Source organism: Micromonospora sp. DT44, from assembly GCF_049841635.1.
GTDB lineage: Bacteria > Actinomycetota > Actinomycetes > Mycobacteriales > Micromonosporaceae > Micromonospora.
In genome coordinates, this window is sequence record NZ_JBNCKS010000003.1 from 1 (window position 1) to 94,792 (window position 94,792).

At 72.4% G+C, this 94,792-nt stretch carries 97 protein-coding genes and 2 tRNA genes; 42 read left to right on the forward strand and 57 right to left on the reverse strand.

Annotated elements, in window-relative coordinates; all coding sequences use genetic code 11:
- Positions 1-666: 666 nt before the first annotated feature.
- From ACLQ25_RS02485 to ACLQ25_RS02495, 3 genes are all read right to left on the reverse strand, one after another.
- On the reverse strand, positions 667-1,620 hold the full coding sequence (locus ACLQ25_RS02485; protein ID WP_425728646.1) for a carbohydrate kinase family protein: 954 nt from the start codon (positions 1,618-1,620) through the stop codon (positions 667-669).
- A complete protein-coding gene (locus ACLQ25_RS02490; protein ID WP_425728648.1) occupies positions 1,617-2,882 on the reverse strand; it encodes an AGE family epimerase/isomerase in 1,266 nt (421 codons plus the stop codon). The genes ACLQ25_RS02485 and ACLQ25_RS02490 overlap by 4 nt, the downstream gene beginning before the upstream one ends.
- 197 nt (positions 2,883-3,079) lie before the next feature.
- Positions 3,080-3,658, reverse strand: a complete 579-nt coding sequence (locus ACLQ25_RS02495; protein WP_425728649.1) for a TetR/AcrR family transcriptional regulator — start codon at positions 3,656-3,658, stop codon at positions 3,080-3,082.
- 57 nt (positions 3,659-3,715) lie between these two features.
- On the opposite strand from ACLQ25_RS02495, the gene ACLQ25_RS02500 reads away from it, so the two are divergent.
- Positions 3,716-4,612, forward strand: coding sequence for an alpha/beta fold hydrolase (locus tag ACLQ25_RS02500; RefSeq protein ID WP_425728650.1), 897 nt, complete (start codon positions 3,716-3,718; stop codon positions 4,610-4,612).
- A gap of 34 nt (positions 4,613-4,646) precedes the next feature.
- Here the strand turns inward: ACLQ25_RS02500 and ACLQ25_RS02505 are convergent, their stop codons facing one another.
- On the reverse strand, positions 4,647-5,072 hold the full coding sequence (locus tag ACLQ25_RS02505; protein ID WP_396804355.1) for a nucleoside deaminase: 426 nt from the start codon (positions 5,070-5,072) through the stop codon (positions 4,647-4,649).
- A 13-nt stretch (positions 5,073-5,085) separates the two neighbouring features.
- A complete protein-coding gene (locus tag ACLQ25_RS02510) occupies positions 5,086-5,967 on the reverse strand; it encodes a fructosamine kinase family protein (RefSeq protein ID WP_425728652.1) in 882 nt (293 codons plus the stop codon).
- Positions 5,968-6,035: 68 nt separating this feature from the next.
- Between ACLQ25_RS02510 and ACLQ25_RS02515 the strand changes: the two genes are divergently transcribed.
- Positions 6,036-6,902, forward strand: coding sequence for an aminoglycoside phosphotransferase family protein (locus ACLQ25_RS02515; protein ID WP_425728654.1), 867 nt, complete (start codon positions 6,036-6,038; stop codon positions 6,900-6,902).
- 169 nt (positions 6,903-7,071) lie between these two features.
- Here ACLQ25_RS02515 and ACLQ25_RS02520 read toward each other — a convergent pair whose 3' ends face one another.
- Genes ACLQ25_RS02520 through ACLQ25_RS02530 form a run of 3 tightly spaced genes read right to left on the reverse strand, consistent with a single transcriptional unit; the run spans position 7,072 to position 9,001 of the window.
- Complete coding sequence (locus ACLQ25_RS02520) at positions 7,072-7,881, reverse strand: Fpg/Nei family DNA glycosylase (RefSeq protein ID WP_425728656.1); 810 nt, start codon at positions 7,879-7,881, stop codon at positions 7,072-7,074.
- 39 nt (positions 7,882-7,920) lie between these two features.
- On the reverse strand, positions 7,921-8,121 hold the full coding sequence (locus ACLQ25_RS02525; RefSeq protein WP_425728658.1) for a DUF397 domain-containing protein: 201 nt from the start codon (positions 8,119-8,121) through the stop codon (positions 7,921-7,923).
- Positions 8,114-9,001: a helix-turn-helix domain-containing protein gene (locus ACLQ25_RS02530; RefSeq protein WP_425728660.1), complete on the reverse strand. Its 888-nt coding sequence runs from the start codon at positions 8,999-9,001 to the stop codon at positions 8,114-8,116. Before ACLQ25_RS02530 ends, ACLQ25_RS02525 begins: the two co-directional genes overlap by 8 nt.
- Positions 9,002-9,192: 191 nt before the next feature.
- Here ACLQ25_RS02530 and ACLQ25_RS02535 point away from each other — a divergent pair, with 191 nt between their 5' ends.
- From ACLQ25_RS02535 to rocD, 5 genes are all read left to right on the forward strand, one after another.
- Positions 9,193-9,357, forward strand: coding sequence for a hypothetical protein (locus ACLQ25_RS02535; RefSeq protein ID WP_425728662.1), 165 nt, complete (start codon positions 9,193-9,195; stop codon positions 9,355-9,357).
- Complete coding sequence (locus ACLQ25_RS02540) at positions 9,354-9,599, forward strand: hypothetical protein (protein ID WP_425728664.1); 246 nt, start codon at positions 9,354-9,356, stop codon at positions 9,597-9,599. Before ACLQ25_RS02535 ends, ACLQ25_RS02540 begins: the two co-directional genes overlap by 4 nt.
- Positions 9,600-9,716: 117 nt before the next feature.
- On the forward strand, positions 9,717-10,550 hold the full coding sequence (locus tag ACLQ25_RS02545; protein WP_425728666.1) for a thrombospondin: 834 nt from the start codon (positions 9,717-9,719) through the stop codon (positions 10,548-10,550).
- 416 nt (positions 10,551-10,966) lie between these two features.
- Positions 10,967-11,782, forward strand: coding sequence for a dimethylargininase (gene ddaH / locus ACLQ25_RS02550; RefSeq protein WP_425728949.1), 816 nt, complete (start codon positions 10,967-10,969; stop codon positions 11,780-11,782).
- Entirely contained in the window at positions 11,782-12,996 is a 1,215-nt protein-coding gene (rocD, locus tag ACLQ25_RS02555; RefSeq protein ID WP_425728951.1) for an ornithine--oxo-acid transaminase, read from the forward strand. The genes ddaH and rocD overlap by 1 nt, the downstream gene beginning before the upstream one ends.
- Positions 12,997-13,074: 78 nt before the next feature.
- Here rocD and ACLQ25_RS02560 read toward each other — a convergent pair whose 3' ends face one another.
- The 7 genes from ACLQ25_RS02560 to ACLQ25_RS02590 form a co-directional block, all read right to left on the reverse strand.
- Positions 13,075-14,229, reverse strand: coding sequence for an FHA domain-containing protein (locus ACLQ25_RS02560; RefSeq protein WP_425728668.1), 1,155 nt, complete (start codon positions 14,227-14,229; stop codon positions 13,075-13,077).
- A complete protein-coding gene (locus tag ACLQ25_RS02565) occupies positions 14,226-14,519 on the reverse strand; it encodes a 4a-hydroxytetrahydrobiopterin dehydratase (protein WP_425728670.1) in 294 nt (97 codons plus the stop codon). The genes ACLQ25_RS02560 and ACLQ25_RS02565 overlap by 4 nt, the downstream gene beginning before the upstream one ends.
- A gap of 69 nt (positions 14,520-14,588) precedes the next feature.
- Positions 14,589-15,641 carry a fatty acid desaturase family protein gene (locus tag ACLQ25_RS02570; protein WP_425728672.1) on the reverse strand — a complete coding sequence of 351 codons (1,053 nt, stop codon included), beginning with the start codon at positions 15,639-15,641 and terminating at the stop codon, positions 14,589-14,591.
- Between the two features lie 133 nt (positions 15,642-15,774).
- Positions 15,775-19,206 carry an SCO7613 C-terminal domain-containing membrane protein gene (locus ACLQ25_RS02575; protein WP_425728674.1) on the reverse strand — a complete coding sequence of 1,144 codons (3,432 nt, stop codon included), beginning with the start codon at positions 19,204-19,206 and terminating at the stop codon, positions 15,775-15,777.
- A 48-nt stretch (positions 19,207-19,254) separates the two neighbouring features.
- Positions 19,255-19,575 carry a divalent-cation tolerance protein CutA gene (cutA, locus tag ACLQ25_RS02580; protein WP_425728676.1) on the reverse strand — a complete coding sequence of 107 codons (321 nt, stop codon included), beginning with the start codon at positions 19,573-19,575 and terminating at the stop codon, positions 19,255-19,257.
- 9 nt (positions 19,576-19,584) lie between these two features.
- On the reverse strand, positions 19,585-20,601 hold the full coding sequence (locus ACLQ25_RS02585) for a 1-acyl-sn-glycerol-3-phosphate acyltransferase (protein ID WP_425728678.1): 1,017 nt from the start codon (positions 20,599-20,601) through the stop codon (positions 19,585-19,587).
- On the reverse strand, positions 20,601-21,434 hold the full coding sequence (locus ACLQ25_RS02590; RefSeq protein WP_425728680.1) for a patatin-like phospholipase family protein: 834 nt from the start codon (positions 21,432-21,434) through the stop codon (positions 20,601-20,603). The genes ACLQ25_RS02585 and ACLQ25_RS02590 overlap by 1 nt, the downstream gene beginning before the upstream one ends.
- Before the next feature lie 164 nt (positions 21,435-21,598).
- Between ACLQ25_RS02590 and ACLQ25_RS02595 the strand changes: the two genes are divergently transcribed.
- Entirely contained in the window at positions 21,599-23,098 is a 1,500-nt protein-coding gene (locus ACLQ25_RS02595) for a protein kinase domain-containing protein (RefSeq protein ID WP_425728682.1), read from the forward strand.
- Positions 23,099-23,113: 15 nt separating this feature from the next.
- On the opposite strand, the gene ACLQ25_RS02600 is transcribed toward ACLQ25_RS02595, so the two are convergent.
- The 9 genes from ACLQ25_RS02600 to ACLQ25_RS02640 form a co-directional block, all read right to left on the reverse strand.
- Positions 23,114-24,169: a glycosyltransferase gene (locus ACLQ25_RS02600; protein ID WP_425728953.1), complete on the reverse strand. Its 1,056-nt coding sequence runs from the start codon at positions 24,167-24,169 to the stop codon at positions 23,114-23,116.
- A 141-nt stretch (positions 24,170-24,310) separates the two neighbouring features.
- The gene (locus tag ACLQ25_RS02605; protein WP_425728684.1) at positions 24,311-24,979 is read right to left on the reverse strand and encodes a BON domain-containing protein; all 669 of its coding nucleotides are present in this window, start codon (positions 24,977-24,979) and stop codon (positions 24,311-24,313) included.
- Between the two features lie 169 nt (positions 24,980-25,148).
- Positions 25,149-26,882 carry a trypsin-like peptidase domain-containing protein gene (locus ACLQ25_RS02610; RefSeq protein ID WP_425728686.1) on the reverse strand — a complete coding sequence of 578 codons (1,734 nt, stop codon included), beginning with the start codon at positions 26,880-26,882 and terminating at the stop codon, positions 25,149-25,151.
- A gap of 62 nt (positions 26,883-26,944) precedes the next feature.
- Complete coding sequence (locus ACLQ25_RS02615; RefSeq protein WP_425728688.1) at positions 26,945-28,501, reverse strand: sensor histidine kinase; 1,557 nt, start codon at positions 28,499-28,501, stop codon at positions 26,945-26,947.
- Positions 28,498-29,199, reverse strand: coding sequence for a response regulator transcription factor (locus ACLQ25_RS02620; RefSeq protein WP_425728690.1), 702 nt, complete (start codon positions 29,197-29,199; stop codon positions 28,498-28,500). The genes ACLQ25_RS02615 and ACLQ25_RS02620 overlap by 4 nt, the downstream gene beginning before the upstream one ends.
- Positions 29,200-29,272: 73 nt before the next feature.
- Positions 29,273-29,884, reverse strand: coding sequence for a PadR family transcriptional regulator (locus ACLQ25_RS02625; RefSeq protein WP_425728692.1), 612 nt, complete (start codon positions 29,882-29,884; stop codon positions 29,273-29,275).
- Entirely contained in the window at positions 29,881-30,705 is an 825-nt protein-coding gene (locus ACLQ25_RS02630) for a DUF4097 family beta strand repeat-containing protein (protein ID WP_425728694.1), read from the reverse strand. Before ACLQ25_RS02630 ends, ACLQ25_RS02625 begins: the two co-directional genes overlap by 4 nt.
- 273 nt (positions 30,706-30,978) lie before the next feature.
- Positions 30,979-31,908 carry a lysophospholipid acyltransferase family protein gene (locus tag ACLQ25_RS02635; protein ID WP_425728696.1) on the reverse strand — a complete coding sequence of 310 codons (930 nt, stop codon included), beginning with the start codon at positions 31,906-31,908 and terminating at the stop codon, positions 30,979-30,981.
- Positions 31,905-32,681: a GNAT family N-acetyltransferase gene (locus tag ACLQ25_RS02640; RefSeq protein WP_425728698.1), complete on the reverse strand. Its 777-nt coding sequence runs from the start codon at positions 32,679-32,681 to the stop codon at positions 31,905-31,907. Before ACLQ25_RS02640 ends, ACLQ25_RS02635 begins: the two co-directional genes overlap by 4 nt.
- A 151-nt stretch (positions 32,682-32,832) precedes the next feature.
- Here ACLQ25_RS02640 and ACLQ25_RS02645 point away from each other — a divergent pair, with 151 nt between their 5' ends.
- The 3 genes from ACLQ25_RS02645 to ACLQ25_RS02655 all read left to right on the forward strand — a co-directional run bounded on the left by ACLQ25_RS02645 (position 32,833) and on the right by ACLQ25_RS02655 (position 35,360).
- Entirely contained in the window at positions 32,833-33,477 is a 645-nt protein-coding gene (locus ACLQ25_RS02645; RefSeq protein WP_425728700.1) for a hypothetical protein, read from the forward strand.
- A 129-nt stretch (positions 33,478-33,606) separates the two neighbouring features.
- The gene (locus tag ACLQ25_RS02650; RefSeq protein ID WP_425728702.1) at positions 33,607-34,542 is read left to right on the forward strand and encodes an ABC transporter ATP-binding protein; all 936 of its coding nucleotides are present in this window, start codon (positions 33,607-33,609) and stop codon (positions 34,540-34,542) included.
- Positions 34,539-35,360, forward strand: coding sequence for an ABC transporter permease (locus ACLQ25_RS02655; RefSeq protein ID WP_425728704.1), 822 nt, complete (start codon positions 34,539-34,541; stop codon positions 35,358-35,360). The genes ACLQ25_RS02650 and ACLQ25_RS02655 overlap by 4 nt, the downstream gene beginning before the upstream one ends.
- Positions 35,361-35,417: 57 nt before the next feature.
- On the opposite strand, the gene ACLQ25_RS02660 is transcribed toward ACLQ25_RS02655, so the two are convergent.
- Positions 35,418-35,825: a hypothetical protein gene (locus tag ACLQ25_RS02660; RefSeq protein WP_425728706.1), complete on the reverse strand. Its 408-nt coding sequence runs from the start codon at positions 35,823-35,825 to the stop codon at positions 35,418-35,420.
- Positions 35,822-36,163 (reverse strand): hypothetical protein, encoded by a 342-nt coding sequence (locus ACLQ25_RS02665; protein ID WP_425728708.1) that lies wholly within the window; start codon positions 36,161-36,163, stop codon positions 35,822-35,824. The genes ACLQ25_RS02660 and ACLQ25_RS02665 overlap by 4 nt, the downstream gene beginning before the upstream one ends.
- 254 nt (positions 36,164-36,417) lie before the next feature.
- On the opposite strand from ACLQ25_RS02665, the gene ACLQ25_RS02670 reads away from it, so the two are divergent.
- The 4 genes from ACLQ25_RS02670 to ACLQ25_RS02685 all read left to right on the forward strand — a co-directional run bounded on the left by ACLQ25_RS02670 (position 36,418) and on the right by ACLQ25_RS02685 (position 43,829).
- The gene (locus ACLQ25_RS02670) at positions 36,418-40,152 is read left to right on the forward strand and encodes a multifunctional oxoglutarate decarboxylase/oxoglutarate dehydrogenase thiamine pyrophosphate-binding subunit/dihydrolipoyllysine-residue succinyltransferase subunit (RefSeq protein WP_425728710.1); all 3,735 of its coding nucleotides are present in this window, start codon (positions 36,418-36,420) and stop codon (positions 40,150-40,152) included.
- A gap of 121 nt (positions 40,153-40,273) precedes the next feature.
- Positions 40,274-40,459 (forward strand): DUF6104 family protein, encoded by a 186-nt coding sequence (locus ACLQ25_RS02675; protein WP_139582193.1) that lies wholly within the window; start codon positions 40,274-40,276, stop codon positions 40,457-40,459.
- 188 nt (positions 40,460-40,647) lie between these two features.
- On the forward strand, positions 40,648-42,717 hold the full coding sequence (gene pta, locus ACLQ25_RS02680) for a phosphate acetyltransferase (RefSeq protein ID WP_425728712.1): 2,070 nt from the start codon (positions 40,648-40,650) through the stop codon (positions 42,715-42,717).
- Positions 42,714-43,829, forward strand: coding sequence for an acetate/propionate family kinase (locus tag ACLQ25_RS02685; RefSeq protein ID WP_425728714.1), 1,116 nt, complete (start codon positions 42,714-42,716; stop codon positions 43,827-43,829). The genes pta and ACLQ25_RS02685 overlap by 4 nt, the downstream gene beginning before the upstream one ends.
- Here ACLQ25_RS02685 and ACLQ25_RS02690 read toward each other — a convergent pair.
- The gene (locus tag ACLQ25_RS02690; RefSeq protein WP_425728716.1) at positions 43,826-43,993 is read right to left on the reverse strand and encodes a hypothetical protein; all 168 of its coding nucleotides are present in this window, start codon (positions 43,991-43,993) and stop codon (positions 43,826-43,828) included. The genes ACLQ25_RS02685 and ACLQ25_RS02690 overlap by 4 nt on opposite strands.
- A gap of 158 nt (positions 43,994-44,151) precedes the next feature.
- Between ACLQ25_RS02690 and ACLQ25_RS02695 the strand changes: the two genes are divergently transcribed.
- The gene (locus ACLQ25_RS02695) at positions 44,152-45,045 is read left to right on the forward strand and encodes an alpha/beta hydrolase family protein (protein ID WP_425728718.1); all 894 of its coding nucleotides are present in this window, start codon (positions 44,152-44,154) and stop codon (positions 45,043-45,045) included.
- Positions 45,046-45,081: 36 nt separating this feature from the next.
- On the opposite strand, the gene ACLQ25_RS02700 is transcribed toward ACLQ25_RS02695, so the two are convergent.
- Both ACLQ25_RS02700 and ACLQ25_RS02705 read right to left on the reverse strand, forming a co-directional pair.
- Positions 45,082-45,456 (reverse strand): type II toxin-antitoxin system VapC family toxin, encoded by a 375-nt coding sequence (locus ACLQ25_RS02700; RefSeq protein ID WP_425728720.1) that lies wholly within the window; start codon positions 45,454-45,456, stop codon positions 45,082-45,084.
- Positions 45,453-45,707, reverse strand: coding sequence for a type II toxin-antitoxin system Phd/YefM family antitoxin (locus ACLQ25_RS02705; protein WP_425728722.1), 255 nt, complete (start codon positions 45,705-45,707; stop codon positions 45,453-45,455). Before ACLQ25_RS02705 ends, ACLQ25_RS02700 begins: the two co-directional genes overlap by 4 nt.
- Positions 45,708-45,828: 121 nt before the next feature.
- On the opposite strand from ACLQ25_RS02705, the gene ACLQ25_RS02710 reads away from it, so the two are divergent.
- Positions 45,829-46,374 carry a nucleotidyltransferase domain-containing protein gene (locus ACLQ25_RS02710; RefSeq protein WP_425728724.1) on the forward strand — a complete coding sequence of 182 codons (546 nt, stop codon included), beginning with the start codon at positions 45,829-45,831 and terminating at the stop codon, positions 46,372-46,374.
- Here ACLQ25_RS02710 and ACLQ25_RS02715 read toward each other — a convergent pair.
- Positions 46,256-46,717 carry a MerR family transcriptional regulator gene (locus ACLQ25_RS02715; RefSeq protein ID WP_425728726.1) on the reverse strand — a complete coding sequence of 154 codons (462 nt, stop codon included), beginning with the start codon at positions 46,715-46,717 and terminating at the stop codon, positions 46,256-46,258. The two genes, ACLQ25_RS02710 and ACLQ25_RS02715, sit on opposite strands and share 119 nt — an antisense overlap.
- Before the next feature lie 88 nt (positions 46,718-46,805).
- On the opposite strand from ACLQ25_RS02715, the gene ACLQ25_RS02720 reads away from it, so the two are divergent.
- Together ACLQ25_RS02720 and ACLQ25_RS02725 are read left to right on the forward strand one after the other, a co-directional pair.
- On the forward strand, positions 46,806-47,855 hold the full coding sequence (locus ACLQ25_RS02720; RefSeq protein ID WP_425728728.1) for an aldo/keto reductase: 1,050 nt from the start codon (positions 46,806-46,808) through the stop codon (positions 47,853-47,855).
- A 75-nt stretch (positions 47,856-47,930) separates the two neighbouring features.
- Positions 47,931-48,896, forward strand: coding sequence for an alpha/beta hydrolase family protein (locus ACLQ25_RS02725; RefSeq protein WP_425728730.1), 966 nt, complete (start codon positions 47,931-47,933; stop codon positions 48,894-48,896).
- Positions 48,897-48,998: 102 nt separating this feature from the next.
- Here the strand turns inward: ACLQ25_RS02725 and ACLQ25_RS02730 are convergent, their stop codons facing one another.
- From ACLQ25_RS02730 to ACLQ25_RS02740, 3 genes are all read right to left on the reverse strand, one after another.
- Complete coding sequence (locus ACLQ25_RS02730; RefSeq protein ID WP_425728732.1) at positions 48,999-49,961, reverse strand: zinc-binding dehydrogenase; 963 nt, start codon at positions 49,959-49,961, stop codon at positions 48,999-49,001.
- A 204-nt stretch (positions 49,962-50,165) separates the two neighbouring features.
- Positions 50,166-51,344: an NAD(P)-dependent malic enzyme gene (locus ACLQ25_RS02735; RefSeq protein ID WP_425728734.1), complete on the reverse strand. Its 1,179-nt coding sequence runs from the start codon at positions 51,342-51,344 to the stop codon at positions 50,166-50,168.
- Positions 51,345-51,488: 144 nt separating this feature from the next.
- Positions 51,489-51,839 carry a S24/S26 family peptidase gene (locus tag ACLQ25_RS02740; RefSeq protein ID WP_425728736.1) on the reverse strand — a complete coding sequence of 117 codons (351 nt, stop codon included), beginning with the start codon at positions 51,837-51,839 and terminating at the stop codon, positions 51,489-51,491.
- An 84-nt stretch (positions 51,840-51,923) separates the two neighbouring features.
- On the opposite strand from ACLQ25_RS02740, the gene sodN reads away from it, so the two are divergent.
- From sodN to ACLQ25_RS02755, 3 genes are read left to right on the forward strand one after another with little or no spacing between them, the layout of a single operon-like run.
- Positions 51,924-52,328, forward strand: coding sequence for a superoxide dismutase, Ni (sodN, locus tag ACLQ25_RS02745; protein ID WP_355050524.1), 405 nt, complete (start codon positions 51,924-51,926; stop codon positions 52,326-52,328).
- Entirely contained in the window at positions 52,325-52,846 is a 522-nt protein-coding gene (locus ACLQ25_RS02750; protein ID WP_425728738.1) for a GNAT family N-acetyltransferase, read from the forward strand. The genes sodN and ACLQ25_RS02750 overlap by 4 nt, the downstream gene beginning before the upstream one ends.
- A gap of 31 nt (positions 52,847-52,877) precedes the next feature.
- Complete coding sequence (locus ACLQ25_RS02755; protein WP_355050772.1) at positions 52,878-53,285, forward strand: ATP-binding protein; 408 nt, start codon at positions 52,878-52,880, stop codon at positions 53,283-53,285.
- Positions 53,286-53,405: 120 nt separating this feature from the next.
- Here ACLQ25_RS02755 and ACLQ25_RS02760 read toward each other — a convergent pair whose 3' ends face one another.
- On the reverse strand, positions 53,406-53,795 hold the full coding sequence (locus ACLQ25_RS02760; RefSeq protein WP_425728741.1) for a hypothetical protein: 390 nt from the start codon (positions 53,793-53,795) through the stop codon (positions 53,406-53,408).
- Positions 53,796-53,838: 43 nt separating this feature from the next.
- Between ACLQ25_RS02760 and ACLQ25_RS02765 the strand changes: the two genes are divergently transcribed.
- Both ACLQ25_RS02765 and ACLQ25_RS02770 read left to right on the forward strand, forming a co-directional pair.
- Positions 53,839-54,789, forward strand: a complete 951-nt coding sequence (locus tag ACLQ25_RS02765) for a diacylglycerol/lipid kinase family protein (RefSeq protein WP_425728743.1) — start codon at positions 53,839-53,841, stop codon at positions 54,787-54,789.
- 448 nt (positions 54,790-55,237) lie between these two features.
- Positions 55,238-55,495 carry a WhiB family transcriptional regulator gene (locus ACLQ25_RS02770; RefSeq protein WP_007072794.1) on the forward strand — a complete coding sequence of 86 codons (258 nt, stop codon included), beginning with the start codon at positions 55,238-55,240 and terminating at the stop codon, positions 55,493-55,495.
- Between the two features lie 85 nt (positions 55,496-55,580).
- Here the strand turns inward: ACLQ25_RS02770 and ACLQ25_RS02775 are convergent, their stop codons facing one another.
- The 4 genes from ACLQ25_RS02775 to ACLQ25_RS02790 are packed head-to-tail and all read right to left on the reverse strand — an operon-like array spanning position 55,581 to position 58,976.
- The gene (locus ACLQ25_RS02775; RefSeq protein ID WP_425728745.1) at positions 55,581-56,366 is read right to left on the reverse strand and encodes a sirohydrochlorin chelatase; all 786 of its coding nucleotides are present in this window, start codon (positions 56,364-56,366) and stop codon (positions 55,581-55,583) included.
- Positions 56,348-57,109 (reverse strand): phosphoadenylyl-sulfate reductase, encoded by a 762-nt coding sequence (locus ACLQ25_RS02780; RefSeq protein WP_357125848.1) that lies wholly within the window; start codon positions 57,107-57,109, stop codon positions 56,348-56,350. The genes ACLQ25_RS02775 and ACLQ25_RS02780 overlap by 19 nt, the downstream gene beginning before the upstream one ends.
- Positions 57,106-57,267 (reverse strand): hypothetical protein, encoded by a 162-nt coding sequence (locus ACLQ25_RS02785; RefSeq protein WP_355050529.1) that lies wholly within the window; start codon positions 57,265-57,267, stop codon positions 57,106-57,108. The genes ACLQ25_RS02780 and ACLQ25_RS02785 overlap by 4 nt, the downstream gene beginning before the upstream one ends.
- Positions 57,264-58,976: a nitrite/sulfite reductase gene (locus tag ACLQ25_RS02790; protein ID WP_425728748.1), complete on the reverse strand. Its 1,713-nt coding sequence runs from the start codon at positions 58,974-58,976 to the stop codon at positions 57,264-57,266. The genes ACLQ25_RS02785 and ACLQ25_RS02790 overlap by 4 nt, the downstream gene beginning before the upstream one ends.
- Before the next feature lie 376 nt (positions 58,977-59,352).
- Here ACLQ25_RS02790 and ACLQ25_RS02795 point away from each other — a divergent pair, with 376 nt between their 5' ends.
- On the forward strand, positions 59,353-60,804 hold the full coding sequence (locus tag ACLQ25_RS02795; RefSeq protein WP_425728750.1) for a glycosyltransferase family 39 protein: 1,452 nt from the start codon (positions 59,353-59,355) through the stop codon (positions 60,802-60,804).
- Positions 60,805-61,099: 295 nt separating this feature from the next.
- Here ACLQ25_RS02795 and ACLQ25_RS02800 read toward each other — a convergent pair whose 3' ends face one another.
- The gene (locus ACLQ25_RS02800) at positions 61,100-62,695 is read right to left on the reverse strand and encodes a histidine kinase N-terminal domain-containing protein (RefSeq protein WP_425728752.1); all 1,596 of its coding nucleotides are present in this window, start codon (positions 62,693-62,695) and stop codon (positions 61,100-61,102) included.
- A 30-nt stretch (positions 62,696-62,725) separates the two neighbouring features.
- Positions 62,726-63,757 carry an SIS domain-containing protein gene (locus ACLQ25_RS02805; RefSeq protein WP_425728955.1) on the reverse strand — a complete coding sequence of 344 codons (1,032 nt, stop codon included), beginning with the start codon at positions 63,755-63,757 and terminating at the stop codon, positions 62,726-62,728.
- A 181-nt stretch (positions 63,758-63,938) separates the two neighbouring features.
- Between ACLQ25_RS02805 and ACLQ25_RS02810 the strand changes: the two genes are divergently transcribed.
- A complete protein-coding gene (locus ACLQ25_RS02810; RefSeq protein WP_425728754.1) occupies positions 63,939-65,768 on the forward strand; it encodes a tetratricopeptide repeat protein in 1,830 nt (609 codons plus the stop codon).
- Positions 65,769-65,832: 64 nt separating this feature from the next.
- Here ACLQ25_RS02810 and ACLQ25_RS02815 read toward each other — a convergent pair whose 3' ends face one another.
- Positions 65,833-67,413, reverse strand: a complete 1,581-nt coding sequence (locus ACLQ25_RS02815) for an MDR family MFS transporter (RefSeq protein ID WP_425728756.1) — start codon at positions 67,411-67,413, stop codon at positions 65,833-65,835.
- A gap of 110 nt (positions 67,414-67,523) precedes the next feature.
- Between ACLQ25_RS02815 and ACLQ25_RS02820 the strand changes: the two genes are divergently transcribed.
- A complete protein-coding gene (locus ACLQ25_RS02820) occupies positions 67,524-68,135 on the forward strand; it encodes a TetR/AcrR family transcriptional regulator (protein ID WP_425728758.1) in 612 nt (203 codons plus the stop codon).
- A gap of 11 nt (positions 68,136-68,146) precedes the next feature.
- On the opposite strand, the gene ACLQ25_RS02825 is transcribed toward ACLQ25_RS02820, so the two are convergent.
- Entirely contained in the window at positions 68,147-68,656 is a 510-nt protein-coding gene (locus ACLQ25_RS02825; RefSeq protein ID WP_425728760.1) for a GNAT family N-acetyltransferase, read from the reverse strand.
- A complete protein-coding gene (locus ACLQ25_RS02830; protein WP_007464729.1) occupies positions 68,653-68,874 on the reverse strand; it encodes a biotin/lipoyl-binding carrier protein in 222 nt (73 codons plus the stop codon). Before ACLQ25_RS02830 ends, ACLQ25_RS02825 begins: the two co-directional genes overlap by 4 nt.
- Before the next feature lie 209 nt (positions 68,875-69,083).
- Here ACLQ25_RS02830 and ACLQ25_RS02835 point away from each other — a divergent pair, with 209 nt between their 5' ends.
- Positions 69,084-69,158 (forward strand): 50S ribosomal protein bL37, encoded by a 75-nt coding sequence (locus ACLQ25_RS02835; RefSeq protein WP_369752275.1) that lies wholly within the window; start codon positions 69,084-69,086, stop codon positions 69,156-69,158.
- 122 nt (positions 69,159-69,280) lie between these two features.
- Here ACLQ25_RS02835 and rsrA read toward each other — a convergent pair whose 3' ends face one another.
- From rsrA to ACLQ25_RS02860, 5 genes are all read right to left on the reverse strand, one after another.
- Positions 69,281-69,568, reverse strand: coding sequence for a mycothiol system anti-sigma-R factor (gene rsrA, locus ACLQ25_RS02840; protein WP_355050536.1), 288 nt, complete (start codon positions 69,566-69,568; stop codon positions 69,281-69,283).
- A 1-nt stretch (position 69,569) separates the two neighbouring features.
- Positions 69,570-70,397 carry a sigma-70 family RNA polymerase sigma factor gene (locus ACLQ25_RS02845; RefSeq protein WP_425728763.1) on the reverse strand — a complete coding sequence of 276 codons (828 nt, stop codon included), beginning with the start codon at positions 70,395-70,397 and terminating at the stop codon, positions 69,570-69,572.
- A gap of 216 nt (positions 70,398-70,613) precedes the next feature.
- Positions 70,614-71,276 (reverse strand): alpha/beta family hydrolase, encoded by a 663-nt coding sequence (locus tag ACLQ25_RS02850; RefSeq protein ID WP_425728765.1) that lies wholly within the window; start codon positions 71,274-71,276, stop codon positions 70,614-70,616.
- A 75-nt stretch (positions 71,277-71,351) separates the two neighbouring features.
- Complete coding sequence (locus tag ACLQ25_RS02855) at positions 71,352-71,744, reverse strand: WhiB family transcriptional regulator (RefSeq protein WP_355050539.1); 393 nt, start codon at positions 71,742-71,744, stop codon at positions 71,352-71,354.
- Between the two features lie 195 nt (positions 71,745-71,939).
- On the reverse strand, positions 71,940-72,650 hold the full coding sequence (locus tag ACLQ25_RS02860; RefSeq protein WP_425728767.1) for an SOS response-associated peptidase: 711 nt from the start codon (positions 72,648-72,650) through the stop codon (positions 71,940-71,942).
- 102 nt (positions 72,651-72,752) lie between these two features.
- Between ACLQ25_RS02860 and aroA the strand changes: the two genes are divergently transcribed.
- The 4 genes from aroA to ACLQ25_RS02880 are packed head-to-tail and all read left to right on the forward strand — an operon-like array spanning position 72,753 to position 76,948.
- Positions 72,753-74,054 carry a 3-phosphoshikimate 1-carboxyvinyltransferase gene (gene aroA / locus ACLQ25_RS02865; protein ID WP_425728769.1) on the forward strand — a complete coding sequence of 434 codons (1,302 nt, stop codon included), beginning with the start codon at positions 72,753-72,755 and terminating at the stop codon, positions 74,052-74,054.
- Positions 74,024-75,187 carry a ribosome small subunit-dependent GTPase A gene (rsgA, locus tag ACLQ25_RS02870; protein ID WP_425728771.1) on the forward strand — a complete coding sequence of 388 codons (1,164 nt, stop codon included), beginning with the start codon at positions 74,024-74,026 and terminating at the stop codon, positions 75,185-75,187. The genes aroA and rsgA overlap by 31 nt, the downstream gene beginning before the upstream one ends.
- 28 nt (positions 75,188-75,215) lie before the next feature.
- Positions 75,216-76,034, forward strand: coding sequence for a histidinol-phosphatase (gene hisN, locus ACLQ25_RS02875; RefSeq protein WP_425728773.1), 819 nt, complete (start codon positions 75,216-75,218; stop codon positions 76,032-76,034).
- A gap of 59 nt (positions 76,035-76,093) precedes the next feature.
- A complete protein-coding gene (locus ACLQ25_RS02880; protein WP_425728957.1) occupies positions 76,094-76,948 on the forward strand; it encodes a hypothetical protein in 855 nt (284 codons plus the stop codon).
- Between the two features lie 51 nt (positions 76,949-76,999).
- On the opposite strand, the gene ACLQ25_RS02885 is transcribed toward ACLQ25_RS02880, so the two are convergent.
- Positions 77,000-78,199 carry a glycosyltransferase gene (locus ACLQ25_RS02885; RefSeq protein ID WP_425728775.1) on the reverse strand — a complete coding sequence of 400 codons (1,200 nt, stop codon included), beginning with the start codon at positions 78,197-78,199 and terminating at the stop codon, positions 77,000-77,002.
- A 203-nt stretch (positions 78,200-78,402) separates the two neighbouring features.
- On the opposite strand from ACLQ25_RS02885, the gene ACLQ25_RS02890 reads away from it, so the two are divergent.
- Positions 78,403-79,401, forward strand: a complete 999-nt coding sequence (locus ACLQ25_RS02890; protein ID WP_425728777.1) for an SDR family oxidoreductase — start codon at positions 78,403-78,405, stop codon at positions 79,399-79,401.
- 52 nt (positions 79,402-79,453) lie between these two features.
- Positions 79,454-80,026 (forward strand): DUF5709 domain-containing protein, encoded by a 573-nt coding sequence (locus tag ACLQ25_RS02895; RefSeq protein WP_425728779.1) that lies wholly within the window; start codon positions 79,454-79,456, stop codon positions 80,024-80,026.
- Between the two features lie 7 nt (positions 80,027-80,033).
- Here ACLQ25_RS02895 and ACLQ25_RS02900 read toward each other — a convergent pair whose 3' ends face one another.
- Complete coding sequence (locus ACLQ25_RS02900) at positions 80,034-80,681, reverse strand: response regulator transcription factor (RefSeq protein WP_357126556.1); 648 nt, start codon at positions 80,679-80,681, stop codon at positions 80,034-80,036.
- A 14-nt stretch (positions 80,682-80,695) separates the two neighbouring features.
- Positions 80,696-81,820 carry a MacS family sensor histidine kinase gene (macS, locus tag ACLQ25_RS02905; protein WP_425728781.1) on the reverse strand — a complete coding sequence of 375 codons (1,125 nt, stop codon included), beginning with the start codon at positions 81,818-81,820 and terminating at the stop codon, positions 80,696-80,698.
- Positions 81,821-81,940: 120 nt separating this feature from the next.
- On the opposite strand from macS, the gene ACLQ25_RS02910 reads away from it, so the two are divergent.
- Positions 81,941-82,381 carry an ATP-binding protein gene (locus ACLQ25_RS02910; protein WP_425728783.1) on the forward strand — a complete coding sequence of 147 codons (441 nt, stop codon included), beginning with the start codon at positions 81,941-81,943 and terminating at the stop codon, positions 82,379-82,381.
- Between the two features lie 177 nt (positions 82,382-82,558).
- Here ACLQ25_RS02910 and ACLQ25_RS02915 read toward each other — a convergent pair whose 3' ends face one another.
- On the reverse strand, positions 82,559-83,497 hold the full coding sequence (locus ACLQ25_RS02915; protein WP_425728785.1) for a ribose-phosphate diphosphokinase: 939 nt from the start codon (positions 83,495-83,497) through the stop codon (positions 82,559-82,561).
- Between the two features lie 76 nt (positions 83,498-83,573).
- On the opposite strand from ACLQ25_RS02915, the gene glpK reads away from it, so the two are divergent.
- From glpK to ACLQ25_RS02930, 3 genes are all read left to right on the forward strand, one after another.
- Positions 83,574-85,058, forward strand: coding sequence for a glycerol kinase GlpK (gene glpK / locus ACLQ25_RS02920; protein WP_425728787.1), 1,485 nt, complete (start codon positions 83,574-83,576; stop codon positions 85,056-85,058).
- Between the two features lie 3 nt (positions 85,059-85,061).
- Positions 85,062-85,484, forward strand: a complete 423-nt coding sequence (locus tag ACLQ25_RS02925; protein ID WP_425728789.1) for a DUF3592 domain-containing protein — start codon at positions 85,062-85,064, stop codon at positions 85,482-85,484.
- A gap of 89 nt (positions 85,485-85,573) precedes the next feature.
- The gene (locus ACLQ25_RS02930) at positions 85,574-86,023 is read left to right on the forward strand and encodes a YbaB/EbfC family nucleoid-associated protein (protein WP_425728791.1); all 450 of its coding nucleotides are present in this window, start codon (positions 85,574-85,576) and stop codon (positions 86,021-86,023) included.
- 22 nt (positions 86,024-86,045) lie between these two features.
- On the opposite strand, the gene ACLQ25_RS02935 is transcribed toward ACLQ25_RS02930, so the two are convergent.
- Complete coding sequence (locus ACLQ25_RS02935) at positions 86,046-86,495, reverse strand: hypothetical protein (RefSeq protein WP_425728793.1); 450 nt, start codon at positions 86,493-86,495, stop codon at positions 86,046-86,048.
- A 104-nt stretch (positions 86,496-86,599) separates the two neighbouring features.
- Here ACLQ25_RS02935 and ACLQ25_RS02940 point away from each other — a divergent pair, with 104 nt between their 5' ends.
- Both ACLQ25_RS02940 and ACLQ25_RS02945 read left to right on the forward strand, forming a co-directional pair.
- On the forward strand, positions 86,600-86,893 hold the full coding sequence (locus tag ACLQ25_RS02940; protein WP_425728795.1) for a hypothetical protein: 294 nt from the start codon (positions 86,600-86,602) through the stop codon (positions 86,891-86,893).
- 17 nt (positions 86,894-86,910) lie between these two features.
- Positions 86,911-87,807: a hypothetical protein gene (locus ACLQ25_RS02945; protein WP_425728797.1), complete on the forward strand. Its 897-nt coding sequence runs from the start codon at positions 86,911-86,913 to the stop codon at positions 87,805-87,807.
- A gap of 19 nt (positions 87,808-87,826) precedes the next feature.
- Here the strand turns inward: ACLQ25_RS02945 and ACLQ25_RS02950 are convergent, their stop codons facing one another.
- On the reverse strand, positions 87,827-88,660 hold the full coding sequence (locus ACLQ25_RS02950) for a phosphoribosylaminoimidazolesuccinocarboxamide synthase (protein ID WP_425728799.1): 834 nt from the start codon (positions 88,658-88,660) through the stop codon (positions 87,827-87,829).
- Positions 88,661-88,808: 148 nt separating this feature from the next.
- On the opposite strand from ACLQ25_RS02950, the gene ACLQ25_RS02955 reads away from it, so the two are divergent.
- The gene (locus tag ACLQ25_RS02955) at positions 88,809-90,140 is read left to right on the forward strand and encodes an ABC transporter substrate-binding protein (RefSeq protein WP_425728801.1); all 1,332 of its coding nucleotides are present in this window, start codon (positions 88,809-88,811) and stop codon (positions 90,138-90,140) included.
- Between the two features lie 53 nt (positions 90,141-90,193).
- Here the strand turns inward: ACLQ25_RS02955 and ACLQ25_RS02960 are convergent, their stop codons facing one another.
- Positions 90,194-90,445 (reverse strand): hypothetical protein, encoded by a 252-nt coding sequence (locus ACLQ25_RS02960; RefSeq protein ID WP_355050558.1) that lies wholly within the window; start codon positions 90,443-90,445, stop codon positions 90,194-90,196.
- 172 nt (positions 90,446-90,617) lie between these two features.
- Here ACLQ25_RS02960 and ACLQ25_RS02965 point away from each other — a divergent pair, with 172 nt between their 5' ends.
- Complete coding sequence (locus ACLQ25_RS02965) at positions 90,618-94,397, forward strand: S8 family serine peptidase (protein ID WP_425728803.1); 3,780 nt, start codon at positions 90,618-90,620, stop codon at positions 94,395-94,397.
- A 110-nt stretch (positions 94,398-94,507) separates the two neighbouring features.
- Here ACLQ25_RS02965 and ACLQ25_RS02970 read toward each other — a convergent pair.
- Both ACLQ25_RS02970 and ACLQ25_RS02975 read right to left on the reverse strand, forming a co-directional pair.
- Positions 94,508-94,584: transfer RNA gene (locus tag ACLQ25_RS02970), tRNA-Met, on the reverse strand.
- Positions 94,585-94,716: 132 nt separating this feature from the next.
- A tRNA-Met gene (locus ACLQ25_RS02975) sits at positions 94,717-94,790 on the reverse strand.
- Positions 94,791-94,792: the final 2 nt, after the last annotated feature.

Below are 94,792 nucleotides of genomic sequence, written 5' to 3' on the forward strand. Positions count from 1 at the left end.
GCTGTCTAGCTCCCCAACGGCGCGCCCACGACGAAGGTTCAACACGAAACCGGCCCACCCGAATCAGTGCCCGCCGCCGCTCCGCACACGGCGCCGCTGTGCTGCTCAACCGCGGTGACCAGGTTGGTCGAAGCGGCGCCGCTTGAACGGAGTACGCGGGCTGCCGCGAGCAGGCCCGCGTGGCCACCGAGCGCCTCTTCGACCGCATCACCGGCGACGACTCCCCACCGTCGACGACAGTCCCACCCACCCACCCGCCTCCTACACCGAGGCCACCCCCCAACCCCCAACCCCGCGCCCGCGCCCGCGCCCGCGCCCGCCGATCTTGCACTTTCTGTCGCCGCTTTGCGCGGATCCGACCGTTTCGTCGGGACAGAAAGTGCAAGATCGCGGAGGTCTAGGGGGTGGCGGCCACGGCGATCATGGACTTGCGGTGCCTCGCGTATGCCGCAAAGCACCACGGAACGCCCACCACGAGTCCATGATCGACCCGGGCGGGGCGGCGGGGCGGCGGGGCGGCGGGGCGGCGGGGCGGCGGGGCGGGCGGGGCGGGCGGGGCGGGCGGGGTGGGCGGGGCGGGCGGGGTGGGCGGGGTGGGCGGGGCGGGCGGGGCGGGCGGGGTGGGCGGGGTGGGCGGGGGGCGGGGTGGGCGGGGGGCGGGGTGGGTCAGGTTGCTGTGGTTAGGAGGGCTTTTACTTCTGCTTGGGATGGGGGGTTGGCGCCTCGGCGGGCGCAGGTCAGGGCCGCCACGGTCGCCGCTTGGCGCAGTACCGCCGTCCACTGCTGCTCGGTCACTGCGGCGAGCCGTTCGGCCGGCCGGTCGCCGAGCGCGTCGATGTCGGCCAGTGCGGCGAGCAGGCCACCGGTGAACGAGTCGCCCGCGCCGACGGTGTCCACCACCGTGGTACGTACGGCCGGCTGCTCGTGCAGAACCCCGTTCGGGGCGAGCAGCCAAACGCCCTCACCACCGCGGGTCACCACCGCGCAGGACACTCCGGCCTCGCGCCACTCGGCCATCACGTCGGCGATCGACCGGTCCGGGTAGAGCCAGGCCAGGTCCTCGTCGCTGGCCTTGACCAGGTGCGCGAGGGGCACCTGTCGGCGTACCCGCTCCTGCTCGGCGGCCCGGTCGGTGACGATGCTCGGGCGCAGGTTGAGGTCGATCGAGAGGGTGAGCCCGCCGCGGTCGCGTTCGCGGGCGAGTAGCCCTTCCAGCGCCTGCGCGCCGGGGGCGAGCGCGAGGGCGAGCGACCCGGTGTGCAGGGCCGTCGCCGAGGAGCCGGCGAGGTCGGGCAGTTCCTGCGGCGTCCACTGCCAGTCCGCCGCGCCGTCGAGCCGGAACTCGTAGCTGGCCTGGCCGGTGGCGTCCAGGGTGGCGACCGCCACCGAGGTGGGCTCGGACGCGCGGACGGCCCAGCGCAGGTCCACCTGGTTGGCCGCCAGGTAGTCGGCGATCTGCCGGCCGTACTCGTCGGAGCCGAGGCGGGCCAGCAGCCATACCGGCTGGTCGAGCCGGGCCAGGGTGACCGCCACGTTCGCCGGCGACCCGCCCGGGACCGCCCGTTGCCCGTCGGCGGTCACCACCAGGTCGATGAGGGCCTCTCCGGCTACCACGATCATGCGGTCACCGTGCCCGGGGCGAGCGGGCCGGGGCCGCCGAGGCTGTCGGCCGAGCGGGACAGCAGCACCGCCTGGTACGCGTGGTAAACGTCGGGTCGACCGTGCCAGACCGTGTCGGCGGGCAGGTTCCGCGCGTCCAGCTCGTGCCGCCAGCCGGTGCCGTCGATCAGGTAGCGGCGCGCGTACGCCCAGAAGACCCGGTACCAATCGGCGTAGACGGCGTCCCCGGTCCGGCGGCCCAGGGTGACCGCCGCGCCGATGGCCTCGGCCAGTACCCAGTGCATCCGGGAGCGGACCACGGGCCGGTCGTCCCAGTCGATCGTGTAGACGAAGCCGTCCGCGCCGTCGACCGCCCAGCCACGTCGCAGGGCGGCGGCGAAGAGGGTACGGGCGTCGGCGAGCAGCCAGCCCGGCGGCTGCGGCAGGACGGCTTCCAGTTCGAGCAGCAGACGGGCCCATTCCAGCCAGTGGCCCATCGTCGAGCCGTACGGCCGGAACGGGTCGGCGGGCTGGTCCCGGTTGTAGTCGAGCAGCGGCGTCCAGTCGGCCGTGAAGTGCTCGGGCAGCCGCCAGTCGTGCCGGGCGGCCTCGGTGTGCACCAGGTGGGTGGCGATCCGCAGCGCCCGGTCGGTCCAGCTCGTGTCCCCGGTGGCGGCGGCAGCGGCGAGGAACGCCTCGACCATGTGCATGCTGCTGTTCGCGCCCCGGTAGTCCTCGGTGACCGTCCAGTCCCGGTTCCACGACTCGCGGACCGCGCCCGCCTCGTCGTCCCAGAACCGGTCCAGGACCACGCTGAGCGCGTCGGCGAGCAGCCGGTCCGCGCCGGGGCGCCCAGCCCGGGCGGCGCTCGACGCGGCGAGCAGCACGAACGCGTGGTCGTACCCGGCCTTGCGCTCGTCGATCGGCGTGCCCTGCTGGTCCACCGCGTTGAACCAGCCGCCGTACCGGTCGTCGCGCAGCAGCGTGTCGAGCGCGGCGACGCCGTGGTCGACGATGGCGGCGGCAGTCGGGTCGCCGTTGCGGTGGGCGAGCGCGGCCACGTGGGTCATCCGGCAGGTGATCCAGGTGTAGACGGCTTCGCCCCGGTCCGGGGTGCGGTCGTCGGTCAGCCACCAGAAGCCACCCTCGGGTCGGACCGAGCGGCGGGCCGTGTCGAGCAGCGTGCGGGTCTGGTCGGCGAGGAAACCGTCCAGGTCGGGCAGGTCGGGCACCCCCGCCGGGGCAGGGGTCGGTTCGGCGTCGAAGCGGGGCGCGTCGGTCATGTCAGCTGGTCACCGTCGAGTAGGAAGGGGGCCACACGGCCAGGATCGGCGGACGGACCGGGTCCGCGCCGGAAAACCCGCCAACGGTACGCCGCCGACGACGCGGACGTCGGGAGAATCGGAAGTACGATTCTCCACCCATTTGTCCGTTGACATCGTTGTCACTCCTCCAGCGTGCTCTGATGACCGACGTACTGTCAATTCCCGTTCTCGGGCGTACGGGCGACGGCTGCGGCGACGGTCGCCAGGTCGTCGCCGGTGAAGCCGGCACGGCTCAGCACCGCCAGGGACTTGTTTGCGGCCAGCGCGCACAACGCCAGGTCGGCCGCCTCCTGGTCACCGGCCCCCGCCGCCAGCAACGCCTGCTCCAGCATCGCCCGCAAACCGGCGATCATGGCCTGGACCATCGCCTGGCCCTCCGCGTCGAGGGCCTGGAGCTGCGCGGCCGACATGGTCAGCAGGCAGCCGTCCGGAACCGCCGGGTCGGCGATGCGGTCCAGGGTGACCCGCAGGTAGGCAGCCACCACGGCGCCCGGGTTCGCCTGAGAGTGGGACAGCGCCTGTTGGTACAACGGGTGGTAGGTCTCCGCGTACCGCAGGAGGCTCTTGCGAAAGAGGGCGCTCTTGTCGCCGAAGGTGCCGTAGAGCGAGCCCCTGCCCAGGCCGGTGCCCTCGGTGAGGCGCTCGATCGAGGCTTCCGAATAGCCCCAGCGCCAGAAGACGTGCATCGCGCGTCGCAGCGCCTCGTCGACGTCGAACTGCTTACGGCCCGCCATGGTTCATCAGTCTACACATCTTGTACTGATCGTTCAAAGATGCGTATGCTCCCCGCCATGACACAGCTGAAATCGCTGCAACTGCCCGACGGGTTCCTCGACGTCTTCACGAGCCGCATGGTGCAGGTGGACGGAGTACGGCTGCACGCCGTCACCGGCGGGCACGGCCCGGCACTGCTGCTGGTCGGCGGGTGGCCACAGACCTGGTACGCCTGGCGGGAGGTGATGCCCGCGCTCGCCCGTGAGCACACCGTCGTCGCCGTCGACCCGCGCGGGGCCGGGCTCTCCGACAAGCCGGACGACGGTTACGACGCTGGCACACTGGCCGGCGATCTGGCCGCGCTGATGTCCGCGCTCGGGCACGACCGGTTCGACGTGGTCGGACACGACATCGGCACGTGGACCGCGTACGCCCTCGCGGCCGATCATCCCGATCAGGTGGGTCGTCTCGCCGTCGCCGAAGCCGTGATCCCCGGGCTCAGCCCGTCCCCGCCGTTCTTCGGTCCGGCCGCGGCCAACGAGAAGCTCTGGCAGTTCGGCTTCAACCGACTCACCGACCTCAACGAGGAACTGGTCCGAGGGCGGGAGCGACTCTTCTTCGGCTGGCAGTTCGCCACCAAGGCCGCCACCCCGACCACGATCCCCGCGTACGCCATCGACGTCTACGTCGACGCGATCGTCACGGACCCGCGCGGGCTGCGGGCGAGCTTCGCGTACTACCGGGCATTGGACGAGACGATCGCGCAGAATCAGCAACGCAGCACGTCCCGACTGAAGCTGCCGGTGCTCGCCGTCGGCGGCGCGCTGTGGAGCGGCCCGATTGCCGCGCACACGATGCGGCTCGCGGCCGACGACGTCACCGGCGTCGTCCTCGACGACTGCGGCCACTACCCCGCCGAGGAGCAGCCGGCTCATTTCACCGGCGTCCTGGAGGACTTCCTCGCGGCCGACTAGCTGCGACGCCGTTCGGTGTCGAACGCCCGGCCTCCTAGTAGTGGTCGTCGATCGGCCGACGCGCCTCCTCGAACAGCGCCGGCCCCTCGTAGCGCACCGGAGGCAGCGGCGGGGTGGCCGGCTTGACCTCCTCGAACTGCTCGCTGGAGAGCGCGTACACCACCCGGCCGAGGCCGGAGCGGTCGATCGCCGTCGCGCACATGGGGCAGGGCTGGCAACTCGTGAACATGGTGGTGCCGGCGGCCACCTCGGCAGACAGCTCCCGGGCGGCCCAGCGGGCCAACTTCAACTCCGGGTGGGCGGTGATGTCCGAATCGGAGACCACGGTGTTGTGGTCCTCGACGAGGACGACACCGTCCGCGTCGACCAGCAACGAGCCGAACGGCCGTTCGCCGGACGCCCCGGCCTGGCTGGCGATCTCCACGGCGCGGCGGAGGAACTTCTCGTCGTCGGGTGTCACACGGCCTCCCGGGTCACGTCCTGCTGCGGAACGGGGCGAGTGTGGCGCGGATCTGGTCGCCCGCGCCCCAATCGTCGTCGAACTGGGCCAGCACCGCGAGGTGCTGTCGCAATTGGATGATCGGCATCCGGGCCTGCCAATCGTCATCGAGCGACGTCAGCTCGGCGTAGACGTCGAAGAACCGCCGCGCCTCGGGCGGTGGCGACGTCGTCCAGACGTGGGCGAGGTCGACCTCGGCCCACAGGTAGGACACCGCCGGGTCGATCAGCGCCGGCTCCCCGTCCGGCGTGGCCAGGATGTTCTGCGCCCACAGGTCTCCGTGCGTGAGGCACGCGGGCCGTTCCGGCAGCAACTCGGGCAGCCGCGAGCAGAGCCGTTCCAGCGCCGCCCGGTCCTGCCGGTCGAGCGCGGCGTCGACACGGGGCTCGCCGAGCCACCGGAGCAGCCGGTGCTGCGCGAAGAACGCGAACCCGTCGTCGTTCCAGGTGTTGACCTGTCGGCGACGCCCCAGCCAGTTGTCCCGGTGCCAACCGAAGCGCGGATGGGTCGTGCTCAGGTGCAGGTGGGCCAACTGTTGTGCGAACCGCTCCCAGAACGCCTCGCTGCTCGGCCTCGGCCGCAGCAGCGACAGCACCAGCACGTCCCGGTCCGCGAGGATGACCTCGGGCGTCGGTACGCCGCCCAGGTCGCGCAGCGCGGCCAACCCGTCGGCCTCGGCGGGGAAGACGTCGTCGGCCGGCGGCTCGGCGAACGCCTTGACGAACACCGACGGCGCGTCCCGGCGGGTGGCGATGCCCGCGAGCGCCGCGAGCCCGCCTGCCGCCGGCTCGACGGCGACGACATCGCGCATCCCGGCGCGCAGCAGGCTTTCCCGCAAGAACGGCCCCGGTCGCATCACGACAGGCTCCCGGATGCTCGAACTGGTGTCCACCCTTTCTGCCGCGCTCCGGGCAGGATGGCGGGATGGAACTACCCGAGGGGCTTGCTTGGGTACGAGCGTCAGCGGTGGGCCGGGCCTGGCTGACCGCGCTGCCGACGCTGGTGGCGGAGTGCGCCGAGCGGTGGTCGCTGCGGCTCGGTCCGCCGTTCCGGTACGCGTACGCCTCGGTGGCACTCCCCGCCGATCTGCCCGACGGTACGGCGGCGGTGCTCAAGGTCCAGTTCCCGGACGAGGACAGCCGGTACGAGGCCCACGCGCTCGGCCACTGGGCCGGCGAGGGCGCGATCCGGCTGCTCGCCCACGACCCCGAACGGCGCGCGCTGCTGGTGGAGCGCTGCCGACCCGGTACGCCCCTGCACGAACTATCGATGGACCGGGCGCTGGACGCGGCGGTCGACCTGCTGCCCCGGCTCTGGCGACCGGCCGGCGCGCCGTTCACCCCGCTCGCCGAGGAGGCCGCCGGCTGGCTCGAACGGATACCGCGCAGTTGGGAACGGGCCGGTCGGCCGTACGAGCGGCGGCTCCTCGACGCGGCGCGCGCCCTGCTGGTCGACCTGTCGGCGAGCCAGGGCGAGCAGGTGCTCGTCAACCAGGACCTGCACGCCGGCAACGTGCTCGCCGCCGAACGCGCCCCCTGGCTGGCGATCGATCCCAAGCCGCTGATCGGCGAGCGGGAGTTCTCGGTGGTGCCACTCGTACGCGGTCCGGAGCTGGGTCACTCGCCGGCGGCCGTCCGGCACCGGCTCGACCGGCTCAGCACCGACCTCGGGCTGGACGTCGACCGGGTCCGGGGCTGGACGATCGGTCACTGCCTGGCCTGGAGCATCGCCGACCAGGTCGTCTTCGCGCACCAGGTCGAGGTGGTCCGCTGGCTGCTCGGCAGCGACTGACGCCCGGGTGTGCGGCCTTCGTTGATCGTGCTCGATCCAGGATGTAGTGGCTTCGCGGCCGCCGGAGGCCACTACATCCTGGTTTAGCGCGACCATGCACGCGAGGCCGCGATCAAGCTGGTCCTGGCGCGGGCGAGCGCGGGCCGGCGGGCGGCACCGCGCGGGAGGGTCAGCCCGTCTGGCAGGTACGGCACCAGTAGAGGTTACGGCCGACCAGTTCGCCGCGACTGACCTCGGTGCCGCAGATGTGGCAGGGCGCGCCGGCGCGGCGGTAGACGTACACCTCGCCGCCGTGGCGGTCGACGCGCGCCGGCCGACCCATCGCCTCGGGCAGGTGGGCCTCGCGGACGGTGTCGATCCGCCCGTGTTCCAGGGCGAGCCGCATCAACGCGACCAGGTCGGCCCAGAGGGCGTCCCAGCCGGCTCGGGTCAGCGCACGACCGGGCATCGTGGGCGGCAGCCCGGCCCGGAACAGCGCCTCGGTCACGAAGATCAACCCCGTGCCGGCCACCACCGACTGGTCGAGCAGCAGGGCCGCGAGGGGCGTCGGGCTGCGGGAGATCCGGGCGTACGCCCGCTCGGGGTCGGCGTCGGCGCGCAGGGGGTCGGGGCCGAGGCGGGCTCGCAGGGCGTCGACCTCGGGTGGGGTGAGCAGTTCGCAGGCGGTCGGACCGCGCAGGTCCAGCCAGTGCCGGTCGCTGGCCAACCGCAGTCGCACCTGGCCGACGGGCTCGGGGGGCGTCCCTGATCCGTCGGTGAACTTGCCGTACAGCCCGAGGTGCACGTGCAGGGTCACTTCGTCGGCGAAGTGGTGTAGCAGGTGCTTGCCGTACGCCTCGGTGCCGTCCAGGACGGTGCCGGAGAGCCGCGCGGCACCGTCGGCGAAGCGGCCCTGCGGGCTGGCGGCGTGCAGCTTGTCACCGGCGAACAGCTCGGCGTGCCGGGCCGCCAGGCGGTGGATCGTGTGTCCCTCTGGCACGGGTGCCAAGGATAGCCAGCCGTGCCGGGAGCGGCCTGGTCAGGCTTGGCGCTGCTCCTTGAGGCCGCTGACGAACGTCGCCCAGGTGGCCGGGGTGAAGGTGAGCGCCGGGCCGGTCGGGTCCTTGCTGTCGCGTACGCCCACCAGGCCGGGGAGGTTGTCGGCCACCTCGACGCAGTCACCACCGCTCCCGCCGCTGCGGGTGCTCTTGCGCCAGCGGGCCCGGGCAAGGTCAGTCATGATGCTCCTCGATGATCGAAGTGATCGTTTTCTCTGATTCTGCCTCAGTGGACGCGAGCGTCTCCAGGTCCGACCAGACCTGTTCGAAGGCGGCCACCTCGGCCGGCTTGTCGAGGTAGAGCGCGCCGGTGATGTTCTCCAGGTAGATGGTGGTGGGCTCGGTCGACGCCCGCCCGAGGGGCTGCGGGAAGCCCAGCAGCACGAAGGTGCCGGTCTCGCTGGCCAGGGGTGGGCCGGCGGCGAACGGCAGCACCCGCAGGCTCACGTTCGGCAGCGTGGCCACGGCGAGGAGGTGGCGCAACTGCCCCGCCATCGCCCGCCGGTCGGGGATCGTGCGGCGTAGCACCGCTTCGCTGAGGACGACCCGCAGGACGGGCGCGGCGGGCAGCCGGCGCACGAGGATGCTCTGTCGCTGCAATCTCAGCTCCACCAGCTTCTCCCGATCCTGTGCGCTCATGGTCGGGTTCTTGCGGCGGAACAACTCGCTGGCGTACTCGCGGGTTTGCAGGAGGCCCGGAATCAGCTCCGAGTCGTATCGGCGGATCAGACTGGCGGACGATTCCAGGCCGACGTAGAGCGAGAACCACGACGGGACGACATCGCCGTAGGAATGCCACCAACCCTTGGCACGCGTCTCCTTGGCGAGCGCGGCCACAATTTCCTTCATCTCTTCCGGAACCTGGTAGAGAGCGCACATAGCGCGGGCATCCACGACCCGCACCGGAACCAACCCCTTCTCAACGCGCCACACCTTCTGCCGCGAGCAGTCCAGCGCCTGGGCAGCGGCGTCCAACGTCACCGCAGCGTCCTCGCGGAGCTGGGTGAGCAGCCGCCCGAGCTGCCGCCGAGGGACCGTGGACCCAACTGTTGCATCCGTCATGCAACATCACCTCGCCCTTCCTGCAACATTAATTGTTGCGCCTCGCACGCATTTGTTGCGCATTCCGCGTGCGTCGATACGAGTCGAGGCTATGGGGGGCGGGTGGCGTTGCACAAGGGGGCCAGCATGGAACACCCTGTCCCTTATTCGAGTCACCAACAAATGGGGCGGCATTGGTCAAGGAGCAGCGCGTGTCGTACAACGAATATCTGTTGGTCACCGCGCTGACCCTCGCCCGCCGGCATCGGCCCGTCTGGAGTTGGGCGCGCTGGCGCAGGGTGTGCCGCTGCGGCGCGGAGCTGCCCTGCCGGGCCCGCCACCGCATCCCGATCAGCCGTGGGCACTGGCCGACGTGACCGAGCTGAAACCCGGCGACCTACTGCTGATCGGCTCGGCCTGCTCGGTGCAGTTCTCCGGCGACCGAGCGCTGCGCCTCCGCCTGGTGAGCGTGGACGCGCGACCGACGTACGAGGGGTGGGTCTGGCTGACCGGCTACGTCCTGAGCGACAACGGCCTGGCCGTCGACAAGCGGGAGGTGTACGTACGACGCGCCGGGCTGCGGGTGCTGCGCGACACCGCCCGGCGGATCCGCACCTGATCGACGGGCCGTACCCGGAATCGGTGTCAGGAAACGCCGAGGTGGGTATTTCGGGGTCGTAGCGCGTGGGTGCCACCCCCGAACGTCGGCCACCACGCATTCAACAGGAGGTGTGTAGTGGTCAGGATTCCTTCGCTGTCCCGGCGGTCCGAGCAGACGCCGACGCGGGACGAGAACATTGACGGTCCCGATACCCCGGTCACCGAGACGGGCCAGACCGACGAAGGCCGACCGGTTGTGACCGACCGGGACGCCGACCAGACGACGTACCGCAGCACTACGGCGACCGGCGACGCCACGGCGACCGCCGGACGGACCGGGCGCACCGGCGAGGCCGAGCGACGGGCCGCGGAGCGCGCGGCCGTGGCCCGCGCCGCCACCGCCCGGCCGGTGGAGACCGACACCGCCCGCACGACGGAGGGCGAGAGCCGGCCGCTCGCCGCCAAGACGGGCACCGCCGCCGCCCCGACCATCGAGCGCGACAAGGACCTCGACGGTACGACCCGACGGCCGGAGCACGACACGGACCTCGACCGGACGACGACCCGGCGGCCCGATGTGACCGACCGTCCGGTCGACACGACCCCCGCTCGCGACGCCGAGCCGGAACCGGTGACGCGCGGCCCGAAGCCGCGGGCCAGCCTGCTCGCCACCCTCGGCCTGATCGTCTCCGTCGTCGGCGCGATGTTCGTGCTGAGCGGCACCCTGGCCGGGTACGGCATCGGGCTCGGCGCGTTCGGCGCGGTGCTGTCGGTGCTCGGCCTGATGGCGACCCGCCGCCGGCACGTCGCCGGCAAGACCGACGCGCTGTTCGGTATCCTCATCGGGCTGGCGGCCGTGGTGGTCGGCGTACTCGCGATGACCGGTCAGTTCGCCTGGCCGACCACGGACGGCGACTGGGTGCAGCGCCTCCGTGAGTGGCTCGACTCACAGTTTGTGGATCGTTTCTAGCGGGCACTGTTCCGCTCGCCGGTGGTGCACCGGCGAAGAGCCGGCGGTTCGCCGGCAGCCCGACGGTGGTTCACCAGCAGGGCAACACCGTTTCAGGGGCGGCGATTCGCCGCCCCTGAAGTGTGTCCGGGGCCAGTCCAGACCAGTTGATCAAGAGGTTCGCGTCATCAGACCGGCTTCTGGTGACGCAAACCTCTTGATCACCGTTGAGCCCTGGTCGGCGACCCCGGAGAGGCCGGCCGGCCGGTCTGCGCAACGAATCGTTGGTGGGGGTTCGTTAGACGCAACGGATCTATGCTCTGCGCAACTCTTGGTGGTGGATCCTTTCGCTGACGCCACATAACGTTGAGCAACGGCGCCAGCCCGTGGGCCACGGTGGCCGGGCGCGCCCGACCCCTGGGAGCAGGACAATGACGATGGACGCCACCAGCCAGCGCCTCTTGATGTGCCGGCCGACGTACTTCGCCGTCGACTACGCCATCAACCCCTGGATGGACCCGAGCGCGCCGGTCGACCCCGCGCTGGCCGTCCGGCAGTGGGAGCAGCTTCGCCAGACGTACCTTGACCTGGGCCACACCGTCGAGGAGATCACTCCGGTGCCCGGCCTGCCCGACATGGTCTTCGCCGCCAACGGCGGCACCGTGATCGACGGCAAGGCCATGGCCGTGCAGTTCCGCGACCCGCAGCGCGCCGACGAGGCGCCGGCCTACCGGGCCTGGTTCGAGGCCGCCGGGTTCGAGATGCACGACCCGAAGCACGTCAACGAGGGTGAGGGCGACGTCCTGCTGGCCGGCGACCACCTGCTGGCCGGCACCGGCTTCCGGACCGCCCACGCCGCGCACGCTCAGTTGCAGGAGGTCTTCGGCTACCCGGTGATCACCCTGCAGCTCGTCGACCCGCGCTTCTACCACCTGGACACCGCGCTGACCGTCCTCGACGAGCGGACCGTGGCGTACCTGCCGGAGGCCTTCTCCCCCGGCAGCCAGGCCGTGCTGCGCCGGCTCTTCCCCGACGCCGTGCACGCCACCATGGCCGACGCCGAGGTGCTGGGCCTGAACGCGGTCAGCGACGGCCGGCACGTCGTGCTGCCCGCGCAGGCCACCGACCTGGCCGCCAAGCTGCGCGACCGGGGTTACGAGACCATCGGTGTCGACCTGTCCGAGCTGCGTAAGGCCGGCGGCGGACCGAAGTGCTGCACGCTGCGACTCCGTCAGGGAAAGGCAAGCAAGTGATCGTGGATGACAAGCTGCGTACGCCGGGAGCGGTCCGGGACGCCGAGCGCTGGACGGCGCACAACTACCACCCGCTGCCGGTGGTGATCTCGTCGGCCGAGGGCGCGTGGCTCACCGACGTCGACGGCAAGCGCTACCTGGACTGCCTGGCCGGCTACTCGGCGCTGAACTTCGGCCACCGGCACCCGCAGCTCATCGCCGCCGCGCACGCCCAACTCGACCGGCTGACGCTGACCAGCCGCGCGTTCATCCACGACCAGTTCGCCGACTTCTGCCGGGAGCTGGCCGAGCTGTGCGGCAAGGACCTCGTGCTCCCGATGAACACCGGCGCCGAGGCCGTGGAGACCGGGATCAAGGTGGCCCGCAAGTGGGGCTACCAGGTCAAGGGCGTACCGGCCGGTCAGGCGAACATCGTGGTGGCCGAGGGCAACTTCCACGGCCGGACGACCACCATCGTCAGCTTCTCCACCGACGAGGACGCCCGCGCCGACTTCGGGCCGTACACCCCGGGCTTCACGGTCGTGCCGTACGGCGACCTGGACGCCCTCGCCGCCGCGATCGACGAGAACACCGTCGCCGTGCTGCTGGAGCCCATTCAGGGCGAGCAGGGCGTCGTGGTGCCGCCGGAGGGTTACCTGCCGGGCGTACGCCAGGTCTGCACCGAACGGAACGTGCTGTTCATCGCCGACGAGATCCAATCGGGTCTGGGGCGTACCGGCCGGACCTTCGCCTGCGACCACGAGGGCGTCGTGCCCGACATGTACCTGCTGGGCAAGGCGCTCGGCGGCGGCATCGTGCCGGTCTCCGCGGTGGCCGCGAACACCGACGTGCTGGGCGTGCTCAAGCCCGGCCAGCACGGCTCCACCTTCGGCGGCAACCCCCTGGCCTGCTCGGTGGCCACCGAGGTCGTACGGCTACTGGCGACGGGCGAGTTCCAGCGCCGCTCGGCCGAGCTGGGTGAGCGGCTGCGGGCCGGCCTGGAAGGGCTGGTCGGCAAGGGCCTCGTCGGCGTACGAGTCCGGGGCCTGTGGGCCGGTCTGGACATCGACCCGGCGCTGATGAGCGGACGCGAGGCGTGCGAGCGCCTGATGGAGCGCGGCATCCTCGCCAAGGACACCCACGGCTCCACGATCCGGCTGGCCCCGCCCCTGGTGATCACCGAAGAGGAGATCGACCAGGCCATCGCGACGCTAGCCGAGGTGCTGGCCGCGTAACCCCTGCGTTGATCATGAAGTTATTGCCCGCCGCCTCGGCGTGTCGTGGCAATAACTTCATGATCAACCGGATGGGGGTCAGGGACGGGGTAGGCGCATCGCCATTGTGGGGGCCTCGGCCATCACCGAGGTGGGGGTGAACGGGGCGCCGGTCGGCAGTTCCTCGGCGCGGCCGATCTGCACGCCGGGGTACAGCTCGATCATGTCGTTCTCGCCCAGCACCCGGGACTGCTGCGGCGCGAGCGGAATCCGGTCCGACTCGGACATCGAGCCGGCCGGTCGGATGCCCGAGCCGTTGGTGCTGATGTCGGTCACGATGACCTCGCCGACCCGCAGCTCGAAGTGGACGTGACCACGGCTGATCCACCGCCGGGCCTCGTCGTTGAGCCACTGCCCGAGCATGATCCCGCCCTCCTGCTCCGGTGCCCGGCCGGCCACCACCGGCTGCTCCTCACTGAGCACGAACCGCCGCCGGACCAGGCCGCCGACGCGTACCGCGAGCACCTCCGTACGCGGACGCGGGCCCACGTCATTGAGCCGCGCGCCGTGCCGGGGGCAGGTCGGTACGCCGTTGCGCAGCGACGGCGGCGGCTGCGCGGCCGGACTGCGGTCCGCGCCGCCGGCGAGGTCGGCGAACGCCCCACCCCCACCACCGCCGCCGAACAGCGCGCACCCCGACTCCGGGCACCGCCACTCACGGGCCAGCAGCTTCGCCCCGGTGGGCGAGCGCTTGCCGGGGACCGGGGCGTGCCCGCCACCGACGTGCGCGATGAACACCGGACCACCCGCGCCCGGCACCGGGGCGACCACCCGACCCGGCTGCTCGACCAGCCACGGGAACCGCCCACGCAGCCCGTCGAAACGGACCCGGGTGAGTACCGGCACGCCGAGCAGGTCGGCCACCTCCAGCATCCGGTCCCCGGGATTGTCGAGCACCTCGACCAGCCCGTCGTCCGCCCAGCGGCGGACCACCATCCGCTCGTTGGACGTCAGGTCGGCGTCGGAGAGAAGCGCGCGGTGCACCACCGCGTACACCTGAACGCTGTCCTCCTCCAGTTCGCGGGAGAGCGCGTCGATGACCATGCCGAGCCGCAGCAGGCTCGCCGGCCGACCGCCGTCGATGTCCTGGTAACGGATGATCTCGGCCAGGTCGAGCACCGCCCGGACCAGCGACGGGTCGGTGCAGACCCGCCCCTCGATGGCGTCCAGCACCTTGCTGATCTCAAATCTCATGCCGCGCTCCGGACGATGTCGTCAATCCGCCTGGCCAGCTCGATGTCCCGGTGGGTTACCCCGCCGGCCGAGTGCGTGACACAGCGGAAGGTCAGGGTCCGCCATCGGATGTCGATGTCGGGATGGTGGTCGATCTCCTCGGCCACCGCCGCCACCCGGTCCACCACCGCGATGGCGTCCGGGAAACTGCCGAGCTGGGCGGTACGGCCGATGCCGGTCGGGTCGCCCGACCAGTCGGTCAACCCGCCCAGCTCTCTCCGCACCGCGTCCGCGGTGAGCAGGTCTGCCATGAGCAGACCCTACCGGTGGCGCACCCTCTGGGTCGGACGCGCCACCGGTGGACGGCACAGCGGGACGCGTCAGCGGCGCAACGGCCGGCCCACCTCGTGCAGGTGAGCAAGCGCCTGCCGGTACGACTCGACCAGACCCGTCTCCGCGTACGAGATGCCCTGCTCGGCGCAGTAGGCGCGAACGATTGGCTGCGCCCGGCGCAGGTTGGCCCGGGGCATGTTCGGAAACAGGTGGTGCTCGATCTGGTAGTTGAGCCCGCCCAGCGCGGTGTCGACAAGCCAGTTGCCCCGCACGTTGCGCGAGGTCAACACCTGCTTACGCAGGAAGTCCAACTCGTCCTCGGCGGTCGGCATCGGCATGCCCTTGTGGTTCGGCGCGAACGCGCAGCCCATGTAGAGGCCCCACAGCGCCTGGTGCACGGCGGCGAAGAGCAGCGCCTTGACCGGCGACATGACCGCCAGCAGCAGCGCCGCGTAGCCGACGGTGTGCGCCGCGAGCAGCGCCGCCTCGACCGCGCGGTGCCGCATCGGGGTGGCGTACCGGCCGTCGGGCCCCCGGCCGACGATCGCCCGGATGCTCGCCGCGTGCAGGTTCAAACCCTCCAGGAGCAACATCGGAAAGAACAGGTACGCCTGCCGTCGCGCCAGCCACCGACCGAACCCCCGGGTGCCCAGTGCCTGCTCGTACGTCCACACCAGGGCGCCCGCGCCGACGTCCGGATCCTCGTCCTCGTGGTTCGGGTTGGCGTGGTGCCGGTTGTGCTTGTCGACCCACCAGCCGTAGCTGAGCCCCACCGCCGCGTTGCCGGCGACCAACCCGACCAGCTCGCTGGGAAGGCGACGACGGAACATCTGACGGTGTCCCGCGTCGTGGCCCAGGAACGCGACCTGGGTGGTGGCCACCGCCAGCACGACGGCGAGCGCCACCTGCCACCACGAGTCGCCGACGAGGACCACGGCGACCCAGCCGGCCACGAACGCGCCCAGGGTGAGCACGATCCGGGCGACGTACGAGGCGGGCCGCCGCTCCAGCAGACCGGCTTGACTGACCCGTCGGGACAACTGCGCGTAGTCACTACCCCGCCGTCGTGCGGGCCGTTCCGCCACCGCTCCGAGCGCCATCGCTGCTCCCCGCTTCATGTGGATCGGACCGGACGGTCCGGGCTTACCGTCAACCCTGCCCCAAAAAGTTGCGCTGAGTAACCCTGGGAACCCCCGTACGGGGGGTAGGGCGAGCCCTACCCCCGACCTCGACTCAGCCCAGCCGGGCCACCGCGGCGCGCAGTCGGGCCAGGTCACGCCGCCGCCGCTCATAGCTCGCGGCCAACCCGATCAACGCCAACCCGCCGACGCCCAGGTAGATCCACCGGGGCAGCAGGTCCCACCCGCGGGCCAGCTCGTGCAGCGCCAGGGCCGCCAGCACCGCACCTCCGACCAGCACGGGCGCCTGCCAGCGACGGCGGGCCCCGGCCAACACTATGCCCAGCGCCGCCGCCCCGAGCAGCAACCGCCGCCACGGCTGCGGGTCCGGCCCGGCGAGCACCGACACCAGGCTCGGCACGAGCGCCGCGACGAGCCCCGGACCGAGCGCCGGCCAACTGGTCAGCCCCGGCCGGCTCCGCATCGCCACCAGCCCCGCCCCGACGGCGAGCGCCGCCGCCGGCAGGGTGTACGCCTCCAGCACGGTCACCCCGCCCGCCGCGAGCAGCACCCACGCCCCGAGCAGCTCGCTGCCGGCGGCGACGGCCGCGAACCGCCACCGGCGACCGGCCGGCTCGCCCCGCCGCAGCAGCCGCAGCGCCACGGCCACCCCCCACAGCACGCAGACGGTCGCGAGATGCCGGGCCGACTCGACGGCGAGCACCGCCGCCACCAGCGCCACCGCCTGCGCGGCGGCATCCAGCACCCGGCCGACGACCACCCGCCGGCCGCTCGCGGCGGCAACGGCGAGGACCAGCACGGCCACCCCCAACAGCGGGTACGCCGCCGCCCGCACCGGCAGCCCGCCGGCGAGCGTCGCCGACACCGCCAACGCGCACGCCGCCCCCACCGCCGCGACGCTGCCGGCGACGCGGACCCCGGCCACCCGCGCCCCGACACCGATGACCACGGCCGCCACGACGAGCGTGCCCTCGGCCACGAGCGTGCCGGACCGGGTGGCCAGGAACCCCGTCACCCCGGCCACGGCCAGCACCGCCCCCGTCGGTACGACGAGCGACGCGAGCGCCCACCGGGGCGTCAGCAGCGCGGCGAGCAGCAGCGCGGACACCCCGGCGAGCAGGGCGGCGGCCGGCAACACCGGCCAGGGCGCGCCCACCGCGACGAGCAGCACCGGCAGCGCGGCACCGGCGAACGGCACAGCCGCCAGCACGGGTGGGCGTACCCGCCAACCCGCCAGCGCCGCCGCCACCGCCAGCGTGACGAGCGCCAGCCCGGCGGGGAGCAGCCCACGGTCGGCGACGACGGTCGGCGCGCCGGACCGGACCGGCCCGGGGATGCCGTACGGCGCGACCAGCGCGCCCCACACCGCCGGCAACGCGGCCAGCACCGCGACCACCGCCAGCACCCCACCCGCCGCCACCAGGACGCCCGACGCGCCGACCACCGACGGCCCCCCGACCGCCGGCTGTTCCCCCGGCCCGGCCGGCTCGCCACCGGTCGTCGACAGGCCATCCCAACGGGCGACGAGCACGACACCGAGCGCCGCCAGCGCGGCGTACAACGTCACCGGCTCGTCCCCCGCCGCCAGCAGCGGCGCGACCCCGGCCGCCAGCGCGGCGACCACCGAGCCCGTCACCGCGTACCCGATGAGGTCGGCCCGGCGGCGACGCACCGCGAGCACCGCGACCAGCGAGAGCCCGGCGACGGCCAGGGCCGCGCGGGCCTGCCACCACGGCGGCGCGCCGGCCGCGAACACCGCCGCCGCGGCGACGCCGGGCAGCGCGAGCTGCGCGACCAGCACACCCATACCCGCCACCCGGTGGTACGCACCGACCCCCCGCCGCGACGCCACCGCCACCCCGAGCACCCCGGTGGTGCCCAACGCCACCGTCACGCCGACCGGATCGGCGAGCGCCACCAGCAGCGCGTGCCCGAGCAGGACCGCGCCACCGGACGCCCAGCCGAGCAGGATCGCCGGTCGGGTCGCCGGACGGGCCAGCACGGCGAGCAGCAGCACGGACCCACCCACCAGGTCCACGGCCACCACCGTCGCCCACGACACCGTCCAGCCGACCGGGACGGCGAGCAGCACCGCCACCGCGCCGGCCGAGGCGAGCACCGCCCACAGGCGTCGGGGCAACAGCGACACGGTCGCGGCCAGCGCCAGTGCCACGGCGGGCGCCACCTGCCAACCCCAACTCAGGTCCGGCCCCCAACCGGCCCCGTGCCACGGTGGCAGCGACCGGGCGGCGGCGGCCACCGCCAACGCGCCGGTGATCAGCACCGTGATCTGCGCCGTGCCGGCGGCGACCAGCAGCGCGCCGGCACGCGGCCCGGCACGCCAACCGGTGGGCAGCAACCGCACCACCCCCGCCAGCACGAGCGCCACCGTCGACGCCGCGAGCAGCAGCAGCGACGGACGCAGCTCGCCCACCGGGCGCAGCAGCGCGGCGGCGAGCACCGGAACGAGCAGCCCCGCGGCCACCGCCCGCAGCGCCGCGCCGCCGACCAGCCACGCCGCGCCGACCCCCGTCACCGCGACCAGCAGCAACGGCGCCCCGGCCAGCAGCGGCGTACCCGCCGCCCGCCCCAGCAGCAACGGCACCAGCGCACACGCGGCGGCGGCGACCAGCGCACCGACGTGACCCACCCCGGCGAGCACCCGACCGGCGAGCCGCCCGCCTGCCACCCCGTCGCGCAGCGCGACCAGCACCCCCAGATCGAGCAGGGCCACCCCGAGCAACACCAGCGCCCAGCCGTCCGCGCCGACCTCGGCCTCCACCGCGAGCAGCGGCAGCACCGGCTGGGCCGCCACCAGCGCGGTGAACCAGGGCCCGGCCAACCCGCTGAGCCGCCCGTACGCGACGGCGACCACCGCGCTGACCCCCCCGACCAGCGCGGCGTACCGGGTCCCCGGCCAAGCGGACACCCCGGCCAGGTCCACCGACCAGGCGGCGTACCCGTCGAGCAACACCAGCAGCAGGCCCACCGCGGCGAACGTCTCCGCCGTCCCCCGTAGACCCCGCCGGACCACCAGCAGCGGGACGGCCAGGACCAGGGCCGTGACCGCCGCCAGGATCAACGCCCGGCCACCGACCCCCACCGCCGCCCAGGCCACCGCCGTGAAGACCACCGCCGCCGTACCGAGCAGCAGTCCACCCAGGACGAACAGCAGCCCCTGGACGGTCCGCGTCGAGGTCTCCGCCACGCCGGGTGCCGGCGTAGCCACCGCTGGCGTCGGCGCTGCCAGCGGCGTCGCCGGCACGACCGGAGTCGGCGCCGCCCGCTGTGCCCGCACGACGGCGGCCAGCTCGGCGCGCCGCCGCGAGGTCGCCGTCAGCAACCCCGCCAACTCGGTGTACGTCCGGCGCGCCCGCTCGACCTCGGGTTCGAGCCGAGCCACCTCGCGGCTCAGTCGGACCACCTCGGCCGCCGTCGGGTCCGGTGGGCGATGGCAACCGGCGCAACCGGCGCTCAGATCAGCCGGGCCGCCGCAGGCGGGGCAGGGATAGCGGGTGTCGTCCACCCGGTCATCATCGAGAACCCGGTGGGGTACGGCCCAGAGTAGGCGTACCTACGGTCGGGTGTGGTCGTGGACCCAGGCCGCGTACCCGGGGTTCCCGCTCTCCACCCTGGACACCAGGATCTCCGGAACCTCGTACGGGTGGCTGGCCCGGATCTGGTCCACCAGCGCGGCCAACCGGTCCGGCGCGGTCTTGAACTGCACGGACCACTCGGTGCTGGTCTCCACTCCAGAACGCCACCAGTAGGTGCTGTCCACCTGACCGCCGACCTGGGCACAGGCGGCGAGCCGCCCGGCGACGGCCGCCGCCGCCAACACGTCCGCGACCGAACGCGCATCCACCACCGTCGTCACCACGCAGATCTGGTCCACGAGCGCACCCTACGCGGCAACCTCTCGGTTAGCGGCGATCCACGTGTCGATCTGCGCCCACCAGTCGAAGAGCCAGTCGATGCGCTGCTGCCGCTCGGTCGGCACCTCCTCCGGCGGCACCGACCAGAACCGCATCACAATCCGCTTGTCCATGGGCAGTTCCCGCCACACGTCGCCGATGGTGAGCATCTGGTCCAGACCGGTGTGGGCAACGAAGATGACCCCGGCGTCCGGTGCGGCGTCCAACGCGGCGAGCACCCCACCGGGCTGCGGGGCGAGCACGTGGCGCATCCGTTCGGCACGCCTCGCCATGCGTTCCAGCCCGAGCGAGCGGAGCCGGGCGATAGCGCGCAGCCGCCGCCTCGGGGTGAAGTTGCCGCCCTCCGGGAAGATCACGAAGGCGTCGTTGTCGTCCAGGCCGGTGGCCAGGTGCCCAACCTGGCGTACGGTCTTCTCGCCACGCTCCGCCGTGGGCGCGATGAACCGGTTGGGCAACCTGTTGAGCAGCACGTCGATCGCCGGGTCCCACTGGAGGCTGTCCTTGAGGACGATCCGCGGCTCCCGCTTGAACCAGTTGACCAGCCCGTGGATCAGGATGAACGAGTCGCCCGGCCCGGCGTGCCGGCACAGCACCAGCTCGGGCCGGCCGGGCAGGGCAGTGTCCGGGTCGGTGCCGACCACGTCGATGGTCAGCCGCAGCGACCAGCGGGCCTGCCAGAACAGCACCCGCAGGAACCAGCCGGCCAGCACGTAGTGCGCGCGCTGGAAGGCCGGCGACCGGCTGCGCCAGCCGAAGCCGGAGGCGAGCCAGAGGACGAACAGGGCGAGCAGCGCGGCTGCGTCCCAGACCAGGTAGACACAGCCGATCCAGAGCAGCCGCAGGGGACGCAGCCGGCCCGGGACCAGCGGTGAGGCAGCCGCGGCCAGCAGCGCCCAGACCGGCAGCGTGCCCACCACGACGACTGCGAGCAGCACCACGCCGGGAGCGATCAGCAGCCGCCGCAACCACCTGGGAGGAAGCGGCATCAGCGTTCCACGTGGGCGGCGAGGTAGCGGCGGGAAGCGGTGTACGCCCGGCTGATCCGACGGCCCACCGCCGCCATGTCCCGGTACGCCCACGGCGCGTCGTCGCGCGGATTCAGCCCACCGGTCGGGAGGACATGCACCTCCACCCCCTCGGGCAGCGCGGCCATCTCCCGGAAGAAACGGTGCCGGCGGGAGATCTCGAACGCCACCTGCGCGATCTCCCACGGCCGCCGGGGCGGCGTCAGCTCCCGTTCGATCCGGCCCACCTGGAGTACGAAGACCTGACTCGCGCCCGCGGCCACCGCCTCGCCGATCGGGATGGAGTTGACGATGCCACCGTCGATGTAGTGCGCGCCGTCGATCTCCATGGGCGGGAGCAGGCCCGGCACCGACGCCGACGCCAACACCGCCGGCACGACCGGACCGCTGGTGAACCAGTGCTCGGCGGCCCGCTCAATGTGGGCGGCGCAGCAGCGGAACGGCACCCGCAGGTCGGCGAAGGTGGTGTCCACGCCCAGCTCGGATTCGAGCAGCCGGCGCAGCGGCCGGGGCGAGTGCAGATGGGTACGGGCGGCGAAGCGGCGCAGTTGCCGGGCGACCGAATCGCCGTACACCTCGCTGGCCTCGGGTGACGCCCACAGCCGGACCAGCCGGTCGGTCACCGCCTCGGACGGGTCGGCGGCGACCAGCGCGCCGTTGACGGCGCCGATCGACGTGCCGAGCACCATGTCGGGCTGGATGCCGGCGCGGAACAGGGCGCGCAGCATGCCCACCTCGACGGCGCCGAGCACCCCGCCGCCGCCGAGTACGAACGCCACCGGTCCCGGAGCCATGTCCTCATCCTGGCACGGGCCCGCAGCCCACCCACGGGCCGCCGCCACCGGACGGTCGGCGCACCCCAGCCACCGTCCGCCGACGATCCCTACCGTCGGCGTTGACAGGGTGGACACATTCGCGCAACCTGATACCGCTCCCACCCCGAGGGCAGGTGCGATCCGTGAAGGCAGCATTGCATCCGGGCCGCTTGCTGGCCCGCAGGTACCGACTCATCGACCAGATCGGTGCCGGCGGCATGTCGGTCATCTGGCGCGCGCGGGACGAGGTGCTCGACCGCTTCGTGGCGCTCAAGGTGCTCGCCGCCTCGCTGGCCGCCGACGCGCGGTTCCGCGACATGGTGCGGGAGGAGGCGCGCGCCGCCGCCCAGTTGGTGCACCCGCACGTCACCTCGGTGCACGACTACGGCGAGACGGTCGACCCGGACGGCTCGATCACCTCGTTCGTCGTGATGGAGCTGCTCAGCGGCGAGGAGTTGGAGCTACGCCTCACCGAGGGGCCGCTGCCGTGGCCCGAGGCCGTCGAGGTGGGTGCCCAGGTCGCCGACGCGCTGGCCGCCGCGCACCGGCTGGGCATCGTGCACCGGGACATCACCCCGGCCAACGTCATGATGACGGCGATGGGGGTGAAGGTCCTCGACTTCGGCATCGCCACCCGGATCGGCGCACCGGACGAGGACGAGGACGGCGGCACGTTCGGCACCCCGGCGTACGTCGCCCCGGAACGCCTCGACGGCGCGCCTGCCCAGCCGGCCACCGACGTCTACTCGCTCGGCGTCCTGCTGTACGAGGCGTTGACCGGGCGGGTGCCGTACCCGGCGGACACCTGGGAACAGCTCAGCGCCGCGCTCGCCGGCGGCCCCGCGCCGACGCTGGCCGGCGTGCCGGATCTGCCCATCGAGGTCGCCCGGATCTGTCTACGCAGCCTCGCCCGCGACCCGGCCGACCGGCCGACGGCCCGGCAGGTCGCCACCGTGCTGCGCGGCCACCTGCTGACGCCCGACCCGCCGACCGCCACGATCGCGGTGCCGGTCCCGCCCCTGTCGGGTCCGTTGCCGCAGCCGACCGTCGCTCCGGCCGCGCGGGCCGGCGTCGTGACGGTGGTACGCGTCGACGACGTGGCCCGGCCGATGACGTCGCCGGGCGGCGGTACCGGCCGGTCGTTCCGACGTCCGGCGCTGCTCCTGATCCCGGTGGTCCTGGCCGTCGCCGTAGCGCTGGCCGGGGTGGCCCTGCTCCCCGACGACCAGCCGCGTCGCCAGGTGCAGCCCAGTGCCGGCCCGGCGACGCCCGCACCCAGCGGGCCGCCGACCGATCCGCCCGCCAGCGCACCGTTCCAACCGGCGCCGGCGAAATCGTCGGCGCCGCCCAGCGTCGCGTCCACCGCCGGGCCGGGCACCCTCGCCGAAGCTGGCATCCGCGTCAACGCGCTTGTCGACGCCGGGGTGCGCGATGGGGAAATCCGTAGCGATGTCGGCCTCGACCTGCGCCAGTCGCTGGGCAACCTGCTCGTCGCCGTCAGCTCCGGCCGGGACGAGCTGGCACCATCGGTGGCGCGGCTGCGGGCGAAGGTCGCCGTCCGGCTCGGCGAGGGAGCGATCAGCCCGGCGTACGCGCAGCGGCTCGACGCCGCGATCGCCGAACTAGGCGCGGCACGTGTCTGACCCGGGGCGAGGCGGTCAGCGGACCGCGACGGTGGCCGTGCGCCGCACGTCGGGCCGGCCGAGGGCGAAGCGCTGGTAGACCTCCTCGTAGCCGTACGCCATCCGCTCGACCGAGAAGTTCTCGGCGACGTGCGCCACGCAGTCGCGCGGGTCCAACTCCCGCGCGGCCAGCAGCGCGGCGGGCAACTCCGCAGGCCCTCGGCAGATCAGCCCGGTCAGTCCGGGTCGCACCAGTTCCGGCACCGCGCCCCGGTCCAGGGCGACCACCGGCGTACCGGTCGCCATCGCCTCCAGCATCACCATGCCGAACGGCTCGTCCCACTGGATCGGCATGACCAGGCAGCGGGCGTCGACGAGCATCCGCAGGGTCTCGGCACGGTCGGCGTTCAGGACGACCGTCACGTCCTCGTCGAGAAGCGGCTCGACGACCTGCTCGTAGTAGCGCCGCTCGGCCGGCTCGTTGCACTTGCCGGCCAGCAGCAGTGGTAGGCCCGCCTCCCGGCAGGCGCGGATGGCGACGTCCGGGCCCTTGTCCGGGCTGAACCGGGCCAGCCACAGCACCGGACCGGGGCCCGGCTCGCTCTTGCGCGGAAAGCCCCGCAGATCCAGCGCGTTGTGCACGGTGCCGGCCCAGGGCAGGCCCGTGTTGAGTCGACGCTGGGCGTGCGAGATGGCCACCAGGGCTACGTTCTCGTCGGCGTCGCCGAGCACGTCGCCGTACTCCCCCACCGGGTTGCCGTGCACGGTCGCCACCGTCGGCACCGACCGACGGCCGGCCACCAGCGGGCCGATCGTGCTGTGGTCGTGGATCACGTCGAAGTCGGCCGGCGTGATCAGGCGGTTCACCCGGGCCAGGTGCGCCAGCTCCGGCAGGGACTCGCCGAGTCGTTCGTACTGCACCTCCGCCACGGTGGAGACGAAGCCGCTGGCGGCGGTGCCATGGTGATCACCGGCACCGAACAGCGTCAGCGCGTGACCGTGCGCGGTCAACGCGTCCACCAGGCCGGCCACCACCTGTTCCAGGCCGCCGTAGCCGGGCGGCGGCACGGACAGCCAGGGCGGGACCACCATCGCGATGCGCAACGACCGCTCCGGTGAGCGGTCGGCGGGCGGGTGGTTCACGGCCACGAGTCCTCCTCGTTGGTCCCCCGGTCGGCATGGTTCGCGGCGGGTTCCCCCCGCGACCACCGATAAACCGGACAAGACGGACGCTCACCCGCCGACCAGGAGTTGGTCGTGCACGACCCGCACACCCGGCGTGGACCACGCCACCCGCTCCACCTGGTCCCGTTCCCACCACGAGCGGACCACCCCGGCGAGGACCAGCGTGTCACCGTCCACCTCCACCGTCACCCGTTCGCCGCCGAGCGTCCGCGCCAGCGCGCGCTGGACGTCCCGCCGTGTCCGCTCGTCCGGCGGCGGCGTCGACGGTCGCACCTCGACGAGGTTCGTGACTCCCCGTACGCCGTCCAGGCGGCGCAGCTCCCCCTCGGCGGCGCGCCGCTGCCAGCCGAACTCGACCTCACCGCGCAGCATCAACCAGCCGTTGGCCACACTGACGTCCAGCCGCTCGGCGGGCACGAAACTGTCCCATTCGAGGGCGCGGGACGCCGCGAGGGCGATGTCACCGTCGGTACGCCCCGGCGTCCCCGGAAGTCGTACCTCGATCTCGTCGGCCACCGCGCGTACGCCCCGGACCCGCTGGGCGCACCGGGCGGCCGCCCAGCCACGGGCAGCGCCGTCGACGTACCCGGTGAGGGTGACCACTCCCCGGTCGACGATCACCCCGATCTCGTTCGGCGACACCTGCGGATCCCAGGCCAGCTCGGCCAGGACGTCCCGCTGGATCCGCTGGTCGTCCTCGACGTCCACCGCGCTCATCGGCCTACCCCCGTACGCTCGCCGGCTCGCCCGCCGAGCCTTCCGGGCACACGGGTGACGGCGGTTCACCCGAACAGGGTGAACCGCCGTGGAAAAAAGCGGCGGGTGGCGGAGCCAACCCCCTTGGCTCCGCCACCCGCCGCCGGAGGGAGGCAGGTTCTGTGGCCGGTCAGGACGTCTCGGTGAGCGTCACCGTCACCGTCTTCTCGGCCCCGTTGCGCTTGAAGTGCAGCTCGACCCGGTCACCGACCTTGCCGGCCTGCACCGCGCCCACCAGATCGTCGGAGTCGTTGATCGCCTTGTCGCCGAAGCGGGTGACGACGTCGCCCTGCTGGAGGCCGGCCTTCTCGGCGGGGCTGCCCGGGGTGACCGAGGCGACCAACGCGCCGCCGCCCTCGGCCTGGTTGACACCGACCCCGAGCGACGGGTGGCTGACCTTCTCGCCGCGCTGGAGCTTGCCCGCCACGTCCTTGGCCTTGTTGCTCGGGATGGCGAAGCCGACGCCGATGTTGCCGGTGCTCTGCCCGGAGGTGGCGATGGCGGTGTTGACGCCGATCACCTCACCCCGGGTGTTGACCAGCGCGCCACCGGAGTTGCCGGGGTTGATCGGCGCGTCGGTCTGGAGCAGCCCGGAGATCGAGCTGACGGCCTGGCCCTGCTGGCGCGGGTCCTGCTGCTGGCCCTCGCCGGCCCGGATGGTGCGGTCCCGGGCGCTGAGGATGCCAGCGGTCACCGAGCCCTGGAGGCCGAGCGGGCTACCCAGCGCGAGGACCTGATCGCCGACCTGCATGGCGTCGCTGTCGCCGAACTTCGCCGGCTTGAGGTCGCTCACCCCGTTGGCCTTGACCACGGCCAGGTCGGTCTTCGGGTCGGTGCCGACGATCTTCGCCTGGACGTTCCTGCCGTCGGCGAAGACCACCTGCACGGTGTCCCCGCTCGCGGAGGCGACCACGTGGTTGTTGGTGAGCACGTAGCCGTCGGAGGTGAGCACCACGCCGGAGCCCTCACCGCTGTCGGTGGCGATGGAGACGACGCTGTCCTGTACGGCGGCGGCGATCTTCGGCAGGTCCGCGCTGTTGAGCACCGGCGCTGCCGTGTAGGTGCGGGTGACGCCGCCACGGTCACCGTCAAGGGCGAGCGCGAGCGCCCCACCGGCCACGCCGGAGCCGAGCATCAGGGCGAACACCGCGACGCCGGCGCCGGCGAACTTGGCGATCCGGCCCGGCCGGGGCCCGGAACCGGGCGGCGTGGCCTGCGGGCCCCAGGGCGGCACGGGCTGTCCCGGGTGCTGCGCGTGCTGTCCGGGGTGCTGCGCGTGCTGTCCGGGGTGCTGCGCGTGCTGGGCGTGCTGACCCGGGTGCTGCGGGTAGGCCCCGCCCGGCTGGCCCCCGCCGGCCCAGCCGGACTGCTGGCCCGCGTACCAGGGGGCACCCGGATAGCGACCGTCGGTCGGCTGCGGGTAGCCGTGCTGGCCGGGCGCCGGGTGGCCGGAGACCGGGTACGGCGGCGCGGACGCGCCGGCGGTCGGCGGCTCGTACCCGGTGGGCTGGCCGGCGGCCGGCTGGTACCCGGCGGTCGGCGGCTCGTACCCGGTGGGCTGCGTACCGGTCGGCGGCTCGTACCCGGTGGGCTGCGTACCGGTCGGCGGCTCGTACCCGGCGGGCTGCGCGGCGGTCGACGGCTCGTACCCGGTGGGCTGGCCGACGTGCGCGACGGGCGCGGTCGGCGCGTCGTCGGCGGCCGGGATGGCGGCGGTCGGCGTCGCGTCCCCGTGGGCCGCAAGGGAGGTGGTCGGAGAGTCGGACTGCGCGCGCTCGTCGCGCGGCAGCTCGGCGGTGGGGTGCGACGGCTCGGCGTCGGTGGGGGCCGGCCGGCGCTGCGGGTCGGACTCGAACTCGGTCATGTCCCTACCTTCTCCCCCGGCACTGCGATGAAGCTGGAACCGTCCTGGAAGTTGGCTGAAAGTCACTCGCCGCTCTCCTCGGTCGATGGCAGCAGCGGCAGCCGGACCCGGAAGGTCGCCCCACCACCTGGCGTCTCCGCCACCTCGACCGAACCGTGGTGGGCGGTCACCAGGGCCGCCACGATGGCCAGGCCGAGGCCCGTACCGGTGTTGCCGTCGGCGCGTCGGGTCCGCGCCGCGTCGGCGCGGTAGAACCGCTCGAACACCCGCTCGGCCTGCTCCGGGGAGAGCCCCGGGCCGGTGTCCGCCACCTCGATGATGGCGAGGTTGCCCGTCTCGGCGCGCAGGCGCAGGCGGATCTCGGCGTCCGGTGGGGTGTGGGTGAGGGCGTTGGTGACGAGGTTGCCGATGACCTGGCGCAGACGCGCGTCGTCGGCGAAGACGACGAGCGGACCCGATCCGGGCTCGATGTCCAGATCGATCCGCCGGTCCGGGGCCATCGCGCGGGCCGCCTGCACCGCGTCGGAGGCGAGCACCGGCAGCTCCACCGGGGCCAGCGAGAGCGGGCGTTCCCGGTCCAGCCGGGCCAGCAGCAGCAGGTCCTCCACCAGCAGACCCATCCGGGCGGCCTCGTCCTCGATCCGGCGCAGCAGGCCGGCGGTCTGCTCCGGCGCACGGGCCGCGCCCTGCCGGTACAGCTCGGCGAAGCCGCGGATGGTGGTCAGCGGGGTCCGCAGCTCGTGCGAGGCGTCCGCCACGAACTGCCGCATCCGCTCCTCGGAGCGCCGGGCCCGCGCCTCGGACGTCTGGGCGGCGGCCGCCGCGTCCCGGGCGCTGCTCTCGGCCGAACGGGCGGCCGTCTCGGACGCCGCGCGAGCGGTGAACGCCGCCTCGATTTGGGTGAGCATCGCGTTCAGAGCGCGGGACAACCGCCCCAGCTCGGAGGTCGGATGCTCCTGGCCCTGTTCGGGGTCGGGCACCCGGCGGGTGAGGTCGCCACCGGCGATGGCGGCGGCGGTCTGTTCGATCTCGACGAGGGGCTTGAGGCTGGTCCGGACGATCGCCGCGCCGACCGACGCCAGCATGATCAGCACCGCGCCACCGACCAGGAGGTCTATCCAGACGAGTTGCTTGACCGCCCGGTCCACGTCGGTCAGCGGCTGACCCACGGCCAGCACGGAGCCGTCCGGCTGGGGGGCGTAGTACACCCGCCAGCGGGTGTAGCCGTTGTGGGCCAGGACGGTCTGCGGCTCGCCCTCCTCCGCCTCGAAACCCGCGCGGCTGGTGGGGAACGCGGGCAGTTGGTCGGGGTCGTAGCTGAGACGGTCGTATTTGGGCTGGTACACCTGCTGCTCGTCGGCCACGATGACGACGTAGTCGCTGGGCAGCATCGCGCCGACCTCGCCGCTGCGCAGCTTCGGAAGCAACTGGCCGAGGCCCTGGGCGGTCGACCTGACCTGCCCGTCGACTTGGCCCTGCAGGTAGTTGCGCAGGAAGTAGGCGGTCAGCGAGCTGATCACCAGCAACGCGACGGCGACCAGCGTGAGCACCGAGGTGACCAGCTTCAGCCGCAGCGGCACGCCGCGGACCCGCTCCTTCGCCTGCTGGACCGGGTTCACGCCGCCGGCTTGCGCAGCACGTACCCCACGCCCCGGAGGGTGTGGATCAACCGGGGCTGCCCGGTGTCCACCTTGCGGCGCAGGTAGGAGATGTAGGACTCGACGATGTTGTCGTCGCCCCGGAAGTCGTAGTTCCAGACGTGGTCGAGGATCTGCGCCTTGGACAGCACCCGGTTGGCGTTGAGCATCAGGTAGCGCAGCAGCTTGAACTCGGTCGGCGAGAGCTGCACCCGCTGCCCGGCGCGGTGCACCTCGTGGGTCTCCTCGTCCAGCTCCAGATCGGCGAAGGTGAGCCGGGACGGGGTCTGCTCGCCGGTGGTGGTGCGACGCAGCACGGCGCGAATCCGGGCGGTCAACTCCTCCAGGCTGAACGGCTTGGTGACGTAGTCGTCGCCGCCCAGGGTGAGCCCGCGGATCTTGTCGTCGGTGGCGTCCCGCGCGGTCAGGAAGACCACCGGGGTACGCGTACCGCCCTCGCGCAGCATCCGGATGACCTCGAAGCCGTCCAGGTCCGGCAGCATCACGTCGAGCACGACGAGGTCGGGCCGGTGGTCCTTGGCGGCGTTCAGGGCCGCGCTGCCGCTGGTCGCGGTGGCCACGTCGAAGCCCGCGAAGCGCAGGCTCGCGGAGAGCAGTTCGAGGATGTTGGGGTCGTCCTCGACGACGAGAAGTCGCGCCTCGGTCTGGGTAGCGGCCATGGGCCCAATCATCGGTGAACTCACTGCACCGGCGCTGGACGCTTCCTGGAAAAATCCTGTGAGTCGCGGACGGTCAGCGCAGCAGCCGCCGCAGCCCGTCCAGGGCCCCGTCGAGCAGCCGGATCGCCGTGCGCAGTTGAGTGTCGCTGAATTGCCGCCCGCGCGCCAGGCGGCTCACCTCGCCGGTGAACGAGGCCAGCCGCTGATCGAACTCGTCGAGCAGGGCGGCGCGTGGCGCGTCGGGCGGTGGCGGTCGGTGCGACGACGCGGAGGGTGCCCACCGCGTCCGCCGGGTCTGCCGGGCGGCCTCGCTCAGCTCCCGCTTGAGGTCCCGCGTCGAGCCGCGCACCTCGCTGCGGATCTCGCCGGCCAGGGTGGAGAGGTCCGCCACCGAGGCCGCGATGTCCGCCTCCAACGCGGCCAGCTCACCGGCGCGTTGACGCAGCTCGTCGAGGCCGGCGTCGGTGATGGCGTACGTCTTGCGCCCGCCGGCGGCGGTGTGGCTGACCAGCCCTTCGGCCTCCAACCGTTGCAGCCGGGGATAGATGGTGCCGGCGCTGGGCGCGTAGAGACCCAGGAACCGGTCCTCCAGGAGGCGGATCAGCTCGTAGCCGTGCTTGGGACCGTCGTCCAGGAGCTTGAGCAGGTAGAGCCGGAGCCGTCCGTGGCTGAACACGGCGGTCACGGCAGCTCCTCGGAATCGTCGTCGACCGCTCGGGCGAGCAGCGCGATGCTGCCCGAGGTCGCGGAGGCCCAGAGCTTACCGTCACCGCTGCCGAGCACCCCCTCGCTACTCGGCAGCGGATATGTCGAGCTGCGTACCTGCGGGAAGCCGCTGGTGATCCGGCCAGCGGCGGTGTTCAGCCGGACGGAGAGGTCGCTGTCCTCGCGGACCCGGACGGTGATGCTGCCGGAGATCGTGGTGAGCCGGATGTCGCTGCCCCGTCGCCCACCGAGGTCACAGGTGATGGCACCGGAGACGGTCTGCGCCCGCACCCGCTCGGCGGCGCTGTCGGCGAGGATCACCTCCCCGGAGACGGTCTCCAGGGTGAGATCGCCGCGCACCCCGAGCGCCTCCACCGGCCCCGAGGTGAGCTTCGCGAAGGTGGTGCCGCGCAGCCCCATGAGGGTGATCTGGCCGGCGGCGAGGTCGACGGTGGTCTGCCGGCGCAGCCCGGAGACGACCACTGAGCCCGCCCCCAGGCCCAGATCGGCGAGGACGTCGGCGGGGACGGCAACCGACACGTCCACCCGGGGGAAGCGGTGGATCGCCCGGAGGCCGCGCAGGAAACCCGGCCAGCCCCATTCGCGCTCCTGGCGGATGCTGAGGCGGCCGTCGGAGTGGTCGATCAGGACGGGTCGACGGCCGATCTCGGTGATGTCGATCCGGGCCGGCCCGTCGGTAGCGACCACGTTGAGCCGTCCGCTGACGAGGCGGACGTCCAGCCGGGTGACCGGACCGTCCAGGGTGAGCCGCTGCGGCGTCTCGACCGTCCATCCGGCCATGGCTGTGCTCCTCTCGACGGCACGGAGCGTGCCTCTCGAGAAGACAGTAACGCGATACATCGCGATACGACAAGACTGTCGCGAGACGTTGTGCAGCGGCACCCGCCAAGACCCGCGCAGCTTCCCGGATGTTGCTGCCTCCGGCGCCCGGGAGGCAGCAAGAACCCTGTTGTTGCGCGGATCTTGACGGGCGTTCCCCCGCGCGAGCGGACGCGGCACAGCGGGCGAGGGCCGGCACAGCGGCAGGGACCGGCACAGCGGGCGAGGGCCGGTTCAGGCGGCCAGGTCCAGCTCCCGACCGGGGTTGGACGGCGCTGGGACGGCCGGGGGCAGGGTGGCGACGGGCCGCAGCCGGGTCCGCGCCGGGAGGGCCGCCACCAGGTGTACGGCCGACTCGGCGGCCCGGGCCAGCAACCGCCGGTCGGCGTCCTGCCCCGGGTGCAGCGCGGCGGCGATCGTCACCGACACCACCAGATGCCGGGCCGCGACCACCCGGGCCACCGAGCGCAGCAGGGTGTCCGCGCCGAGGAACGCGGCGACCGTGGTGCACGCCCCGGTGTCCGCGATCCGGTACCCGAGCCGCAGCGGCACCACCGGAGCACCCGCGTCGATCGCCGCCTGGAACATGGCCGGACGGAAGCCGCGCCCGGGGCGACACTCGGCCGCGCCGTTCCCGGCGCACCAGGTCGTACCCTCGGGAAAGACCGCGACCGACCGGCCGGCGCGCAGCGTGTCGGCGAGCCGGCGCACGGTGGCCGGCAGCGCGCGCGGGCGCGACCGGTCCACGAAGACCGTGCCCGCGGCGGCGGCCAGCAGCCCGACCACCGGCCACGATCGGATCTCGCGCTTCGCCACCATCCGGGTGGGCGCGACCGCCAGGACGGCGAGGATGTCCAACCACGACACGTGGTTGGCGACCAGCAGCGCGCGCCGCCGGGGCAGCCGCCCCTTGATCACCAGCCGGACGCCGAAGGCGCGCACCGTGCCACGGGCCCAGCCACGCAGCAGGGCCTGCCGCTCGGGCGCCGGCAGCACGGGCAGCAGCACCGCCACGCCCACCCCGGCCAACAGCATGACTCCCGCCGCGACCAGCCGGAGCACCCGGCGGGCCACCGACACCGTGGGCACCTCGCCGGTCGCCGGTAGACAGTCGTCGTCGCAGCCCGACGAGGGCCGCCACAGGTCGTGCGCCACGACGCTCACCGCTCGTCCCCGCCCAGGAAGTGCCGCAGGTAGCGCGGGTTCATCCGGTCGAGGGAGAAGAGCACGTAGAAGTCGGCGCACCCGAAGTCGGGGTCGTACGACGGCTCGCCGCAGATCCACGCGCCGAGTCGCAGGTAACCGCGCAGCAGCGGCGGGACCGCCACCCGGGCGCCCGGATCGGTGGCCGGGGCGGCCAGGGCGGCGGCCGGCTCGGCGAACCACGGACGCAGCGACCGGACCCGCAGCGGCGGCGGCGACAGGTGCCGGGCCTGGGCCTGCGCCCACACTCCGGCGACCGTACGACCGCCGTCGTCGACCGGCACCGAGGCGCAGCCGCCGAGCCAGCGGGAGCCGCGCAGGTGCAGGTAGCGGGTGAGCCCCGCCCACATCAGGTTGATCACCGCGCCGGAGCGGTGGTCCGGATGCACGCAGGAACGGCCCGTCTCGACGAGGTCGTCGCGCAGTGGGTCCAGCGCGGCGAGGTCGAACTCGCTCTCGGCGTACCGCCGGTCGGTACGCCCCGGCGGCAGCAGCCGGTACGTGCCGACCACCTGCCCGGTGCTGTCCTCCCGGACGATGAGGTGGTCGCAGTGGGCGTCGAAGGGGTCCACGTCCAACCCGGCCGCGCCGGGTGCGAGGGTGGCGCCCAACTCGGTGGCGAACACCTCGTGGCGCAGGCGTTGCGCGGCCGCGACCTGGGTGGGGTCGTCGGCGATCAGCAGGGTGTATCCGCTGGTCGTCAGTGGCGTGCCAGCGACATGCAGAACGGCCATGGGATCTGTGTAAGGGCCCCGGGTGCCATCGGCGGGCACCGCTGGTGTCGGACGGATGAACGCCGGCCGGCGGATGCCTGCGGGATGCCTTCGTGCGAGGCTGCGGGACGGACCGGCGACGATGCCGCTCCACGCCACACGGAGGTCACCCATGCGCGTCGAGTCCCGCTACAACGGGCCCACCGGCTCCGGCAACGGCGGGTGGAGCGCCGGCCTCTTCGCCACCGCGGCGGGGCCGGGACCGGTCGAGGTGACGCTGCGTCGGCCACCGCCACTGGAGACGGAGCTGACCCTCGTCGACGGCGAGGTCCGGGACCCGGCCGGCGACCTGGTGGCCGAGGTCCGCCCGGCCGGTGTCGTGGACGCCGTCGTACCGCCTGTCGACGCTCAGACGGCGGCGGAGGCGGCCACCCGCTACCCCGGGTTCGTCGCGCATCCGTACCCCGGGTGTTTTGTCTGTGGTCCGGGCCGGACCGACGGCTTGCGGATCTTCCCCGGACGACTGCCGGACGGCCGGACCGCCGCGCCGTTCCGCGCTCCCGAGCAGGTCGACGACGCCACCGTCTGGGCCGCGCTGGACTGCCCCGGCGGCTGGACGGTGCTCGCGTCGGACCGCCCGTACCTGCTCGGCCGGATCGCCGCCGTGGTCACGGCCCGGCCGGCGCCCGGCGACGAGTGCGTGGTGACCGGCGCGCTGATCGGTGTCGACGGCCGCAAGGCGCTGGTGCACACCAGCCTGTACGGCCCGGACGGCGCGCTGCTCGGCGCGGCTCGGGCCACCTGGATCGCCCGCTGAGGTCCGTCGTCGTCCCGGGCGTCCTTCCTGAGGAGGACCACGCCGTAGGTACTCGGGCTGATTGACCTTGTTGCTCGGTACCGTCACGCTGTGCCACGGCGTACCTCGACGCCACACGGGAGGAGAACGATGACTGACGGGCAGCGAAGCCCCACCAGCGACGGTCAGATCGTGGTGTCCGGTCTGACGAAGCAGTACAAGAACGTGCGGGCGGTGAACAACCTGTCCTTCACCGTGGCACCGGGGCGGGTGACCGGCTTCCTCGGCCCGAACGGCGCCGGCAAGACGACCACGCTGCGCATGCTGCTGAACCTGGTCACGCCGACCGGGGGCACGGCCACCATCAGCGGCCACCGCTACGCCGACCTGACCGACCCGCTGCGGCACGTCGGCGCGATCCTGGAGGCGTCCAGCGCGCACAAGGGCCGCACCGGCATCAACCACCTGCGGGTGATCTGCGCGGCGGCCGGTCTGCCCCGCACTCGGGCCGACGAGGTGCTGGAGCTGGTCGGGCTGACCCCGGCCGCGAAGCGCAAGTTCAAGGGCTACTCGCTGGGCATGAAGCAGCGGCTCGGTATCGCCGCGGCGATGCTCGGCGACCCACGGGTGCTGATCCTCGACGAGCCGGCCAACGGCCTGGACCCGGAGGGCATCCGGTGGATGCGCGGGTTCCTCAAGAACCTCGCCCACGAGGGCCGTACGGTGCTGGTCTCCAGCCACCTGCTGTCCGAGATGCAGCTCCTCGCCGACGACGTGGTGATCATCGCGGCCGGCCAGCTCGTCCGGCAGGGGCCGGTCGAGCAGGTGCTCGGGTCGATGGCGCAGGGCGCCCAGGTCCGGGTCCGCACCCCGCAGGCCGAGGCGTTGACCACCGCGCTGAAGGCGCAGTCGGCCACCGTCACCACCGACGAGCACGGCGTGCTGCTGGTGTCCGGGGTGGACGCCCCGACGATCGGCCGGGCCGCCCTGGCCGCCGGCGTGGAACTGCACGAACTGTCCACCGAACGACCCGACCTGGAACGGGTCTTCCTGGAGCTGACGGCCGGAAAGGCGGGCATCCGATGAACCTGGTCCGATCCGAGCTGCTCAAGATCCGTACCACCAACACCTGGTGGATCTTCGCGCTGATCAGCCTGCCGCTGTGGGCGCTCACGCTGCTCATCAACTGGTTGCAGGCCGACGCCCTCACCAGCACCGACCCCGCCCAGGTGGGCGATCAGGCGGACCAGTTCGCCGCGGCGGCCACTCCGGACGCGCTCTCGTCGAACCTGTTCACCACCGGGCAGTTCTTCGGGCTGCTGATCGTCATGCTGCTCGGCATCATCGTGGTGACCAGCGAGTTCTTCCACCAGACGGTCACCACCACGTTCCTCACGAGCCCGCACCGCACCGCGGTGATGCTCGCCAAGCTGGTCGCGGCGGGGGTGCTGGCGCTGCTGTTCTGGCTGGTCACCACCGTGTTCAACCTGATCGCCGGGTCGGCGGTGCTGAGCGCGGTCGGGGTGGACTCGCAACTGGGCAACGACGCGGCCTGGCGGGCCATCGGGTTGAATCTGCTCGCGTACCTGCTGTGGGCGGTGTTCGGCGTCGGCATCGGCGTGCTGATCCGCAGCCAGATCGGCGCGACTGTGACCGGCATCCTGCTCTACCTGGGCGGCTCGATCGGCGCCATCTTCGTGATCGCCATCCTGGCGGATCGCTGGGGTGACTGGATCAACAACCTGCAGCTGCTGGTGCCGTCGCTGGCCTCGTCGCTGATGGTCACCGGGGCCGACATCCCCGGCAACCCGCCGCGCTGGGCCGGCGCGGCCGTGCTGATCGGGTACGCGGTGGTCACCGGTGTGGCCGGCTCCCTGCTGATCCGCCGGCGCGACATCTCCTGACCGACCGGATTCCGGGGTGGCGGCGGCACGGCCGTCACCCCGGGGTCTGTCCGCCTGTCAGCCGCCGGGGCAGCCCCGGCCGCCGCTGATGGGTATGCACTGGGTGATCTGCGGTGCCGGCTCCTGGTCGGCGGGGACGTGCCCGATCAGCGCGCTGGTCGCCATGCCGCCCACCAACGCGACCGCCACGTAGATCAGCGCCATCCCGGCGAACGCCCCGGCGAAGTGCCGACGCCACCGCCCCTCCCCGGCCAGCCCGGCCAGCAGCAGACCGACCACCGGAAGCACCGCGTTGAGCAGGAGCCCGGTCGTCAGCAGGGCGTCGGTGGTCGCGCCGAAGGCCTTGGCTTCGGCGCACGTCGGCGTGTAGGGCTTTGAGACGCGCCGGATCAGCCCCACCACCAGCAGGAACGGCACCCCGTAGAGCCAGGCGAAGAAGAGCCCTCCGAGGCCGATCCGTTTCATGCCAGCCCCCCGAGGACGGCGCCGCAGAGCGTGAGGCTGACCACCGCGGACAGCGTCCCGGCGACCACGGCCGACGGGACGACCCGGGCGGCCAGCGCGGCCACCAGCGCCGTCACGAACATCACCCCGACGAATATCGGTGCGCCCCACACCAGCGCGACGAACGCCAGCGACTCCCCCGGCGACATGCAGCTGAACCAGGCCGCGCAGTCGTCGTCCACCGGTGTGCTCGGCACGCTCGTGGTGCCCACCGCCACGGCCGCGATGGCGGTGACGTACCAACCGGCCGCTACCCCCATGCTCCTGCCGTAGCGCCCCCGTACCCCGTGTCGATCCATGCGCCCGATCCTGGTGGAGGAGGGCCGGTCGAGATATCCGTCGGGATACTCAATCTCGCCGTACCAGCCGGCAACGATCGCCGCAGGGGTTGCCGAACTTCTGGCATCTTCTGTGAATCGGGCCACCCGACCGAGGCGGAAATGCCGGAGCGATCCGTACGGCGTAGCCTGGGAGACGTATGTCCGTTCTCCTTGATCGGTGTGACGGACACCGCGTGACACACAAACCCGCGTGAAAGAGGCGATTACCGGCCGTGTCGACCCAGCAGACTTCGCAGGAGAACCCACTGGCGGGTTTCGGCCCGAACGAGTGGATCGTCGAGGAGATGTACCAGCGCTACCTCGCCGACCCCACGAGCGTCGATTCAGCCTGGCACGACTTCTTCGCCGACTATCGACCAGCGCCCGGCGCCGCCACACCGCGCCCGGAGAGCGCCGGCAAGCCGGCCGCCGCGCCCGAGCCGGACGGCCAGCCGGAGGCCGCGGCCAAGGTGGCCCAGCCCGCCGCGAAGCCGGCCGCCGCCGCGCCGGCCAAGCCGGCCGCCGCCGCGCCCGCCCCGGTCAAGAGCGCCCCGGCGCCGGCGAAGGAGGCCCCGGCCAAGCCGGCCGCGAAGGCGCCCGTGCCGACCGCCGACGGCCCGCAGACCACGCCGCTACGGGGTGTCGCCGCGAAGATCGTCCAGAACATGGACGCCTCGCTGAGCGTGCCGACCGCGACCAGCGTGCGCGCGGTCCCGGCGAAGCTGCTGGTCGACAACCGCATCGTGATCAACAACCACCTCGCCCGTGGGCGGGGCGGCAAGGTCAGCTTCACCCACCTCGTCGGCTACGCGATGGTCCGCGCGCTGGTCGAGCACCCCGAGATGAACAACTCGTTCGCCGAGGCAAACGGCAAGCCGGCCGTGGTCCGCCCGGCGCACGTCAACCTCGGCATCGCCATCGACCTGGCCAAGCCGGACGGCAGCCGCAACCTGGTGGTCCCCTCCATCAAGGGCTGCGAGCAGATGGACTTCCGGCAGTTCTGGCAGGCGTACGAGGACGTCGTCCGGCGGGCGCGGCGCAACGAGCTGACCATGGAGGACTACTCCGGCACCACGATCTCGCTGACGAACCCGGGCGGCATCGGCACCGTGCACTCGATGCCGCGGCTCATGCAGGGGCAGAGCGCGATCATCGGCGTCGGCGCGATGGAGTACCCGGCCCCCTACCAGGGCATGTCCGAGGCCACCCTCGCCGAGCTGGCGGTCAGCAAGGTCATCACGCTGACCAGCACGTACGACCACCGGATCATCCAGGGCGCGCAGTCCGGCGAGTTCCTCAAGGTGATGCACGAGCTGATCCTCGGCGAGCGCGGCTTCTACGACCAGATCTTCACCTCGCTGCGCATCCCGTACGAGCCGGTGCGCTGGATGCGGGACGTCGCCGTCAACTCCGAGGGTCAGATCAACAAGACCGCCCGGGTGCACGAGCTGATCCACGCGTACCGCGTGCGCGGTCACCTGATGGCCGACACCGACCCGCTCGAGTTCAAGATCCGCAAGCACCCCGACCTGGACGTCCTCCAGCACGGGCTGACCCTGTGGGACCTGGACCGCGAGTTCCCGGTCAACGGCTTCGCCGGTCGGCAGCGGATGAAGCTGCGCGAGATCCTCGGCGTGCTGCGCGACTCGTACTGCCGCCGGGTCGGCATCGAGTACATGCACATCCAGGACCCGGAGGAGCGGCGCTGGATCCAGGAGCGGATCGAGCGCAAGTACGAGAAGCCGTCCGCCGACGAGCAGAAGCACGTGCTCAACCGGCTCAACGCGGCCGAGGCGTTCGAGACCTTCCTGCAGACCAAGTACGTGGGCCAGAAGCGCTTCTCGCTGGAAGGCGGCGAGTCCCTGATCCCGCTGCTCGGCGAGGTGCTGGAGTCCTCCGCCGAGAACGGCCTGGACGAGGTCGTCATCGGCATGGCCCACCGTGGCCGCCTCAACGTGCTGGCCAACATCGTCGGCAAGCCGTACGAGAAGATCTTCTCGGAGTTCGAGGGCCACCTGGACCCGCGCTCCACGCAGGGCTCCGGCGACGTGAAGTACCACCTGGGCCAGAACGGCAAGTTCACCACCCCGGACGGCGAGCACGTCGTCAAGGTGTCTCTGGTGGCCAACCCGTCACACCTGGAGGCCGTCGACCCGGTGCTGGAGGGCATCGTCCGGGCCAAGCAGGACCGGATCGACCTCAAGCTGGAGGGCTACACCGTGCTGCCGCTGGCGGTGCACGGTGACGCCGCGTTCGCCGGGCAGGGCGTGGTCGCCGAGACGCTCAACCTGTCACAGCTGCGCGGCTACCGCACGGGCGGCACCGTGCACGTGGTGGTCAACAACCAGGTCGGCTTCACCACCGCCCCGGAGTACAGCCGTTCCAGCCTCTACAGCACCGATGTGGCCCGGATGATCCAGGCGCCCATCTTCCACGTCAACGGCGACGACCCGGAGGCCGTGGTCCGGGTGGCCCGGCTGGCCTTCGAGTACCGGCAGACGTTCAACAAGGACGTCGTGATCGACATGGTCTGCTACCGCCGGCGCGGCCACAACGAGGGCGACGACCCGTCGATGTCCAACCCTCAGATGTACAAGATCATCGACTCGAAGCGTTCGGTGCGCAAGCTCTACACCGAGGAGCTGATCGGTCGCGGCGACATCACCGTGGAGGACGCGGAGGAGCTGCTGCGCGACTACCAGGCGCAACTGGAGAAGGTCTTCAAGGCCACCCGGGACGCCGCCGCCGCGCCGCGCCAGCTCAACCGGCCGCGCCGCGAGGAGGAGCCGGAGCCGGCTGTCGACACCGCCACCGACGCCGCCGTCGTCAAGGCGATCGGCGAGGCGCACGTCAACCTGCCGGAGGGCTTCACCCCGCACAAGCGCATTCAGCAGCTGCTCGACCGGCGGGCCAAGATGTCCGTCGAGGGCAACATCGACTGGGGGTACGGCGAGATCATCGCGTTCGGGGCGCTGCTGCACGACGGGGTGACCGTCCGGCTTGCCGGTCAGGACTCGCGTCGCGGCACCTTCGTCCAGCGGCACGCGTCGATCGTCGACTCCCGCACCGGGGACGACTACCTGCCGCTCAAGTCGCTCACCGGCGACGGCGAGCGCTCCCGGTTCTTCGTGCACGACTCGCTGCTCAGCGAGTACGCGGCGATGGGCTTCGAGTACGGCTACTCGGTGGAGAACATCAACGCGCTGGTCGCCTGGGAGGCCCAGTTCGGTGACTTCGTCAACGGCGCCCAGTCGGTGATCGACGAGTTCATCTCGTCCGGCGAGGTGAAGTGGGGTCAGCGCTCCGCGGTGACCCTGCTGCTGCCGCACGGCCACGAGGGCCAGGGCCCGGACCACACCTCCGGTCGGCCGGAGCGGTTCCTGCAGATGTGCGCCGAGGACAACATGCGGGTCGCCATCCCGACAACCCCGGCGAACTACTTCCACCTGCTGCGCCGCCAGGCCCTGTCGCCCAAGCGCAAGCCGCTTGTGGTGTTCACGCCCAAGTCGCTGCTGCGGCACAAGCTCTGCGTCTCCTCCGTGGAGGACTTCACCACCGGCACCTTCCAGCCGGTGCTGCGCGACACGGCCGCCCCGGCGCCGGAGGCGGTGAAGCGGGTGCTGCTCTGCTCCGGCAAGGTCTACTACGACCTGTTCCAGGCCCGGCAGGAGCGCGGCGTCACCGACACCGCGATCCTCCGGATCGAGCAGCTCTACCCGCTGCCGGTGGAGGAGATCCGCGCCGCCCTGGCGCAGTACCCGAACGCGGAGGACTTCGCCTGGGTGCAGGAGGAGCCGGCCAACCAGGGCGCCTGGTCGTTCGTGGCGCTCAACCTGCTGGAGCACCTCACCGACGTCCGGCTGCGGCGGATCTCCCGCCCGGCCGCGGCGGCCCCGGCGGTCGGCTCGGCCAAGACCCACGAGGTCGAGCAGACCGCGCTCATCGAGGCGGCGCTCCCCCGCCCGTGACCTGACCGCGCCACGCGAGCCGGGGCAGGGCCGTCGACCACGGTCCTGCCCCGGCTCGCGTCGGTCCATCCGATCACCGACCCGCCCGGCCCGCGCCGGGCCGAGCACGAGGACGTACGCCGTGTACTTCACCGACCGTGGCATCGAGGAACTGGTCGAACGCCGGGGCGACGAGCAGGTGACGCTGGAGTGGTTGGGCGAGCGCCTGCGCGACTTCGTCGACCTCAACCCGGAGTTCGAAACCCCCATCGAACGCCTGGCCACCTACCTGGCCCGCCTGGACGACCCCGACGACGAAGACGCCTAACCCCACCCCCACCCCACCCCGTTACATTGATCATGAAGTTGTGCGCGCGTGTCGTCGGCGTGTCGAGCGATAACTTCATGATCAACGGGGCACGGGCGACGGCGCGGACGACGGGGCGGGGGCGGTAGGGCGGTGGGGTGCTCGGGAGGGGCCGGGTGGGGAGGCCGGCGATCTTCTAGGGTGGGGGCGTGGCTCGCAGCGTGTACCTGACCAGCGTGGGTTCGGGCGGGGGTAAGTCGACCATCGCTCTCGGGCTGGCCGAACTGCTGTCGCGGCAGGTGGGGCGGATCGGCGTGTTCCGGCCGCTGGTCGCCGACACCGGTCCCGATCCGATCCTCGCCCTGCTCAGCGAGCGGTACCGGGTCGAGGTGCCGGTCGCCGAGCTGGCCGGGGCCACCTACGCCGAGGCGGCCGCGCTGGTCGCCGACGGCCGGCGCGAGGAGCTGATCTCCGCGATCGTGGAGCGCTACCGGGCGGTCGAGCGGCAGTGCCCGGCGGTGGTCGTGGTGGGCAGCGACTTCGACGAGCCGGGTGACCCGGCGCACCCCCGCGAGCTGGCCTTCAACGCCCGGCTGGCCACCGAGTTCGGCAGCGTGGTGATACCGGTGGTGGACGGCTACGAGCAGGAGCCGGCGGCCGTGGCGGCGGCCATGCGCGGGGCGTACCACGACCTGGCCGACCTGGGCGCGACAGTGCTCGCGGTGATCGCCAACCGGGTGCCCGGGCCGATGACGCTGCCGGAGCTGCCGGTGCCCGCGTACGCCATCCCGGAGGTGCCGAGCGTGTCGGCGCCGACGGTGGCCGAGGTGGCGGCGGCGCTCGGCGCCACCCTGCTGGCCGGGGACGATGCCGCGCTCGGGCGGGACGTGCTGGACTTCGTGGTCGGCGCGGCGCACGTGCCGACCCTGTTGGGCCACCTCACCGAGGGGGCGCTGGTGATCACCCCGGGCGACCGGGCCGACCTGCTCGTCGCCGCCAGCGCGGCCCACGTGGCCGGGCAGGTGTCGGTGGCCGGGTTGGTGCTGACCCTGGGCGAGCAGCCCGATCCCCGGGTCATGCGGCTGGTGGAGGGGTTGAACACCGGCCTGGCGGTGCTGTCCGTGCGCAGCGACAGCTACGACACGGTCGAGGCGTCCAGCCGGATCGAGGGACGGCCCAGCGTGGCCAACCCGCGCAAGGTGGAGGCCGCGCTGGGCGCGTTCGAACGCTGCGTGGACACCGACGACCTGGCCCGCCGGCTCCGGGTGAGCCGCTCGACGCGGGTCACTCCGCTGATGTTCGAGAACGAGCTGATCGACCGGGCCCGCTCGCAGCGCCGCCACCTGGTGCTTCCCGAGGGCACCGACGACCGGATCCTGCGGGCGGCGGAGATCCTGCTGCGCCGGGGCGTGGCCGACCTGACGCTGCTGGGTCGCCCCGACGACATCGCCCGGCGCACCCGCGAGCTGGGCATCGACCTCGGCGACGCGCGGCTCGTCGACCCAACGAACAGTGGGTGGCACGACGAGTTCGCCGCCGAGTACGCGCGCCTGCGCGCCCACCGGGGCGTCACCGCCGAGCTGGCGTACGACATCGTGGCCCAGCCCAACTACTTCGGCACGCTCATGGTGGCCACCGGGCATGCCGACGGCATGGTCTCCGGCGCCACGCACACGACCGCCGCCACGATCCGACCCGCCTTCGAGATCATCCGTACCGTCCCGGACGTCTCGGTGGCCTCCAGCGTCTTCTTCATGCTGTTGCGCGACCGGGTGCTGGTCTACGGCGACTGCGCGGTGAACCGCGACCCGGACGCCGCCCAGCTCGCCGACATCGCGATCTCGTCGGCCGACACCGCCGCACGGTTCGGCATCGAGCCCCGGGTGGCCATGCTGTCGTACTCCACCGGCAGCTCCGGCGCGGGCGAGGACGTGGAGAAGGTCGCCGCGGCCACCGCGCTCGTCCGGGAACGCCGGCCCGACCTGCTGGTCGAGGGGCCGATCCAGTACGACGCGGCGATCGATCCGGCGGTGGCGGCGACCAAACTGCCGGAGAGCAAGGTCGCCGGGCACGCCACGGTCTTCATCTTCCCGGACCTCAACACGGGCAACAACACGTACAAGGCGGTGCAGCGCTCGGCCGGGGCGGTCGCCGTCGGGCCGGTGATGCAGGGCCTGCGCCGGCCGGTGAACGACCTGTCCCGGGGCGCGCTGGTGCCGGACATCGTGAACACGGTGGCGATCACCGCCATCCAGGCGGCTGCCGGGGAGGCGTCATGAGTCGGGTCCTGGTGCTCAACTGTGGGTCGTCGTCGGTGAAGTGGCGGCTCTACGACGGGGACGGCACGCTCGGGCAGGGCACCGTCGAGCGGGTCGGCGAGGCCGGTGGCGGCCCGGCGGACCACGCCAGCGCGGTCCGGCAGATCCTGGACGGGCTGGACCTGACCGGGTTGACGGCCGTCGGGCACCGCGTGGTGCACGGCGGCCGGACGTTCACCGCCCCGACGCTCGTCGACGACGCGGTGCTGGCCGCGATCCGCGACCTGGTCCCGCTCGCCCCGCTGCACAACCCGGCCAACCTGGCCGGCATCGAGATGGCCCGGGCGGCCCTGCCGGACGTGCCGCAGGTCGCCGTCTTCGACACGGCGTTCCACCACACCCTGCCCGAGGCCGCCGCGACCTACGCGATCGACCGGGACACCGCCGAGCGGTACGAGATCCGCCGGTACGGCTTCCACGGCACCTCGCACGCGTACGTCTCCCGGCGTACGGCCGAGCTGTTGGACCGCCCGTACGAGCAGCTCAACACGATCACCCTGCACCTGGGCAACGGGGCCAGCGCCTGCGCGGTGGCCGGTGGCCGCAGCGTCGCCACGTCGATGGGAATGTCGCCCCTGCAAGGGCTGGTGATGGGCACCCGCAGCGGCGACCTCGACCCGACCGTCATCTTCCACCTGCGGCGCGAGGGCGGACTGTCGGTCGACGAGATCGACGACCTGCTCAACCACCGCAGCGGCCTGCTCGGCCTGAGCGGCGTCAACGACATGCGCGAGGTGCTGCAACGCCGGGCCGACGGCGACCGGGCCGCCGCCCTGGCGTTCGACGTCTACTGCCGGCGGATCACCGGGTACGTCGGGGCGTACTACGCGCTGCTCGGCCGGGTCGACGCGATCGCGTTCACGGCAGGGGTGGGCGAGCATGCCGCCGAAGTGCGGGCTGCCGCGCTGGCCGGCCTGGACCGGCTGGGCATCAGCGTGGACGACACCCGCAACGGCGGCGCGGGTGACCGGGTGATCTCACCCGACGGCGCCGAGGTGAGCGTCTGCGTCATCCGCACCGACGAGGAACGGGAGATCGCCCGGCAGACCCGCGACGTGGTGGGGAAGCTCTAGGCGAGCCAGATGACCAGGGCCACCAGCAGCACCACGACCACCGCCGCACCGACGATGAGGGGCAGCCGGGACGGCGCGTCGACCGGGCCGGCGGCTTCCGGCGTCTGGGTGAAGGCGCGGAACGCCTCGGTGTTGCCGCTGGGGTCGGTGTAGTTCTCAGCCATGCCGGTGACCCTAGCGAAACCCCGGCCGACGCACCGCCCCCACCTCCCGTGGTCGTGTCGGGTCGGGCCGGGCGGCGGAGACGACCCGACCGGGTGGCGGGCAGAGGCAGGCCGGACGGCGGGGTCGTCGCGCAGGTCTCGACGCCTACGGTGAGACAGTGGGGGCGGGACGGCTGGTCGCCGTACTGGTGACAGCGCTGCTGGCGGGGTGCGCGCCGGCCTCCGCCGTGGCCGGCGGGCCCACCGGGCCACCGGCCGCGCGCCGAGCGCCCGAGGGGTCGTACACCGTCGGCGTGCGTACGCTCATCCTCGATCCGCGCTCGGCGCGCCCCCTGCCGGTGACCGTCTGGTATCCGGCGGGCACCGACGGTGTCGCCGCCGGGCGATTCCCGGTGGTCGTCTACAGCCACGGGCTGCACAGCCGGCCCGAACTGCACGCCGAGTTGACCACCCGGTGGGCGGCGGCCGGATTCGTGGTGGCCGCGCCGGCGTACCCGCACACCCGCTCGGACGCCGCGCACTTCACCCGGGCCGACGTCCGCAACCAGCCCGCCGACGGTTGGCGGCTGATCCGGCACCTGGGACGCCTGGACCGCGACCCGGGTGATCCGCTCGCCGGCCACCTGGATCTCGCGTCGGTCGCCGCCGCCGGTCACTCGGCGGGCGGCTTCACCACCTCCGGCATGTTCACCGAGGGCCACCCGACCCGGTTGCGCGCCGGCATCGTGATCGCCGGCGGCGGACTGCCCGGCAGCTTCGCGGGGCCGAGCGCCCCGGTGCTGTTCGTGCACGGCACGGCCGACCCGGTGGTGCCCGTGACGGTCGGGCGGGCGGCGTACGCGCGCACCCGGGGCCCGGCTGCCTTCCTCAGCGTCGTCGGGCAGGGGCACGGCGAGTACCTCACGCCGGACCGTCCCGGGTTCGCACCGGTGCTGACCACGACGACCGACTTCCTGCGCTGGACCCTCTACGGCGACAGCGCGGCCGGCGCACGACTCCCCCTCGACGCCCGCACGGCGCTGACCCGCTACGAGTCACGCCCGGCCCGCTGACGTCCCCCTCGCCCGACACCCGGCCGAGCCGTCCGATCACACCTTGAGGACGTCCACGTCGTACAGCGTTATTGACGCGTCGCGGGAAGCGAGGGTCAGCCCTTCGGTGATCGCCTGTGCCACCAGCATGCGGTCGAAGGGGTCACGGTGATGTGGTGGCAGACGGCCTGCGGCGATGGCGTGGGCATGGGTCACCGGGAGTTCCCGGAAGCCCATGTCTCGTACCCGCTCCGCGAGGTCAGGTGGCCCGGCGAGTTTCCCGACGCTCTGCTTGATGGTGATCTCCCACAGGGTGACCGGGGAGAGAAAGATGTCTGGCTCGTGGCGTAGTTGGTCGAGTAGCTCGGGGCCGAGGGCCGGATCGCCGGTGATGGCCCAGAGCGCGACGTGGGTGTCCAGCAGCAGGTTCATGCGCCGATGCCGAAGTCCTCGGCGATCTCGGCGTTGGTCTGTGGTGAGTCCCAGTCGCCGGAGAGGTCCAGTTGGCCGGCGAGCGAGCCGATCGCGGTGCGGTTGGCCCGCCGGACCAGGGGTACGACCTTCGCCACCGGGGTGCCTGCCCGGTCGATGATGATCTCCTCGCCGCGTTCCACCCGTTCGATGATGCGCGACAGATGGGTCTTGGCATCATGCATGTTGTAGTGCACGGCCTCAGCCGACATGACGCAGCCTCCTCGCTTAGCTAAGCGATTAGTCTAGCCTGCTCGGCCGCCTACGTCAGCGGCCTTGCCGGCTCGGGCCGGGGGTCCGCCGCGTACGCCTCTCCGCCGGTACCGTGGCCCGATGGACGACCTCGCGCGTCGCCAGTTGGCGAGCATCGCCGAACTGGTGGAGGTGACCGGGTCGGCAGGTGTCCCGGTGTGGTTGCGCGGCGGCTGGGCGATGGACTTTTATCTCGGCGCGGTGACCCGCCCGCACGTCGACGTCGACTGGTACTGCTGGCACGAGGACGCGCACCGGCTGGCCGCGCTGCTGCTGGCCCGGGGCTGGCGTCCCGACCGGCGGATGCCGGCGGAGCGACAGCTCGACCTGTTCGCCGGTGACGTGGAGGTCAGCGTCGCGTACCTGGGCCGGGACGACAGCGGTCGGCCGACCGTGGGCACCGGCCCCTGGGCGGGCACCCCACTGCCGGCCGGGATGCTGGACGCGCCGCCCGGCCGGATCGGCTCGTTGACCGTGCCGGCGATCTCGGTGGCGGCCCAGATCGAGTTCAAGCAGATGTACCCGGTGTGGATGCCGGAGCGTCCCCGCCGTCCGAAGGACGCGGCCGACCTGGCTCGACTGCTCGCTGGGCCTCGTCGATCAGGTCCTCGTACACCCCGACCTTGAAGCCGATCAGGTCCAGGCACTGCGTGAGTCTGCCGATCTGGCTGGTGACGCGCTCGCGGTGCTCGCGCAGAAGCGCGAGCCGTTCCTCCTCGTTGCCGGCACCCGCCCGGACGAGGTCGGCGTACCGGCGCAGCGCGGGCAACGGCATGCCCGAGGCACGGAGAATGATGCAGACGGTCAGCCAGTCGACGTCGTTTTCGCTGTAGACGCGACGCCCGCCGGGCCCTCGGCGTACCGGATCGACGAAGACGCCCTCCTGCTCGTAGAAGCGGAGGGCGTGCACGCTCAGGCCGGTGCGTTCGGCGACCTGCCCGATGCTCAGACTCGCGATGTCCTCGGCCATGTCGAGCAGGGTAGCGAGGCTTGACCTAGAGCCGACTCGAGCTCCTAGGGTCCCCTGATCGTCACGACAACGCCAGGGGAGCATCGGCATGCGCTACCGCACGCTCGGCGGCACCGGCATCGAGGTGAGCACCCACTGCCTCGGGACCATGATGTTCGGTGCCGTCGGAAACCCGGACCACGACGAGTGCGTCCGCATCATCCACACCGCGATCGACAGCGGCATCAACGCCGTCGACACCGCCGACATGTACGGCCGGGGTGAGTCCGAGCAGATCGTGGGGAAGGCGCTGCGGGGGCGTCGCGACGACGTCGTCCTCGCCACCAAGGTCCACTTTCCGATGGGCGAGGGGCCTAACCAGGGCGGCAACTCGCGGCGGTGGATCCTCAAGGCGGTCGAGGGGAGCCTCCGGCGTCTGGGTACCGACTGGATCGACCTCTACCAGGTCCACCGCCCGGACCCCTCGACCGACATCGAGGAGACGCTTTCGGTGCTCACCGACCTCGTGAGCCAGGGAAAGATCCGCGCCTTCGGCTGTTCGACGTTTCCCGCCGAGGAGATCGTCGAGGCACACCAGGTGTCCGAGCGTCGTGGCCTCGGCCGGCTGCGCACCGAGCAGCCGCCGTACTCGATCCTCGCCCGTGGGGTGGAGACCTCGATCCTTCCGGTCTGCCAGCGCTACGGCATGGGGGTGCTGGTCTGGAGCCCGCTCGCCTTCGGTTTCCTCAGCGGCAGGTACCGCAAGGATCGGGCCGTCGACCTGTCGACCGGGCGAGCGGTTCTCCGGCCGGCGCAGTTCGATCCCACGATCGCGGAGAACGCGGCCAAGCTCGACATCGTCGAGCGGCTCGTCGACCTCGCGGCGGACATCGGGTGCACGCTGCCACAACTCGCCATCGCCTTCACCGTGGCCCATCCGGCGGTCACCTCGGCGATCATCGGGCCACGGACCATGCAGCACCTGGATGACCTGCTCAAGGGCGCGACCCTCGCCCTGGACGACGCAACCCTCGACCGGATCGACGAGATCGTGCCACCCGGGACCAACCGGTACGAGCCCAACGCCGCCTTCCCCCCGCGCTCCCTGACCGACCCGGCGCGGCGGCGGCGTCCGCTCTCCGAACGCGCGGCGGCCTGAGACGACCAGCGGCAGCCTGGGCGCAGCGCGCCGGACCGCCCCGAGCCACCGGCGCGGCACGGCACAATTGAGGCCATGTCGCGTCGTGTCACCCCCTCGCTGCTGGCCAGCGCCCTGCTCCTGACCGGTCTGGTCGGCTGCTCCACGGACGCCCCGAAGAAGGAGCCCGCGCCGGTCGCCGTCGAGCCGCCGCCGGCCGCCACGCCGACACCGCGGGTACCCGCCGGGTCCGCGCCCGAGAGCGCCTTCGGCGTCGGCGTACGACAGCTCAAGCTGAACCGAGACGGCCGTGCGCTGCCGGTGACCCTCTGGTATCCGGCGGCCGGGAAGGCCGGCGGCACGGCCAGGCGGTCCGCGGCGGCGGCGGGCGGGCGGTTCCCGGTGGTGATGTTCAGCCACGGCCTCGGCGGGCGGCCGGAGGACTACGCCGCGCTGCTGACCCGCTGGGCGGCGGCGGGGTTCGTGGTGGCCGCGCCGGCCTTCCCGCACACCTCCGAGGGCGGCGACGGCAACGTCCTCGACGTGCTCAACCAACCGGCCGACGTGTCGTACGCGCTGACCCAGGTGTTGGCGCTCGACGGCAAGGCGGGCGACGGGCTGCGCGGCCGGTTGGCGACCGACCGGGTGGCCGCGGCGGGGCACTCGGCCGGCGGGGTGACCACCATCGGCCTGTTCACCGCGAACCGGGACGAACGGCTGGACGCCGGGGTGGTGTTCGCCGGTACGGCCGTCGGCGTGGGTACGGCGTTCGCGGGCGCGACCGCGCCGCAGTTGTTCGTGCACGGCGAGTTGGACGAGGTGGTCGACTACGCGGCGGGCAAGGCGGCGTACGACAAGGTGCCGTGGCCGAAGGCGCTGCTGAGCCTGCCCAAGGGCGACCATGGCCGATCGCTGCTCGGCGACGCCGCGTCGCTGCGGGTCGTCTCGGACACGACGGTGGAGTTCCTACGCTGGACGCTGTACGGCGACCCGAAGGCCAAGAAGCGCATCGCCACGGACGCGACCCGCAACGACATCGCCACCTTCGACGATCACCTCTGAGCGGTCCTAGATCCGCGCAGCATCAGGGATGTTGCTGCCTCAGCGCGCCTGGAGGCAGCAGTTTCCCCGAAGTTGCGCGGATCTTCCCGTGCGGCAGGGCGCTCAGGCCGTGTGGTCGATGACGACCTTGCCGAAGGCCTCGCCGGAGTGCAGGCGGGCGAAGGCGTCCTCGACCCGGCTGAACGGGACCACGCTGTCCACCACCGGGCGGACCTCGTTCTCGGCGCAGAACGCCAGCAGCTCGTACAGCTCCCCGGGGGTGCCCATCGACGTGCCCAGGATCTCCAACTGCATGGCGAAGACCCGGCGCAGGTTGACCGTCGGCTGGTGGCCGGCGGTGGCGCCGGAGACCACGATCCGGGCCATCGGGGCCGCCGACTTCATCGAGTGCTCGAAGGTCGCCGCGCCGACCGTCTCGATCACCACGTCGACCCGCTCCGGCAGCCGGGCACCGGGCTCCACGGCGGTGGCCCCGAGAGCGGAGATCCGCTCGCGCTTGGCGGCGTCGCGGCTGGTCGCGTACACCCGCTTGCCCATCGCGACGGCGAGCGCGACGGCCGCCGTCGCGACGCCGCCGCCCGCGCCCTGCACCAGCACGCTGTCGGCGTCCGCGACGCGGCCCTTGGTGGTCAGCATCCGCCACGCGGTCAGCCAGGCCGTGGGCAGGCACGCGGCGTCGGTCGCCGCCATGCCGTCGGGCAGCGGGACCAGGTTCGACCGGGGTACGGCGACCCGCTCGGCGAGGGTCCCGGCGAAGTGCTCGGAGAGGATGGAGACACCGCGCGGGTCACCGGGAGTGACGACGACCGGGTAGACGACCACGTCGTTGCCCTCGGGATCCACACCGACCGCGTCGCAGCCGAGGATCATCGGCAGTTGGGCCTCGGTGAGTCCCACCCCGCGCAGCGACCACAGGTCGTGGTGGTTGAGCGAGGTGGCGCGCACCCGCACGGTCACCCAGTCGTCCTCCGGGTGGGTCGGCTCGGGTCGCTCACCGACGGTGAGGGCGGCGAGCGGATCGGAGTCGTCGAAACGGGAGACGAAGGCAGCACGCATGATCGGCACCGTAACAAGCTGAGCGCTCGTTAAGAAGGGCCGGCCGCCGGGCCACGCCGCACGCCGGTCATGGCGTCGCGGTCACCATGCTGGCTCACGTCGTCGCGGTCAGCACGCCGGTCACGGCGTCGCGGTCAGCACGCCGGCCATGGCGTCGCGGTCACCATGCTGGCTCACGTCGTCGCGGTCAGCACGCCGGTCACGGCGTCCCGGTCACCGCCGGGCCACGCCGTCGCGGCGGGCGGCCTCGGCCACCGCCTCGGCGACGGCCGGAGCGACACGCGGGTCCAGCGGCGACGGGACGATCGCCTCGGGAGTCAACGACTCGGCCACCACCCCGGCGATGGCGTCCGCCGCGGCGACCTTCATCGCCTCGGTGATCCGGGTGGCGCCGGCGTCCAGCGCGCCCCGGAACACCCCGGGGAACGCCAGCACGTTGTTGATCTGGTTGGGGTAGTCGCTGCGGCCCGTGGCGACCACCGCGACGTGCCGGGCGGCCACCTCCGGGTGCACCTCCGGGGTGGGATTGGCCAGCGCGAACACGATCCCCCCGGGCGCCATACCGGCGATGGCGGCCTCCGGGATCTCGCCTCCGGAGACGCCGATCAGCACGTCCGCGTCGCGCAGCGCCTCGGTGATGTCGCCGTGGCGGCCGTCCGCGTTGGTGCTCGCCGCCAGCTCGGCCTTGCCACCGGTCAGCTCGGTGCGGTGCGGGCCGATGATCCCCTTCGAGTCGCAGACGACGACCTGGTCGGGGTTGACGCCACCGGCGATGAGCATCTTCGTCACGGCCACGCCCGCCGCGCCCGCGCCGCTCACCGCGACCCGCAGGTCGCCGAGCTTGCGGTTGAGCAGGGTGGCGGCGTTACGCAGCGCCGCGAGCACCACGATGGCGGTGCCGTGCTGGTCGTCGTGGAAGACCGGGATGTCCAGCGCCTCGTCGAGTCGACGCTCGATCTCGAAGCAGCGCGGCGCGCTGATGTCCTCCAGGTTGATCCCGCCGAACGAGGGGGCCAGCGCCCGCACCACCGCGACGATCTCGTCCACGTCCTGGGTGTCCAGGCAGATCGGCACCGCGTCCACCCCGGCGAACTGCTTGAACAGCACCGCCTTGCCCTCCATCACCGGCAGGGCGGCGCGCGGGCCGATGTTGCCGAGCCCCAACACGGCCGAGCCGTCGGTCACCACCGCGACAACGTGCGACGCCCAGGTGTACTGGTCGGCCAGGGCGGGGTCGGCGGCGATCGCCTCGCACACCCGGGCCACCCCCGGGGTGTACGCGAGGGAGAGGTCCTCGCGGCTCGTGAGCGGCACCGTCGAGGCGACGGCCATCTTGCCGCCGAGGTGCAGTTGGAAGACGGGATCAGCGGGGTCCACGGTGGATGAAGACATGGCGGTGACTCCAGGATCTGTCGAGCAGATGTGAGGCGGCGGGCCCGGCCGCAAGGTGGGCGGCGAGCGATGGCACGCGGCGCGGGGGGTCACCCGGCACTTTCCGAGCATAGTGTCGACCCTGCCCCTCGGATGTGAGCAGGGTCATATAACCCGACGAGGCACCCGTCCGGGGCGCGGCCAGTAGCGAGCCACCACCCGACCGTGTACGTCGGCCACGCCGTACGCCCGGGAGTCGTCGGTGATCAACTCGCTGTCACCGCGCAGCCACCAGCCGCCATCCTGCGGCCGGACCGCCCGCTTGACGACCAGCAGTTCCGGGCGTGTCCGGAAGACCGCGACCACCACGTCGCCGGGTCGGATGGGACGCCCGCCCGAGCGGACCAGCACCGCGTCGCCGTGCCGCAGCGTCGGCGCCATGGACGGGCCGGCCACCGCGACCGCCGTCAACGGGCCGCGCAAACGAGGCGGCTCACTCGGGTGATCGGCGCGCACCGGTTTCACCTCCACCCCGTTCGGGGAGCATTCCCAGGAGTAATGTCGCCTTTGATCATCGCAAACTTCCCATGGAGGATCCCGATGCGACTTCCACGCATCCTTGCGCCCCGCGTCACCGCGAGCGCTCACTGCGACCTGCCGTGCGGCGTCTACGACCCGGCCCAGGCCCGGATCGAGGCCGAGTCGGTCAAAATGATCTGCGAGAAGTACCAGGCGAACACCGACCCGGAGTTCCGCACCCGGGCGGTCATCATCAAGGAGCAGCGCGCCGAGCTGGTCAAGCACCACCTGTGGGTGCTCTGGACCGACTACTTCAAGGCGCCGCACTTCGAGAAGTACCCGAACCTGCACACCCTGTTCAACGAGGCCACCAAGCTCGCCGGCGCCAGCGGCGTCAAGGGCAGCCTCGACCCGGCCACGGCCGACCAGCTCCTCGCGAAGATCGACGAGATCGCGAAAATCTTCTGGGAGACCAAGAAGGCGTGACCAACCCGGTCACCCCGACGATCCGGCCGGTACGTCCCGCGGACGTACCGGCCGTCGTCGCCATGGTGCACGAACTGGCGGCGTACGAACGCGCCCCCGACCAGTGTCACCTCACCGAGGAACAGCTCACCTCGGCGCTGTTCACCACCGCTCCGGCGCTCTTCGGTCACGTCGCGGTCGACGAGCACGACGCGCCGGTCGGCTTCGCCCTGTGGTTCCTCAACTTCTCCACCTGGGCCGGCGTGCACGGCATCTACCTGGAGGACCTCTACGTCTCCCCGGGGGCCCGGGGCACCGGCGCGGGTCGACTACTGCTCGCCACGTTGGCCGACATCTGCGTACGTCGGGGTTACCGCCGGCTGAAGTGGTGGATGATCGAGTGGAATCCGGCCGCCGGCTTCTACGCCTCGATCGGCGCCGAGCAGATGAACGAGTGGGTCCCGTACCGGCTCAGCGGTGACGCCCTACGGCATCTGGCCGCTCAGGCGGAGGCCGCCGACACGCGCCCGGGCGACTGACCGGGTAGAGTCCCTGACCGGGGGGATGAGCGTGACTCAACTGACCGGCCAGCCAACGACCGACGACGACGTGGTGCACCTCACGGTGCCCGCCGACGGCGGTTACCTCGGCGTGCTCCGTACCGCCACCGCGGGGCTCGCGGCCCGGCTGCAGTTCGCGCTCGACGAGATCGAGGATCTGCGGATCGCGGTCGACGAGGCGTGCGCCATGCTGCTCGCCATCGCCACCCGTGACGCCGAGTTGGAGTGTCGGTTCGCTGTCACCAACGACGCGCTGACCGTCGAGGTGACCGTGCCGACCGTCCGCGGTGCCACGCTGCCCGCCGAGTCGTCCTTCGCCTGGAAGGTGCTCACCGCGCTGACCACGTCGGCGTCCGCCACGGCCAGCGACGGCCGGGCGACCATCTCGTTGCTGACCCGCCGCTCCGGCGGCTACTGACCGGCGACGCTCCGCCGTGCCGGGCCGCGAGGCTCAAGGCTACGAGGCGCGGCGTCGCGGGCGGGGTGACCGCTCACGCCAGCGTGCTGCGACGGGCTCAGCCGCGCCCGCCGGTCGACGTCACTCGAAGCCGAGGGCCTTCGTCGTTGGCGGGCTGACGAGCAGCCAGCCGACGCCCAGGCCGAGCGCCATCAACGGAATGCCCAGCCAGCCCATCCCGCCCTGGATCATGAACCAGCCGATCGGCAGCAGCATCAGCTGAAGGACGATCGCGGGGGCCCGTGCGCCGGCCCGGCGGCGCAGCAGCGCGCGGCCCAGCGCCCACAGCGCGACGGCCGCCCCGGTGGCGAACGCGGTCACCAGCAACGCCGACGCGAGATCGGTGGTGTCGGCGGTCAGGTCGGCCCAGACCAACCAGACCGCGATCAGCCCGACGGCGATCGCCTCCGCCCACAGCAGCCGCACCGCCCAGCGAAGCGTGACGGGAATCCGGGCCGAGTCGATGGTCACGCGCGCCACGATACCCGTGCTACCGAGAGGTACAGTGCCGCCCATGCGGGCCGTCCTGGTGGTCAATCCGAAGGCCACCACCACCAGCGAGCGCAGCCGAGACGTACTTGTCCGTGCGCTGCGCAGCGAAGTCGACCTCAGTGTGCGCTACACCCGCCGCCGGGGGCACGCCATGGCGTTGGCCCGGGAGGCCGCCGCCGAGGGCGTCGATCTCGTCGTCACCCTGGGTGGTGACGGCACCGTGAACGAGGTGGTGAACGGCCTGATGACGGCTGAGCCACCGGCCGGTGTCGGTGACGCGTCGATGGCGCAGCGGTTGCCGGCGCTGGCCACCGTCCCGGGCGGTTCCACGAACGTCTTCGCCCGCGCGTTGGGTCTGCCCCGGGAGTGGCCGGACGCCACCAGCATGATCCTGGAAGGGCTGCGCCTGGGCCGGCAGCGCACGGTCGGGCTGGGCCGCGCCGACGACCGCTACTTCACCTTCTGCGCCGGGTTCGGGCTGGACGCCGCCGTGATCCACCGGGTGGAGCAGGCCCGGCGCAAGGGGCGGGTCTCGACGCCCGGGCTCTACTTCCGCTCGATCATGAGCCAGTACTTCTTCGCCTCGGACCGGCGGCATCCGGCGATCAGTCTGGAGCGACCGGGTGAGGAGTCGGAGGGCGAGCTGGCCACCGTCATCATCCAGAACACCGCCCCGTGGACGTACCTGGGCGATCGAGAGGTCAACCCGAATCCGGAGGCGTCGTTCGATCTCGGCCTCGACGTGCTGGCACTGCGTCAGCTCCGGGTGGCTAGCACAACACGGACAGTCACCCAATTCCTGGGTCGGCAGCCGGATCCGAACGGACGTCAGGTGTTACGCCTACATGACACTGCGGAGTTCACGCTGGTCTCCAGCCGCCCGCAGGCGTTCCAGCTCGACGGTGACTATCTTGGCGAGCGGGAGAAGGTCAGATTCACCTCCATTCCGGCCGCACTGAGAGTAATCTGCTAGGTCTCGGGTACTGCCCTTGGTCGACGCGGCACCGCAACCGCTTCGGCCGGTGCCGCCACACCGAGGGGCAGGTGCCGGAAATGTCAGCAATGTCACGCGGACTGTACTATATTGATCCTCGACTGTGGCACGGCGGGTAACCAGGAAGGCACTGGAACCCGGACAAATGGGTTGTGGGCTTGCTCACCGCGCGGAGTTTTTCCGAGCGTCACCCTTGACATCGCGAGCGTTCGTGAAAGTATTCACAAGCGAACTTGAGTTACCGGGACATTGCCTGGATATGCTCGTCAGGTTGAGCTGTTCCAGCAGGTCCCCGGGGCTGACTGCCTGCTCACGCACTGCCGAATGGTCAGACGCGAACGGTCACCACAGGCACTGCGGATGCATATAGGAAAAAGCACGACCCGCAATTAATTGCCACCCATCCAGAATGAGGAGTGTTGCCGCCATGGACTGGCGTCACCATGCTGTCTGCCGCGACGAGGACCCGGAGCTGTTCTTCCCGATTGGGACGTCCGGACCGGCTCTCCTTCAGGTCGAGCAGGCCAAGGCCGTCTGCCGGCGCTGCTCCGTCACCGACCAGTGCCTTCAGTGGGCGCTCGAGTCGGGTCAGGACGCCGGCGTCTGGGGCGGGATGAGCGAGGAGGAGCGGCGCGCTGTCAAGCGGCGCGGCGGCCTCCGGGTGCTGCGCGCTCACTCCGCCTGATCCCCCAACGACACAGCAGTACGCCCCGGCGGGTTCGCCTGCCGGGGCGTACTGCTGTCCAGAACCGATCGGGTCGGACGAGCGGTCAGGCCGGCTCGTCGACCCGGCTCAGCACCAGCTCTGCCAGCTCGGGCGCATCCGTCAACGGGGCTGCCACCGCCACCGCGCCGGCCTCCCGCGCCGAGGCGGTCACCGCGTCGTGGAACAGGCCCGGCGCGAGGAAGTACGCGGACACCGCGACCCGACGCGCGCCCGCCGCCTGCAGCCGCGTCACCGCCACACCCGTCGCCGGTGGGGCCGCCGAGGCGTACGACACCCGGCAGGGCACCCCGAACTCGACGCCGAGCGCATCGGCCACCCGCCCCACGGAACCGCGCGCACGCGCGTCCCGGGTGCCCGCGGCGGCCAGCACCAGGGCGTCGAAGCGGCCCGGAGCGACCTCGGCGAGCCGACGACGCAGCCCCGCCATCAGGGCCGGCGCCACCGTCCCGTCCGCCGGACCGAGCACGTCGGTCACCCGTACCGTCAGCGCTGCTCCGGCCGTCGTCGCCGCGGTCACCGCCGCCGGGATGTCCACCCGACGGTGGTACGCGGCGGTCAGCAGCAGCGGCACCACCACCGCACGCCGGTGCCCCGCCTGGGCCAGCGTGCGCAGCACCTCGGTCGGCCCCGGCTCGGTGTGGTCCAGCCAACTCGCCCACACCGACAGGCTGGGCCGGGCCGCCGACACTGCCCGGGCCAGCGCCCGGGTGGCCTCGGCGGCTCGGGGATCCCGGCTGCCGTGCGCCACCAGCACCACCGGGGGCGCCCCGCCGGCCGCACCGGGGCCGGTCGGGGTCGTCGACGACGAGGTCAGACGTGCAGCCCGCACTCGGTCTTCTCGAACATGGCCCAGCGGCCGGCGCGCGGATCCTCGCCGGCCTTCGTCCGGCGGGTGCACGGCCAGCAGCCGATCGAGCCGTACCCCTGCTTGAACAGCTCGTTGACCGGCACGTTCCAGCGGGCGATGTAGGCGTCCACGTCCCCCTGCGACCAGGCCGCGATCGGGTTGACCTTGACCTTGCCCCGCCGCGCGTCGAACGTCACCACCGGCGTGTTGGCCCGGGTCGGCGACTCGTCCCGACGCAGACCGGCGGCCCAGGCGTCGTACCCGGACAGGGCCCGCTCCAACGGCTCCACCTTGCGCAACTGGCAGCAGTCGTCCGGCGACTTGTTGAACAGTCGCGGACCGTACTGGCCGTCCTGCTGCCCCACGGTGAGCCGGGGTCGGATCGACCGGACGTTCACCGGCAGCGTACGGGCGACCTCGTCGCGTACGCGGAGCGTCTCGGGGAAGTGCAGACCAGTGTCGAGGAAGACCACGTCCACGCCCGGGGCGACCCGGGACACCAGGTGGGCCAGGACGGCGTCGGCCATCGAACTGGTGACGCAGAACCGGTCGCCGAAGGTCTGCGCCGCCCAGCGGGCGATCTCCAGCGCGGGAGCGCCCTCCAACTCCCGTCCGGCGTCCTCGGCCAGTACGCGCAGCTCGTCCGGGCTGCGCAGGGACGGATCGGCGGGCTTCGGACCACCCGGGCCGACCAGGCGCAGGCTTGCAGCGGAGACGAGGCTCATCGGGTCACCGTCCGGGAGAGCAGCCCGGTGAACTTCACCGAGAAGACCCGGGCGCAGGCGTGGCACTCCCAGGCGCCGTGCCCCGCCTCGTGCGGCCGCAGGTCTTCCTCGCCGCAGTACGGGCAGTACAGGGGTGCCGCTCGGTTCTCGCTGCTCACCGCAGTTCCTCCTCGTCGACTCTGATCACCCAGTTGGCGAACGTCTCGCCCTCGCTCCGCCCGGCCAGGTAGCGGCGGGCCAGCCGTTCCACGTACTCGGGAAGCTCGTCGGCGGTGGTCTTCAGGCCCCGCAGCTTGCGGCCGAAACCGGCGGTCTGCCCCTGCGCCATGCCCAGGCCGCCGCCCAGGTGCACCTGGAAGCCCTCCACCTGCCGGCCGTCCGGGCCGACCACCAGCTGACCCTTGAGGCCGATGTCGGCCACCTGGGTGCGGGCGCAGGCGTTCGGGCAGCCGTTGATGTGGATCGAGATGTCCGCGTCGAAGTCGCGCAGCCGCTGCTCCAGCCGGGCCACCAGTTCCTCACCGCGAGCCTTGGTCTCGACAATGGCGAGCTTGCAGTACTCGATGCCGGTGCACGCCATCGTGCCGCGTCGCCAAGCCGACGGCCGGGCCTCCAGGCCGATGCCGCGGAGCGCGTCGACGAGCGACTCCGTCCGCGCCGTCGGCACGTCGAGCACCAGCAGCTTCTGGTACGGGGTGAGCCGTACCCGGTCGCTGCCGTGCGCCTCGACCACGTCGGCCAGTTGGCTGAGCTGCGCGCCGGAGACCCGCCCGACCACCGGGGCAGCACCCACGTAGTGCCGCCCATCGGCCTGCTCGTGCACGCCCACGTGGTCGATCGGCTTCGACGGCAGGGCCGGCGCGGGGCCGTCGAGCAGCGTACGACCGAGGTAGTCCTTCTCCAGGACCTCGCGGAAGCGCTCGACGCCCCAGTCCGCGACCAGGAACTTCAGCCGGGCCCGGTTACGCAGCCGGCGGTAGCCGTAGTCACGGAAGATGCCGACCACCCCGGCCCAGACGTCCGGAATCTCCGCCATCGGCACCCAGACGCCGAGCCGCTTGGCGAGCATCGGGTTGGTGGAGAGGCCGCCACCGACCCAGACGTCGAAGCCCGGGCCGTGCTCCGGGTGGTCGACACCGAGGAACGCGATGTCGTTCGACTCGTACGGCGTGTCGACCAGCCAGGAGATCGACGTCTTGAACTTGCGGGGCAGGTTGGAGTACTGCTTGTCGCCCACGTACCGGGCGACGATCTCGTCGATCGCCGGGGTCGGGTCGAGCAGCTCGTCGCGGGCCACCCCGGCGACCGGGCTGCCGAGAACGATGCGCGGGCAGTCGCCGCACGCCTCGGTGGTCTGCAGGCCGACCGACTCGAGCCGACGCCAGATCTCCGGCATGTCCTCGACGCGGATCCAGTGGTACTGGATGTTCTGCCGGTCGGTGATGTCGGCGGTGTCCCGGGCGAACTCCCGGGAGATGTCCGCGATGACCCGCAACTGGGCCAGGCTGAGCTGGCCGCCGTCGATGCGGACACGGAGCATGAAGAACTCGTCCTCCAGCTCGTGCGGCTCCAGCACGGCGGTGCGCCCGCCGTCGATGCCCGCCTTGCGCTGGGTGTAGAGGCCCCACCAGCGGAACCGGCCGCGCAGGTCCTGCGGGTCGATGGAGGCGAAGCCACGGTGCGCGTAGATGTTCTCGATCCGGGCCCGGACGTTGAGCGGGTCGTCGTCCTTCTTGATCCGCTCGTTGGGGTTGAGCGGCTCGCGGTGGCCGAGCGCCCACTGACCCTCGCCCCGGGGCCGGCGCGGCGGCCGAGCGGGCCGGGCCGTCGGGTCCTCGGGCCGGGCCGGGATGCTGCTGACCGCCATCGCGGCGTCCTCCGTTGTCTGCTGTGCCTCGGGGCACGCGCGGGGCGCGACGGCCGGCCCGACGAAGCGGGCGGGACAACGGTGTCAAAGACAGCCGGCGCGGAGCGCGCCCGAGACAGATTGGTCGGGCGTCGTCAGTGAGCCGGACAGATGGCGCTGCGCACGCGGCCGTAGTCGACGTGGCGACGAGCCACGAAGCGGCGGACGACAGCGGCGGTCATGCGCCCATGCTGCCACACCGCGTAGGGCCCGGCCAATGTCCACGTGCGGCATCCCACATCACGGGCCAGCCGACTCGCGGCACTTCGCGGGGTGGGCCCGGAGGCCTTGGCGGCGTGGCAGGCTCGGGACTGTGGGCGGACTGTCCGGGAGGGCGATGGGGGTCGCGCGGGGCGCGCCCGTCTGGCTGTTTCCGGCGCTGCTGACCCTGGCGGTCACGCTGACCGGGATCGGCTCGGCGCAGCTCTGGCGCGACGAGCTGGCGACCTGGAGCGCCGCCACCCGCTCACCCGGCGAACTCGCCCGGCTGGCCGGGAACATCGACGCCGCCACCGGCCCCTACTACCTGTTCATGCACGTCTGGGTTCTGGTCGTCGGTGACTCCACGATCGCCCTGCGGGTGCCTGCCGCAGTGGCCATGACCGTCGCCGCGGGGCTGCTGGCCGTGCTCGGGACGCACCTCGTCGACCGGCGCGGAGGTCTGCTCGCCGGGCTGCTGTTCGCGGTGCTGCCCAGCACCTCCCGGTACGGGCAGGAGGCCCGCCCGTACGCCCTGGCCACCGCCCTCGCGGTACTCGCCACACTGTTGCTGGTGGCCGCGCTGCGCCGGCCGGGTTGGGCCCGCTGGACCGGGTACGGCGTCGCCGTGGCCGCGCTCGGGCTCACCCACCTGGTCGCGCTCACCCTGCTGGCCGCGCACGCGCTGGTCGTGCTGGTCGCCCGGTGGGGTGGTCCCGGGGTGGCCGGCATCGCCGCGACGGGCGGTCGGGACCGGCGGGTGTGGCGGTGGGCGGTCGCGCTGGTACCGGTCGCGCTGGTGGTGACACCACTGCTGCTGCATGCCCGCGCCCAACGCTCCGAGCAGTTGAACTGGGTCGGCCTGGCACGGCCGGACGACCTGAGCGCGCTGCCGGGCGGCGTCGCCCAGAGCAGCGTGGTGGGCGGCCTGCTGGTCGGGGTGGCGGCGCTCGGCGCGGCCCGACTCGGACGGCGCGCCCTGCTACCGCTGAGCGCGGTGCTGCTGCCGGTCCTGCTGCTCTTCGTGGCCGGGGCGGTCGTACCGCTGTGGGTGCCCCGCTACCTGGTGTTCGTGGTGCCGTTCGCCTGCCTGCTGGCCGGCGCGGCGCTGGCGTCGGTGCCCGCGCCGGCCGCGCTCGCCGTGGTGGTCCTGGCCGGGCTTCTCGGCCTCCCCGACCAGGCCGCGTTGCGGCGGACCCACGAGTGGCCGCGCAGCGCGCCGGTGGACTACGCGGGCGTCGCCCGGGTGATCGCCGACGGCCAGCGCCCCGGGGACGCCGTGGTCTACTCGCCCCGGCACAGTTGGCTCTTCCTCGATCTGGGCATCGAGTACCACCTCGACGACCCGCCACGGGACGTGCTCGTCACCGAGGACGAGGTCGCCCGGGGCGATCTGTGGGCCGCCGAGTGCCCGCGACCGACCCAGTGCCTGGCCGGCACGGCACGGGTCTGGCTCGTGGTTGCCGGCCGGCACGCCGAGCCGCTGGCCGCGGTGCCGGACGCCAAGGGCGACGCGCTGCGCGCGCAGTTCACCGTCGCCCAGGTCTGGCAGCGCCCCGGCCTGACCGTCGCCCTGCTGACCAGCCGCTGACCGACCGGCCACCGCACGGACCCGCGCGTCGACCGCCGGCCTGATCACTCGTAGGCGAGGCCGGCCACGCGAGGTCGACCGTGGGCCCGACCGTCCAGCAGGCGGGCGCACCCACGCGGTGTCGGCTGACGACCTCATCGCCAGGAGGCGTGGCCGACCCACTGCGATGAGCGTGATGCCGGTGAGTCATCAAGATGACTCACCGGCATCACGCTCATCCACATCTCCGCTCCCGGAAGGGCCCCCCGGCAGCGGGCTACTCAGCCCCTGATAGCGGCCGCCGGCAGCGGGCCGCTCAGCCCTGGGAGCGGCCGTCCGAGGCGCTGCGGCCCAGTGGGACGACCAGCAACGCCTCGGTGCCTCCGTTGACGCCCGCGCGCAGCTCGATGGTGCCGCGCAACTCCCCCGTGACCAGTGCCCGGACGATCTGGAGGCCGAGTCGGCTGCCGCGTTCGGCGTCGAACTCGGGCGGCAGCCCGCGTCCGTTGTCGGTCACCGAGACGTGCAGCATCTTGCGGAACCGGTGCGCCGAGACGACCACCTCGGGTCGCAGCGACGGATCGACCTCGGGTGCGGCCACCGGCACCAGGCCCGAGGCAGCCGCGCTCGCGATCGGCTCGTCCGCCTCGTCCGCCGGTGGGAAGCCGTGCTCGACGGCATTGAGCAGCAGTTCGTTGAGCACCATCACCAGCGACGTGGCGATCTCGGCCGGCAGTACCCCGAAGCTGCCCTGGCGGCGCATCCCGACGCTCACCTCGGTCGCCGCGACCTCGGTCGCCGCGCTGGCGACCCGGTCGACGATGCCGTCGAACTCGACCGCCTCGTCACTGGACATCGACAGTGTCTCGTGCACGAGGGCGATCGAGGCGACCCGGCGGACGGACTCCTCCAGGGCCACCCGGGCCTCCGGCATGGACACCCGGCGGGCCTGCAACCGCAGCAACGCGGCCACCGTCTGAAGGTTGTTCTTGACCCGGTGGTGGATCTCCCGGATGGTGGCGTCCTTGGTGATCAGCGCCCGATCCCGGCGGCGGACCTCGGTGATGTCCCGCACCAGCACCAGCGCGCCGATCGGTACGCCGGCGGGCATCAACGGCAGCGCCCGGGTGAGCATCGTGGCCCCGCGCGCGTCGATCTCCCGGCGGGGCGGGGCCTCGCCACGCAGCGCGGCCAGGATCCCGGTCGCCGCCTCGGCGCCGTCGAGCGGGTCGCCGGCCAGTCGGCGGTGCAACGCCGCCAGGTCCTCACCCACCAGGTGCGAGGCGTAACCCAACCGCCGGTACGCCGACTGGGCGTTCGGGCTCGCGTAGGTGACCTTGCCCCCGGCGTCGAGGCGTACCAGGCCGTCACCGACGCGGGGCGCGGACGTTGTCTCGCCCGGGTGCCGGGGCGGCGGGAAGGTGCCGTCCGCGATCATCTGGGCGAGGTCGTCGGCCGTGGTCAGGTAGTTGAGTTCGAGCTGGCTGGGCGTTCGCGCGGTGGAGAGATTGGTGTCCCGGCCGACCACGGCGATCACCTCGCCGGCCTCGCCGTCGGCGGTGCGCAGCCGGACCGGGATCGCCTCGTGCCGGGCGGGCACGTCGCCGTACCAGACCGGGTCGCCCTCGCGCCAGATCCGCCCCTGGGAGTAGGCGACCGCCAGGTGGGCCACCTCCGAGCCGCCGATGATCCGGCCCACCTGGTCGTCCTGGTAGGCGGTCGGCGCGGTGGTGGGGCGCACCTGGGCGACGCAGAGGAACGTGCCGTCGGCGTCGACCGGCACCCAGAGCAGCAGGTCGGCGAAGGACAGGTCGGAGAGCAACTGCCAGTCACCGGCGATCCGGTGCAGGTGGTCGATGTCGGCCGGACGGAGGTGGGTGTGCTCCTCGGCGAGGTCGCGCAGCGTGGACACGGTGACCAGGGTGCCACGCCGCGCCGCGCCTCACATCGTCGCGGTGACCTTCTTCAGCCCGCGCGGCGCGTCCGGGTCCTCCCCGCGGGTGAGCGCCAACGCCAGCGCCAGGCGCTGCAACGGCAGGATGTCCAGCAGCGGGGCGTACCGCTCGTCGACCTCGGGGACGGCGAGCCGCGCGGTGCCCGGCACGTCGGCGGAGCCGACCACCACCACGTCGGCGCGGCGCTCGCCGAGTCGGGGCAGCACCTCGCCCATCGACCGGCCGCCGGGGCCGGAGCCGACCACGGCGAGGACCGGGACCTCCGGGTCGGTCATCGCGAGCGGGCCGTGCAGCAGGTCGGCGCCGGAGAAGGCGAGCGCCGGCAGGTACGAGGTCTCCATCAGCTTCAGCGCCGCCTCGCGGGCGGTCGGGTAGGCGTACCCCCGGCCGGTGGTGACGAGTTGGCGGGCGAAGCGGTAACGCGGCGCGAGCTGGGCCGGGGTGTCGTCGGCGAGGGTGCGGGCGGCCAGGTCGGGCAGCGCGGCGAGCGCCTCGCGCTCCGCCGTGGGGAGTACGCCGTCGCCGGCCTTGATGCCCTCCACCAGCATCAGCAGGGCGAGCAGCTCGGCGGTGTACGTCTTCGTCGCCGCCACCGCGCGCTCGTGCCCGGCGGCGATGTCGATGCTCAGCTCGGCCGTCTCGACAAGCGGGGAGTCGGGGGCGTTGGTCACCGCGAGGGTGAGCGCGCCGGAGGCCCGCGCGGCGCGCAGCACCTCGGCCAGGTCGGGCGAGCCACCGCTCTGGCTGACCCCGACGACGAGGGCGTCGGACAGGTCGGGGCGTGCGCCGAAGAGGGTGACCACGCTCGGCGAGGCGAGCCCGGCGGGCAGGCCGAGCCGGATCTCGGTCAGGTACGCCCCGTAGAGGGCGGCGTGGTCGGAGGTGCCCCGGGCGGTGAAGACGACGTGCCGAGGTCGACGCTCGGCGACGACGGCGGCCACCCGGGCGATCGCCGCCGCGTTGGCGGTGTCGAGCAGGCGCGCGTAACCGGCCGGCTGCTCGTCGATGTCGGCGGCCATTCCGGACCCTGCACGTGACACGGACACTCCCCTCCTGCGCGATTGCCGCGCGTTTCCTGCTCAGTCTTGCACCCTTCTGCTGGCCAGAGCAATTATTCGAGCAGGAGTGCGCAGTTGATCACTTGATCATCTCAATATCAACTACGCTGGCCCCGCCGAGAAACTGCGACGAGAGGACACCGTGCCCGAGGGAAGGGACAACCCCGCGCTCTCCGCGACGGAGGAGCTGGCCCTGGCCCGGCTGGCACTGGACGAGGGTGACCTCCACCACGCCGCCCGCCACCTCGCTGGCGCGTTGGCACGAGCGCCCACCCTGCCCGAGGTGCACGAGACGCTCGCCCGCCTCGCCGCGGCCGACGGAGGAGGCCTCGACCTCTTTCCGATCAACCACCACACCTTCGTGGGCGCGGTCGTCGCCCGTGCCCACCTACTGGCCGCCGCCGGCCGCCCCGCCGAAGGGCTGGAACTGCTCGCCGCCGCGACCGGCCACGCGCCCGGCGCCGAGTGGGCGGGCGTGCCGTGGGTGACCGCTCCCGAACTGGCCGAACGACTGGACCCGGACCGCCTGGCCCGCGTCCTCATGCAGGTCTGCGCGGCGCTCGGCGACCCGGTGCCGCGCGCCGGCCGGGCCGCCCTCGCGCCGTACCTCACGCTGGCCCGCAACGCCGTCACCGTCCATCCGGAGAACGGGACGCTGCTGGGCGCGGCGTCCGCGCTGGCCCGGCGTCTCGGCGAGGTCGCGCTGGCGATCCGCTGGGCCAGCCGAGGGGTACGGAGCCAGCCGTCGAAGATGGGCGAGGTCTGGCTCGGGTACGCGTACCGCAGCGCGGGCCGGACGCGCGACGCCCTCGCGGCCCTGTATCGGGCGGTCGACCTGGACCCCGACGACCTGGCCGTCTATGCCGACATCGCCGGCACCCTGGCAGACATCGGCCGGCTCGACGACGCGCTGGAGTGGACCGAGCGGGCGCTGGCCCGGGACCCGACGTTCGACTGCGCGGTGCACACGACGCACCGCCTGCGGCACCTGCGCGACGGCGACGTGTCCCACCTGGTCGCGCTCGCGGACTTCATCCGTGACCACCCGGACGACAGTCACGAGCACGGCGACCTGGCCCAGTGCTGTCGTGCGCGGCCCTGGCTCGGGCAACTGACGCCGGCCGGCGGGCCCCTGGTGGACGCGATGCGCCAGGCGGTCGCCGACGACGACAACGGCATCGGCGGCGTCGTACACCTCACGGCGGCAGCCCCACCGAGCGCCCTGCGGACGGTTACGTCCGTGGCCCCCGGGCTGCACATCGAGGTGGAGGGCGCGGTCGAGCCGGACCCGCGCGAGCCCCGGCGCGCGTCCGCGCGGCGGCTCTGGACCTTCACGGGGCACCTGCCGACGCCGGCGCTTCCCGGCCCGTCGGCGGTGGCGGTCGAGCGGATCGGTCAGGTGGCCCAACCGGCGTGGCCGCACCCACCGGCCGCCTACGACGCGGCGGTGGGTCTGGCCGGTCTCGACGTGGACGACCTGCTCGGGCTGCTGGTGTGTCCGCCCGCCCCGCCGGCCAACGCGCTGGGCCGGTTGCTGGCCGCGCAGGATCCGTCGATCTGGGTACGCGCCGTTCAGGTGTGGGCCTGCCTGGGGCTGCTGCACCAGCGCACCGACGAGCCCTGGCACGGCTCGACGAGACGACAGGTGCTGCTCGACCTGGTCTGGGGCGTGGAGGACTGGGTCACCGAAGCGGCGCTGTTCGCCCTGGTCACCGCCGCCTGGGTGGACCCGGCGGCGCGGTCGGACGTGGCCCGGGTGGTGGCGGAGCGGTTGGCCGACGTGGCGGCGGTGGCCCAGACGCGGCCGGTGCCGATCGCGACCTCGCTGGCCCACCTCGCGCTGGCCGCCCCGGCCGTTGATCCGGCCACCACGGCCCTGGCCGTCCGGATGCTCGGCGAGCGGGCCCCCCGCCTTCCCCGCCCCCGCAACCCGCTACGCCGTCTCTGGCAGCGCCTGACCCACCGACGCTGAGTGTCCCGCGCACACGCGAGAAGCGCCCCGCCGATCTTCGGCGGGGCGCTTCTTCGGGGGAGGTTCAGGCCACCGGGGCCTTGCCGAGGGCGACCTCGGCCTCTTCCTCCGGTGTCGCCTGCGCCGGCGCCTCGTTGGCGGTGCGCAGCGGGATCTCCTTGATGAACCAGGCGAGCACCGGGATCACGACGGTGAACAGCACGGCCCAGAGGAACACGTGCGAGATCGCGTCGGCGAGACCGCCGAGCACCAGCTCACGCGCCTGGGCGGGCAGGTCCTTGAGCTTCTCCAGGTTCATTTCGCCCTCGCCGCCACCGCTGAGCGCCCTGCCGGCGGCCGAGTCGGCCAGTCGGTTGGCGAAGATCGCGCCGAACAGTGACACACCGAACGAGCCGCCGATCGACCGGAAGAACGTGGCCGCGCCGCTCGCCGCGCCCAGGTCCTTCTGCTCGACGCTGTTCTGCGCGATCAACATCGAGGTCTGCATGAGGAAACCCATGCCGACGCCGAGCACGACCATGTAGAGCGAGGACGTCAGCTTGCTGGTGGTGACGTCGAGCATGGACAGCAGGGCCATGCCGCCGGCCATCACCACGCCGCCGATGATCGGGTACGCGCGGTACTTGCCGTTCTTGGTGATCGCCCGGCCGATGACGAGCGAGACGACGAGCATGCCGAACATCAGCGGCAGCAGCAGCAGACCGCTGTTGGTGGCCGAGGCCCCCTGCACGGTCTGCTGGTACAGCGGCAGGAAGTTCATGGCGCCGAACATCGCGAAGCCCAGCAGGAAACCGATCACCGAGATCAGCGCGAAGTTGCGGTTGGCGAAGAGCCCCAGCGGCAGGATCGGCTCCGGGACCCGGCGCTCCACCAGGCCGAACGCCACCAGTGTCACCAGGGCCAGCACGGCGAGCCCGAAGATCTGCGGCGAGACCCAGTCGTACTCGTTGCCGCCCCACGTGGTGATCAGGACGACCGCGGTGATGCCCACCGAGAGCAGGCCGGCGCCGAGCCAGTCGATCCGGTGCTCGGTCCGGTACTTCGGCAGGTGCATGGTCGTGATGAGCACGAGCAGCGCGATGCCGCCCAGCGGCAGGTTGACGTAGAACGCCCACCGCCAGGAGAGGTTGTCGGTGATGAAGCCGCCGACCAGTGGGCCGGCCACCATGGCGATGGCCATGATGCCGGCGATCATGCCCTGGTAGCGCCCGCGCTCGCGGGGCGGGACCAGGTCACCGATGATCGCCATCACGCCGACCATCAGACCGCCCGCACCGAGGCCCTGGACGGCCCGGAAGGCGATCAGTTCGATCATGCCCTTGTCGACGCCACCGAACATCGCCGAGCCGGCCATGCCGCAGAGGGCCGACCCGACCAGGAAGACGACCACCGAGGTCAGGAAGACCGTCTTGCGACCGTAGAGGTCACCGAGCTTGCCCCAGATCGGCGTGGAGACCGTGGTACCCAGGATGTACGCGGTGACGATCCACGTGAAGTGGCCGGCGCCGCCGAACTCGAAGGTGATCCGCGGCAGCGCGGTGCTGACGATCATGTTGTCGAGCATCGCGAGCATCATCGCGATCATCAGCCCGAACAGCACGACCCGTACATTGGGTCGCACATCGGCCTGGGTTGCCTGAGTCATGGGTAAGCCCCCCGAGGTTTGTCGTACTTACTTGCCGCCCGGCTAGTTACCTTACTAGCCGCACGGTAAGTTGGATACCAACACGCGGTCAAACGAATTGGAGGGCGTGGGTGAGGGAGAGCACAGGCGGCACCCGAGAGCGGATCAAGGCCGTCGCGTTGGAGCTCTTCACCGAGCAGGGGTACGAGAAGACCTCGCTGCGGGAGATCGCCGAACGCCTCAACGTCACGAAGGCCGCGCTCTACTACCACTTCAAGAGCAAGGACGACATCGTCGCCAGCTTCGTGGAGGATCGGCTCGACCAGATGGACGCGCTGACCGCCTGGAGCGAGTCACAGCCGGCGACCCTGGAGACCCGGCGCGAGCTGATCTCCCGCTACGCCGACACGATGTTCGGCGGCGACATGCCCTCGGTGATGCGCTTCTTCGAGCAGAACCAGACCGTGTTCAAAAGCCTCTCCTCCGGGCAACAGATGCGTGGCCGGATGATGCAGCTCGCCAACGCGCTCTGCCGCGGCGACGACTCTCCCGCCGCCCAACTCCGCGCCGCGCTGTCCCTCTTCGCCGTGCACACGAGCTGGTTCGCCGTACGGGCGCCGGGCATCACGGACGAGGAACGCCGCCGGCTCGCGCTGGAGGTCGCCGACGAGTTGCTGGCCGCGATCGGCACTCCGCGAGACGGGGACGCCACCCCGACCAGCCCGGCCAACGCTCGCGGCTGACCGGCCGACGGTCAGCCGCGGGGCAGCTCCAGCCGCAGGCCGAGCAGGGCCACTCCCGCCGTCGGCGACCAGTCCTTGTCCGGCGTCCGCACGAACCCGAGACGCTCGTACAGCCGGTGGGCCGACACGGCCATCCCCGCGCGGACGCAGATCACGACGGCGGTGCAGCCCAGCCCGGTGGCCCGGTCGACGCAGGCGCGCGCCAGCGCCACGCCGACACCCCGCCCCTGGGCGGCCGGGTCGACGGCCAGCATGCGGAACTCCGCCTCGCCCGGCCCGGACAGCTCGGCGAACGGGGTGCCCGGCAGCACGAAGGTCACCGAGCCGAGCACCGATCCGGTCGACTCGTCCACCGCGACCAGCACGTCGCCGGCGGCGGCCCGGGTCGACACGTCGGCCAGTACCGCCGCGTACCCGTGCTCGCCCTTGAGCTGACCATCCGCCTCGTACGCGGCCACGGTCAGTCGGGCGACCGCCGGGAAGTCGGCCGGGTCGGCGAGCCGGACCAGCAGGCCGGTCAACCAATCACCGCGATCAGGTCGCCGTCCTGCACGACGTCGCCCTCGTGGACGGCGAGCTGCTGGACCACTCCGTCGGCCTCCGCGACGACCGGGATCTCCATCTTCATCGACTCGAGGATCACCAGGGTGTCGCCCTCGGACACGGTGTCGCCCGCCGACGCGACGACCTTCCAGACGTTCGCCACCATCTCGGCGCGGATCTCCTCGGCCATGTCCACGGCCCTCCCTTTTCGCGATGTACCTGCCGACGTATCCAATCACGCGAGGCTGGGGCATGGGTGGGCAGCGGCGCGGATCGGCCCCGGCGGCAGGGACGGGGTGTCGGTCGCACTACCATCAGCGGGTCGGACCCGACGCCGGGCGGCCGGTGGGTGCAACCGGCGCGAGGCCGCGCGAGACGGATCCGACCCATCACGAGGAGGTCAGCATGGCGAAGAAGGCCCGGAAGAAGAAGGCCCGGAAGAAGAGCAGCGCGAACCACGGTAAGCGCCCCAACTCCTGAACGTGCCGACGGGCCGACAGCCCGTCGACGGTCAGCTCCCCCCGGCCGAGGCCGGGTGCACCGGTGGCCCGGGTCGGTATCGACCCGGGCCACCGGCGTATGTGTGCTTCGTGCGCCGACGCTCAGTCGGCCAGCTCGCGGGAATCGCTCGTCTCGAAGACCACCAGCTCGGTGAGCTTCACCCGCAGCCGCTCACGCAGTTGGTCCGGCGCGGTCTCGTTGCCGCAGCAACGCGCGACCAGCGCCCGCACCTCCTGCTCGAGCCCGTACTCGCGCAGGCACGGCCCGCACTCGTCGAGGTGGTGCCGGATCAGCGCGCGCCGCTCGTCGGCGCACTCGAGATCCAGGTAGAGGTATACCTCCGCGAGCACCTCGCGGCAGTCCGTCTCGTGCGGCTCTCCACAGCTCACGTCACACCTCCCGGCTGGCAGCGGCAGCGGTCGAGCCCTTCGCGGACCGGGCCGGGCTGAAGCCCCGCTCCGCGGCGTACTGCTCGAGCAGCTTGCGCAGATTACGACGGCCGCGGTGCAGACGCGACATCACGGTGCCGATCGGCGTGCCCATGATGTCGGCGACCTCCTTGTAGGAGAAGCCCTCGACGTCGGTCAGGTAGACAGCCAGGCGGAACTCCTCCGGCAACTGCTGGAGGGCCTCCTTCACGTCGCTGTCCGGCAGCCGGTCCAGAGCCTCGGTCTCGGCCGAACGCAGACCGCTGGAGGTGTGCGACTCGGCCTCGGCGAGCTGCCAGTCGGTGATCTCCTCGGTCGGCGCCTGGATCGGCTGGCGCTGCCGCTTGCGGTAGGAGTTGATGTAGGTGTTGGTCAGGATCCGGTAGAGCCAGGCCTTCAGGTTCGTGCCCTGCTCGAACTGGTGGAAGGCGGCGTACGCCTTCAGGTACGTCTCCTGGACCAGGTCCTCGGCATCCGCCGGGTTGCGCGTCATGCGCAGCCCAGCAGCGTAGAGCTGATCGACGAATGGCATCGCGTCCCGTTCGAACCGGGCCCTGCGCTCGTCCGTCTTCTCGGTGGTCAACCGCACATCCCCTCGCGTCGGATGCTTTCCCGCCGAGGATACGCGCACGGACCTGCCCACAGATTCACTTCCGGCCGGTGTGCTCGTGCTCACCGCACCCGCCCCGCCCGGTCCCGCTGTCACGGGCCAGTCCGGGCCATCCAGCAGCCGCCGTAGCTGCCGGGCGTCCCGCTCGTCCCGTTCCAGGCTTCGTGTCTCGGTCGGCACCGGTCACCCCCCTCGCAGAAAAGTCGTCCGGGGTTAGTAACGCGAGATGACCACTGGGGCATTCCGTCCGGCTCTCCCGTTCCTGGTCCCGGCCCCGGGGACGCCGGCGCTGGGACCAGGAAGGGCCTGGGAGGACTGGTGACACCTGTCCGGTTCGGGCGGGCGGCACCATCGGATGCAACGACCCGTGCCCAGCGGCGGAAACGGTCCCTGAGGTCAGTCGGCTGTCCAACCGTGGGAGCGCAACCAGTCGCGGACGACCTCGCCCGTGCCGGCCGGGTCGCGTCGCAGGTCGTGCGTCTCCCCCGGCCGGGTCACGACCTGCACGCCCGGGCCGGACCCGGGCACGCCGAACGGATCCCGGTCGCCGTTGACGACGAGCGTCGGCAGGCCGGTGGCGAGTTCGGCGGCCCGGGACCGCTCCGGCTTGCCGGGCGGGTGCAGCGGGAAGGCCAGCGCGAGGACGCCGGCCGCGCCGACCGCGCCGGCCGTCCGGCAGGCGACCCGCGCGCCACTGGAACGGCCACCGACCAGGAGGGTCGGTACGTCGGTGTGCCGCTCGCGCAGCGCGGCCAGCACCGCCGTCCACGCCTCGTCGAGGTGCCCGGCGGGGGCCGGCGCGCGACGGCCGGCGACGCGGTAGGGCTGCGTCACCCGGACCACCGTCAGGCCGGCCGTGACCGCCGCGTCCCGAACCGCGAGCAGGTCGGGGGCGTCCACGCTGCCGCCCGCCCCGTGGCCGAGCGCCAACAGGGCGGCCGGCGCGCGAGCCGTCGCGACGCCGGCCGCACGGCCCGGCGCAACGGTCGGACCGACCGGTGGGTCGGTGTCGATCCGCGCCGGACCGCGCGGGGTGTCGATCTCTTCGCTGGGCAGCACCGGCCCATTCTGCGCCGACCGGGCCGGTCACCGGGATCGGTTCGCCGCGCTGGTCGGCTCAGCGGCACGCGATGGTCAGCTCAGCGGCACCAGCGTGAGTAGGCGGTCGCGGACCGGAGGGCCGGCGTCGTCGACCGCGTCCGGGTCTGGTTCGACCTCGCCGCGCCACGCGACGAGCATCGCCCGCCGCTCGCGCGGTGTGGTCGCCCCCCAGACGCCGTGACAGTCGCCGACCTCCAACGCCCATGCCAGGCAGGAGCCCTGCACGTCGCAACTGCGGCAGAGTGCGACGGCGGCGTCCGCCGGTTCGTTAGGTGCCGGAAAGAACGTCTCCGGATCGACGCTCTGGCACGTCCCTCTGGTGCGCCACGCTTCGTCCTGTCGACGTTCCCGCAGAGCCCGCAGCAGCCGCGGATCTCTGCGTGCCGCAGCCACCTCGTGCGGGCGGGGCATACGCGCCCGTGTCATTTCACCCACCTCCCCCGTGGGACCGGCAGGATCGGTGAAGTCGTCCGCCCCGTGCGAACCGACAGCCACTACCGGCGCTGTGTTGTATCGCACTTTCGGACACGGGGACAAGAGGCTTTCAAGAACATGGCTGAACGGCCAGGCGACGAATCGATCAGAACCTGGCAAATCGGCGCTCGACGATGCCTCTCATTCTCAGAACAGGGTCAACTCCGGTGGGGACGACATTGACGGAACGGACACGCGAGCGGTCAACTCCGGGCCGTCGTTGCGCACGTCGCCCACCGCCGGCCCGACCGGGCGGATCTCCAACCCGGCGAGAAGGTCGGACGACCCGGGCGCGAGCAGACGCTCCGGCTCGTCGCACGGCGTCAGCCACGACGACCACCGCTCCGGGGCCAGCAGCACCGGCATCCGGTCGTGCACCTCGGCCAGATCGCCTTGCGCCGCGGTGGTCAGCACGCTGAAGGTGAGCCGGCTCTCCGCCCCGGACTCCCAGAACGACCAGATACCGGCCAGGGCGAGCACCGAGCCGTCGGCCGGGGTCATGAAGTACGCCTGCCGGCCGCCATCGGGCCGGCGGACCCACTCGTACCAGCCGTCCGCCGGGACAAGGCACCGGCGGCGGGCGAACGCCCCGGCGTACGCCCGGCTGGTCGCCACCGTCTCGGCCCGTGCGTTGATCATGCGGGCGGCGCCGGCGGCGGACCGCGACCAGTGCGGCAGCAGACCCCAGCGGGCGACGCAGAGGCTGCGGTGCCCCTCGGGGCTGAGCCGGACCAGCGGGACGCGATCGGTGGGCGCGACGTTGTGATCCGGCCGGAGCACCCCGTCGGTGTCGTCGGACGACTCGAACAGGGCGCTCAGCTCACCGGCGCCCCGGGTCGTCGCATACCTGCCGCACATGCGCTCACGCTAACCCGCCGGGGGCCCCGCCTGCTGTCCCGCCAACCGGGAGCACGCAAGCCGGTCGACGTCACCCACCCGCCGACAGGGCAGAATGTCATCGTGGGGAATCTGACCGCGACCCGGCCGCCACAGCCGTGGGCCGCACCGACCGCGTCCGACCCGGTGGCGGCGACGCTGCGCCTACCCGGCTCCAAGTCGATGACCGCACGGGCCCTGGTGCTCAGCGCCCTGGCCGCCGGGCCGTCGACCCTGGCCGAGCCGCTGCGCGCCCGGGACACCGAGCTGATGTCCGCCGGTCTGCGCGCGATGGGCGCGCACGTCTCGATCAGTGACGACGAGCGCTGGCTGGTCCGGCCGCACCCGCTGGTCGGCCCCGCCCACGTGGACGTGGGGCTGGCCGGCACCGTGATGCGGTTCCTGCCGCCGGTGGCCGGCCTGACCGACGGGCAGGTCACCTTCGACGGTGACCCGTACGCCCGCACCCGCCCGCTCGGCCGGCTGGTCGACGCGCTGCGCTCGCTGGGCGTTCGGATCGACGTCGCCGGCACCGGCAGCCTGCCGCTGACCGTGCTCGGCACCGGCGGGGTCACCGGCGGCGAGGTGACGATCGACGCGTCCGTGTCCAGCCAGTTCGTCTCCGCGTTGTTGCTGGCCGCCCCGCGCTTCGACCGGGGCGTGGTGGTACGCCATGTCGGCCCGCCGGTGCCCTCCGCGCCACACCTGCGGATGACCGTGCAGATGCTGCGGGCCGCCGGCGCCGCCGTCGACGACAGCACCCCCGACGTGTGGACCGTCGAGCCCGGCCCGCTCAGCGGGCGCGGCTGGGACATTGAGCCGGACCTCTCCGGCGCGGTGCCGTTCTTCGCCGCCGCCCTGGTCACCGGCGGTGAAGTGACCCTTCAGGGCTGGCCGCACCGCAGCGCCCAACCGGTCGAGCAACTCCGCTCGCTGCTGCAGCGGATGGGCGGCGAGGTCACCCTCTCCACCGACGGGCTGACCGTCCGGGGCACCGGCGTGGTGCACGGCCTGACCGCCGACCTCTCCGACGTCAGCGAGCTGACCCCGGTGCTGACCGCGCTGGCCATGCTCGCCGACTCGCCCTCGGTCTTCACCGGCGTCGAGCACATCCGCGGCCACGAGACCGACCGGCTCGCCGCCCTCGCGCAGGAGTTCACCGCGCTCGGGGCCGACGTCACCGAGACGCCGGACGGCCTGGCGATCCGGCCCCGGCCGCTGCGCGGCGGGGTCTTCCGCACCTACCACGACCACCGCATGGCGCACGCCGCCGCGGTGGCCGGGCTCGCCGTTCCCGGCATCGAGGTGGACGACGTCGGCTGTACCTCCAAGACCATGCCCGAGTTCCCGGCACTATGGTCAGCGATGGTGACCGGCAAGAGCTGACGCGGAAAAGAGGACAGGTCCTGGCGACCAAGCGGCGGGAGTACGACGAGGACGACGTACGGGTCCGGCCCGGGAAGTCGTCGCGCCCGCGTACGCGCACCCGACCCCAGCACAACGACGCGGTGGACGGCTTCGTCATCGCCGTCGACCGAGGGCGCTACCAGTGCGTGCTGTCCGGCGCCGAGCGCGGCGTGGTGGGGGCCGAGCTGCCGACGGTGACCGCGATGCGGGCCCGGGAACTGGGCCGCAAGTCGGTGGTCGTGGGTGACCGGGTCAGCCTCGTCGGCGACACCTCCGGCGCGCAGGGCGCTCTCGCCCGCATCGTCCGGATCGCCGAGCGCCGCTCGGTGCTGCGCCGCACGGCCGACGACGACGAGACCACCGCCGAGGGCCGGTTGGAACGTGTCGTCGTCGCCAACGCGGACCAGTTGGTGATCGTCAGCGCGTTGGCCGACCCGCCGCCGCGCACCGGGTTCATCGACCGCTGCCTGGTGGCCGCGTACGACGCGGACGTCGACCCGCTGCTCTGCCTCACCAAGGCCGACCTGGCCGGCCCGGAGGAGGTGCTGGGCTACTACACGGAACTGGAGCTGCCGTACGTGCTCAACCGTCCCGACGCCGACCTGGGCGCGCTGCGCGCGTTGCTCAGCGGCCGGGTGTCGGTGCTGGTCGGGCACTCCGGGGTGGGCAAGTCGACGTTGGTGAACCGCCTCGTCCCGGACGCCGCGCGCGCGGTCGGGGTGGTCAGCGCCATCGGTCGGGGCCGGCACACCTCCACCAGCGCGGTGGCGCTGCGGCTGCCACCGGTTCCCGGCGTCGACACCGACCCCGGGTGGATCATCGACACCCCGGGCATCCGTAGTTTCGGGCTGGCGCACGTCTCCGCCGACAGCCTGCTGCACGGGTTCCCCGACCTGGTGGAGGGCACCGTCGACTGCCCGCCCAACTGCCCGCACACGGCCGACGAGGCCGACTGCGGGCTGGACGCCTGGGTGGCCGCCGGGAAGGCGGACCCGCGCCGGCTGGCGTCGTACCGCCGGTTGCTGGCCTCCCGGGCCGGCGACAGCGACGCGCGCGGCGACAGCGACCAGCGCGGGCCCGGCGAGGACGACCGGCGCGGGCCCGACGAGTGACCCGGTGGACGTCGGCTAGGTTGCCGGCATGACCGGGTACGCCGACGACCTCGCCCTCGCCCATCTGCTCGCGGACCGCGCCGACGCCATCGCCACGGCCCGGTTCCGGGCGCTCGACCTGCGGGTGGACACGAAGCCGGACCTGACACCGGTCTCCGACGCGGACACCGCCGTGGAGCGGGAGATCCGGGCGCTGCTGACCGAGCACCGGCCCGCCGACGGGATGCTCGGTGAGGAGTACGGCGCGCGGCCGGCCACCGAGCCGGGTGGCCGCCGCTGGATCGTCGACCCGATCGACGGCACCAAGAACTTCGTCCGTGGGGTGCCGGTGTGGGCCAGCCTCATCGCGCTGTACGACGGTGACCGGCCGGCGGTCGGCGTGGTGTCCGCCCCCGCGCTGGGACGGCGCTGGTGGGCGAGCGCGGGCGCGGGCGCGTACGCCGGTCCCGGCCCTGACGCGGGCGAGCGGATCGGGGTCTCGGCGGTACGCGACGTCGGCGACGCGAGCGTCTGCTACTCGTCGCTGACCGGCTGGGAGGACGCCGGGCGGCTCGACGCGCTGCTCGACCTGCTGCGCGCCGGCTGGCGCAGCCGGGCATACGGCGACTTCTACGGCTACATGCTGTTGGCCGAGGGCGCGTTGGAGGTGATGGTCGAGCCGGAACTGTCCCTGTGGGACGTGGCGGCGCTGGTGCCGATCGTCACCGAGGCGGGCGGCACGATCACCGATCTGACCGGTCGACCCGCGCCGACGGGCGAGCCCGGCACCGAGAGCAGCGTGGTGGCCACCAACGGTGTGCTGCACGCCGACATCCTCGCCCGTCTGGATCAACCAGCCGAGCGCTGACTGCCGACAACCTCTATCCTCGCCAGGTGGTCTCCTCCGGCTGGTGCTTCCTCGCGGCGATGATCGTCGCGTACGGCTTCGCCAACCTTCTCCAGTCGGTGGCTGCGGCGCGCACCACCGTGCACCACACCTTCGATCCGGGTCTGCTGCTGAGACTTGCCGGGCACCGGACGTACCTGATCGGGCTGACCTGCCAGATCGGCGGTTTCGTGCTCGCCTTCCTGGCCCGGCGCGATCTGCCCCTGTTCCTGGTGCAGGCGAGCGTGGCGGCCGGGCTCGGGGTGACCGCGATCATCGGTGTGCTGGTGTTGAAGTGGCGGTTGCCGATGGCGGAGGTGGCCCTGCTGGCCCTGCTGTTCGCCGGGATCACCGCGCTGGTGCTGGCCGCGCGGCCGGCGCCGTCGAAGCAGCTCGGCACCGCCGGCTCGATAGCCCTGCTGGTGGCGCTCGGGGTCATCGCGGTGCTCGGCTTCTTCGCCGTCCGACTGCGCGGTGCCCCCGGTTCGGTGGCGCTGGGCTCGCTGGCCGGTCTGGCGTTCTCCTCGGCCGCGGTCGCGGCCCGGCCCCTGGCCTCCGCGTCGTCGGCCGAGGCGTTCCTCGCCGACCCGCTGTTCTACCTGCTGATCGGCCACTCGATCGTCGGCCAACTGCTGCTCGGCCTGGCCATGCAGCGCGGTTCGACGACCGCCGCGGTCGCCGCCATGGACGCCGCCGGAGCGGTGCCCGCGGCGATCGTCGGCCTGCTGCTGCTCAACGACAAGATCTGGCCGGGGCGCGAGTGGCTGGCCGCCGTCGGTTTCCTGGTCACCCTGGCCGCCGTGATCGGCCTGACCCGGTACGCCCAGCCGCAGCAGCACCGCGCGCTGGCACGCCACAGTGACCGGGACATGGTCGGCGCCGGCCGAGCCGCCTGAGACGAAAGCCCACGCCGCGTCACGCGGACGCGGCGTGGGCTCTGCCGTCTTTCAGGCCTCGACGGGCTTGCGGCGGCTCGCCACCCGCTCGTAGAGGCGTTCCAGCGCGGCGGCGGTCCGTTCCCAGGTGTAGCTGCTGCGGACCCGGTCCACGGCGGCGTGACCGTACGCGAACCGGCCGGCGTTGTCGGCGAGCAGCCGGCGCAGGGACAGCCCCAGCGTCCGGACGTCACCGGGTGGCACGAGGCGGCCGGTGACCTCGTCGACGACGGCGTCCGCCAGGCCGCCCATCGCGTAGCCGACAACCGGTACCCCGCACGCCATCGCCTCCAGGGAGACGCGTCCGGCCGACGAGTAGTGCGGAGTGCAGGCCACCACGTCGGCCGAGCGGTACCAGGTCGCCATCTGGTCGTGCGGTACCGCTCCGACGAGGCGTACCTGCTCGGCGACCCCGGCGCGCTCGGCCAGTTCGCGCAGGCGGCGTGCCTCGGTGTGGTGGGACAGTTGGTCGGCCGGTGGGCCACCGGCGATCACCAACTCGGCGTCGCCAACCAGCCGCATCGCCCGGATCAGGTCGTCCTGGCCGTGCCCCGGGGACAGCCCGCCGACGGAGAGGATCCGGGACCGCTGTTCGCGCGGAGCCGCCTCGCCGTCCGGGTGGAACTGCGCGGTGTCCACCCCGGCCGGCACCATTGCCACGGATGTCCGTTGCAGGCCCATCCGGGTCAACTCGTCGACCTCGTCGTTGGACTGGGCCACGGCGATGTCCACCGCCCGGGTCAGCGCCCGTTCCAGCGGGATGCGCTCCCCCGGGCCGTCGTACCCGCCGCCGAGGTGGCGCAGCTGCTCCACACCGAGCGAGTGGAAGGTCTGTACGACCGGGATGTCGGTCTCCCGAACGGCGTGCGCGGCAGCCAGCCCACCGATCCAGTAGTGCCCGTGCACCACCTCGGGACGCCACGCGCCGCCCCACTCGTCGGTCAGCCAGCGCCCGAACTCGGTGACGTGCGGGACGAGTCCGGCCGTGGGCAGGGCGGTCGGCGGACCGACGGGCACCAGGTGCACCCGGTATCCGTCGACGTCCACCGTCGCCGGCAGCTCCGGGTCGTCCCGGCGCTCGTAGACACGGACATCATGGCCTCTACCAGCCAACTCAGCGGCGACCCGCTCGATATGTTGTCGGGTGCCGACCGGCGGGCCGTCGGCGTGCCGGTACGAACTGCTGTGCGCGCAGACGAGGCCGACGCGCATGGGTCACCTCCCTGCGATCTCTTCCTCGGCGGTCCCGGTCAGAGCGTCCCATTAACCTGCGGGCCCCGAGTCGAAACCTGGCAGATCGGGAACAGTCACCGCGAGTGCCACCGACACTTGCGCCACGGCAATCACAGCGGCCCCGAATCGGAACCTCGCCGGCCGGTGGTATGACCGGCCCCGACCCGGGGTACCGCTGGGAGATGCCGCTGACCCGGAGCCTCGACGACTCGACCGTGGTGATCACCGGCGCGTCCAGCGGGATCGGCACAGCCACCGCGTACGCGTTGGCGCGGCGTGGCGCCGCCGTGGTCCTCGCCGCCCGCAGCGAGCAGGCGCTACAGCAGGTCGCGCAGCGCTGCCGGCAACTGGGTGGCCGCGCGCTGGCCGTACCCACCGACGTGACCGACCTCGACTCCGTGCAGCGCCTCGCCGAGCGGGCGGTGGTCGAATTCGGACGGATCGACGCCTGGGTGAACAACGCCGCAGTGAGCGCGGTGGGCCTGTTCGACGAGATCCCGGTCGCCGAGTTCCGGCGGGTGCTGGAGGTCAACCTGCTGGGCACGGTGCACGGCATCAAGGCCGCGCTGCCGCACCTGGAAGCGGCCGGCGGGGGCGTGCTGGTCAACAACGCCTCGGTGCTGGCCGAGGTGGCGATGCCGTACCAGTCGGCGTACAACGCCGCCAAACACGGCATCCGCGGCCTGGCCGACACCGTCCGGCAGGAACTGCGGGTCACCGGTCGGGGGCAGATATCCGTCTGCACCGTGCTGCCGGCCACCATCGACACCCCGTTCTTCCGGCACGCGGCCAACCACAGCGGTCGGGAGCTGGTGCCACCCCCGCCGGTCTACCCGCCCGAGGTGGTCGCTCAGACGATCGTGCGGTTGCTGCGCCGGCCGCGCCGGGAGGCGTACGCCGGTGGGGCCGCCCGGCTGCTCGGCCTCCAGTGGCGGCTGGCGCCGGCGTTGGTCGAGCGGACCCTCGGCTGGTACACCCACCGCACCCAGTTCGGCCCGGGCGCCCGGCTGGACAGCACGGGCAACATTTTCCACGCCGACGGGCAGGCCAGCCGCGACGGCGGTTGGCACGGCCGACGGCGTCAGTTGGTGCGGATGACGGCGGCGTTCGGTCTCGCCGCGGCGGGCACCGCCGTCGGCACGATGGCCGCGATCAACCGCCGCTCCCGGTCGGTCCGCTGATGACGGGCCCTGCCCCCGGTTACGGCGGGAGGGCAGCGGGTAGTGATCAGACATGCGCGACAACGAGTTCCCGACCCCCGTGTCCGACACCGAGGCGGAGGGTCTGCCCGACACCGCCGACGACGACTCGACCGCCTACGACGACGTCCTGACCGGGCGTGAGGCGGACGGTCCGGAGCCCGCCCAGATCCCCGGCGACCGCACGCCGGTGGCGGTGGACCGCTTCGGCACGACCGCCGAGGAGCAGCTGGACGGGGAGTCGTTGGACTACAAGCTCGACCGGGAGGTGTACGAACGCCCGGTGGACGACCCGCTCGCCGGGCCGGTCGACCCGAAGATCGCCTTCGAGGCGGAGAACGAGGCCGCCGCGGCGGAGGCCCAGCTCGACGCCGACGTGATGAACCCGGGTCCCACCTCGGACCCCAACTCGCCGGTCTCCCTCTACGACCACGGTCAACTCGGCACCGTCGCCGACGCCACCGTGGGCCGGCTGGTGGAACCGGACGAGGGGGCGCACACCGACCAGGAGACCGACTCCGTGGCGTACGACGCGGGCTCGGCCGGTGGCGGGGCTACCGCCGAAGAGCTGGCCATCCACGAGACCGAGCCGCCGCGCTCGGTCTGAGGGGTGGTCAGTCGTCCAGCCCACGCTCGATGGCGTAGCGGGTCAACTCGACACGGTTGTGCAGGTGCAGCTTGCCCAGCGTGTTCTGCACGTGGTTCTGGACCGTACGGTGGGACAGGCCGAGCCGCTCGGCGATCTGCTTGTACGACATCCCCTTCGCCACCAGACGCAGCACCTCCGTCTCCCGGGCGGTGAGCCGGGGCGTACCCGGCTCACCGTCGTCGGCCGTGCCGGCCTCCGGCCCGGCGGCCAACCGGCGGTACTCCCCCAGCACCAGCCCCGCCAGGCCGGGCGTGAAGACCGGGTCGCCGTTGGCGGTGCGACGTACCGCGTCGAGGAACTCGCCGGGCGCCGTCGACTTCACCAGGTAGCCGGTGGCGCCCGCCTTGACCGCGTCGAGCACGCTCTGCTCCTCGCCACTGGCACTGAGCATGAGCACCCGCACGGCGGGCAGGGCGGCGCGCAGCCCGACGACGACCTCGACCCCGGAGATGTCGGGTAGTTGCAGGTCGAGCACGACCACGTCGGGTCGGGCGGCGGCGCCGATCCGGATCGCCTGCCGCCCCTCGCCGCTGGTCGCCACGACCAGGAAGCCGGCCTCCGCCAGGTCCCGGGCCACGCCCTCACGCCACATCGGATGGTCGTCGACCACCATCACCCGAACGGCGTTCACGGCCGCGTCCTCGGCACGGTCAGCTCGATCTCGGTGCCGGCGTCGGGGCTCGACATGACCCGGACCGTCCCGCCCAGGTCGGTCACCCGGCCGCGGATCGACTGGGTGACACCGAGCCGCCCCTGCGCGGCGGCCTCGGCCAGTCGGCCCTCTTCGATGCCCGGCCCCTCGTCGCGGATCGACACGGTCACGGTCTCCCCCTCGTCCTCGACCAGCACCCAGGCCCGTCCCCCGGCGTGGCGGCCGACATTGTCCAGGGCCGCGCCGGTGGCGGCCGCCAACTCGCCGGCCACCTGCCGGGGCAGGGTCACCGGGGTGGCGGGCGCCGAGAGCGACACCGCCGTCGAGGCGTACCGGCCGAGCAGGTCCCGTAGGTCAACCGCGTCCGCCCCGGTGATTCCGGCGGGCGTGGTGCCGGCGATCAGAGCGCGCAGCGCGGCCTCCTGCTCACCGGCGAGCCGGGCCAACTCCCCGGCCTCACCGGGCAGGTGCGCGCCGCGCCGCTGCACCAACGCCAGCACCTGCAGGACCGAGTCGTGGATGCCGCGGGCCAACCGCTCCCGTTCCCGGGTGGCCGCCTCCAGCTCCACCGCGTGCTGCAGGCGTTCCTCGGCGCGCACGGCGAGCCGGGCGACGTGCCCGACCACCACCCCGGCGAGCAGCAGCAGGATCACCCCGGTGAAGGAGGACTGGCCGATCCGCTCCCGGGTGGCCAGGTCCGCGCCGGCCACCAGCAGCGCGGCCACCGTGCCGCGCCGCCGGCCGCCGGAGACGGCCCAGGCCAGCACCGGGCCGGCCATCCAGGCCACCCCGAGCGTGGGTACGCCGTGCCCGAGCGCCTGCCGCCCCACCACCCACGGGCTGGACAGCAAGATGGCGATCACCAGGCCGAGGTCGACCAGCAGCAGTGGCCAGCGACGCCAGGCCGGTCGGGCGTACGCGACGGCGGCCACCCCGGTCCAGATGACCATCACCAGCACCAGGGCGCCGACGATGATCGGGTGGGCGTACCGGTCGGCGTCGCGTACCGCGAGCACGCCGACGTACGCGAGGGAGGCCAGCCGGAAGACGGTGAGCGCCCGCCAGAGCGGCACCTCGAAACCACCCGGCGGCGACGGCATGGCGGTCAGGATGCCACAGTCGGGTCGGTGACGCGGGGGCCACGTGGTGCGGTCCGGGAAACCCTGACGTACGGTTGAAAAGCCGCGAATTATTCCGAGATCCGCCGCCGGGACAGGGCCATGACGAATGCAGACCCGCACGCACCGCGTACGGTTGTGCCCATCGAACCCGCCCTCCTGATCGCCGAGGCCTTCGACCAGGCCCAGGTGACCGAGATTCGACACTCGGTCACCTCCTGCGCGCACGCCTGCGGCCTCGACGGCCAGCGGCTGGACGACTTCGTGCTCGCCGTCAACGAACTGATCACCAACGCGGTGCGGCACGGCGGCGGGCGCGGGTGGCTTCGGCTCTGGCAGGAGCCCGGCGAGCTGCTCTGCGAGGTGGCGGACCACGGGCACGGCATCGCCCCGCAGCGGCTGGGTGACCGGAGCCGTCCCGCCCCGGACACCGCCGGCGGGTGGGGCCTCTGGCTGGCCCGCGAGCTGACCGACGCGATGGAGATCGCCACCAGCTCAGCCGGCACCACCGTCCGAATCACCGCCACCCTCCGCCCAACCTGACCCACCCACCCCGCCGCTCCCCCACCCCACCCCACCCCCGCCCCGCCCCGCCCCGCCCCGTCGATCATGGACTTCTGGTGGGCCACAAAGCGCCCGTCGATCCCCATAACAGGCACCACAACTCCATGATCGACGAGGTCGGGCGGCGACCACTCCGCGTGGGATTGGGTGGTGGGGTTAGCCGAAGAGGGCGGAGACCGACTCGCCGTTGTGGATCCGGCGCATCGCCTCAGCCAGGGCCGGGGCGACCGAGAGGACCTGGAGTTTCTCCACCCGCTTCTCGGCCGCGATGGGGACGCTGTTGGTGCAGACGATCTCCAACACGCCGTCCTGGTCGCTGAGCCGGCGCAGCGCGTCGCCGGAGAACAGGCCGTGCGTACAGGCCAGCCGGATCGAGCGGACCTTCAGGTCGCGCAGGTGCTCCATCAGCTCGATCACGGTGCTGCCCTTGGCGATCTCGTCGTCCAGCACGATGACGTCCCGGTCGGCGACCTCACCGATCACCGCGCTGATCTTGACCAGGTCGTCGCTGAACCGCTGCTTCGCGCCGGCCGCGACGGGCGTGCCGAGCAGCCGGGCGAAGGCGGCGGCCTCCTTGGCGTTGCCCAGGTCGGGCGAGACCACCACGGTGTTGCTCAGGTCGTACCGCCGGAAGTGCGTGGCCAGCTCCCGCAGCGCGTGCAGGTGGTCGACGGGGACGCTGAAGAAGCCGTGCACCTGCGGCGAGTGCAGGGTCAGCGCCAGCACCCGGTCCGCTCCCGCCGAGGTCAGCAGGTCGGCGACGAGCCGGGCGCCGATCGAGATCCGTGGCGCGTCCTTCTTGTCCGAGCGGGCGTACGCGTAGTGCGGAAGCACCACCGTGATCCGGCCGGCGGACGCGCCCCGCGCCGCGTCGATCATCAGCAGCAACTCGACCAGATTCTCCTGCACGGGTGGCACCAGCGGCTGGATCAGGAAGACGTCCCGCTCCCGGCAGTTGGCCTGCAACTGCACCTCGAGACAGTCGTTGGCGAACCGGGAGACCCGTACCGGATGCAGCGGCACCCCCAGGTGGGCGCAGATCTCGGCGGCGAGGTCGGGGTGGGCAGTTCCACTGAAAACGGCGATGTCGCGCACGTTCGCACATCGTAGGCGACGCGGGGCCGACGTGACGCGTGTCGCACCACGCCGCCACTGCGGGTACGGTGCTGCCGTGACCCCCCAGTACGTCGCCGCCATCGACCAGGGCACCACCTCCTCGAGGTGCATCGTGTTCGACGAAGCCGGGGAGGTCGTCGCCGCGGCCCAACGCGAGCACCGGCAGATCTTTCCCCGTCCCGGGTGGGTGGAGCACGACGCCGAAGAGATCTGGGACAACGTCCAGCGGGTGGTGGCCGAGGCGCTGCGGTCCGCCGGCGTCGATCCGTCGGGGCTCGCCGCCGTGGGCATCACCAACCAGCGGGAGACCACCGTCGTCTGGGACCGGGCCACCGGTCGGCCGATAGCCAACGCCGTGGTCTGGCAGGACACCCGCACCGGCCCGCTGCTACGCGAGCTCGCCTCGGCGTACGGCGAGGACTGGTTCCGGGCCCGTACGGGTCTTCCCCTGGCCACCTACTTCGCCGGCCCGAAACTGCGATGGCTGCTCGACGAGGTCGACGGTCTACGCGAGCGCGCCGAGCGCGGCGAGGTGCTGTTCGGCACGATGGACAGTTGGCTGATCTGGAAGCTCACCGGCGAGCACGTCACCGACGTGACCAACGCCAGCCGGACCCTGCTGATGGACCTCACCACCCTCGACTGGGCTCCGGAACTGCTGGACGCGGTGGGTGTGCCGGCCGCGATGCTGCCCGAGATCCGCTGCTCCGCCGAGGTGTACGGGACGGCCACCGGCGTGCTCGCCGGGGTGCCGGTGGCCAGCGCGCTCGGCGACCAGCAGGCCGCCCTGTTCGGGCAGACCTGCTTCCAGCCCGGCGAGGCCAAGTGCACCTACGGCACCGGCAGCTTCCTCCTGCTCAACACGGGCGCCACCCCGGTGCCGTCCACGCACGGCCTGCTCACCACGGTCGCCTACCGGATCAAGGACCAACCACCGGCGTACGCCCTGGAGGGCGCCATCGCGGTCACCGGTTCGCTGGTGCAGTGGCTGCGGGACAACCTCGGGCTGATCTCCTCCGCGGCCGAGGTGGAGGACCTGGCCCGCACCGTGGACGACAACGGCGGCTGCTACGTCGTGCCGGCGTTCTCGGGTCTCTTCGCCCCGCACTGGCGCAGCGACGCGCGCGGAGTGATCGCCGGCCTGACCGGCTACATCACCAAGGGACACCTGGCCCGGGCGGCGCTGGAGGCGTCGGCGTGGCAGACCCGGGAGGTGGTCGACGCGATGGACGCCGACTCCGACGTGGCGCTGCGCCGGCTCCGGGTGGACGGCGGGATGACCGCCAACGCGTTGCTCATGCAGTTCCTCGCCGACGTGCTCGACGTCCCGGTGGTCCGCTCCCGGATCACCGAGACCACCTGCCTGGGCGCCGCGTACGCCGCCGGGCTGGCGGTGGGCTTCTGGCCCGATCTCGCCACCCTGCGCGCGCAGTGGCGCTCCGATGCGCAGTGGGAGTCGACGATGGCTCCGGAGCTGCGCGAGCGGGAGTTGCGTCAGTGGCGCAAGGCCGTCCAGCGCACGCTCGACTGGGAGGAGTGAGTCATGCCGCAGGTCGTCCTGACGATCCTGGCAGGCCTTGGCCTGGCCGGAGTCGCGTACGCCCTCGTCCGGTTCCGGCGCGACCTCGGCCTGCTGCGCCGGGGCGTACGGACGCCGGGTGAGGTGGTGGAACTGCGTCCGGTCACCCGGGGGAACGGTCCCCGAACGTACTACCCCGTGGTGCGGTACCGACTGGCCGACGGGGCCGAGGTCGCCGCGACGCCGGGACGCTTCCGGCAGACCCCACTCTCGGCCGCGCCCGGACCGGTCACCGTGGTGTACGAACCCGAGCGTCCGAACCGGATCCTCGTCGAGTCGCCGAGCATCGTAGGAAGGTCCTCGGTGCTGGTCCCGTTCGTCTCGCTGCTCACCGTCAGCGTGATCGTGCTGCTGGTCGGCGTCGGGATCTACCTGAGCTGGAGCTGATCCACGCTCCACAGTGGCCCGGTCCCCACAGCGGTGGGCCCCGGTGGGTACCGTCGGCCGGTCACATCGACGACAGCGGGAGGGACACGATGAGCGGGCCGATCGGCGGCACACCGAACCCGGACGTGATGGCGCAACTGGCGGCGCGGATGCGCGAGCAGTTGGGCCGCGGCGAGGAGCTGCGCGAACGGTTGACCGGGTTGACCGGTCACGCGGAGAGCGAGAACGGGTTGGTCCGGGTCACCTGCACCGCCGACGACCCGGCCCGGGAACTCCACATCGACCCACGGGCCCTGCGCCTGCCCGCCGCCGAGTTGTCGGAACTGGTCGCGGGGCTCCTGCGTGGGGCGCGGGCCGACCTGGCGCGGGCTACCGCCGAGGTGATGCGGGAGTTGGGTGGTCCGGCTGGCCCCGCAGCGGTGCTCCACGACCCGGCGGCGGCGCAGGCGAAGCTGGCGCAGCTCAACGACATGGTCAGCGGGCCGCTCCGGGAGAGCACGGAGATGCTGGAGCGGCTGCGGCGCCAGCTGGGGGTCTGACGGGCGCTGGCCCGGGAGCGGGTCAGCGGCCGCGCCGCACCCGCTGCACGCCCGCCCGCAGAAAGACGACGGCGAGCGCCACCGTCACCGCCAACAGGACCGCGCCCACCATCAGCGGGGCGATGAGCCAGGCCATCAGGCTGGCGGTGGCCCGGTCGCTGTTGGCCCAGCCGTCGACCCGGTCGCCGGTGTGCAGCGAGCCGCCGCCCACCGGGCCGCTGACCACCCTCCCGTCGGACATGTTCCAGGTGCCCCGGCACCGCTGGGTCCCCTTGGGACCACCGTTGTCACAGAAGTCGACCTGGATGCTCACCCGCTCGGCGCCGATCAGGTTGCGGCCGAGACCGATGGGCAGCACCAGGAGGACCAGGACCATGAGGATCGGCACCATAACCCGCTGCCAGCGCGGACGGCGGGCCATCCGGGTCAGGTAGTCCTCGGGGGGCGTCGACGCGGACCGTCCGGCTGCCATGGGTCGCAGGCTACCAGCGACGGGCACTCACGCCCATCCATGATCCTGTTAGGCTGTCCGCGCTCCGGCACCATGGACATCGATCACGTACACGGGGAGAGTCGATGATCGAGGTTGACCCGCCGGCGATCCGCGCGCTGGGCGAGACGATCGAACGTCAGGTCGGGCCGCCCCTCGACGCCTGCGCCGAGCTGCTGACGTCCGCCCGCCTCATCGAACACAGCAACTTCACCTCGGTGGTGCCACAGCTCGCGGTCGCCTACGTGGGCGCGATCGAGTTCGTCGAGGAGCAGCTGCGCACCAAGCGCGAGCACCTCGCCGAGGTCCGGTCCCGGTTGGCCCGCACGGCGGACAACTGGGAGGCCGCGGAGACCGCCAGCACCATCGCTCCCCGCTGAGACCGTCGGAGACCGACATGGCAGACCCTACCTACCCCGCGGCCGCCGCGAAGATCGCGATGGCGGAGATCAGCCTGGCCGTCTCGGTCATCCCCGCTGCCTGGCCCATCGCCCAGATCGTCTATTTCAACCAGTGCGACCCCGAGGCGATCATGCGCAGGGGCGGCGACTGGCTGGCCATGTACGACCAGCTCGGCACCGCCCACGGCAACCTCGACGACGCCCTCGCGACCCTGACCCCGGCCCAGTGGAGCGGCAAGGACCGCGACGCGTTCGGGGCGCACATCAACGCGTACGGCGTCCAGGTCGTCGGCACCCAGGTGCTGGCGGTCACCGTGGGCGTCACCATGCTCTGCGTCGGCGGGGTCCTGCTCGCCCTCGTCGTGGCGTACGCGGTGGTGTCCTCCATCCTGGCGGTGCTCGCCGCCTTCATCGCGGCGGCCGGGGCGACCGTCGTCGGCGCACCGGCTGCGGCGTCCGCGATGGCGACGGCGAACTCGTTCGCCGCCTCGGCGCTCAGCTTCCTCAAGGGGATCGAGACGATGGCCGAGGCGGTCGCCACCGGCGGTGCGGCGGCCATCGCGGGCGCCGCCTCGTTCGACGTCGGCACCCACCTGGGCAGCGGCGACGTCGGAGTGCTCAAGGATCTGGTCCAGGCCACCGTCGACGGGCTCGACAACGTGGCCGCCGGGTTCCTGTCGAAGTGGGAGCGCGACTTCGTGGGGTACGGCATCCACAGCGGCGCCCGACACGCGGTCAGTCCCCCGACCGGGCCCGGCTACCTGATGTACGGAGGCGGCACCCAGGTCGCGCCGGCCGGCACGGACGGCGACGGGGACACCGTCTACGGCACCTCGGGTGTGGTCGACAACCTGTGGTCGCGGTTGTTCGGAAACGACGCCTGGAACCACTGAGGCCCCCAGGCCGGGGCGGTCACTCCCAGCGGTTGCCGGTGAGCTTCTCGTAGACCTCGACGTAGCGGGCCCGGGTCGCCTCGACGACCTCGGCGGGTACGTCCGGCGCGGGCGGCAGCTTGTTCCAGCCGCTACCGGTGGCCCAGTCCCGCACGTACTGCTTGTCGTAGGAGAACTGCACACGGCCCGGCTGGTACGACTCGGCGGGCCAGAACCGCGACGAGTCGGAGGTCAGCAGCTCGTCGGCGAGGACCAGGGTGCCGTCCGACGCCCAGCCCAGTTCGATCTTGGTGTCGGCGATCAGGATGCCCCGGTCGGCGGCCAGTTCGGCCCCGCGCCGGTAGATGTCGAGGGTGATCTGCCGCAGCCGCTCGGCGGTCTCCTGGCCCACCTTGGCCACCACGTCGTCGTAACTGATCGGCTCGTCGTGCTCGCCGGCCGGCGCCTTGCTCGACGGGGTGAAGATCGGCTCGGGCAGGATCGACGCCTCGCCGAGCCCCCGGGGCAGCGGTACGCCGGAGACCGTTCCGGTGCGCTCGTACTCGCGCAGGCCGCCGCCGGTGAGGTAGCCGCGGGCGACGCACTCGACGGGAACCATGTCGAGCCGCTGGCAGCGGATCGCCCGGCCGGCGAACTCGGCGGGCACGTCGGTGGCCGAGATGACATGGTTCGGCACCAGGTCGGAAAGCTGCTCGAACCACCACAGCGAGAGCGCGGTGAGCAGTCGACCCTTGTCCGGGATCGGTGTCGGCAACGGCACGTCGTAGATCGAGATGCGATCCGACGCGACCAGGATCAGGTCGTCGCCGTCGGCGTACACGTCCCGGACCTTGCCCGAGTGCAGAAGTTCCACGTGCCCTAGTACACCACGTGACGCCGCCGGGTCCGTCCGGCCACCCCTGGGCCCACGGGCCGACCGGGGTGACCGGACGGACGTTGACACCCTCCTGCGCCGCCTGCGTGAATGGTCCGACCCCCGTCCGTCGGTGCCAGGAGACCCCGTGCCCGCTGTTCGTCCCCCGATCGACCGGTTTGGCGCCGACCCGGGCCGACGCCGGGTGCTCACCGCGCTGTTCGGCGCTCCCCTGCTGGCCACCGGTGGACTGACCGGGTGCAGCGACGGCGCCGACACCTCGACCGGGAACGGCCCGGTCGAGCTGTCGGTCTTCTGGTGGGGCGGGGCGAAGCGGGCCGAGCTGACGGAGAAGGCCCTCCGGCTGTACTCCGAGCGCAACCCGGGAGTCACCTTCCGGGTGACCTGGCAGGGCTCCGACGGCTACTACGAGCGGCTGGCCACCCAGGCGGCCGGCGGGAACGTCCCGGACCTGATCCAGCTCGACGACTCGATACTGGCCGAGTACACCCAACGCCAGATCACGCTCGACCTGAGCGAGCCGATCGCCGATCACCGACTGGACCTGCGTGGCCTGCCGGAGGGTCTGGTCCGGTACGGCACGGTGGACGGGCGGACGACGGGGGTCGCGGCCGGGCAGACACTCGCGGCAGTGGTCTTCAACCGGGACCTGCTGCGCGAGCTGCAGGTGCCCGAACCGCGCGGCGGGATGTCCTGGGCGGACTACATCGCGTGGGCGCAGCTGGTCACCGAGGCCAGCGACGGCCAGGTGGCCGGCACGATGGACGCGTCCGGCGACTACCGCGCCCTCTGGCTCTGGCTCCGGTCCCAGGGCGGCGAGTTCTACCGGGATCGGGAGCTGGGCTTCGGCGCCGACGAGCTGATTGCCTGGTTCGAGCTGTGGCAGCGGGCCCGCGCCGGCCGGGCGACGCCGGGCGCGGCCCTCGTCGAGCAGGCCGACAGCGGGGAGCCGTCCCGGCAGCCGGTGGTCACCGGGTTGACGGCCGCGTCCTTCGCCTGGTCCCACCAACTGCCGGAGCTGCAACGACTCACCGACTCCGAGCTGGGCGTGGTGGGCTTCCCGGGGCCAGCGGGCGCCCAGTGGGCACGCGCGTCGATGTACTGGGCCGGGTTCCGGGGGACCCGCCACCCGGACACCGTGGCCGACGTGATCAACTTTTTGACCACCAACGGCGAGGCCGGCACGGTCCTCGGCCACGAACGAGGCCTCAACCCCAGTCTCGCCGTCCGCCGGTACACCCAGGGCAGCATCACCGACCCGGCTCAGCAGCGCGCCGCCGCTCTCGGCGAGAGCCTGGCCGACCAGCTCGGGCCGGCGCCGTCACCGCCGCCGAAGGGCCACGCCAAGGTACGCACCCTGCTGGTCACCGCCGCCGAGCGGGTCCGGGTGAAGCGGGACGGCACCCGAGAGGCCACCGCCCGCTTCCTGTCCCAGGCCATCGGCGCCCTGGCGGGCTGAGCCCGGATCGTCAGCGCGACGGGCCGCGCCGCGACCCGTGGGCGCGCGACGGATCAGCGCGGCGGGCCGCCGCGACGGTTACGCGTGAGACGCAGCACCAGGAACACAATGATCGCCACCACCACGAGGCAGCAGAGCAGACCGAGGAAGCCGAAGCCGCCGCCGCCCCGGCGCCGCCGCGCGGCCTCCATCACCACCTCGCCGGTCCCCGTGGACGCCCAGGCCGCGACCGGCACGAAGACCGCCAGGACGACCGCACCGAGGACCGCGCTGAGCCGGCCCCACCACTTGCCGAATGAAGACATGTGCCCATCCTCGCCGAAGGGCGCAACCTCGGCACGGCGGTAAACGCCAAATTCACGGGACCGGGCACGGCTGGCCGCGCAATGCGCCCGCAACCACTCGGTAAAAGAGATGATCTTTACATCAATCCATCGAGATGATCGGATTCGGCAACTGGTCATCTCAGGAGGCACCGTGCGGCTCTCTCTCACCCGAAGATCTGCGACAGCAGCGGTAGGCGTCACCCTCGTCGCCGCTCTCGTCACCCCGACGACGGCCCACGGCGCTCCGACGTCTCCACCCCCGCCGACACCACCCGGTCGGGCCGCTGACGCCCCGGCCGCACCCGTGACGGTCACGCTCGTCACCGGCGACCGGGTAACGGTGACCCCCGGGCGCGACGGCACGACGCCCACCGTGGACGTCGTCCGCGCCCCGGGCGCCACCGGCGCCGTACGCATCGCCACCGAGGGCCGCGACACCTACGTGTATCCGGACGAGGCGTTGCCGTACCTGGCCACCGGTCGCCTCGACAAGCAGCTCTTCGACGTCACCCAGCTCGTCGCCCAGGGCTTCGACGACGCGCGAGCCACCGCGCTCCCCCTGATCGTCATCCGCACCGCGGGATCGGCGTCGCTGCGGAGCCGCACCGACCTGCCGGGCGCGGAGACCACGTTGGACCTGCCGTCGGTCCGTGGCCAGGCGATCCGCGCCCACCGCCCGCGGGCCGCCGACTTCTGGTCGGCCCTCATCGGCGGCCGCCAGCCCGGTGGGACGGCGTCGACGGCCCGCGCCGCCGACGCCGCGACGCCCTCCTTCACGGCCGGCATCGACAAGGTGTGGCTCGATGGCAGGGCGAAGGCCGCCCTCGCCGACACCACCGCTCAGATCGGCGCGCCGGCGGCCTGGGCCGCCGGCGGGACGGGCCTCGGCGTACGGGTGGCCGTGCTGGACACCGGCGTGGACACGACCCACCCGGACCTGGTGAACCGGATCGTGGCGTCCCGAAGCTTCATCCCCGGCCAGGACGTCATCGACCGCAACGGGCACGGCACCCACACGGCCTCCACGGTCGCCGGAACGGGCGCCGCGTCGGATGGTCGGGAGCGGGGTGTCGCCCCCGACGCCGACCTGGTGATCGGCAAGGTCCTCGACGACTTCGGAAGCGGCTCGATCTCCGGGATCATCGCCGGCATGGAGTGGGCGGCACGGACCGAACACGCCAAGGTGATCAACATGAGCCTGGGCGTCAGCGCGTGGCACAGCCAGGACGACCCGCTGAGCCAGTCCGTCAACCAACTGACCGCCGAGACCGGCGCGCTCTTCGTCGTCTCGGCCGGTAACAGCGGCCCCGACCCGTACACCCTGGGCGCGCCCGGGACCGCGGACGCCGCGCTGACCATCGGCGCGGTGGACGCCACCGACCACCTGGCGGACTTCTCCAGCGCCGGACCGCGGATGATCGACGACGGCCTCAAGCCCGACCTGACCGCCCCCGGCGTCGACGTGCTGGCGGCACGCTCGCAGCACATCGAGTGGGGCGAGGGCTTCTACCGTCTGGACAGCGGCACGTCGATGGCGGCGCCGCACGTCGCCGGAGCCGCCGCCCTGCTGGCGCAGAAGCACCCCAGCTGGAGCGCCAGCCAGATCAAGGACGCCCTGATGGGCACCAGCGTGCCCACGCCCGACTACAGCGCCTACCGGGCCGGCAGTGGTCGGTTGAACGTGGCCGCCGCCTACCACCAGGACCAGATCATCGCGACCGGATCGGTCGACGCCGGACTCGTCCCGTGGTCGCCCGGTGCGCAGCCGAAGCCGATCACTCGGAAGATCACCTACACCAACACCACGGGCAGCGCCATCACCTTGGCGCTCGCCGTCGAGGGCGCCGACGCCCCCGCCACGACGTTCGCGGTCGGTGCCGGCCAGGTGACGGTGCCGGCGGGGGGCACCTCGACGGTCGACGTCGTGGTGGACCCGAAGGCGCTGACCGCCGGCCGGTACTCCGCCCGGATCACCGCCCGCCACGCGGCCGGTGTCGTGCACACGGCCGTCGGGATCGCGGTGGAGTCCAGGAAGTACGACCTCACGATCCACCTGAAGGACCGCGGCGGCCGGCCGATGAGCGGTGAGGTCGAGATCGTCAGCGCCGACGGCGTCTCCACCTTCATGTGGGTACGGGATGGGCAACTCGTCAGCCGATGGGCCCCCGGCTCCTACACCGTGGTCGGCGCGGTCGACGTTGAGGGTCTGCACGGCGACGGCTCGCTCGGCCTCGCGATGCTGACCGTGCCCGAGGTCGAGCTGACGACCAACCGGGTCGTCGTACTCGACGCCTCGGCGGCCCGTCAGGTGAAGGTGGCGACAGCGCAGCCGACCGCCGTCACCAACAGCCGCATCGACGTCTACCGCTCGTTCACCTCGCGCGAGCCGACGCCCAGCGACTCGAGCGCCCTGCGCGTAACGTTCTGGCCCGGCGCCACCTACGACAGTCTGTGGGCGCTGCCCACCAGAGGCGCGGTGCGCAAGGGCAGCTTCGTCTTCACCACCCGGATCCGGGCGGAACAGACGCCACTGGAGATCAGCCACGACGGCCGTCGTACCGGTGACCCACTCGCACAGCCGGGCGCCCGCCCGCTGACCGACGGCACCACGCGCATGGAAGCCGTCCTCGCCGGCACCGGCGCGACGGCGGACTACGCCGGGGTCCCGGCCCGCGGCAGGGCCGTCGTCGTCCGCCGCGACGACGCCGTGTCCCCGTCGGACCGGGTCAAGGCGGCGACGGCCGCCGGCGCGGCGCTGCTCCTGGTCGTCAACGACGGCGAGGGCCGCGCCAGCGAGTGGTATGGCGAATCCGACGGTACGACGAACGGGCCGCTCCCGGTCGCGTCACTGATCGCGGGCGACGGCGAGAGCCTGATCGGCAAGATCACCGCCGCCGGCCGCAAGGGGGTACGCCTCACCGTCACCGCCCACCCCTCGTCGCGGTACCTGTACGACCTGGTCGACTACCACCGTGGCGGCGTACCCGTCGACCCGTCGCCCAGGACCGACCCGAAGCACCTCGCCCGGATCGACCTGGTGTTCGCCCCACCACCCGGCCAGCAGGCCGCCGAGACCCGGACGGACTTCCCGCCGTACGAGTGGGCGGCCGCTCGCGGGTTCCGCTTCCAGCCGGTGACCCCGGGACCGCGTACCGACTGGGTCTCCGCCGGAGACGGCGTCCGGTGGAAGCAGTTCGCCGACGTCCTCGACTGGGGGCGGTCGTACACGGATGAGATCGCCTACCGGCCGGGCAGCGTCCAGAAGGACCGCTGGTTCGGGCCCATCACGCGGCCGCGCCTGCTGACGTACGACATCCCGTTCCGAGGCGAGTTCGGGATCAGCGCCTACACCCAGGGGTTCGGCGACGGGGGATCCGCGCACAGCGGAGGGGCCGCGATGCTGCAACGAATCTCGTTCTACCAGGGCGACCGGCAACTGGTGCAGTTCGAGAACTGGCCGGAGCTGTTCGCCGGTGATCTGCCGGCGGAGCGGTCACCGTACCGGCTGGTCGTCGAGACGGAGACCAAGCCGGAGTTCAGCCCGTACTCGTCGAGCACGCGTACCGACTGGACCTTCTTCTCCGCCGCTGTCACTGGCACGGACGTGCAGGCGATGCCGCTGGTCCAGTTGGACTACGGCACGGACGTGGACCTGGCGGGCCGCGCGCCGCGCCGGAACGACCTCACCATCACCCCGGTGGTGGTGGGCAGCACGGCCGCGAAGGACGGCGTCTCCTCGCTCGGCCTCGAGGTGTCGTACGACGACGGACGCACCTGGCAACGGCAGAGCCTCAAGGAGCGCAAGGGCGCCTGGACAGCGGCCCTGAACGCGCCGGGCCGGGCCGGGTACGTGTCGATCCGGGTCACCGCCAAGCAGCGTAACGGCGGTGGCGTCACCCAGACTGTCATGCGGGCCTTCGGCCTGCGGTGACATGTGTGCGGGGGCCGGTTCGCGCCGGCCCCCGCCCGCGACGGCGGCGACGTCGACCGGAACGACAGAACCCGGCCCCTGTCAGGGAACCGGGTTCTTGTCGTACCTCGTGGTAGCGGGGACAGGATTTGAACCTGCGACCTCTGGGTTATGAGCCCAGCGAGCTACCGAGCTGCTCCACCCCGCGTCGGCTGTTAAAGCTTAACCCACTCGTCCCGGCGATGATCAGCGGGGGTCACCACCGGGCAACCGCGCGAGCGCGGACGCGCCAATGACGAAAGCCCGCCTCCGGAAGATCGGAGACGGGCTTTCTCTCTCGTAGCGGGGACAGGATTTGAACCTGCGACCTCTGGGTTATGAGCCCAGCGAGCTACCGAGCTGCTCCACCCCGCGTC

Coding starts and splice junctions, on each gene's coding strand:
- ACLQ25_RS02725 (WP_425728730.1), top strand. CDS start 47,931: ATGTCGCGTCGTGTCACCCCCTCGCTGCTGGCCAGCGCCCTGCTCCTG.
- sodN (WP_355050524.1), top strand. CDS start 51,924: ATGCGACTTCCACGCATCCTTGCGCCCCGCGTCACCGCGAGCGCTCAC.
- ACLQ25_RS02885 (WP_425728775.1), bottom strand. CDS start 78,199: ATGCGCGTCGGCCTCGTCTGCGCGCACAGCAGTTCGTACCGGCACGCC.
- ACLQ25_RS02500 (WP_425728650.1), top strand. CDS start 3,716: ATGACACAGCTGAAATCGCTGCAACTGCCCGACGGGTTCCTCGACGTC.
- ACLQ25_RS02645 (WP_425728700.1), top strand. CDS start 32,833: ATGCGCGTCGAGTCCCGCTACAACGGGCCCACCGGCTCCGGCAACGGC.
- ACLQ25_RS02765 (WP_425728743.1), top strand. CDS start 53,839: ATGCGGGCCGTCCTGGTGGTCAATCCGAAGGCCACCACCACCAGCGAG.
- ACLQ25_RS02710 (WP_425728724.1), top strand. CDS start 45,829: ATGGACGACCTCGCGCGTCGCCAGTTGGCGAGCATCGCCGAACTGGTG.
- ACLQ25_RS02605 (WP_425728684.1), bottom strand. CDS start 24,979: ATGAGCGCGGTGGACGTCGAGGACGACCAGCGGATCCAGCGGGACGTC.
- ACLQ25_RS02565 (WP_425728670.1), bottom strand. CDS start 14,519: ATGGCAGACCTGCTCACCGCGGACGCGGTGCGGAGAGAGCTGGGCGGG.
- ACLQ25_RS02630 (WP_425728694.1), bottom strand. CDS start 30,705: ATGGCCGGATGGACGGTCGAGACGCCGCAGCGGCTCACCCTGGACGGT.
- ACLQ25_RS02570 (WP_425728672.1), bottom strand. CDS start 15,641: ATGGCGCTCGGAGCGGTGGCGGAACGGCCCGCACGACGGCGGGGTAGT.
- ACLQ25_RS02510 (WP_425728652.1), bottom strand. CDS start 5,967: ATGCGACCGGGGCCGTTCTTGCGGGAAAGCCTGCTGCGCGCCGGGATG.
- ACLQ25_RS02655 (WP_425728704.1), top strand. CDS start 34,539: ATGAACCTGGTCCGATCCGAGCTGCTCAAGATCCGTACCACCAACACC.
- ACLQ25_RS02485 (WP_425728646.1), bottom strand. CDS start 1,620: ATGATCGTGGTAGCCGGAGAGGCCCTCATCGACCTGGTGGTGACCGCC.
- ACLQ25_RS02960 (WP_355050558.1), bottom strand. CDS start 90,445: ATGTCTTCATTCGGCAAGTGGTGGGGCCGGCTCAGCGCGGTCCTCGGT.
- ACLQ25_RS02600 (WP_425728953.1), bottom strand. CDS start 24,169: ATGGTGGTCCCGCCCTGGCTGTCCGTGCCGCCGCCCGGCTACGGCGGC.
- ACLQ25_RS02855 (WP_355050539.1), bottom strand. CDS start 71,744: ATGACACGGGCGCGTATGCCCCGCCCGCACGAGGTGGCTGCGGCACGC.
- ACLQ25_RS02940 (WP_425728795.1), top strand. CDS start 86,600: ATGATCGAGGTTGACCCGCCGGCGATCCGCGCGCTGGGCGAGACGATC.
- ACLQ25_RS02560 (WP_425728668.1), bottom strand. CDS start 14,229: ATGAGATTTGAGATCAGCAAGGTGCTGGACGCCATCGAGGGGCGGGTC.
- ACLQ25_RS02790 (WP_425728748.1), bottom strand. CDS start 58,976: ATGGCGGTCAGCAGCATCCCGGCCCGGCCCGAGGACCCGACGGCCCGG.
- ACLQ25_RS02490 (WP_425728648.1), bottom strand. CDS start 2,882: ATGACCGACGCGCCCCGCTTCGACGCCGAACCGACCCCTGCCCCGGCG.
- ACLQ25_RS02895 (WP_425728779.1), top strand. CDS start 79,454: ATGCGCGACAACGAGTTCCCGACCCCCGTGTCCGACACCGAGGCGGAG.
- ACLQ25_RS02640 (WP_425728698.1), bottom strand. CDS start 32,681: ATGGCCGTTCTGCATGTCGCTGGCACGCCACTGACGACCAGCGGATAC.
- ACLQ25_RS02770 (WP_007072794.1), top strand. CDS start 55,238: ATGGACTGGCGTCACCATGCTGTCTGCCGCGACGAGGACCCGGAGCTG.
- ACLQ25_RS02690 (WP_425728716.1), bottom strand. CDS start 43,993: ATGGCTGAGAACTACACCGACCCCAGCGGCAACACCGAGGCGTTCCGC.
- hisN (WP_425728773.1), top strand. CDS start 75,216: ATGACCGGGTACGCCGACGACCTCGCCCTCGCCCATCTGCTCGCGGAC.
- ACLQ25_RS02860 (WP_425728767.1), bottom strand. CDS start 72,650: ATGTGCGGCAGGTATGCGACGACCCGGGGCGCCGGTGAGCTGAGCGCC.
- ACLQ25_RS02515 (WP_425728654.1), top strand. CDS start 6,036: ATGGAACTACCCGAGGGGCTTGCTTGGGTACGAGCGTCAGCGGTGGGC.
- ACLQ25_RS02590 (WP_425728680.1), bottom strand. CDS start 21,434: ATGGCTCCGGGACCGGTGGCGTTCGTACTCGGCGGCGGCGGGGTGCTC.
- ACLQ25_RS02700 (WP_425728720.1), bottom strand. CDS start 45,456: ATGAACCTGCTGCTGGACACCCACGTCGCGCTCTGGGCCATCACCGGC.
- ACLQ25_RS02610 (WP_425728686.1), bottom strand. CDS start 26,882: ATGACCGAGTTCGAGTCCGACCCGCAGCGCCGGCCGGCCCCCACCGAC.
- ACLQ25_RS02665 (WP_425728708.1), bottom strand. CDS start 36,163: ATGGATCGACACGGGGTACGGGGGCGCTACGGCAGGAGCATGGGGGTA.
- ACLQ25_RS02805 (WP_425728955.1), bottom strand. CDS start 63,757: ATGGCCGCCGACATCGACGAGCAGCCGGCCGGTTACGCGCGCCTGCTC.
- ACLQ25_RS02530 (WP_425728660.1), bottom strand. CDS start 9,001: ATGACGGATGCAACAGTTGGGTCCACGGTCCCTCGGCGGCAGCTCGGG.
- ACLQ25_RS02585 (WP_425728678.1), bottom strand. CDS start 20,601: ATGCCGCTTCCTCCCAGGTGGTTGCGGCGGCTGCTGATCGCTCCCGGC.
- ACLQ25_RS02795 (WP_425728750.1), top strand. CDS start 59,353: ATGGGGGTCGCGCGGGGCGCGCCCGTCTGGCTGTTTCCGGCGCTGCTG.
- macS (WP_425728781.1), bottom strand. CDS start 81,820: ATGCCGTCGCCGCCGGGTGGTTTCGAGGTGCCGCTCTGGCGGGCGCTC.
- ACLQ25_RS02660 (WP_425728706.1), bottom strand. CDS start 35,825: ATGAAACGGATCGGCCTCGGAGGGCTCTTCTTCGCCTGGCTCTACGGG.
- ACLQ25_RS02705 (WP_425728722.1), bottom strand. CDS start 45,707: ATGTCGGCTGAGGCCGTGCACTACAACATGCATGATGCCAAGACCCAT.
- ACLQ25_RS02780 (WP_357125848.1), bottom strand. CDS start 57,109: ATGAGCCTCGTCTCCGCTGCAAGCCTGCGCCTGGTCGGCCCGGGTGGT.
- rsgA (WP_425728771.1), top strand. CDS start 74,024: ATGGTCAGCGATGGTGACCGGCAAGAGCTGACGCGGAAAAGAGGACAG.
- ACLQ25_RS02945 (WP_425728797.1), top strand. CDS start 86,911: ATGGCAGACCCTACCTACCCCGCGGCCGCCGCGAAGATCGCGATGGCG.
- ACLQ25_RS02650 (WP_425728702.1), top strand. CDS start 33,607: ATGACTGACGGGCAGCGAAGCCCCACCAGCGACGGTCAGATCGTGGTG.
- ACLQ25_RS02735 (WP_425728734.1), bottom strand. CDS start 51,344: ATGTCTTCATCCACCGTGGACCCCGCTGATCCCGTCTTCCAACTGCAC.
- ACLQ25_RS02910 (WP_425728783.1), top strand. CDS start 81,941: ATGACGAATGCAGACCCGCACGCACCGCGTACGGTTGTGCCCATCGAA.
- ACLQ25_RS02620 (WP_425728690.1), bottom strand. CDS start 29,199: ATGGCCGCTACCCAGACCGAGGCGCGACTTCTCGTCGTCGAGGACGAC.
- ACLQ25_RS02880 (WP_425728957.1), top strand. CDS start 76,094: ATGATCGTCGCGTACGGCTTCGCCAACCTTCTCCAGTCGGTGGCTGCG.
- ACLQ25_RS02495 (WP_425728649.1), bottom strand. CDS start 3,658: ATGGCGGGCCGTAAGCAGTTCGACGTCGACGAGGCGCTGCGACGCGCG.
- ACLQ25_RS02900 (WP_357126556.1), bottom strand. CDS start 80,681: ATGGTGGTCGACGACCATCCGATGTGGCGTGAGGGCGTGGCCCGGGAC.
- ACLQ25_RS02525 (WP_425728658.1), bottom strand. CDS start 8,121: ATGACTGACCTTGCCCGGGCCCGCTGGCGCAAGAGCACCCGCAGCGGC.
- ACLQ25_RS02685 (WP_425728714.1), top strand. CDS start 42,714: ATGAGTCGGGTCCTGGTGCTCAACTGTGGGTCGTCGTCGGTGAAGTGG.
- ddaH (WP_425728949.1), top strand. CDS start 10,967: ATGGACGCCACCAGCCAGCGCCTCTTGATGTGCCGGCCGACGTACTTC.
- ACLQ25_RS02925 (WP_425728789.1), top strand. CDS start 85,062: ATGCCGCAGGTCGTCCTGACGATCCTGGCAGGCCTTGGCCTGGCCGGA.
- ACLQ25_RS02935 (WP_425728793.1), bottom strand. CDS start 86,495: ATGGCAGCCGGACGGTCCGCGTCGACGCCCCCCGAGGACTACCTGACC.
- ACLQ25_RS02715 (WP_425728726.1), bottom strand. CDS start 46,717: ATGGCCGAGGACATCGCGAGTCTGAGCATCGGGCAGGTCGCCGAACGC.
- ACLQ25_RS02930 (WP_425728791.1), top strand. CDS start 85,574: ATGAGCGGGCCGATCGGCGGCACACCGAACCCGGACGTGATGGCGCAA.
- ACLQ25_RS02815 (WP_425728756.1), bottom strand. CDS start 67,413: ATGACTCAGGCAACCCAGGCCGATGTGCGACCCAATGTACGGGTCGTG.
- ACLQ25_RS02720 (WP_425728728.1), top strand. CDS start 46,806: ATGCGCTACCGCACGCTCGGCGGCACCGGCATCGAGGTGAGCACCCAC.
- ACLQ25_RS02890 (WP_425728777.1), top strand. CDS start 78,403: ATGCCGCTGACCCGGAGCCTCGACGACTCGACCGTGGTGATCACCGGC.